Genomic DNA, 115,343 nt, shown 5'->3' on the forward strand with positions numbered 1-115,343 from the left:
GACCTCGCGGTGATGCACCTGGGCCGCATCCCCGGCTTCGCGCCCGGCCGGCTGCTCGACCCCTGGGACGTGCGGCTGCTCGCCGAGTACGGCGTGCACGAGGCCGACTTCGACCCGGTGCTGTGGAAGCGCGCCGTCGTCGACGGCAAGCTCTACGGCCTTCCCCTCGACATCCACGCCCAGCTCTGCTTCTACCGCAGGGACGTGTGCGAGCAGGCGGGACTGCTCGGAGACGACGGCGAACTGGCGCAGGTCACCTCGCCCGAGGAGTGGTTCAAGGCGCTCAAGGCCGCCAAGAAGGCGGTCAAGGGCAATGTCCACACCATCGGCATCAAGGCCGACGAACCCAACTTCTCCTGGTGGTTCTTCCTCTCCTTCTACACCCAGCTCGGCGGCACCTGCCTCAGCGCCGACGGCCGGGACGTCACCCTCGACACCGACAAGGCCACGCAGGTCCTGGAGTTCCTGCGCCGGCACCTGACCGACGGCTACTCCACCGCGATCGGCATCGCCGACGGCGAGTCATTCGTCAACGGATCGGCCTTCACCTGGGAGGGCAACTGGTCGGTGCCCGTGTTCAGCGGCGCGAAGCTGAAGTACGGCGCGACCCCGCTGCCGCCCGTCTTCGGCAAGCCCGCCACCCACACCGAGTCCCACTGCTTCGTCCTGCCGCACCAGTCGCGGCGCGGCGGCGCCACCGACGAGGGCGCGCACCGACTGGCGGCGTACGTCGTCAAGAACGCCACGGCCTGGGCGCGCGGCGGCCACATCCCCGCCTATCTGCCGACGCTCGACGACAAGAAGTACCTGTCGCTCCGACCGCAGTCGGAGTACGTCTCGGCGATGGACCACATGGCGGTCGAACCACCCGCCTGGTTCGCGGGATCCACCGGGCTCCTGGCCCAGCGCATCGGCCCCGTCATCGCCTCCTCCAACGTCGGCTCCGCCAGGCCGGACGCCACGGCCCGCCGCATGCGGGACGTACTCGAAAAGCTGGTCGCCATGAAGAACCCGATGGAAGGCAGCTCCGCCACCGAGGGAGGGTCCGCCGCGTGAGCGTTCTGGACACCGCGGTCGCACCGGCCGCCGTACGCCCGTCCCCGGCGACGGACGTCGAATCGCCCCGGACGCGACTGACCCGCCGCCTCCAGCACGGCGGCTGGTTCGTCGCCCCCTTCCTCGTCCTGTTCGCGCTGTTCGTGCTGCTGCCGATCGGCCGCGGCCTGTGGCTGAGCTTCACCGACGCCAACATCTCCGGCACCGGCGAACGCTTCGTGGGCCTCGACAACTACCGCGAGGCCTTCGGCAACCCGCTCATGTGGGACGCCCTCGGGCACAGCGCGTACTTCACGCTGCTCGTGGTGCCCTGCATCGTCGTCCTCGCGTTCCTCCTCGCGATGCTCGCCCACCACATCGAACGCGCCAAATGGCTGTGGCGGCTCTGCTTCTTCGCGCCCTTCCTGCTGCCGTCGACCGTCGCGGGAAACCTGTGGCAGTGGCTCTTCAACCCGGCCACCGGAATGATCAACCACGTCTTCGGCCTCGACACGCCCTGGCTGACCCAGAAGTCCACCGCCCTGCTCGCCGTCGTGATCACCACCCTGTGGTGGACGGTCGGCTTCAGCTTCCTGCTCTTCCTCGCGGCACTGCAGAACATCCCGGACCATCTCTACGAGGCCGCCGCGCTCGACGGCGCGAACGCCTGGCACCGGCTCGTGCACATCACCCTGCCGATGCTGCGCAACATCACCGGCCTCGTCGTCACCCTGCAGATCCTCGCCTCGCTCCAGGTCTTCGACCAGGCCGTGGTGATGCAGGACTTCGGGCCGGGACCGGAGGAGAGCACCCGGACCTTCGTCCAGTACACCCTCGAAGAGGGCTTCACCGCCTACCGCGTGGGTTACGCCTCCGCCATCTCCATCATCTTCTTCGTGCTCATCGCGGCCGTCGCCCTCGGCCGGATGTGGCTCCTGCGCAAGCGTGAGGAGGGCGTGCGATGAGCACGACCGTCGTCGTACGGAAGAACAGCGGCAAGAAGAAGTGGACCCCGGGCCAGATTGTGCTCACCGCGCTCGGCACCGTCGTCTCCGCCGTGTGGATGACACCGCTCCTGTGGGCCCTTCTCACCTCCCTGAAGTCGGAGACCGAGGCCGTCGAGGTGCCCACCCACTGGGTGCCGCAGGAGTGGACGGGCCAGGCGTGGAAGGCGCTCTTCGAGACCGGCAACATCACCAACTGGTTCGTGAACTCAGCCGTCGTCTCGGTGTGCGTCACCTTCGTCGTGGTCCTCGTCAGCGCCCTCGCCGGCTACGGCTTCGCACGCACCGAGTTCCGCGGCAAGAACGCGCTGCTCGGCCTGGTGATGGCGGGCCTGATGGTGTCGCCCGCGGTGCTCGGCGTGCCGCTGTTCACGACCGTCCAGTCCATGGGGATGGTCGACACCTACTGGGGCATGATCCTGCCGCAGTGCGCGCCCGCCGCCATGGTCTACATCCTCTACAAGTTCTTCCAGTCGATCCCGCACGAGCTGGAGGAGGCCGCGTACATCGACGGCGCCGGACGCTGGCGGGTCTTCTTCACCATCGTCCTGCCGCTCTCCAGGCCCTCGCTCTCGGCCGTCGGGATCTTCACCTTCATCGCGTCCTGGAACAACTTCCTGTGGCCCTACATGGTGACCAACAACCCCGACCTGATGACCATGCCGAACGGCATCGCGACCGTCATGAACTCCTACGGCATCCAGTGGGCCCAGCTCATGGCGGGCGGCCTCATGGCGGGCCTGCCCCTGGTCATCGTCTTCGTCTTCTTCCAGCGCCAGATCATCAGCGGCGTCGCCCACACGGGACTCGCCGGCCAGTAGGCCCGCCTGCCCCAACGCTCCGTCGAAAGGTTCTACATGGCCCCCCGCACCGCCCGCTTCACGCTCGATCCCGCCTTCGCCGTCGGCGACGTCGACCCCCGCCTCTTCGGCTCCTTCGTCGAGCATCTCGGCCGGTGCGTCTACACCGGCATCTACGAACCGGGCCACCCCTCGGCCGACGAGACGGGGCTGCGCACCGATGTGCTCGGACTCATACGGGAGCTCGGTGTGACGGCCGTGCGCTATCCCGGCGGGAACTTCGTCTCCGGCTACAAGTGGGAGGACTCCGTCGGCCCCGCCGACGAACGGCCGCGCCGCCTCGACGCGGCCTGGCACTCCACGGAGACCAACCGGTTCGGACTCTCCGAGTACATCGCCTTCCTGCGCAAGATCGGCCCGCAGGCCGAACCCATGATGGCGGTGAACCTCGGCACGCGCGGCGTCGAAGAGGCCCTTGCGCTCCAGGAGTACGCCAACCACCCCTCCGGCACCGCGTGGTCCGACCTGCGTGCCGCGCACGGCGACAAGAACCCCTTCGGCATCCGCCTGTGGTGCCTGGGCAACGAGATGGACGGGCCGTGGCAGACCGGCCACAAGACCGCCGAGGAGTACGGACGCCTGGCGGCCGAGACCGCTCGCGCGATGCGCCAGATCGACCCGGACGTCGAACTGGTGGCCTGCGGCAGCTCGGGCCAGTCCATGGAGACCTTCGCCGCGTGGGAGGCCACGGTCCTGGCCGAGACCTATGACCTGGTCGACCACATCTCCCTGCACGCGTACTACGAGGAGACCGACGGCGACCGGGACTCGTTCCTCGCCTCCGCCGTCGACATGGAGTCCTTCATCGAGAACGTCGTCGCCACCTGCGACCACGTGGGCGCCCGCCTGAAGTCCGCGAAGAAGATCAACCTCTCGTTCGACGAGTGGAACGTCTGGTACCAGTCCCGGCCGCACCCCGAGGTCGAGGAGAGCCTGCGCGACTGGCCCGAGGCGCCGCGTCTCCTGGAGGACAACTACACCGTCACCGACGCGGTCGTCGTCGGCTCGCTCCTCATCGCCCTTCTGCGGCACGCCGACCGGGTGGCCGTCGCCTGCCTGGCCCAGCTGGTCAACGTCATCGCGCCGATCCTGACCGAGCCGGGCGGCCCGGCCTGGCGGCAGACCTCCTTCTTCCCCTTCGCGCAGGCCTCGCGGTACGGACGCGGCCGGGTCCTGGACGTACGCGTGGACTCACCCGCGCACGAGACGCGGAAGTTCGGCGAGGTGCCCCTGCTGCACGCCACAGCCGTCCGCGCCGACGACGGCACCGTCACCGTGTTCGCGGTCAACCGCAGCCAGAGCGAGTCGTTGCCGCTGGAAGTCGCCCTCCACGGGCTTGAGTCGGCGGACGTCATCGAGCACAGCGCGCTCGCGGACGCGGACCCCGACGCGCGCAACACCCTCGCGGAGCCGGAGCGCGTGACCCCGCACGGCGTCAGCGGGACAGCGCTCCAGGACGGCACGCTGAGCGCCGTACTGGAGCCGCTGTCATGGAACGTGATCCGCCTGGGCTGAGCCACTCACGCCCGGATCAGTAGGCGACGGGCCACCCCGAGCTCCAGTTCAGGAGGTTGACGCCGAGCTTCGGGGTGCCGTTGTCCTGCCCGTCGTAGTAGTGGTAGACGAGCAGGTCGCCGTCGGAGTCCTTCATGATCGACTGGCCGCCGGGGCCGATGTAGCGGCCGTGGCTCTCCTGGACCGGGGTCCCGCCGTTGTTCATCATGCCGACGCCGTTCTTGTCGACGTACGGTCCGGTGACGCGGGAGGAGCGGCCCACCTTGATCTTGTAGGTGGAGCTGGTGCCCGCGCAGCACGTGTCGTACGAGGCGAAGAGGTAGTAGTAACCGCCCCGCTTGACGATGGAGGGCGCCTCGACGGCCTTGGTGCCGGTGGGGCGCGAGGCGAGGGAACGCCGGCTCGTGTCGCCCGCGTACTGCTTGCCCGTCGCGGGGTCGACGCGGATCATCTTGATCCCGGTCCACCAGGAACCGAAGGACAGCCACCACTTGCCGTCGTCGTCGACGAAGAGGTTCGGGTCGATGGCGTTGTAGTCGCTGGACGTGGTCGAGGTGTACACGGCGCCGTAGTCGGTCCAGGAGCCGGGCTCGCCGGTCGTGGAGCCCGCGAGACCGATGGCCGACTTGTTCGAGCCGAACGACGAGACGGAGTAGTACATCAGGTACTTGCCGCCGTGGTACGAGATGTCGGGCGCCCAGACGTCCCCGGTCGAGTTGTAGTTGCTCCACCAGCCCGGCCGGGCGGGGAAGGCGGAGCCGCTGCGGCCGAAGGCGATCCGGTCGGTGGAGGTGCGCAGTTGCAGGCCGTCGCCGGTCGAGTAGAGCAGGTACTTGCCCGACGCGGTGCGGGCCAGGGTCGGGTCGTGCACGACGATGTCGCCGGTGACCCGGCCGGGGTCGGGGTAGGCGACGGCGCTGCTCGGAACGAGGGCGAGCAGGGCGGCGGCGGGCAGCGCGACGAGGGCTCTGCGCCGGAAGGAGGCGGGGACAAGACTCACTTGCTTCTCCTGGAGTGGGGGGGGAGGCCAGGGCCCCGACGGGGCGCGGGACCGTGACATGGGCGGCGGCGCCGCGTGGGCGCGACCAGCCATGACGGGCCCGCGGACGGAGCCCCGGGCCTCCCGTGGTGCGCTTACAGCGCGGGATGCGCGTTCTTCAGGAGTTCCTGGAACTGGGCCGAGAACCACTTCCCTGAGATCGGGGCGTCGGGGAGAGCACCGGACGGGTTGAAGCCGTTGCGGGGATTGCCCTCGTACGTCGGATCGCACATGCGGTCGAAGCCCTTGCCCTCGTCGTTCGGGAACGTCTTGCTCGCCCCGTCGGACTCGCCCGGCGGCTTGATCCACACATAGGCGTCGATGCCGGCCTCCGGGGACGCCGTCGGCCGCTCGCCGAGGCCCGCCCCCGCCTGGTTGCACCAGTTGCCCATGTGCAGGCGCCGGTCGTAACGGCCGCCCTCCACATAGGTGTTCACGTCCGTCGTCGGGCCGGGGCCCGCGGGCCGCTCGGAACCGCCCCAGCCGTTGCGCGAGGTGTCGATCAGCATGCCGATGCCGGACCTGAAGCCGGTGGAGACGAGCTGGTCGCGGAAGGACTGGGCGAAGGAGAGCTCGTCCACGGAGCGGTTCCAGTCGACCCACCTGGACTCGCGCACGGACCGGCCGCCAACGGTGTCGTTGATCGTGAAGTTGTTCTCCTTCAGGGCGCTGTAGTTGGCCGTGTTGGTGACGAAGCCGTGCACGTTGTCGACGCTGCCGCCCTCCGTGGTCGCCGCCTCGTACATGACCTGCGCGGACGCGGCGAAGTTGTCCTCCCAGCCGATCCAGCCGTGGTGGCCCGCGTCCACGTAGTTGTAGACGTTCGGGACGGCGCCGAGCTCGCGCAGCGCGTAACCGACACCCTTGACGTAGTTGCCGTTGGCCTTCATGACGTCGCACTCGGGCGTCGCGGTGGGCCGGCTGCCGGTGTTGGTGACCAGGTTGGGCAGCGAGTCGATCTCGACGGTCGTGACGACGCGCAGGTTCGCGTACTTGGGGTCGGCGAGGATCGCGGCGATGGGATCGATGTATTCGGTCTGGTACCTGCCGATCGCCGTGGGGCCGAGCTCGCCGTTGGAGGCGAGCGCGGCGCAGTCCCGGCCCGGCAGGTTGTAGATGACCAACTGGATGACGCCCGCCCCCTGTTCGACCGCCTCGTCGAGGTGGTCGCGCAGGCCCATCGAGTCGCCGGCGCCCTCGATCGCGGCGATCCGGTCGAGCCAGACGCCGGTGGGCTGGTCAGCGACGGCGCTGCCGCCCGGCTCGGCGGCGGCCTTCGCCGACCACTCCGGGTTCACGTACGGCTTGGCGCCCGCGTACGGGTTGTCGACGCGCGCCGCCGCTGCCCGGGACTGCGTGGTGCCGCCGGCTCCGTCGCTCACGGCGAGCGCGGTGCCGCCCGTGGTGGCGAGGACGGTGGCGAGTGCGGCCAGGAAGAGGGCGCGGGATCTGCGGTGCCTGGTGTGTGTGCGGCTCATGGTGGGGGTTCCCTTCGGGTGCGGGGTGTGGGGGTTCGCGGCGGGGCGGGGGTTCGCGGTGTGGGGCGGCGCCCGTTCGGGGGCGCGGGGAACCGCGCGATCCACCCCCGCTCGCCCGCGGGTCGTCACCGCGACGGCGGCGCAGGACGCGGCGACGTGAGTCCGGCGGCGATGAGGGCGGCGCCCGCGAGCACGGCGGAGGTGCGGAGCAGGTGCGGGGGACGGGGCATGAGCGACTCCACGGATCGAACCGGAATCGCTCCCACTGGTTCCGTGGAAGCTAGCAGGAAGTCGCCGCCGCGAACAGAAAGGTTGGCGTGTTTTTCAGATTCCCCGGATCTCTCCTGTCGAATTCATTCGACAACTCCCTTTCGTGTGCGAGCTCTTGACATCGCGGCGATTCGGCTGAACTTTGGGAGCGCTCCCACTGGTGCTCCCACTGGTGCTCCCGCTCCCCGGGCGGAGCACGCCCCCCATCGAGCCGTCAGGAGACATCCCGGCATGTCCGCATTCCCCCGATCCCCCCGCTCCGGCCCCTCCAGACCGGAAATCAGCCGCCGCAACCTCCTTGCCCTGGGGGCCGGAGCCGCGCTGGCCCCCGTCATCGTGGCGCTCGACCCCGCAGGTCACAGCGCCTACGCCGCCCCCGCGGCGACCGAGTACGAACAGCGTTTCCTCGACCTCTATGCGAAGATCACCGATTCCGCGAACGGCTATTTCTCGCCGGACGGAATTCCCTACCACTCGGTCGAGACCCTCATTGTCGAAGCCCCCGACCACGGGCACGAGACGACATCCGAGGCATACAGCTATCTGCTCTGGCTGCAAGCCATGTACGGCAAGGTCAGCGGCGATTGGACGCGTTTCAACGCGGCCTGGGAAACCATGGAGAAATTCATGATCCCGTCCCATGCCGACCAGCCGACGAACAGTTTCTACAATGCGGCGAAACCAGCCACCTACGCCCCCGAACACGACCAGCCGTCCCAGTACCCCGCCCGCCTCGACCCCGCGGTGCGGACCGGCGCCGACCCGATCGCCGCCGAGCTGAAGAGCGCGTACGGCACCGACGACATCTACGGCATGCACTGGCTCCAGGACGTCGACAACACCTACGGCTACGGCGGCGACACCGCGGGCCCCGTCTACATCAACACCTTCCAGCGGGGTTCGCAGGAGTCGGTCTGGGAGACCGTCCCGCACCCCACCCGCGACGAGTTCGAGCACGGCGGCGCGAACGGCTACCTCGACCTGTTCACCGGCGACGCCTCCTACGCCAAGCAGTGGAAGTACACCAACGCCCCGGACGCCGACGCCCGCGCCGTACAGGCCGCCTACTGGGCCCACGTATGGGCATCGGCCCAGGGCAAGCAGGCCGACGTGGCGGCGACGGTCGCCAAGGCGGCCAAGATGGGCGACTATCTGCGCTACGCCCTGTTCGACAAGTACTTCAAGACCATCGGCGACTGCACCGACCCCGCAGGCTGCACGCCGGGCAGCGGCAAGAACAGCTCGCACTACCTGCTGTCCTGGTACTACGCCTGGGGCGGCGCCACCGACACATCCGCGGGCTGGGCCTGGCGCATCGGATCGAGCCACAACCACGGCGGCTACCAGAACCCCCTGGCCGCCTACGCCCTCAGCGCCTACGCCCCGCTCGCCCCCAAGTCGGCCACCGGCAAGGCCGACTGGACCAAGAGCCTCACCCGGCAGATCGAGTTCTACCGCTGGCTGCAGTCCGCCGAGGGCGCCATCGCGGGCGGCGCCACCAACAGCTGGCAGGGCCGCTACGCGAAGCCCCCGGCCGGCACCCCCACCTTCTACGGCATGGCCTACGACGAGAAACCCGTCTACCACGACCCGCCGTCCAACCAGTGGTTCGGCTTCCAGGCCTGGTCGATGGAGCGCGTCGCCGAGTACCTCCACGAGACCGACGACCCCGCCGCGAAGACCGTCATGGACAAGTGGGTGGAGTGGGCGCTCTCCGAGACGAAGATCGCCGCCGACGGCACCTACAGCTTCCCCTCGACGCTGAAGTGGTCCGGTCAGCCCGACACCTGGAACCCGTCAAGTCCCGGCGCCAACACGGGACTTCACGTCTCCGTCGTCGACCGCACCAATGACGTGGGCGTGGCCGGCGCCTACGCCAAGACCCTCACGTACTACGCCGCCGCCACCGGCCACACCGAGGCCGCCACCACGGCCAAGGCACTCCTCGACGGCATGTGGCAGCACCACCGGGACCCCCTGGGCATCGCCGTGCCCGAGACCCGCGCCGACTACAACCGGTTCGACGGCGCGGTGTACGTACCGGACGGCTGGAGCGGCACCATGCCGAACGGCGACACCGTCGACTCCGGATCCGACTTCACCTCCATCCGCTCCTTCTACCGCGACGACCCCGACTGGCCCAAGGTCGAGGCCTATCTCGCCGGGGGAGCGGCGCCGCAGTTCACCTATCACCGATTCTGGGCGCAGGTCGACATCGCGCTCGCCATGGGGGCGTACGCGGAGCTCCTCGAACCGGGGCCGGGGTCGCGGTGACCGCCCGGACGACGCGCGCCGGGAAACTGCTCGGTGCCCTGTGCCTGATACCGGGGCTGCTCCTGGCCGCCGCCCCCTCCTCCGGCGCCGACGACGTCAAGAAGGCGACCCGGGCCGCGTACACCTGGAAGAACGTCCGCGTGGACGGCGGCGGTTTCGTCCCCGGCATCGTCTTCAACCGCACCGAGAAGAACCTCGCCTACGCCCGCACCGACATCGGCGGCGCCTACCGCTGGCAGGAGAAGTCCCGGTCCTGGACCCCGCTGCTCGACTCGGTGGGCTGGAACGACTGGGGCCACACCGGAGTCGTCAGCATCGCCTCCGACAGCGTCCAGCCGAACAAGGTCTACGCCGCCGTCGGCACGTACACCAATGACTGGGACCCCGGAAAGGGTGCCGTCATGCGGTCGGCCGACCGGGGCAGGACCTGGAAGAAGGCCGACCTGCCCTTCAAGCTCGGCGGCAACATGCCGGGCCGGGGCATGGGCGAACGCCTCGCCGTAGACCCGCACGACAACCGCGTGCTGTACCTGGGGGCGCCGAGCGGCCACGGCCTGTGGCGCTCCACCGACTCCGGGGCCACCTGGTCGGAGGTGACCGCGTTCCCCAACCCCGGCAACTACCGGCAGGACCCCTCCGACCCGACCGGGTACGCCTCCGACAACCAGGGCATCGCCTGGGTCACCTTCGACGAGTCCACGGGCGCCTCCGGCTCGCGCACCAAGACCGTCTATGTGGGCGTCGCCGACAAGGAGAACGCCGTCTACCGCTCGACGGACGCGGGCGCCACCTGGTCACGCCTCGCCGGCCAGCCCACCGGACACCTCGCCCACAAGGGTGTGCTGGACGCGGAGAACGGCTACCTCTACCTCGCCTACAGCGACAAGGGCGGCCCCTACGACGGCGGCAAGGGCCAGGTGTGGCGGTACGCGACCCGCACCGGGGAGTGGAAGAACATCAGCCCCGCCACCGACGCGGACACCTACTACGGCTTCAGCGGGCTGAGCGTCGACCGGCAGCGTCCGGGCACCGTCATGGTCACCGGTTACAGCTCCTGGTTCCCGGACACCCAGATCTTCCGCTCCACCGACAGCGGCGGAAGCTGGACCGGCGCCTGGAGCTACGCCGCCTATCCCGAGCGCGCCAACCGCTACACCATGGACGTCTCGTCCGTGCCGTGGCTGTCGTGGGGCGCGAGCCCGGCGCCGCCCGAACAGGCCCCGAAACTGGGCTGGATGACCGAGGCCCTGGAGATCGACCCGTTCGACTCCGACCGGATGATGTATGGCACCGGAGCCACCGTCTACGGCACCGAGAACCTGCGTCAGTGGGACAGCGGCGGCAAGTTCACCGTCACCCCGATGGTCAAGGGCCTGGAGGAGACCGCCGTCAACGACATCGACGCGCCCGCCTCCGGGGCGCCGCTGCTCAGCGCGCTCGGCGACATCGGCGGCTTCCGGCACACGGACATCACCAAGGTGCCGCCCCTGATGTACACCGAGCCCAACTTCACCAGCACGACCAGCCTCGACCACGCCGAGAGCGACCCGGACACGGTGGTGCGCGTCGGCCAGCTCGACAGCGGGCCGCGCATCGCCTTTTCCGGTGACAACGGCGCCACTTGGTCGGCGGGCAAGGAACCGCCGGGCGTGTCAGGCGGCGGCACGGTGGCCACGTCCGCCGACGGCAGCCGCTTCGTGTGGAGCCCGGACGGCACGGGCGTGCACACCAGCGGCGACCGGGGCGCGACATGGATGGCGTCCACCGGCATCCCGCAGGGCGCGGTCGTCGAGTCCGACCGGGCCGACGCGAAGACGTTCTACGGCTTCAAGTCCGGGACGTTCTACGTCAGCAGGGACGGCGGGGCGACCTTCACCGCGAAGGCGTCCACCGGACTGCCCGCCGAAGGCCCGGTGCGCTTCAAGGCCCTGCCGGGGAAGGCGGGCGACATCTGGCTCGCGGGCGGCAAGACCGGCGGCACGTACGGACTGTGGCACTCGACGGACTCCGGCGCGAGCTTCACCCGCGTCCAGGGCGTCGAGGAGGCCGACACCATCGGCTTCGGCAAGGCCGCGCCGGGCTCCGGCCACCAGACGCTCTACACCAGCGCGAAGATCGGCGCGGTGCGCGGCATCTTCCGCTCCACCGACGCCGGCGAGAGCTGGGTGCGGATCAACGACGACACACACCAGTGGGGCTGGACCGGCGCGGCCATCACCGGTGATCCGCGGGTCTACGGACGGGTGTACGTCGCCACGAACGGCCGTGGCATCGTGTACGGGGACACGGCCGCCCGGCGGAGGTGACCGCCTCCCCAACTGCACCGGCACAGCAGGGCAGTCGAAGCGCTTCGACGCACCTATGGACAGTACATGGGTGTCCCTCTAGGGTCGAGATGGCCTAAAGTCGAAGCGCTTCGCCACCGCCTGAACCCCCAGGAGAGCCGCATGGTCACCCTTGCCGAGGTAGCCCACCACGCCGGAGTCTCGGCCAGCACGGTGAGCTATGTACTCAGCGGCAAGCGGTCCATCTCCGCCTCCACCAAGGACCGTGTCGAACGCTCCATCCAGGAGCTCGGCTACCACCCGAACGCCGGCGCCCGCGCCCTGGCCAGCAGCCGCTCCAACATCATCGCCCTGATGGTGCCGCTGCGCACCGACATGTACGTGCCGGTGATGATGGAGATAGCCATCGCCGTCGCCACCACCGCACGCACCCATGGGTACGACGTGCTGCTCCTGACCGGCGAGGAGGGCCCCGAGGCGGTCCGCCGCATCGAGGGCAGTTCGCTCGCCGACGCGATGATCCTCATGGACGTGGAGCTGCACGACGAGCGGCTTCCGCTGATCCGCGAGACCGGCAGGCCCGCCGTCCTCATCGGCCTCCCCGCCGACCCCACCGGCCTGACCTGCGTCGACCTCGACTTCGTGGCGACCGGCGCGCAGTGCGTGGAACATCTCTCCGGGCTCGGCCACCGCGAGATCGCCGTGATCGGCGAGGCCCCCGCCGTGTACGAGCGGCACACCGGGTTCGCCGAGCGCACCCTGGACGGGCTGCGCGGCCGGGCCGCCGAGCTCGGCGTGCGGGTGCTGCACCGGCCCTGCGAGGGGACGTACGACGCACTGGCCGCGACCCTGGCCCGCGTCTTCGACGAACGGCCCGGCACCACGGGCTTCGTCGTGCAGAACGAGTCCGCCGTGGAACCCCTCCTGAGCCTCCTGCGCCGGCAGGGCCGCGCCATTCCGGAAGACGTCTCCGTCATCGCCGTCTGCCCCGACCAGGTCGCCACCCAGGCCTCGGTGCGGCTCACCTCCGTCGCCATCCCCGCACAGGAGATGGGACGGCAGGCGGTGGAGCGCGTCGTCGCGAAGCTGCGCGACGAGGCCGTCGACGAAGTCACCCTGCTGACACCGGAGTTGACCGTACGGTCGAGCTCGGGTCCGGGGCCCGCGAAGGGCTGACGCGTACGCGGTGCGGCTCAGGGGGTGGTCACCGTGCAGGCACGGCCCGCGTCATCCACCGGTCGTCGGTGACCTGTTGCGGGTGCAGTGGATCGTTTCTGTTGGCCGATGAGGCACTCGCCAGGGTGAACATCCCGGTGTGGCGGTGGATTTGCCCGGCCATCGCCCCTAAAGCTGTGGTCGGCAACAGTCAGCGATCGGATGGGGATGCCTGTGAAACAACAGATCGGCATCGTATGCGCGGCCCTTGTACTGATGGCCTCGACGATCGGCATGGCCCCACCCCGCATCCAGGACCCCGACGGCTGCGGGAGAACCGACCGCGGATGGCTGTGCATGACCAGCCCGGCAGGCGGTCACAAGCCTGGCGTATACAAGGCGGGCTACGACCGCTACCGGGGCGGGGAGATCACCGTCAAGCTCGGCTACCAGATCCGTATGAAGCGCACCGGGATCATCGCGGAGTCGAAGTGGCTGGGCACCAAGAAGACCCGCAACGGCTACGCGGCCTTTACAAAGCGGCTCCCCATGAGCGACGACGCGTGTATCCGAGCCAAGATGAAGCACGGCAGCAAGTACTACATCTCCAAGTACCTCGACTGCTGATCCGAACGGTTCAGGGGAGCTCAGCGTGTGGCGCATCGTCTTCTACGTGAACGCGTGGACGGTGTCCCTGTTCCTCACGGTGGTCGCAGCGGCTGCTGTCGGGCTGGGGGTGTGGCGCCGCCCGTCGCCGCGCCGCCAACGCCGGGCGGCTCGGGCGCTGTGGTGGGCGTGCCTGGTGGCGGCGCTGGCGGCCACCGTCATCCCGGACCGGCCGATCGGCTCCGGAGTCCCCTACGTGGCGATGATCCCAGGTGAGGGACTGTGGGGGAGCGCCGCCGACTACATGTACGCCAGCGAAAGGCACATGATCCTCGTGCTGCAGATCGCCAACGCAGCCATGTTCGTGCCCCTCGGCCTGTTCGCCTATGCGGCGGCCCGACGTCCTTCGTCACCAATGATCGTGCTGGGCTGCTTCGCCTTGAGCGTGACCATCGAGGTGGTGCAGCTGGTGATGAACGCCGGCCGGGTCGTCGATATCGACGACGTCATCTTCAACACCGCCGGCGGACTGGTCGGCTGCCTGCTCGCGAAGGCGGCGTGGACGGTGACAGGGCGCGGGGCCGAGACCGATGTGAGGCGGCACGCGGGGCGGGCGCATCCTCTCCGTGCCTGGCTGCTCGACCAGTTCAGAGGCTGACGGGCCGGGTCCTTGAGGTGGCGTGCCCGGCTCGGCGACAGAGAGGGTGAACTCCGCTTCTTCCAGCTCGCGCAGCAGCTGCCGCTTGACGGCCAGATCACGCGAAGTCTGCGTCGGATCATGCTTCAGGATGTGGTCGACGATTGGGCCCTCGGGCCAGCGCACCGATCGACCGTCCGCCGCCCCGCCCACTAAAGGCACCACCCTGCAGCCGTCGATGTCGACGATGCCGCCCGTGTCATCTGTCGATCACGGGCCCCGCGGAGCCTCCCTGTCGCGACGATCATGCCGGTGTCAGGGTCGGTGCGCGCGACAAGACGACCAGCCACAGGATCAGCCTGCTTCCGCTCCTGGAGTTACGCGTCTGCCACGGCCATGACGGCTTTCACCAGGGTCTCGGAGGGGTAGCCCACGATCGTGTTCACGGCTTCTGCGTAACGGGCGTAGAGCTCGGCTGCCTTATCACTCACAACAGCCACCGTTGGCCGACCTACCGGCTCGGGTTTTGCGACTGTGCGCGACGTCGGGCCGCCGCTATTCTGCGGCAGCGGCGAACGTCCTTCGCACAGCTCAGGGGGCGGTCACCGCAGGGCGTGGTGCCTTCGCCATTCCGGAGCCGATGAAGAAGCTCGGGTGCGGGGGCTGGTTGTAGGCCGTGTTCTGCCAGGCCAGCGCCGTGCGGTACTGGATGTCGTGGAGCAGCGTGGTGATCTTCGTCTTCGTCTCGTGCGGGGTGGAGTAGATCCGCAGCGCCTTGTTGTCCGCCGTGCGCCACACCACCTCCTCGCGCCAGTCGCCGATGATGTCTCCGGAGAGCGCGGGCGTCGCCTTCGTGCCGTTGTTGGACGCGACGGACGCCCCGGTCAGGAGCCGGGTCTCGCCGCCCGTGCCGTACTTGTCGATCCGGGTGCCGTCGAGGAGCTCGCGGGTGGTGTCGCCGTCCCACCAGTTCACGAAGTTGACGCTGGACGGCTCGCGGCCGAGGGACGCCCCGGACGGCGAGCGCAGGGTGTTGTCGGCCGCGGACCACGACTCGGCGCCCGCCGAACCGGCGTAGACGTCGGCGGACACGCCCCGGCCGTTGTCGGAGCCGGACGCCGTGGTCCACAGGCGCTGGCCCGTGCGGGCGTCGGCCATCCAGGAGCCGGGCTTGGAGCTGTCCTCGGACACCTTGAAGTACTCAAGACCCGTGCGCGAGGGATCGAGGTCGCCGACGTGCCCGGCGTCGCCGTGCCCGAGCTTGGTCGTCCACAGGCCGCTGCCGTTGTCGTCGACGGTCATCGCGCCGTAGACGATCTCGTCCTTGCCGTCGCTGTCGACGTCCGCGACCGACAGGCTGTGGTTGCCCTGTCCGTCGTACCCCTTGCCGGTGTTCGTCGAGGAGTTGGTGTCGAAGGTCCAGCGCCGGGTGAAGGCGCCGCCCCGCCAGTCCCAGGCGGCGATGACGGACCGCGTGTAGTAGCCGCGCGCCATGATCAGTGAGGGCCTGCTGCCGTCGAGGTAGGCGGTCCCGGCGAGGAAGCGGTCCACGCGGTTGCCGTAACTGTCGCCCCAGCCCGCCACGTTGCCCCGCGCGGGAACGTAGTCGACCGTGTCGAGCGCGGCGCCCGAGCGGCCGTCGAACATGGTCAGGTACTCGGGTCCGGCAAGGACGTAGCCGCCGGAGTTGCGGTGGTCGGCCGAGGAGCTGCCGATCACCTTGCCCGCGCCGTCCTTCGTGCCGTCCGCCGTCTTCGTGGCGACCTCGGCCCTGCCGTCGCCGTCGTAGTCGTACACCTGGAACTGCGTGTAGTGCGCTCCCGAGCGGATGTTGCGGCCCAGGTCGATCCGCCACAGGCGGGTGCCGTCCAGCTTGACGCCGTCGATGATCGTGTTGCCGGTGTAGCCGGACTGCGAGTTGTCCTTGGCGTTGGTGGGCTGCCACTTCAGCACGAAGTCCAGGGCGCCGTCCCCGTCGAGGTCGCCCACGGACGCGTCGTTCGCCTCGTACGTGTACGCCACGCCGTCCGGGGTGGTGCCCCCGGCGGGCGGCGTGATCGGCACGTCCTTGTACCCGGCGCGGAACTGCACCGCGTGCACGGAGTCGCCCTGCTCGGCACCGTCGACCACCGCACGCACGGTGTAGTCGGCGCTGTTCGGGGCGCCCGCGTGGAAGTAGTTCGTCGAGCCGGTGACCGGGGACGCGTTGACCTTCGTACCGCCCCGGTAGACGTTGAAGGCCACGTCGTCGTCATCGGTGCCGAGCCAGCGCCAGCTGACCAGGTTCCCGGCGTCGGTGTGCACGCTGACCACGCCCCGGTCAAGCGACTCGGCCTGGCGGGTCGTGGCCGCGGACGAGGTCGACGACAGGGCGATCAGCCCACCGGCGGCGAGCGCGCCCGCGACGACGGCGGTGACCAGAACCCGGCCGCGGGCCCGCCGCCCTCGGCGGCCTCTGCGGCGGCGAACTTCGGTGTACGGATGCTCGGCCATGGAGTGCTCCTGCGGGGGAGAGAGACGGGGCGAGGGACAGTGCCTCGACCCAGTCGCCGCGGGACGCGCGAAAGGTTGCCGCTCGGAGGAACCTTCGCGGCGGCGGCGCGCGCGGCGGGTGGAGGCGAACCGTTCCGGATGGCCCCAAAGCGCCCATGCCGCGGCCTGGCTCAGATCTGACTGGAGTTCCGGACGTTGTTCGATCTCTCGCACGGACGTTGCTATGCTCGCGCACCGCACTTCGGCGGCACGGGGGCCACCAGCGCGCGTGCACAGCCGCGCAAGCACAGAAAGAGGTGACCCGTGGGGACAGCCGTCGACGACGCGGCCGCCGCGGAGTTCCATGACTTCTTCGAGCGTCACTACGCCGAACTGGCCCGCCTCGCCCACATGCTGACCGGCGAGAAGGACGCCGCGGACGACCTCGCCGCGGACGCCCTGGTCGCGCTCTGGCACCGCTGGGACCGGGTGCGCGCCGCCGACCACCCGGCCGCCTACGCCCGTGGAGTCGTCGCCAACATGGCCCGCAGCCGTATCCGCAGCGCGGTGCGCGAGAGGCGCCGCGTCGCGCTGTTCTGGGGCCAGCGGGCGGAGGGCGTCGACGATCCCGACGTACCCGCGGTCGTCGACGTCCAGGAGGCGTTGCGTACGCTGCCGTTCCGTAAGCGGGCCTGTGTCGTGCTGCGGCACGCCTTCGACCTGTCGGAGAAGGACACCGCTCTCACCCTCGGCATATCGGTCGGTACGGTGAAGAGCCAGACGTCCAAGGGAATGGCGGAGCTGCAACGGCTCCTGGGTGATCTCGCGTCGCAACTCGTGGGAGGGAGGCAGTGATGGACGACGTACGCAAGCACTTGCGCGATGCCGCGGCGGAGCACCGCCCCGACCGGGAGCGGATGCTCGCCCGGATCGAGCGGGGCATGGAGCGCGACACGGTCGGCCACGGCGCCCCGTCCCGCGGCAGGCTGCCACGGCCCGCCCCCTGGCTGCGCATCGCCGGCGCGACGGCCGCCGTCGCCGGGGTATTCGCCCTCGGCGGTTACGCCGTCGCCTCCGTCGTGCGCGGCGACGAGCCGCCGCCCCGCACCGTCGGCACACCCGCCGCCCCCGAATCCCCGACCGGGCCGAGCCCCTCCGCGTCGACGCCCGGCGACGAGAACGCCAAGCCGAGGCCACCGGCCGAACCCACCCACTCGCCCGGCAAGGGGACGAACAGCGCACCGGGGAAGGACAAGGACCGCGACGCCGACCGGCCGCCGAAGAAGTCCGCGCCCCCGCCCGACTCGCGGCGCGTGGCCCCGGACGCAAAGGACGTCGAGGACGGTTACCTCTGGAGCGACGGCTCCATCGACCCGCAGAGCAACGACTTCTGGGCGCAGAGCACCCTCACCTTCAAGACCGAAAAGCCCCTCGCCGCGCTCACCGTCGAACTGCGCGTCGCGCAGACCGGGGGCGTCGCGGACGCGGGCAACTGGCGCTCCCTGCCCGCCGACGACTTCACCGTGTCCGTACGCGAACAGGGCGATGAGCTTGTCTACCGCTGGACGCTGAAGGCGGGCCGGACCGTCCCGGCGGGGGAGCACGTCTTCGCCGGCCAGTACAACCACGCCGAGGGCGGCAGAGACGCGGGCGAGGACACCTACGCGGCGGAGGCGGTCGCGGGCGGCCGGAAGGCCGCCGTACGCGGCGACTTCGCCCGTACCTCGTAGACCGCCGGAAAATTCTTCCGCGCAGCGGCAACCTTCCGCATCCGGGCGGAGACCAGCAGACGCAAGGTCATCCCCCCAGCGAAAGAACGGTCCCCATGACCACGCAAAGAGCCGAACTGCGCAAGAGCCGCAAGCGCCGCCTCACCCGCCGCCGCGCCGCGGGCGCGGCGGGCGGCGCGCTCCTGCTGACCGGCGCCACCCTGGGCGCCAACATGCTGCTGTCCCCCGCCGGAGCGGCGACGACCGCCGCGGCTGCCTGGCCCACACCCACCGGCAACAAGGCCGTCGGCAAGACCATCGAGGTGTCCGGCACCTACGACGGCGCACTCCAGCGCTTCTACGGCAGCGGAGACCTCGGCGGCGACGGCCAGGAAGAGGGCCAGGACCCGATCTTCAAGCTGAAGGACGGCGCGGTCCTGAAGAACGTCGTGCTCGGCTCCCCGGCCGCGGACGGCGTGCACTGCTCGGGCAGCTGCACCATCCAGAACGTGTGGTGGGAGGACGTCGGCGAGGACGCGGCCAGCTTCAAGGGCACCTCGTCCGGCTCGGTCTACACGGTCACCGGCGGCGGCGCGAGGAAGGCCGACGACAAGGTCTTCCAGTTCAACGGCGCGGGCAAGCTGAACATCTCCGGGTTCCAGGTCTCCGACTTCGGCAAGCTGGTCCGCTCCTGCGGCAACTGCTCCAAGCAGTACAAGCGCACGATCGTCATCAACGACGTGGACGTGACGGCGCCCGGCAAGTCCCTCGCCGGCATCAACACCAACTACGGCGACACGGCGACCCTCAGCAAGATCCGCATCCACGGCGACAGCAGCAAGAAGATCAAGCCCTGTATCCGCTACACGGGCAACTCCTCGGGTGACGAGCCCAAGGAGACGGGCAGCGGCCCCGACGGCACGTACTGCAAGTACAGCGCGTCGGACATCAGCTACCAGTAGGCGACGGCTCCGCGGGCCACCGGTGACCGGTCGGTCACCGGTGGCCCTCCGCCGTCGGCCCGGGAATAACGGATCGCTTGCGCCGGCGGTCGGTGATTGAGTCTCTACGCCATCAAGTAGAGCTCAAGGGGGACGGGTTGCTTCGCCTTCATCTGACGGCCGCCACGCTGCTCAGGGTGTCCGCCGAGGGCGTCGCGACCGCGTTGGTGCTCACCGTCCAGTCACGTACGGGAGACGCGGCGAGCGCCGGTTTCGTCCAGACCGCGATGACGCTTCCCTATGTGCTGAGCGGGCCGGTCATCGGCCATGCCCTCGACCGCGCGGACCGGCCGCGACGCCTCGTCACCGCGCTTGCCTGCGGCTATGCCCTCGCCACCGCCCTGCTCATGCTGTCGGCGGGCCGCTCGCCGCTGGTGCTCGTGCTGCTTGTGGCCGCCGTGGTGGGCTGCGTCGAGCCGGTCGTGACGGCGCTGACCGGTCTGCTGCCGCGCCTCGTCCCCGCGCGGCGGCTCTCGCGTGCGTACGGCCTGGAGGCGTCGAGTTACAACGTCGCGGCCATCGCCGGGCCCGGCCTTGCGGCACTGGTCGCCGCGTTCGCGGGTGCGGGGCACTCCGGGATCGTGATCGTGGCCGCCGCCGTGCTCGGCACGCTCGCCCTGCCCCTGCTGAGCCTGCCGCCGCCGGAAGTCAAGCCGGAGCGGTCGGGGCTCGCGCAGGTCATGGGCGGCGGGTTCTCGGTCCTCGGGGCCAACCGGGTGCTGCGGGCCCTGACCGTGTCGACGATGCTCGCCTGGTTCGGGTACGGCGGGTTCGCGGTGGCGGCGGTACTGCTCGGCCAGGACATCGGCGCGGGCCCCGCGGCGGGCGGGCAGCTCCTGGCCTGTTTCGCCGTCGGATCGCTCGTGGGCGCGCTGGCCTCCTCGCGCCGGCTGACGCCCGGCCGGGCCGAAAACGCAGTACTGGTAGGCCTGTTGGGATTCGGCACGTCACTCGCCGCGCTCGCGGTGGTGCCGTCGCTGCCCTGGGCATGGGCGGTCTGTGTGGCGGCGGGCCTGGCCGAGGGGCCGTTGTTCACCGCGACGCTGATGCTCCGTCAGCGCGAGTCGCCACCGGACCGGCTCGGCCAGGTCAACACCACCGGCGGCAGCCTGAAGATCGGCGCGTCGGCGGGCGGCGCGGCGCTGACCGGGGTGTTGGCGGGCAGGCTCGGAGCGGACGGGATGATGCTGGGCATCGCCGCGTGCCAGGTGGCGGGCGCGGCGCTGTGGATCGTGCTGCGGCGGCTTCCCGCCTCCGCCGCGGTGACCTCGCGCGGCGCGTCCTGAACCGGGGCGCGGCCCGTGCGGCCCCGGTTCAGGGTGCGGCGGCGCGTCTCAGCGGTCCTTTCGCCCGGGCGTCCAGTCGCCGAGATAGGCGGCGCGGGTCGCGGACGCGGCCTGCTTGCGGGTGAGCTGCGGACGGTTGTCCGGGACGGTGACCGTCGCTCCCGGGCCCGAGTTGCGGTACTCCGCGAATCGCTGGGCCTGCCAGGGATGGGCGTCGCGCATGTTCGCGTACGGGGTCACCGCGTCGATGCCGGGACCCAGATGGGTGTCGCGTACCGTCAGCATGGGGCGGGCCGTGATGTCCGAGCTGGGGACCCAGGGGCGGGCCAGTTTGTAGTACGCGTCCGGCGCCCCGCTCGTCACCCGGCTGCGGCTGACCAGGTAGCCGCGCGGGTTGGCGACGGCCGTGGACGGCGCGAAGACGAAGCCGTACGGCGCCGCCGCGAGGTCGCTCCGGGTGAGCGTGTGGAAGCGGCAGTGCTCGAAGACCGCGGTGGCACGCCCGAAGACGAAGTCGACGTCACCCTCCACGTAGCAGTCGCGGAAGTACTGGCGGGCGAAGGCGCCCAGGTCCGCGGTGTCGGCGTAGAGCGTGTCCTGGTGGCCCAGGAACCGGCAGCCGAAGAACGCCGAGCGGTCGCCCGTCACCTTGATGGCGACGGCCTGGGTGCCGGTGTAGTCCGGGTGGTCCGCCCGCAGCCAGTCGTTGGCGAACGTGACGGCGCGGGCGGTGAAACCGGCGGCGCGCACGGTCGTGGTGGCCGAACCGCTCGTGCCGTACGTGCCGGAGCCGTCGGGCTTCGGGGTGCCCGCCGCGTTGTCGTACACGATGACCGTGTCGCGCGGGTCGCCGCTCGCGCCGACGAGGGTGAGCCCGGTGCTCGCCCCGGGCACCGAAACCGTCTCGCGGTAGGTGCCCGGCGCCAGGACCAGGGTGAAGCCGGGGCCGGACGCCGCGTCCACGGCGGCCTGGACGGTGGTGTGGTCGCCGCCGCCCGCCGGATCGACGTACAGCGTCCGGCGGCCCGGCCGCGGCCCGGCGGCGCGGGCGGGTGCGGCCGCGCCGAAGGCCAGGGCGGCTGCGGCGCCGGCGCCCGTGGTGAGCACCGTGCGCCGGCCGAGGGGTGTGCGGGAGTAGTGCGAGGGCATGGCTGATCCTTCGCTGTGCGGCTCAGTCAGGAGGTCTTGCGGGGGAGGGCCTTGCGAGAGGCCCGGGGAAGGAAGGGAGGGAGGGGATCAGCGGCGCTTGCCCGCGCCCGCCTCGCGCGCCAGCAGCTTCGGCAGCTTGCGCGGGTCGTCCACCCGCGTCCGCAGGCTCGGCGTCCATCCGGCGTCCGACCGCAGGGTCTCCTCGGGGAACTCCGCGTTGTGGACGGCGATGAGGTCGACGCGCTTGCCGTTGACGTAGTTGGCGTCGGCGGTGACCGGCGCGTCCTTCCACTTCTTGAGGATCTTCGCGGCGCTGACCCCGGCCGGGAGCGTGAACGCGTTCTTCTGCGCGACGAGCCGCGACTCCGCGCCGATGCCGAAGGAGTACTGGTAGCCGTTCGCCGGCACCACATAGTGGTTGTTGTACGTGTCGACCTGCCCGAAGCGGACGCGCGGAGCCCGCTCGACGATGTCCCGGAAGACGTTGTGGTGCAAAGTGACGCGCAGCTTGCCGCGGTCCGTGCCGCCCGCGCTGTCGCTGTTGCCGATCATCAGGGTCTTGTCGTGGTCGGCGAAGACGTTCCAGGAGGCGGTGACCAGGTCCGCGCCGCGCACGATGTCCAGCTCGCCGTCGTGCTGCTGGTAGATCTCGCCGTAGTAGGACGGCAGTGAACTGTCGGGGTGCTCGCCGTCGGTGAACGTGTTGTGGTCGACCCACACATGTGTCGAGCCGTGTACGACCATGCTGTCGTACTCCGAGTTCCAGGCGCCCTTGTCCCCGTCCGTGGGATCCCACTGCGGGAAGCAGTCGAGCGGGCTCTCCAGCGTGAGATCGCGGACGACGACGTTGTCCACGCCCTGGATCTGCAGGCTGCCGCCGATGATCCCGGCGTTCCCGCCGACCCCCACGATGGTCGTGTCCGCGGGCACGTACGCCTTGATCGCCGCGGCCTGCCGGGTCGCCGAAGCCGCCCGCAGATCCTCCTGCGCCCCGCTGACCGGCGTGTCGTATCCCCACACCGCGGGGTCGTAGTCGGCGAGATAGCGCTCGAAGTCGTAGCCGTCGGCCTCGAACGCGGCGCAGCCCGCGGCCGTCGCGTTCAGCGTGCCCCTGACCTTGATGATCCGGGGAGCGCCCGGGTCGTCCGCGAGCGCGGCCCGCAGTTCCTCCCAGGTGGTGACCGTGTAGGTGTGCGCGGCATCGGCGCCGGCGCCGCCGGTGGTGCCGCCCTCGGCGGACGCCCAGCCGTCGCCGCGCGGCAGCACGTCACGTGCGCCCGCGGCCGCGGCGGGTGCCGCGCCGGAGACGGCCACGACCAGGGCGGTGCACCCCGCGAGCAGGGCGAGAGAGCTGCGTCCGGTGGATCTGCGTACAGGCATGTTCGTCCTCACGGTCCTTTTGGCCAGGTGATCCAGGAGTCGGGTATCGCGTCGTCGAGCCGTCGTACGTCCCGCGGCGCGAGCACCCCGCGGTACAGCAGCCCGTCCGCCACCAGACGTGCCACGGCGATCGCGCCCGGCGGGTTGAAGTGCGTGTTGTCCTGCTCGGTGGCGGTCCAGTTGAAGTACGCCTTGGACTTCTCGGCGCCGAGCCTCTGCCACAGGGCGAGCGACAGGGCCTGGACGTCGAGCAGCGGCACGTCCTCGGCATCGGCGAGCGCCCGCATCGCCGCCGGGTAGTCGCCGTGGGTGGGCAGCGCCGTGCCGTCCGCGTCGAACTTCCTGCGCTCGACGGCCGTGGCGAACACCGGCCGCGCGCCACGGGACCGCGCCTCCTCCACGTACCGCGTCAAGTACTCCTGATACGTGGACCAGGGCTCGGTGTAGCGCGCCGGATCGGCGCTCTTCTCGTCGTTGTGCGCGAACTGGACCAGGAGAAGGTCGCCGGGCCTGATCGATTCCAGGATCACGGCGAGCCGGCCCTCGTCCACGAAGCTCTTCGAACTGCGCCCGTTCATCGCGTGGTTGGCGACCGTCAGGCGACGGCCGTCGAGGAAGAAGGGCAGGGCCATGCCCCAGCCGGTCTCGGGCGCCGCGTCGGCGTACTTCTGCGCGGCGGTGGAGTCCCCGGCGATGAAAAGGGTGCTCGCGCGCCGCTCGCCTCGCGCATGACCCGCGGCGGCCGGGGCCGCGGCCACCGCGAGCGGAACGCCCGCGAGGGCCGCGACCGCACGGCGCCGGTTGACGCCGTGCGCGGGGCGCGATGTCACTTGTTCTGTTCTTTCCACTCGGCCTGAGCCTTGTTGAGCTGCTCGGCGAGCGTGTCGAGGAACTCCTTCGCGGACATCTTGCCGAGCAGGACCTTCTGGTAGTTCGGCTCGTTGTCGGCCTTGCTGATGGTGTTCCAGTCGGGCAGGTAGTACGGGAGCTGCACGACCTTGAGGGAGCCGTCGTTGAGCGCGGCGGCGGCCAGCTTCGTGGGCTCGGCCTTGTTCACCCAGGGGTCCTTGGAGGCCGCGATGTTGGCGGGGATGGCACCCGCCGACTCGTTCCACTTGCTGTTGGACTCGTGCGAGGCCGCGAACTCGATGAACTTCCAGGCGGCTGCCTTCTTCTTGCTCGACTTGAACAGGCCGAGCCCGTCGACCGGGTTGGAGACCTGGACGCGAACGCCCTCGTCGGTCGTCGGGTTGGGCAGGCCGCGGAACTTGCCCTCACCGAGCGCCTTCACGTGGTCCGTGTAGGAGCCGAGGTTGTGGCTGAGCATGCCGATCTGGCCCGTGTCCCACTGGGCGTTCATCTTCTTGAAGTCGTTGTTGACGTCGGCCGCGGGCGTGTTGTTCTTGTACAGCGCGACGTACTTCTCCAGCGCCGCCACGTTCTTCGGGTCGTTGACGGTGGTCTTGTCGCCGTCCCAGAACGATCCGATGCCGGACTGGCCGTAGGCCGCGTCGAGCGCCTGGGCGATGGAGCCCTCGCCGCCGCGGATGGTGTACCCGAACCGGTTGTCGCCCTTGTCGGTGAGCTTCTTGGCCGCCTCGTAGAACTTGCTCCAGTTGGTGGGGGCGTCCAGGCCGGCGGCCTTGAAGAGGTCGGTGCGGTAGTAGAGGACGCCGTTGCTCGCCGATGTCGGCACCGTGAAGAGCCGGTTGCCGCCGCCCGCCGCCCGGACGCTGTCGATCATGCCCGGGTTGAGCTTGCCCTCCAGGGAGCTACCGCTCAGACGGTCGTCCAGCGGTTCGAGGGCGTCCTGGGCGGAGATCCCGGCGAGCATCGCGGCGCCGACGCCGCCGACGTCGGGCAGGCCGCCGCCCTGGATGGCCGTGTCGTACTTGGACTGGACGCTCTCGGCGGGGATCGGCACGTACTTGACGTGGATGTCCGGGTTCTTCGCCTCGAAGTCCTTGATGATCTCCTTCCAGACGTCGGTGCGGACACCGCCGTTGTTGTCCCAGAAGGTGATCTCGCCCTTGCCCGAGCCCTCCTTGCCCGCGTCCCCGCCGGCCCCGCTGCCGTCGTCGCCACAGGCGGTGGCGGTCAGCGCGAACGCGGCGGTGAAGGCGACGGCGGCCACCGCGCGACGGCCTCTGCTGCTGTTCCCGCTTCTGTTTCCACGGATGGTGATGTTCATGGTCGGCTCTCTTCTTCGGATGTGAGGGTGTGCGTGGGTACGTGTACGAGTGGTGCGAGGTGCTGGAGGTGCTGTGGGGTCAGGGGGCGATCGCCTTCTGCGGCCCGGCGGACTTCTTCACCAGGCGGGGGACGGCGGCGGCCGGGTCGAGGTCGTAGGCGTAGAAGTCGCGCGGATCGAAGGCGGCGCCCCACGCGTCGTGACGTCCCGTCGTGTTCTTCACGATCGAGCCGCGCTGCACCAACTCCGCCGTCGCGTCGGCCTGGTAGGGGTGCTGGACGTCCCGGTAGAAGCTGTTCTCGATGACCATCTTCGTCTTGCCGCGCGCCCAGTTGCCGTAGGTCCACACCGGGTCGCCGTCGGTGACCTGCGCCGACACATAGTTGTTGTAGAGGTGCGCGTAGGCGCAGTTGTCGGCGGAGGGGTTGCGCTGCTTGGTGCCGCTGAACCAGTTGTGGTCGATGGTCACCTGCGTCTTGACCTGGTCGGTCCAGCCGATGCCGAAGGCCTTGTTGTGGTTCTCGAAGCGGTTGTACGAGACCGTGACGTACTCGCTGTCCTTGCGCAGGTCGATCAATCCGTCGCCCATGCGCGTGAACCGGTTGTGGTCGATCCAGACGTGGTCGACGGAGTCCAGCTGGATCGCGTCGAAGTCCTGTGTCTTGCCGTCCCAGTCGCCTTCCACGTACGAGTCGCGGATCGTCAGGTTGCGGATGATGACGTTGCTCGTGCCGGGCTTCAGGTGCAGTTCGCCGTGGACGATCTCACCGGTCGTGCCGACGCCGACGATCGTCTTGTCCGAGGCCACCACGATCTCCGAGCCGAACGGCTCGACGGCCACCGTGCCCTGCACGCGGATGACGTAGGGCTCGTCGGCGCCCGCGTACCGGGCGAGCGAGGCCCGGTCGGTGACGGTGACGGTCTTGCCGCCCGCGCCCCCGGTGGTCCCGCCGGCCAGCGAGGCGAAGCCGTGCGCGGCGTCGGACACGTGTCCGTGGGCCGGGGCCGCGGCGGCGCGCGCCGGGTCGTGCACGGTCGTCAGACCGAGGACGACGGCGAGCGCGGCCGTCGCCGCGAGGGCACGGGCCCTCAGGCGGCGTCCGGTGCTGTGCAGGTGCTGCTCCATTGCGGCTCCCAACAGGCGTACGGGCGGGGTCAGTCGGCGGTCGTGATGCGAAAGTGCGTGAACAGGGCCGTGCCGGCTCCGTCGCGGCCCGCGGGGGCCGTGGCGAACAGGCCGAGCAGGGCGCCCACCCATCGCCACGGCGTCGCGGCGAAGACCTGGCCCGAGGGGCGGAAGCCGTCGCCGGTGTCGGCCGAGAAGCGGCAGCGCGCGCCGTCCGTGATGTCGATCCGCAGCCGCGCGGTGCCGTCGGGGGCGGCACGCGGATGCTCCGCGTCGCGCTCCCGCTCGGCGACGGATTCGGCGAACCGGTGGACGAGGCGGACCGCACCGTCGCCGTCGCGTTCCAGGCCGATCCAGCCGAAGGCGTCACCGAGGACGGCGAGCCCGGCCCTGGCCTGCGGCGACGTCGCGTCGAGCCGCAGGCCGACCTCGACGGTGCACGGCGTCAGCGGCAGGCGCTGGGTCAGGACGTGCGGCAGGCGGCGCAGGTCGTGGGCGTCGGCGGAGCGCACGCAGGCGAGGCGCAGACCGTCCGCGCCGTGCGAGGTCGCCCAGCCGTCACGGGGGTTGGCGGACCACTGCCACTGGCGGCCGTGGCGCCCGCCGGGGAAGTCGTCGTCGGTGGCGGGCGCGGACGCGGGCTGCGGGGGCAGGTCCGGCTTCTTGTGTACGGCGACGGGGGCGCCGTCGTCCCCGATCACCGGCCAGCCGTCCGTGCCCCAGCGCAGCGGCTGGAGGTGGACGACCCGTCCGTAGGCCCCGCGCTGCTGGAAGTGCAGGAACCAGTCGTCGCCGGCCGGGGTGCGCACCCAGCCGCCCTGGTGGGGGCCGTTGACGTCGGTGTCGCCCTGCTCCAGGACGATCCGCTGCTCGTAGGGGCCGTGGAAGGAGCGTGCACGGAAGGCGCCCTGCCAGCCGGTCTCCACGCCGCCGGCGGGGGCGAGGATCCAGAACCATCCGTCGTGCAGATACAGCTTGGGTCCTTCGAGCGTGAACCAGCCGGGGATCAGGTCGGCGTCGATCAACACCCGCCCCTCGTCGAGGAGTTCGCGTCCGTCGGGGCTCATGCGGTGACCGGTGAGCCGGTTCTTGACGCCGGAGCGCGACTTGGCCCAGGCGTGCACGAGATAGGCCTCGCCGCGCTCCTCGTCCCACAGCGGGCAGGCGTCGATGAGTCCCTTGCCCTCCTTGACGAGGTGCGGGGCGCTCCACGGGCCGCGGATATCGGGGGAGTTGACCTGGAAGACGCCGTGGTCGGGGTCGCCCCAGAAGATCCAGAACCGGCCGTCGTGGTGCCGGATCGAGGGTGCCCACACTCCGCAGTCGTGCCGCGGCGCGGCGAACGACTCCGCGGGTTCCAGCCGGTCCAGGGCGTGCCCGATCAGGGTCCAGTTCACCAGGTCGCGGGAGTGCAGGAGCGGCAGTCCCGGCGCGCGCCCGAAGCTGGACGCGGTGAGGTAGAAGTCGTCGCCGACCCGCACGACGTCGGGGTCGGACCAGTCGGCGGCGAGGACGGGGTTGCGGTAGGTCCCGTCGCCGAGGTCGCCCGGCCCGCCGGGAACGCTTGTCGCGGACGCGCTCACGCGGCCACCGCCTTGCGGACGAGCCCCGCGCACTCGGCACGGCCCGGGCTGCCGTCGCAGACGACGGTGACGACACGGCGTACGACGGTCTCGCCGGGGCCGATCGGCAGGCGCCGCGTGTGCGCGAGCGAGGAACCGACGCCCGGGTACTCCGTGGTGCGCACGAACCACGGGTCGCGCCGTGTCTCCGGTGTCGCCCCGGCGAAGACGAGGGTCCAGCCCTGGCCCGCGAGGGCCAGCCAGTCGGCGGCGGAGCCGTGGACGGCGGCCTCGCCGTCGGCGTGCGCGGTGAACACGCCGGGCGCCCGCGTCTCCTTGGGGGCCCGCCAGAAGAAGCCTCCGTAGGCGGCGCCGGGGCGGCCGTTGGTGGCGGGGCTGCCGATCGAGATCTCGGCGTCGGCGGGATTGGTGAGGGAGAAGGTGAAGTCAAGGGCCCACGCGGACGGGGTGAGGGGAGTGACGGCCACCGTGCGCCGCTCGCGGAGCAGCTCGCGCTCCCCGTCGAGCCAGCCGACCTCCTCGACGAAGCCGTCGGGGTCGCACAGCTTGAACTCCAGATGGCGCTGTTCGCCGTGGTTGTCGAGCTCGGTGGGCCCCTGGCCGCGTACGTAGGTGCGTCCGCCCCAGAAGTTGCGGCCCGCCGCGTCGGGCACGGCCACGCCCACGCCGAGGTGGTGCGGGTGGTCGGCGGGGGCGGACTCGGTGACGGGGAGGCCGCCGAAGGTGCGGACGGGGTGGAGGTAGGGGCGGGGCGCGAGCCGCGGCGCGGCCGAGGGGTGGATGACGTACCGGCCGACGGGGCGGCCCGAGCAGCGCAGCATGAGCGCGGTGTCGGTCACGGTTCTGTTCATGGCGTTCTCACCTCGGTGGGGTCTCGGCGGTGCGGGAGCGGGAGGCGGAGGGGTCGGCGGCGGTGAGCCGGGCGCCGGGGGAGCCGGCCGCGGGGCCGGGCGGCGTGCCGGGCAGCGCCCAGAACGCGCCGAGCTCCGCGTAGCCGCACAGCGTGTCGGCGCTCGCCGCGACGAGTCCGTCGATGCCGTGCACGACCCGTCGCCGTACGCCTTCGTGTCCGCCGGGCACCGCCCGCCAGGCCTCGACCGGCAGCGGGCGTGGATCGGGCGCCAGGCGTACCGCCTCGACGACCTTCATGAAGGCGCCCGTCGACACGGGCGGGACCAGCAGCTCGGCCCGGCCCGCCAGATGGTCGACGAGGTTCTCCAGGAGGTCCGTGCGCCCGTGCAGGACCTCCTCGGGCCCGTGCCCCGCGCGCTGCACGAGCACCCGGTCCTGCTTGTACCAGAACGTGATGCGGCCCCGGCTGCCATGGGCGATGACGTACGGCTCGTCGGGACGCTCCGCGCACAGGGTCGCGGCGACCCCGACGCGGCCGCCGCGCGCGGTGGAGATCCCCACGAACGAGGTGTCGTCGGACTCGATGGCGTTGGCGCGGAACAGCTCCGTGTCCACCCGTGTGACGTCCTCGGCCCGCATGGACCCGTCGATCGCCAGGGCGGTGGCGACGGCGTGGGCGAGGGGGTTGGTCAGGACACCGTCCACGACGTCCGCGCCGTTCATCCGGCGCCGCCCCGCCCAGGGCGCGCGCCGGTAGTACGCCTCGTCGCGCGCCCAGGCACCCGCCGCCCCGATGCCCGTCGGCTCACCGATCGCCCCTTCGGCGATCAGGGCGCGGACGGCGGGCACGGCGTGCGAGCCGAGGGACTGGAACCCGACCTGGCAGGCCACGCCGGCGGCGTCCACCGCGTCGGTGATCCGCTCGAAGTCGGCGTACGAGGGGGCGGGCGGCTTCTCCAGGAGCAGGTGCACGCCCCGCGCGGCGGCGGCGACCGCCAGGTCCGCGTGGGTCGGGATCGGCGTGCAGATGACGGCGGCGGCGGCCCCGGTGGCGTCGAGCAGACCGGCGAAGTCCGCGGACTGCGCGGGCTCACCGAGACCTTCGAGCTCGGCGCCGGTCAGCGGATCGAGCTCGCAGATCCCCACGAGCCGTACGCGGCCCGCCTGTTGGAGGCGCCGGATGTTCTCCAGGTGCCATCTGCCGTGCCCGCGCGCACCGGCGAGGACGAGCGGCAGCGGGGCGTCCGGGGCCGCGGGCACCCGGCCGGCGCTCATCGGACCCTCCCGGCGCCCGCGCCGCGCTCGACGTCGTGGTCGGCCCGCTCGGCGCTGTCGACGCGGCCGTGCGACGCGGGCACCCAGCCGACGTCGGCGCTCAGGTCGCGCTCGCTGCCGGAGTTGTACGCGTTGTTGATCGCGAGCAGGTCGACGGGATAGCCGTTGAACAGCGAGCCCTTCGCGTGCAGCGCGCTGCCGTTCCAGCTCTTGACCAGGTCGGCGGCCTCGATGTGGCCGGGTGTGGTGAAGGCGTTGTTCTCGGCGTAGACGGCGGACTCGGTGGAGACGCCGATCGAGTAGCGGTAGTCGTGGACGTCGTCGGGCACGACGTAACGGTTGTTGTAGAGGTGGACCTGTCCGAAGCGGACGCGCGGCGCGCGCTGCACGACCGAGTCGAACTCGTTGTGGTGCAGGGTGACGCGGAGCTTGCCGCGGTCGCCGGTGGCCGTGTCGCCGTTGCCGATGAGCATCGCCTTGTCGTGGTCGGCGAAGCGGCTCCAGGAGACGGTGATCAGGTCGGAGGCGTTGGTGATGTCGAGCAGCCCGTCGTGGCGCAGGTAGTTGCGCCCGAAGCGGGTGGGCTCGTCGGCGTCGGGCCGGCCCTTGTCGGAGGCCGTGACGTGGTCGATCCACACATGGGTGGCGCCGCGCAGCCAGATGTTGTCGTACGCCGTCTTCCAGTCCCCGAGGCCGCCGGTGTTGGGCTGCCAGAGGGGGAAGCAGTCGTGGGCGTCGCGCAGTTCGAGGTTGCGGATGATGACGTTGTCCGCGTCGTGCACCTGAAGGCTGCCGCCCTTGAGCACGGCGCTGCTGCCGAGTCCGACGATCGTGGTGTTCGGACCCACGTTCAGTTCGACGCGCTCGGCCTGGCGGGCCGCCGATGCCTTGCGGGCCTCCTCCTGCGGGCCGGAGGGTTTGGCGCTGCCCCAGGTGCGCGGGTCGTAGGCGGCGAGATAGCGGTCGGTGCGGTAGCCGTCGGTGGCGTAGTCGGCGCAGTCCAGGGAGCGGCCGCGGTCGTCGGTGTTGGCGTCGATGGTCCCGGCGATCTTGATGATCTTCGGGGTCGCGCTGCCGCCGTCCAGGGCGCGGACGAGCCCGGCCCGGTCGGTCACGGTGAAGACGTGCGCGTCGTCGGCCGCGGCGCCCCCGGTGGTGCCGCCGTTTGTCGCCGCCCAGCCGTCGTCCGCCGCCAGGGTGTCGCGGCTGATGTCGCGGGCCGGCCCGGTGCCGGCCTGCGCGGAGGGGACGGCGAGGGCGGCGAGCAGGGTCAGGGCGGCCGTCACTTGGCAGGCCCGGCGGCTCATCCCTTCACCGCCCCGGCGCTGAACCCGGTGACCAGCCACTTCTGGATGAAGGCGAAGACGATCACGACGGGCAGTGCGGCGATGACGCCGCCCGCCGCGAGCGCCCCGAGGTCGACGCTGTCGGCGCCCATCAGGGTGGCGAGGCCGACCGGGATCGTCTGCTTGTCCTGGTTGGAGAGGAACATCAGGGCGAACAGGAAGTGGTTCCAGCTGTGCACGAAGGCGAACGAGCCGACCGCGATCAGACCGGGCCGCAGCAGCGGCAGGACGACGGCGCAGAAGGCCCGGAAGCGTCCGCAGCCGTCCACCCAGGCGGCCTCCTCCAGGGAGTACGGCACGTTCTTGATGAACCCGCTGATCAGGATCATGGACAGCGGCAGCTGGAAGACGGCCTCGGCGATGATGACGCTGCCGAGGGAGTTGATCATCTGCAGGTTGGCGAAGATCTGGAAGAGCGGCACCAGCATCAGCGCGCCGGGGATGAACTGCGAGCAGAGCAGCGCCAGCATGAACCCGCGCTTGATCTTGAAGTCGAAGCGGGCGAGGGCATAGCCGCCGGCGAGGGCGACGAGCGTCGTCATCAGCATCGACAGGACGCCGACGATGACGCTGTTCTGGAAGAAGAGCGCGAAGCTGCGCTCGGTCCACACCTTGTCGAAGTGCTCGAACGTGATCGGCCAGGGGAGCAGCGAGGTCGAGCCCGCCGGGCGGATCGCGAAGAGCAGCATCCAGTAGAAGGGGATGAGGGTGAAGAGGAGGTAGAGGCCGAGCGGGACATAGATCTGCCAGCGGGGCGCTTCGTCCCAGGGGCGCCGCTTGGGCGCGCGCGGGCCGCCGGTGAGAGTGCTCGCGGGCGCGGTGGGGCCCGCCGTGTCGGCTTCCCTGTTCAGGTGCTGTGTGGTGCTCACTTGTCCTGCCCTCCGAACTTGCTCAGCCGCAGATAGACCATCGAGCAGAAGAGGAGGATCACGAACGCGATCGACGTCAGCGCGGAGGCGTAGCCGAAGTCGTGCGAGTCGACGGCGATGGACGCGATGCGCAGCGGCAGGGTGGTCGTCTCACCGGCGGGTCCGCCGCCGGTGAGGGTGTAGAGAAGGTCGACGTTGTTGAACTCCCAGACCGCGCGGAGCAGCGTGGAGAGGATGATCGCGTCCTTCAGGTGCGGCAGCGTGATGTGGAAGAACTGCCGGAAGCGGCTCGCGCCGTCGACCTCCGCGGCCTCGTACAGGTCCTTCGACACGGACTGCAGGTCGGCGAGGATGAGGATCGCGAAGAAGGGGACACCGCGCCAGAGTTCGGCGACGACGACGGCCGGGAAGACGGTGCTGGTGTCCGAGAGCCAGGACGTTCCGTACGAGCCGATCCCCATGTCCGCGAGGTAACGGGTGATGCCCGTCTGCGAGTTGAAGATCAGCAGCCAGATCGTCGAGGTGAGCACGCCGGAGACGGCCCACGGCGAGAAGACCAGGGCGCGCGCCATCGCGCGGCCGATGAAGGTCTGGTTGACGATCAGCGCGAGCCCGAGGCCGAGGAGCAGTTGCAGGACGACCTCGACGGCCACCCACTGGAGGCTGAAGCCGAGCGTCTGCCAGAACTGCGGGTCCTCGGTGAAGGCGGTGACGAAGTTCTCGAAGCCCGCCCAGCCGTTCCGCCAGGGCTTGGTGGGGTTGTAGTGGCGCAGGCTGTAGTAGAAGACGCTGATGACGGGGTAGGCGATGAAGCCCACCATCAGGAGTCCGGCCGGCGCGATCAGCAGATACGGGAGGCGGCGCGGGCTCGCTCCCGTTCGGCGCCGGGGCGCACCCGGCGTGCGGCGCCGGGGCGGTGGCTGCGGTGGCGATTTCGCCACAGCTGAGGCCATGTCTGCTTCTCCGTTCATATGGGCGGCACACGGTCGGCGAGATGAAGCGCTTCGCAGACGTTGTTCGAAATCTCGTACAAAGGGTGCTCGTACAGAAAACTCGTGCAGAGGGGCAGCGGCGCGTGCGCGGTTCAGCCGGCGTACGGGTCGGGGACCTCGCCCTCGCGGGCCAGGAACGCGAAGTCGCAGCCGGTGTCGGCCTGCGTGATCTGCTCGCTGTAGAGCGCGCCGTAGCCGCGTCCGTAGCGCGCGGGCGGCGGCGTCCACGCCTCACGGCGCCGCTCCAACTCCTCGTCGGACACGTCAAGATGGAGCGAACGCGCCTCGACGTCCAGGGTGATCAGGTCGCCCGTACGGACCAGGGCGAGCGGCCCGCCCACGTACGACTCGGGTGCGACGTGCAGCACACATGTGCCGTACGAGGTGCCGCTCATCCGCGCGTCGGAGATGCGCACCATGTCGCGTACCCCCTGCTTGAGCAGGTGGTCGGGGATCGGGAGCATGCCGTACTCGGGCATGCCGGGCCCTCCCTGAGGACCCGAGTTGCGCAGCACGAGGACGTGGTCGGCGGTGATGCCGAGCGCCGGGTCGTTGATGGTGCTCTGCATGTGCCGGTAGTCGTCGAAGACGACCGCAGGGCCGGTGTGCCGCAGCAGGTGCGGCTCGGCGGCGATGTGCTTGATGACGGCGCCGTCCGGACAGAGGTTGCCGCGCAGGACCGCCACGCCGCCCTCCTCGGCCAGCGGCTTCTCGCGGGGGCGGATCACCTCGGGGTTGTGCACGACGGCGTTCGCGAGCTGCTCGCGCAGCGTGTCGTGCGCGACGGTGGGCCGGTCCAGGTGGAGCACGTCGGTCAACTGGGCCAGGAACGCGGGGAGTCCGCCCGCGAAGTGGAAGTCCTCCATGAGGTACTGCCCGCCCGGCCGCAGATTGGCGAGGACCGGCACGGTCCGCGCGATGCGGTCGAAGTCGTCGAGCGTGAGCCGGACGCCGCTGCGGCCCGCCATCGCGATCAGATGGATCACCGCGTTGGTGGAGCCGCCGAGCGCGAGGACGGTGGCGACCGCGTCCTCGTACGCCTCCGCGGTGAGCAGCTTCGACAGCTTCAGGTCCTGGTGGACCAGCTCGACGATCCGCAGCCCGGACGCGGCCGCCATCCGGTCGTGCCCGGAGTCCACCGCGGGGATCGCGGAGGCGCCGGGCATCGTCACGCCGAGCGCCTCGGCCGCCGCGGTCAGCGTCGATGCCGTACCCATGGTCATGCAGTGGCCGGGGGAGCGGGCAAGACCGTTCTCCAGCTCGGCCATCTCGCAGTCGCCGATGAGACCGGCGCGCTTGTCGTCCCAGTACTTCCACATGTCGGTGCCCGAGCCGAGCACCTCGTTGCGCCAGTGCCCCGGCAGCATGGGCCCGGCCGGCACGAACACGGTCGGCAGGTCGGCGCTCGCCGCGCCCATCAGCAGGGCGGGCGTCGTCTTGTCGCAGCCGCCGAGCAGCACGGCGCCGTCCACCGGATAGGACCTGAGCAGCTCCTCGGTCTCCATGGACAGGAGATTGCGGTAGAGCATCGGGGTCGGCTTCTGGAAGGTCTCCGAGAGCGTGGAGACGGGGAATTCGAGGGGGAAGCCGCCCGCCTGCCACACCCCGCGCTTGACCGCCTGCGCGCGGTCGCGCAGATGGACGTGGCACGGGTTGATGTCCGACCAGGTGTTGAGGATCGCGATGACGGGCTTGCCCAGATGCTCCTCGGGCAGATAGCCGAGCTGCCGGGTGCGGGCCCGGTGGCTGAAGGACCGCAGGCCGTCGGTGCCGTACCACTGGTGGCTGCGCAGTTCTTCGGGCGGCCTCATATCGCCCACGCCTTCACCAGGGCCGCTATCTCGTCGCGCCGCTCGACGGGCAGGACCCGGCTCGGCGGGCGCACCTCGCGGCGGCACAGGCCGAGCGCCGCGAGGGCCTCCTTGACGACGGTGACGTTGTCCGCGGAGTTGTCGGCGGCGCGCAGCTCCTCGAAACGGCGGATGCGCTCCCAGACCTCCATGGCCGCGGGATAGTCGCCGGCCCGCAGGGCTTCGAGCATGTTCAGGGAGACCTCGGGTGCGACGTTGACCAGGCCCGACGTGAAGCCGGTCGCGCCCACGGCCCAGTAGACGGGGGCGTACAGCTCGGCGAGCCCGGCCACCCACACGAAGCGCTCCAGCCCCGCGGCCCTGGCGAACGCGGCGAAGGCGGCGGCGTCCGGCGCCGCGTACTTCGCGCCGATCACGTTGGGGCACAGTTCGCCGAGATCGGCCAGGCACCGGCCGTCGAGACGGGCATTGCGGATGTAGGGGACGACGCCGAGCTCCGGCACGGCGGCGGCCACGGCACGGTGATAGTCGATCCAGCCGTCCTGCGACACATACGGATGCACCGGCTGATGCACCATCACCATGTGCGCCCCGCGGTCCCTGGCGTGCCGCGCGGCGGCGATCGCGGTCGGCAGGTCATGGCCGACGCCGACCAGCACGGTGGCGCCGCTCAGGGCCGCCTCCTCCATGGTCAACTCGGTGACCAGGCGCCGCTCGTCGGGGTCGAGGGCGTAGAACTCGCCGGTGTTGCCGTTCGGCGTGAGGGTGCGCACCCCGCCGTCGGTGAGCCGGCGCACCAGCGCGCGGTAGGTGTCCCGGTCCACGGAGCCGTCGTCGGCGAACGGTGTCACCGGGATCGCGACGACGTCGGCGAGCGCCGAACGCAGGGAGTCGAAGCGGGAGGTGTCGAAAGGCGCGGTCATGAAAGATCCCCCTCCGGGAACGCCCGCTGCACGAACGAGGCGATGTGGTCGTGGAGTCCGCGTGCCGCGGCGTCGGCTTCACCGGCCAGTGCGAGCCGCAGGATCTCCCGGTGCTCGGCCGCCTCCCGTTCCCAGGAGGGCAGGGTGGCCCAGGCGACGGCGGAGACCAGGGCCGCCTGGTCGCGTACGTCGTCGAGCATCCGGGACAGCAGCGGGTTGCCGCACGGGACATAGAGCGCGCGGTGGAACTCCCGGTTGGCCAGGGAGCGTTCGGCCGCGTCCGAGGCGGTGTCCGCCCGGGCCAGGGCCTCGCGCGCCTCCTCCAGGAGCGCGCCGCTGCGCACGGTGCGCCGCAGTGCCTCCGGTTCGAGGAGCAGGCGGACGTCGTAGACCTCCTGTGCCATGGCCGCGTCCACCGTGCGCACGGTGGCGCCCTTGTACTGGCTCATGACGACGAGCCCGGTCCCGGCGAGTGTCTTCAGCGCCTCCCGTACGGGCGTCTTGGAGACGGCGAACTGGGCGGCCAGTTCGGTCTCCACGAGTGGCTGGCCGGGGGCCAGTTGCCCGGTGAGGATGCGGTGCTTGACCGCCTCGAGCACGTACTGCGTACGCGAGGGGATGGGGTGGGGCGCAAAGTTCATCGATGCTCTCAGTCGTCGTGCAGCCGTCGTGTAGCCGTCGTGCAGTCATCATGCGTGCGATCGCCGTACGACCGGGGCCGTGCGGACATCGCGTATCGCGTCTCATATATGACGTACGAAGTACGACGCGATGAAGTTAGGTCGCCGACCGCCCCGCGTCAACGTTTCGCGCAGGAAAACTCGTTCGAGATTTCGGAGGCGGAGCGATCGGGCCTGAAGCGCTTCGACCGTTCCTGTCCGAACCGTTGACGTACTCACCCCGGCTCCCTACCTTGTCCCGGCAAGCGCTTTCCTAAAACGATTCAATCGCGTAGCGGAGGACGAACTGTGCCGATGAATGGGGAAGTTGACAGGCGCGGCCTGTTGAAACTGGCCGGCGGCTCGTTGGCGGCCCTCGGACTGACCGCGGCCGGCTGCGGCGGCGGAAGCGGATCGGGGGACGGCACCGTCACCATCCGGTACGCGTGGTGGGGCTCGGACGACCGCGCCAAGCGGATCAACCGCACCATCGAGCTCTTCGAGAAGAAGTACCCGAAGATCAAGGTGCAGACGGACTTCCAGCCCTACCTGGACTTCTGGAAGAAGTTCAACACCCAGGCCTCCGGGGGCAACCCGCCGGACGTCTTCCAGAACGCGATCGGCTTCCTGCGCAAGTACGACCAGCGGAGCGTGCTGCTCGACCTGAACGCACAGGCCGAAGCGGGGAACCTGCGCCTGGACGGCTTCCGCGCCGGCCTGGAGAAGTTCGGCGAGGTCGACGGCAAGCTGCTCGGCGTCCCGGTCGGCAGCAACTCCATGGCCCTGGTGATCGACAAGCCGGTGTACGAGAAGGCCGGTGTCACCCCGGAAATGGGCTGGACCTGGGACGACTTCCACGAGGCGATGAAGAAGATCCGGGGGCAGGGCAGGGTGGGCGACAGCGGCCTCTACGGCGTCATGTACCTCTACGACCCCTACCTGCGCCAGCAGGGCAAGGCCTTCTTCACCAAGGACGGCCTGGGCTTCGACGAGGCCGACCTCAAGGAGTGGTGGACCAAGGGGTATGCCGGGGTGAAGTCGGGGATCTACGCCGACCCGAAGAAGGTCGCCCAGATCAAGCCCAAGTCGGCCGTGGCCGCCGAGATCGCCGCCTCCGAGTTCACCTGGGACAACTTCACCGTCCGCTACACCGCCGAGGGCAAGAGCGAGTACGGCCTCGCGCCCCTCCCGACCACCGACGGCAAGAAGACGGGCCAGTACCTCGGCTCGCTGATGCTCAGCGGCTCCAAGCGCACCCAGCACCCCAAGGAGGTCGCGCAGTTCATCGACTTCATGGTGCACGACCCCGAGGTCGCCAAGATCATGGGATACGACCGCGGGGTGCCCACCACGACCGCGCAGTACGAGGCGTACAAGCCCGCCGAGGAGAAGGACAAGGTGATCGCCTCGGTCAACAAGGAGATCGCCGCGTACGAGGAGAAGCTGGTCGAGGCCGGTGTCCTGGAGACCATCACGCCGCACCCGGCGGGCGCCGACGTCTGCGAGGCGGCCTTCCTGCGCATCGCCGAGGAACTGGCGCTGGGCGAGCGGTCGGTGGACGAAGCGGTGAAGCAGTTCTTCACCGAGTGCAAGACCGCGCTCGGTTCCTGATGGGCGGCACGATGGCGTCCCTGCGCACCCCCGCGGCCCCGGCCGCTCCCGAGAAGCCGGCGCCGCCGCGCGGAACCCGCCTCCCCGCGGCCGCGCGGCGGCGACGGCGGGGCGAGAACGTCGCCGGGTTCCTCTTCATGTCGCCCTGGCTCGCGGGCTTCCTGCTGCTCACCGCGGGCCCCATGATCGCCTCGCTCTACTTCGCGTTCACCGACTACAACCTCTTCGACGCCCCCCGGTGGATCGGCCTGGACAACTTCACCGAGATGTTCGGCGACCCGCGCTGGCGCAAGTCGGTGGAGGTCACCCTCTGGTACGTCGTCGTCGGCACCCCGCTCAAGCTGGCCGCGGCGCTCGGCGTGGCGCTCCTTCTCAACCAGAAGCGGCGCGGCCAGGCCTTCTACCGGGCCGCGTTCTACGCCCCGTCCCTGATCGGCGCCAGCGTCTCGATCGCCGTCGTCTGGAAGGCGATCTTCTCGGACGACGCCATCGTGGACCGTACGCAGCGGGCGGTCTTCGGCATGGACGTGGGCGGCTGGACCGGCGACCCGCAGTGGATCATCTACAGCCTGATCGCGCTCACCGTCTGGCAGTTCGGCGCCCCCATGGTCATCTTCCTGGCCGGCCTGAAGCAGGTGCCGCGCGAGCTGTACGAGGCGGCGGAGGTGGACGGCGCGGGCACCTGGCGGCGGTTCTGGAACATCACGCTGCCGATGATCTCCCCGGTGCTCTTCTTCAACGTCCTCCTGGAGACCATCCACTCCTTCCAGATCTTCGCTTCCGCGTACATCGTCGGCGGCGGCGCGGGCGGCAACGCCTGCGGCCCGGCGGACGGTTCGCTCGTCTACACCTGTTATCTCTACGTCCAGGGCTTCGAGAACAGCCGGATGGGCCTCGCGTCGGCCATGGCCTGGATGCTGCTGCTCGCGGTGGCTCTGGTGACGGCGGTCCTGTTCTGGTCCCAGAAGCGCTGGGTGCACTACGAGGAGGCATCCCGTTGAGCAGCGCAGCACGCGGTCCCTACGCGCGAGCGGCCGCCCGCCGTCGTCGCGGGGCCGGTTCACTGGCCTGGCACTTCGGGTCCCTGGCGGTTCTCGCCGTGGTCCTCTATCCGGTGATCTGGGCGATCGGCGGCTCGTTCAAGCCGAACGAGGAGATCGTCGGCAGCCTCGACCTCTTCCCGACCGAGCCCATCGTCGCGAACTACGCCGGTCTCGCCGACGGCATCGCGGACATCTCCATCACCACGTTCTTCTCCAACTCGCTCTTCCTGGCGGTCGGTTCGGTGGTGGGAGTGCTCATCTCCTGCTCCCTTGCGGCCTACGCCTTCGCACGGATCAGATTCGCGGGACGCAATCTTCTCTTCGCGCTGATGATCGGCACCCTGCTCCTTCCGTACCACGTGCTCCTGATCCCGCAGTATGTGCTGTTCCAGAAGATGGGCCTGATCAACACCTATACGCCGCTGCTGCTCGGCAAGTACCTCGCGGTGGACGCCTTCTTCGTCTTCCTGATGGTGCAGTTCATGCGCAACCTGCCCAAGGAACTGGACGAGGCGGCGCGGCTCGACGGCTGCGGGCACCTGCGGATCTACTGGTCGATCGTCCTTCCGCTGTGCCGGCCCGCGCTGATCACCAGCGCGATCTTCACCTTCATCAACTCCTGGAACGACTTCATGGGCCCGCTGATCTATCTCAACGACCCCTCGAAGTACACCGTCTCGCTCGGCCTGAAGATGTTCGTCGACCAGGAGGGCGTCGCCAACTACGGCGGAATGATCGCCATGTCCCTCATCGCGCTGCTGCCCGTCCTGGCGTTCTTCCTGGCCTTCCAGCGCTACTTGATCGACGGCATGGCCACATCGGGTCTGAAGGGCTGAGGCCGCGTGAGCAGGAAGCCCGGCAAGAGGTCCCTCTTCACGGACCGCTTCGGCGCCTTCGCCGAGTGTCTGCTGACCGGGGTGTGGATCGCGCTCGCGGCCCTGCCCCTGGTCACGCTGCCCGCCGCGTTCGCGGCGGGGTCCCGCCACCTGAACCGGCATCTGGCCCACGAGACCTCGGGCCGCCGGGAGTTCACCGCCGACCTCCGGGCGGCGGCGCGGCGCGGCTGGCTGGTGGGCCTTGCCGGATGGGCGGCGCTCGCCCTGCTCCTGGCCGACATCGCGTTCGTGCGGGCGGGGCTTCCCGGTGGCACGTTCGTCGGCGTGGTGGGGGTCGTCGCCTTCCTCGCCCTCGTGGTCGCGGGGCTGCGGGCGGCCGCGAACTGGAGCCCCGGCGCGTCGTGGCGCGCGCTCCTGACCGCGGCGGTGCGCCGCACGCTGCGCGATCCCGCGGGCTCGCTGGTGATCGTCTGCGGGTTCGCCGTGGTCGCGGCGTCCGCCTGGTTCGCCCTGCCGCTCGCGGCGCCCGCGCTGGGGATGGTCGCGGCGTCCGCGCTCGCGGTCGAACGGCGCGGCGCGGCCGTCTGAGGCCCGTACTCCGGAGCCCGCCCGCACACATATATCTCTGCCTGTCATGCCCACGCAAAGAGAAAGGATCGCCATGTCCCCGATCCCCCGCAGGTCCCTGCTCAAGGCCGCCGCGGTAGCCGGTGCCGCCGCGCAGTTCAGCTGGGCGCTCGGCCGCGGCGACGCCGAAGCGGCTCCCCGTGCGGCGGCGGACGACGGGCCCGTCACCGTCGGCTGGCTGGAGAAGGGCGGGCTCGGCGCCGCGCCCGGCTCCACCTTCGGCGTCCCGTGGGCCAAGGGCGCCCACCCCGCGGGCCAGAAGTTCGCCCTCGCCACCGCGGACGGCAAGGACGTCCCCGTACAGACCTGGACCACCGCCCACTGGCCCGACGGCTCGGTGAAGTGGACGGCGCACGCGGTGGGGCCGGACGCCGCCGGCACCGAGAAGTTCCGGCTCAGTGCCGCGGACCCCGCAGATCCCGGCAGGGGCAAGAAGGTCACCGTCACCGAGACCCGCGCAGCCGTCACCGTCGACACCGGGGTCATCAAGGCCGTCATCGCCAAGGACGGCGAGAAGCTCGTCCGATCCGTCACCCGCGACGGCGTGAAGATCGCCGCCGACGGGCGCCTGGTGCTCCTGCGCCAGAGTGACCTCGACGACGGCGACCACGGCAACGCCAAGTGGGACCGGTTCGACGGCGAGATCAGCGGCGCGAAGGTCGAGCAGGACGGACCGGTACGCGCCGTGGTCCGCATCGACGGCAAGCACCGCAAGGGCAGCCGCAGCTGGCTGCCCTTCAGCGTGCGCCTGTACTTCTACGCGGGCGCGGACTCCTTCCGCATGGTGCACACCATCACCTACGACGGCGACGCGCAGAAGGACTTCATCCGCGGCCTGGGAGTCCGCTTCAGCGTCCCGATGCGCGACGCGGCGTACGACCGGCACATCCGCATCGCGGGCGAGGGCAAGGGATTCCTGACCGAGGCGGTCAAGGGCATCACCGGACTCCGCCGCGACCCGGGCGCCGCCATTCGCACCGCGCAGGTCAAGGGAGAGAAGCTGCCGGACCCGGCGACCTGGGACCAGCGGGTCACCACCCGCCTCCAGTACATCCCCACCTGGGGCGACTACACCCTCTCCCAGCTCTCCGCCGACGGCTTCACCCTGCGCAAGCGCACCAAGCCGGGGCACACCTGGATCACGGCGGGAGGCGGCGGGCGTGCGACCGGATTCGGGTACGTCGGCGGGGTCGGCGGCGGGTTCTCCTTCGGCCTGCGCGACTTCTGGGAGAAGCACCCCGCCCAGCTCGACATCCGGGGCGCCGCCGGTGACTCGGCCGAGGTCACGCTCTGGCTCTGGTCGCCCGAGGCCCAGCCGATGGATCTGCGCACGTACCACGACGGCATGGGGCAGGACACCTACCCCGAGCAGCTCGAAGGCCTCAACATCACCTACGAGGACTACGAACCGGGCTTCGGCACGCCGTACGGCATCGCCCGTACCAGCGAGCTGATGTTCTGGGCCAACGCGGCCACACCGACCGCGGCCGTCCTCGTCGACCAGGCCGCAGCCGTGCGTACCCCGCCCCAGCTCGCCGCCGCTGCGGAGCATGTGGCGAAGGCAGGCGTCTTCGGCGGTCTCTTCTCGCCCGTCGACCGCTCCACGCCCGCGAAGGCGACGATCGAGGACCACCTCGACTTCCTCTTCACGTACTACAAGGACCAGGCAGAGCAACGCCGCTGGTACGGCTTCTGGGACTACGGCGACATCATGCACACCTACGACGAGGACCGTCACCAGTGGCGGTACGACGTCGGCGGCTACGCCTGGGACAACTCCGAGCTCTCGCCCGACCTCTGGCTCTGGTACGCCTACCTGCGCTCGGGCCGCGCCGACATCTTCCGCTTCGCCGAGGCCATGACCCGCCACACCGGCGAGGTCGACTCCTACCACCTCGGCAAGTGGGCGGGCCTGGGCACCCGGCACGGCGTACAGCACTTCGCGGACAGCGCCAAGCAGCAGCGGATCTCGACGGCCGTCTACCGCCGCCCCTACTACTTCCTCACCGCCGACGAACGCGTCGGCGACCTGATGCACGCCCTGGTCGACTCCGACGAGACGTTCCTGGTGCTCGATCCGCAGCGCAAGGTCCGCACCGAGCCCTACGAACCCGACCGCAACGCCCTGTCCATCGGCTTCGGCACCGATTGGAGCGGCCTCGCGGCGGCCTGGCTCACCGAATGGGAGCGCGGCGGCCCCAAGGCGGCCAAGGCCGAGGCCCGCCTCCGCTCCACCATGCGGACCATCGGCGCCCAGCCCAACGGCTTCGTCCAGGGCAGCGGACTCTACGACCTGGACACCGGGAAGTTCGCGGTGGCCGCCGAGCCCGTCGTGAGCGTCTCCCACCTCTCCGCGATGTTCGGCCTGGTCGAGATGTGCGCCGAGCTCATCGACCTCGTGGACGAGCCGGAGTTCGAGGAGGCGTGGCTGGACTACTGCCGTTACTTCAACGCCACCAAGGCCGAGCAGAAGGAGCGCTACGGCAAGGACTTCGGCAGCCTGCTGCTCTTCCAGGGACACTCCCGCCAGGACGCGTACGCCGCCGCCCGGTCGAAGGACGAGAAGCTCGCGGCGCGCGCCTGGCGGAAGTTCTACGACAGTGACGGCTATACCAAGTCCATGAGCTGGGCGAAGACCGACCTTCAGGGCCCCGCCGTCCTGGAGCCCGGATACGAGAATCTGCGGATCAACACCAACGAGACCGCGCTCTTCGGTCTCGCCGCCATCCAGAATCTCGCCCTGGTCGGCGACCAGCTCCCCGGTTAACCGCCCGAGACGGTAAGGGAGTTGGTGGTGAAGTCCAGGCCGCCGGCCGAGCCGCTGATCTCGTAACCGAACTGCACGTCGCCGATGGTCTCGTTGCCCATCCAGCCCTTGGTGTTCTTGATCCACTTCAGGATCGGCAGGATGTCGACGGTCCCGGCCGAGGAGTCGGAGGTGCGCAGGAACGAGAAGACCTCGTTGGCGCCGTTGGAGCCCTTGTAGACCGCCCAGGTGTGGCCGCCCAGGCTGACGGAGCCCTGGGCGGTGCCGAGGGGGCCGACGTTCCCGTGGTAGTTGACCCAGAGCATGATCTCGTAGTCGTAGTCCGTGTCCCAGATGTCGTACGAGGAGTTGTAGTCGCCCGCGGACGGGACCCTGACGTCGTACGAGCTCTTCAGCGAGGACAGCGAGTCGACCGGCTTGCCGATGACCTTCTTGGAGTTGGGGTAGGACTTGATGCCGCCGGTGTTCGGGTGGTCGGCGCGCACGCTCCACTTCGTGCCGGAGTCCGCCGATATGCACTGGCTGCCCGCGCCCGAGCCCCAGATGTTGTTGTAGAGGGTGTAGCCGTTCAGACTGGTGTTGCCCCATTGATCGCAGGAGCTCCAGACGGCGGCCTGCGCGGGCGCCGACGCGAGGCCGAGTACCGCGCCCGCCGCCAGGGCGGGGGCGAGCAGCAGGCGGGTCAGGGTGCGGCGGGGGTGTCGTGTCATGTGTCGTCTCCAGGGTGGGGGGAGAGGTGCCGCGGGTCCGGGGCGGGCCCGCGGTCGTCGTCGGCGGGGCGCAGGACGGCCACGCCGTGGCGGCCGAGGGAGATCGCGTCCTCGGCCTTCCTGCCGGTCAGCAGATCGAGGTGCCGGCCCGGCACGGGCACGGTCACCTGCTCGCGGCCGTGGTGCAGGAGGAACAGGAGATCGCCGCGGCGTACGGCCTCGACTCCGCGGGGGAGGCCTGCGAGCAGAGGCCGTACGCCTGCTTCGGCGGCCACCCGCGCGAGCAGCTCGCGCAGGGCCCCGGGCTCGGGCAGCGTGGACAGATACCAGGCGCGGTCGCGGCGCAGGACCGCCGGGAGGCCGTCGAGTTCGCCGCCCCGGTAGGCGGCGACCGTCTCGGCTTCGTCGTCCGCGAGCAGTTCCTCGGACCAGAGGGTGCCGGTGAACTCCCCGCAGTCCACGCGCTCCCCGGCATCGAGGGGCCACCACTCGTGCACGGTGCGGATGCCGAACAGGGCGCGGAGCCGGGCGTCCATGCCGCCGGGCCGCACCCGGTCGTCCGCGTCGGCGACGCCGGTGAAAAAGCCGCAAACGAGGGTGCCGCCGTCGCGTACGTACGTCAGGAGGTTGTCGATCGCGGTGTCGGTGAGGAGGTAGAGGTGCGGGACGACGACCAGGCGGTACGCGGCCAGGTCGTGCTCGGGGTGGGCGAAGTCGACGGGGGTGTTCGCCTCCCACAGCGCGCGGTGCCAGGCGCCCAGGATCTCCGCGTGGTCGACCAGCGACGAGGGACGGCCGTCCTGCCCGCTCGCCCACCAGGAGTTCCAGTCGTGCAGGACGGCCACCTGCGCCGTGACCCGGCTGCCCGCCATCTCGGGGCCGACCGCCGCGAGCTCGGCGCCGAGCTCCTTGATCTCCTGGAAGGTGCGGCCGTGCTCGCCCGCGTGGCTCACCATCCCGGAGTGGAACTTCTCCGCGCCCTGCCGGGACTGGCGCCACTGGAAGTAGCAGACGGCGTCGGCGCCGCGGGCCACCGCCTGCCAGGTCCACAGGCGGTTCAGACCGCGCGGCTTGGGGTGGTTCACCCCGCGCCAGTTGACGGGCCCGGCCGCCTGCTCCATCAGCATCCAGGGGCCGCCGCCCGCCTGGGAGCGCGTCATGTCCTGCACCAGCGCGCCCTGCTGCGCGCCGAGCGGGTCGCGCGGGTCGGGATAGATGTCGACGGAGACGACGTCCTCCTGCGCGGCCCACAGCCACGCGTCCTGTCCGGACCACAGCGGCATGAAGTTGGTGGTGACCGGCAGGTGCGGGGTGTGCGCGGTGACGATGTCGCGCTCGGCGCGGAAGCATTCGAGCAGGGCGTCGGACGTGAAGCGCTTGAAGTCCAGGACCTGGGCGGGATTCTTCAGATAGTGGGCGCGCCGCGGCGGCAGGATCTCCGCCCAGCTGTCGTAGCTCTGGCCCCAGAAGGCCGTTCCCCAGGCGGAGTTGAGCGCGTCGAGCGAGGGATACTTGGCCAGCAGCCAGCGGCGGAACGCGACCGCCGCCTCCTCGCCCCAGTCGTAGGTGCAGTATTCGTTGTTGATGTGCCACATCGTGAGCGCGGGGTGGTGCGCGTACCGGGCCGCCAGGTCCTCGGTGATGGCGGCGGCGAAACCGCGGTAGGCGGCGCTGGAGTGCGCGAAGTGCTGGCGCGAGCCCCACCACTCGACCTGGCCGTTCTCGTCGCGGGGCAGCGTCTCGGGGTGCAGGCGGCCCAGCCACGGCGGGGGAGCGGAGGTCGGTGTCGCCAGGACGACGCCGATGCCGTTCTCGTGCAGCAGGTCCATCAGCCGGTCGAGCCAGCCGAAGTTCCGCTCGCCCGGACTCGGTTCGAGCTTCGCCCAGGAGAAGACGCCCACGGTGACGGAGTTGACCGACGCCTCGCGCATCAGGCGTACGTCGTCGTGCCAGACCTCCTCGGGCCACTGCTCGGGGTTGTAGTCGCCGCCGAACAGGATCCGGCCGCGGGTGGTGTCGTCGAGGGAAGGCATGTGGTGGGTCAGCCCTTCACCGCGCCGGTGAGCATGCCCTGCTTGAAATGCCGCTGCACGAACGGCGAGAGGACGGCTACCGGCAGGAGCGCCAGGACCATCACGGCCATCTGGATGGCGAGCGGCGACAGATGCCCGGTGTTGATCGCCTGGGAGAGCCCCGTCGGTTTCTGCTGCTTGATCACCAGCTGCTGCATGACGTTCTGCAGCGGCATCATGTCGGGGTCGCTGAGGTAGATCGACGCGTTGAACCAGGCGCTCCAGTAGCCCACCGCGTAGAAGAGGGTGATGACGGCGATCACCGCGCGGGAGAGCGGCATGACGATCTTCCACAGGATGCGCAGGTCACCGGCGCCGTCGATGCGGGCGCTCTCGACCAGCTCCTGTGCCGTGCCCATGAAGAACGCCCGCAGGACGAGGATGTTGAAGACGTTCAAGGCGCTCGGCAGGATCAGTGACAGGTAGGTGTCGGTGAGGCCGAGGCCCTGCACCACCAGATAGGTGGGAATGAGTCCGGCGCCGAAGAACATGGTGGCGACGATGACGAGCAGGATCGGGCGGTGCAGGACCGACCCCGGGCGTGAGAGACCGTACGCGCACAGGACGGACACCACCATGCTGAACAGCGTGCCGATGACCGTGACACCCACACTGACCAGCGCCGCACGCGACACCTGGCCGCCGCCGAGCAGCTCCTGGTAGTGGACGAACGTGACCCCGCGCGGGATCACCACCAGGCCACCGGTCTGCGTGATCGTCCTGACGGACGAGAGGCTGGTGACGACCACCACCCACACCGGGAAGAGAACCGCCAGGCAGACCAGCGTCAGTGTCACGCCCTTGGTGGCGAGGCCGGCCCGGGTCGGCGGCTCCTCCCACACCGGGCGCAGCCCTGACCTGCTGCCGGGCTTGATGCCGAAGTTCAGCACGCTCACCGCTTGTACACCCCCTGCTCGCCCATGAGGTGGGCTGCCTTGTTGGCCCCGAGCACCATCAGGAGGCCGAAGACGCCCTTGACGATGCCGATGGCGGCGCCGTAGCCGAAGTTGCCGTTGTCCAGGCCGGTGTTCCACACATAGGTGTCGAGGACCTCGGAGGCCGTGGCACCCACGGCGGCGCGCTGCAACAGGATCTGTTCGAAGCCGACCGTGAGCGCGTTGCCGACCTGGAGCACGAGCAGCAGGGCCACCACCGGGCGCAGCGCGGGCAGCTGGATGTGCCACATGCGCCGCCAGCGGTTGGCGCCGTCCATCGCCGAGGCCTCGTACAGGTCGGGGCTGACGGCGGCGAGCGCGGCGAGGAAGACGATGACGCCCCAGCCCGCGTCCTTCCAGACCATCTCGAAGGTGACCAGGAACTTGAACAGGCCCGGGTCGGTCATGAGGTCGAAGCCCTCGTGCCCGTGGTCGCGCAGGACCTGCGCGACCAGGCCCGCCCCGCCGAACATCTGCTGGAAGACCGTGATGACCAGGACCCAGGAGAAGAAGTGCGGGAGGTACAAGATCGCCTGGGCGACCGCCCGCACCCTCGGCCGCACGAAGCTGTTGATGAACAGCGCGAGCGCGATCGGCAGCGGGAAGAACAGCGTCAGCTGGATCGCGAAGATCGCGAAGGTGTTCCTGACCGCCTGCCAGAACAGCCGGTCCTCGACCATGTGCCGGAAGTGCTCGACGCCGACCCAAGGGCTCTGCGTCATCGCCTGGAACGCGTTGTCGGCGATATAGGGGTCGTAGTCCTGGAAGGCGACGACGTTGCCGATCAGCGGCACGTAGTTGAAGACGAGCAGGAGCAGCAGCGCCGGCAGCACCATCAGGAGCAGCACGCGGTCGCGGCGCAGCCGGTGCCGCAGCGGGACGCGGGCGGGTGCCTTCTTCTTCGTTCGGGGCGGGGGTCCGGCGGGTGCGGCGGCTTCGGAGGGTGCCCGCCCGGTGGTGGCCTCGCGCGCGTGAGTCGTGCTCTGGGCCATGTCAGGAGGCCGCGTCGCCGGACGCCCCGGCCTCATCGAGGAGCTTCTTGTACCAGTCGCGCAGCTTGTCGCCGCCGCCCGACTTCCAGTCCGACGCCGCCTGCTGCATGTCGGAGACCTTCTTGCGGCCCCGCACGATGTCCTTCTCCAGGTCCTCGAACTCGGCGTTCAGCTCGGTGTACCGGGTCGGCTCGATGATCATCATGCCGTGGAAGAGCGGCTTCTTCGTGTGCGCGCCCTGCCGCTGCTGCCACTCGACCATGCCCTCGGTGACGTCCGGCAGATCGGGATAGGCGACGAAGGGCGCGGGCGAGGCCAGGTACTCGTACGTCGAGAAGACCTCGTTGTTGCCCTTGCCGTTCTTGGTGAGGACGCCGTCCTCGAACGTGTGGTGGACGCCCTCGACACCGTACATGCGCAGGCGCTGCTCCTTGGAGCCGTAGGGAGCGGCCGTGAAGTTGGCGAGGGCGAGGATGTCGCGGACGGTCTTCTCGTCGGCCTTCTCGCTGATGAACGTCCAGATGTCGGCCGGCGGACGCGCGTACAGGGTGGGCGCGCCGCCGTCGGCGGCGAAGTAGTCGAACGCCTCCATGCGGAACTTCTTGTTGTCCACGCGCTGCACGGCCGCCTTGCCGTACCAGTCGGAGAGGTCCTGGCAGTACATCCAGACCTTGCCCGCCGCGCACAGGTCGCCGATGCTGCCGGCCTCGGCCTTCGCGTCGGGGTGGACGAAGCCCGCCGAGTAGAGCGTGCGCGACCACTCCAGGGCTTCGAGGTATTCGTCGGTCTCGTAGCGGTTGACGAGTTTGCCGTCGACGAGCTTCCAGTAGTACGGCTTCTCCGGGAGCACGCCGAAGATGTTCCACGCCGCCCAGCTCATGTCGCCGCACGCCCACACCTTGCTCTTGGGGGCGTTGAGCTGCTTGCACAGGTCGTAGAACTCCTGCGCGCTGGTGGGTGCTTCGAGCCCCTCCTTCTCGAAGAGGTCCGTGCGGTAGAACGGCGCGATGTTCGGCGTGGTCGCGGCGGGCATCGGCAGGCCGCGCAGCTTTCCGCCGAAGATGGAGCGCTGCCAGGCACCGGTGGGGATCGCGGCGAGGTTCGGGTACTCCTTGACCTTGTCGCCGCTCAGATACGGGCCGAGGTCGGCGAACTTGTTGGCGACGGCGCTCGGTATCTTGCCGGTCAGCTCCCAGCCGGGCACCACCACGGCGTCCGGCACACCGCTGGAGGCGAGGACGGCGCCCAGCTTCTGGCCGTACGTGTCGCCCTGCTGGTTCTGCCACTTGACGCGGACACCGGCGGCCTCGTCCATCGCCGTCCAGTAGGGATTGCCCTGCTTGGGCACGTTCCCCCAGATCGGTGCCATGACGGTGAACTCACCGCCCTTGCCGAGCTTCTCCGGCACCGACTGCTTGAGCTCGGAGGCGGGCAGCGCCTTGGTGAAGCCCGCCGCCGAGCCGTTCTTGGCGGGGATGTCCGGGCCCGTCAGCTCCGAGGCGACGTACGCGGGGAGCAGGTCCTTGAGCTTCTTCCCCGTCGTGGTGCCCTCGTTCTTCGACCCGCTGCCGCCGCAGGCCGTGAGCAGCGGGGCCCCGCCGGCCACGACAAGCGCGGCGAGACCGGATGAGGCGAGGAAAGATCTCCGGCTCGAACGAGAGCTGTCGGAGGAGGAGTTCGGCGTCATTGCGTCAACCCTTCGTGGCGCGTGCCCGGACACACGGCGGTCACCGCCGGTCGGCATTCGAAGCGCTTCGATGTTGCTGCGAGGTTAAGTGAAGGCTTGAGCCGTAACAAGACTCGTTCCGCAATTCCTTCGAGAGGCGCGGGAGTGCGTCCTGAGCGCCCAACTCGGTTGGTGTGCGGGGAGCTTGATGTCGGCCACCTTGACATGAGCTTCGGTGGCACCCAGCATCGAAGCGCTTCGAAGCATGTGCTGTCTTTCCGTGCCCGCCGCTCGCCGCCCGCCAGGGGGATCCGTACGTGACCGCAAGCCCGCCGCCGCTCCGTGCCCCGCAGCCGCTGCCCTTCCGCGACCCCGAACTGCCCCTGGACCAGCGCGTGGACGACCTGCTGTCCCGGCTGACCACCGGCGAACGCATCGCGCTCCTGCACCAGTTCGCGCCCGCCGTCGAGCGGCTCGGCATCGCCCCCTTCCGCACCGGACAGGAAGCCCTGCACGGCGTCGCCTGGATGGGCCCCGCCACCGTCTTCCCGCAGGCCGTCGGCCTCGGCGCCACCTGGAACGACGATCTCGTGCGCCGGATCGGCGAGGCCGTCTCCACCGAGGCGCGCACCATGCGCGCCGGGGACGACCGCGTCGGCCTCAACCTCTGGGCGCCGACGGTGAACCTGCTCCGCCATCCGCTGTGGGGCAGGAACGAGGAGGGCTACTCCGAGGACCCCCGGCTCACCTCCGCGATCGCCGTCGCCTACACCCGCGGCCTGCGGGGCGACCACCCGCACCACTGGCGCACCGCCCCCGTGCTCAAGCACTGGCTGGCGCACAACAACGAAACACACCGCGACACGTCCTCCTCCTCCGTGCGCCCCCGCGTCCTGCACGAGTACGACCTGCGCGCCTTCCGCGCCGCCGTCGAGGCGGGCGCCGTGGCCGGCGTGATGCCCGCGTACAACCTGGTCAACGGCCGCCCCAACCACGTCTCGCCGTACCTGCGCGAGCAGCTGCGGACCTGGACCGACCACGATCTGCTCGTCTGCTCCGACGCGGGCGCGCCCAGCAACCTCGTCGACTCCGAGAAGTACTTCGACACCCACGAGGAGGCCACCGCGGCGGCGCTCGCCGCGGGCGTGGACAGCTTCACCGACCACGGAACCGACGCGAGCGTCATCACCGGGCGCGTCCAACGCGCCCTGGAAAGAGGCCTGTTGAGCGAGGCCGACATCGACACCGCGGTACGGCGCCACCTGTCCGTGCGCTTCGGGCTCGGCGAGTTCGACCCCGGCCAAGGCCCGTACGCGGACCCGGCCACTTACGCCTTCGACACCCCCGCACACCGCGAGCTCGCGCGGGAGGCCGCCGAGCAGGCCGTCGTCCTGCTGAAGAACGACGGACTGCTCCCGCTGCCCGAGGACACCTCGATCGCGGTCGTCGGACTCCTCGCCGACGAGTGCAAGACCGACTGGTACAGCGGAACCCTGATCCGCCGCAGCACCCCCCTCGACGGACTGCGCGAACGGTTCGGCGCCGACCGCGTCACCTTCGCCGAAGGCGTCGACCGCGTGCGCCTGAGGTGCGCGGCGGGATGGCTGCGGGTGCCGGACCCCGCACCCGGCTCCGGCACGGACAGCCGCGCACAGGACGCCGGGGCCGCCCTGGACCCGGCCCTGCTCACGGGCCGCACCGATCTGGCGCCGCTGACCTGCGGCCCCGAGCCGAGCGAGTTCGCCCTCGTCGACTGGGGAGCGGGCACATGGACGCTGCGCGCCCCCGACGGCCGCTATCTCTCGGTCGCCGACGACGGCTACGTGCGCGCGTCGGCGGACCAGCCCGGCGGCTGGGTCGTACAGGAGACGTTCGCACTGGTCGACCACGGGGACGGGTACCTCATCGAGCACACGGGGACGGGTGGGTACGTCTCTGTCGCCGCCGACGGCGTGCAGGTTGCCGACGAGCCCGAGCTCTTCACCGTCGAGTTCCTGGAGCGCGGCGAGGACGCCGTGGCCCGCGCCGCCGCGCAGGCGGACGTCGTGATCGTCGTCGCGGGGAACGATCCCCACATCAACGGCCGCGAGACCGAGGACCGCACGACGCTCGACCTGCCGCCCCACCAGGAGCGGCTGTGGCGCGCGGCACGGGCCGCCAACCCCCGCACCGCGCTCGCCCTGGTCTCCGCCTATCCCTACGCGGTCGCCGACGCCCACGACCAGCTGCCCGCGCTGCTGTGGACCGCGCACGGCGGACAGGCCGCGGGCACCGCGCTCGCCCGGATCATCGCCGGCGACGTCTCCCCGGCCGGACGCCTGCCGCAGACCTGGTACGCCACCGACGCCGACCTGCCCGACCTGCTCGACTACGACGTCATCGGCTCCCGGCAGACCTACCTCTACTTCGACGGCACCCCGCTCTACCCGTTCGGGCACGGCCTCGGCTACTCCTCCTTCGCGTACGGCGATCTGGCGGCCGACCGCGAGGGGGAGGTGCTCCGGGTCGCGTTCACCGTCACCAACACCGGCCTTGTCGCCGCGGACGAGGTGGCCCAGCTCTACACCCGGGCCCCCCGCGATGCCGCCGGGGCCCCCGCGCTGCCGCACCGGCAGCTCGCCGCGCACCGCCGTGTCCACCTCGCGGCCGGGGCGGAGCGTCGCATCGAGTTCCGGCTTCCGCTGTCCGAGCTGGGGTTCTGGGACGTGCGGCACGACCGCTGGGCCGTGGCGCCCGGCGCGTACGAGGTGCTCGCGGGCGCGTCGAGCGACGACATCAGGCTCACGGCGACCGTCGACATCGGAGGCGACCCGATCACCGCGAGGCCGGTGCGCGAGAGCGGCCTGACGGCGACGGCGTACGACGAACAGAAGGGCACCGAGATCGTCGACCGGTCCAGGACGAGCGGCGACGCCGTGCACGCGATCGACGGCGGCACGGGTGAACTGCTCTTCCACGCCTGCGACTTCGGAGACGGGGTCGGCACCGTCTCCGTCGAGGTGGCGGGAGCGGGCGCCGTCGACCTCATATCGGGCAGCACCGCCACCACCGTCACCGTCCCGGCCACCGGCGGCGTCTACGACTACGCCCGGCACACCTCCGGCTTCACCGCCGCCGGTGTACGAGACCTGCGCGTGCGGCTGCGCGGGCACCTGCGGCTCGCGGAGCTCACCTTCACCGCGACCGCCGACGCAACCGGGGCCGCCGACGCCACCGCCACCGCCCGGCGAAGGGAGACCGCATGAAGTTCACCGACGGCTTCTGGCTGATGCGTGACGGGGTGCGCGCCTCGTACGCGACCGACGTGCGCGACATACGCGAGGGCGACGGACGGTTCACGGCGTACGCCGCCGTCCACCACGTGCGCGAGCGCGGCGACACCCTCAACACGCCGCTCATCACCGTCGAATGCTTCTCACCCGCCGAGGGCGTGATCGGCGTCCGCGCGACACACCACGCCGGGAAGGCCGCGCCCGGGCCCGACTTCGCCCTGAACGCCACCGAGGGCGCGGGCATCGTCAAGCGCGAAGGCACCGTCACCGAACTCGTCAGCGGACCGCTCACCGTGCGCCTCGACTCCGCGGGCCCCCGGGGTCTCGAATTCCTCGACGCCGACGGGCAGCGCCTGACCGCCGTCGAGCGCAGGGGCACCGGCTTCGCCCTCGCGCCCGACGGCAGTCACCACATGATCGGCCAGCTCGCCCTGGGCGTCGGCGAGCACATCTACGGCCTCGGCGAACGCTTCACCCCGTACGTCAAGAACGGCCAGAGCGTCGACATCTGGCAGGCCGACGGCGGCACCAGCAGCGAGCAGGCCTACAAGAACATCCCCTTCCACCTCTCCTCGCGCGGCTACGGCGTCTTCGTCAACCACCCCGGCAAGGTCTCCTACGAGATCGGCTCCGAGTCCGTCGGCCAGGTCCAGTTCAGCGTCGAGGATCAGTCGATCGAGTACTACGTCATCGCGGGGCCGGGGCCCAAGGACGTCCTGCGCCGCTACACCGGCCTGACCGGCCGCCCCGCGCTGCCGCCCGCCTGGTCGTTCGGCCTGTGGCTGACGACGTCCTTCTGCACGCCCTACGACGAGGACACCGTCACGGCCTTCGTCGACGGCATGGCCGAGCGCGACATCCCGCTGAGCGTCTTCCACTTCGACTGCTTCTGGATGCGCGAGTACCAGTGGTCCGACTTCCGCTGGGACCCGGACGTCTTCCCCGACCCCGAGGGCATGCTGCGCAGGCTCCGCGAGCGTGGCCTGAAGGTCAGCGTGTGGATCAATCCGTACATCGCGCAGAAGTCCGGGCTGTTCGCCGAGGCCGCGGCCAGCGGCTACCTCGTCCGGCGGCCGAACGGCGACGTCTGGCAGTGGGACCTGTGGCAGCCGGGCATGGCGCTCGTGGACTTCACGAACCCGGCCGCGCGCGACTGGTACGCGGGCCTGCTGCGCGGCCTGCTCGACCAGGGCGTCGACTGCTTCAAGACGGACTTCGGCGAACGCGTCCCCACCGATGTCGTCTGGCACGACGGCTCGGACCCCGAGCGCATGCACAACTACTACGCGCAGCTCTACAACAGCACGGTCTTCGAACTCCTGGAGAAGGAACGCGGCCCGGGAGAGGCGGTCCTCTTCGCCCGCTCCGCGACGGCGGGCGGCCAGCAGTTCCCGGTGCACTGGGGCGGCGACTGCTTCGCCTCGCTCGGCGCGATGGCCGAGTCGCTGCGCGGCGGCCTCTCCCTCTCGCTCTCCGGCTTCGGCTTCTGGAGCCACGACATCGGCGGCTTCGAGGGCACACCCGACCCGGCGGTCTTCAAGCGCTGGCTCGCCTTCGGCCTGCTCTCCTCGCACAGCCGCCTGCACGGCAACGTCTCCTACCGGGTGCCGTGGGCGTTCGGTGACGAAGCGGTCGAGGTGGCCCGCGAGTTCACGCTCCTCAAGCACCGCCTCATGCCGTACCTGTACGGGGCCGCCGCGGAGGCCCACCGCACGGGCGTCCCCGTCATGCGCCCGATGCTCCTGGAGTTCCCGGACGACCCCGCCTGCCGCACCCTCGACCGGCAGTACATGCTCGGCCCCGACCTCCTGGTCGCCCCCGTCTTCACCGTCGAAGGAGACGTCGAGTTCTACGTCCCCGAAGGCATCTGGACCCACCTGCTGACCGGCCAGAGCGTTCGGGGCCCGGGCTGGCGCCGCGAGACCCACGGCTTCGACAGCCTGCCCCTGTACGTACGCCCCGGCGCCCTGCTCCCGCTCGGCTCCGACGACCGGCGCCCGGACGGGGACTGGCTGCGAGACCTCACCCTCCTGGTCGCGCCGGGCACGGCGGACGGCACGGAGGTCACCGTGCCCGACCTGGCGGGCCGGCCCGCGGCCGTCCTCCGCGCGGCACGGGACGGCGACGGGGTCCGGGTCACCTCGCACGGAGCCGACTGCACCTTCCGGGTGCGGAGGCTGTAGGACCGTCGCGGGACAGAACGGAGCCGCGGCACGACCGGGTGAGGCCGTGCCGCGGCTCTGTGCCACGTACTCGTGTGCGCGGCTGCTCAGGTGCCGAGCAGCCGGTCGTACTCCGCCTGTGTCACCGGCAGCACCGTGCCGTGCCGGGCGCCCGCGGGCAGGGCCGCGTTCTTGGTCTCGGTCCACTGACCCGACGCCAGGTCCGTCGTCTCGAAGAGCACATAACCGCGCCCGCCGAACTCGTCGATGAGCATGTACCACTTGTCCCCGGTGTTGGCCTTGAACACCGCGGGGCCCTCACCCCGGTCGATCACGCCCTTCCCGATGCAGTCGGCCACGAAGTCGTACGACGTGTCCGTCAGGGTCCGCGACTTCTCCGCGGTGATGAACTTCGAGCAGGGCGTGCCGGAAGCGGGGTCCCGTTCGTCCTTGGTGAAGCGGTAGTAGTCGCGGCCGTCCTTGACCACGGTGGAGTCGATCACCGAGTACCCCGGGTCGTTCCACACCTTGGGCTTGCCGAAGCCGCGGAAGTCCTTCGTCGTCGCGTACAGCATCTTGTTGTACGTCGATCCGGTGTGGTCCGGGTCGTCGGTGCCGTAGATCTTGGACGCCCAGAAGACGACGTACGACTTCAGCTTCTGGTCGTAGTACGCCTCGGGGGCCCAGGTGTTGCCCGCCGTGTCAGGGGCGACCTTCACCAGACGCTGGTCGGTCCAGTGCACCAGGTCGGTGGACTCCCACACCATGACCGACTTGCTGCCGGTGCGCTGCACCTGGTCCCAACTGCCGCCGTTCCCGCCGTACATCCGCAGGTCGGTGGCGATCTGGTAGAACTTGTCGCCCTTCGGCGAACGGATGATGAACGGGTCACGCAACCCCTTGGTGCCGAGCTGCGAGGTGAGCACGGGCTTGCCGCCGTTCAGCTCCCGGTACCGCGTGGGGTCGTTGCCGCGGCTGAGGGCCATGCGGATCTGCTCGCCGTCCGCGGTGCCCTCACCGGTGAAGTAGCTGAAGAGGTAACCCGCGTACTTCTGCTCGGCATGGGCCGGCTCCGCGTGCGCGGGAGTTGCGAGCAGACCGGCCATCAGGGCAAGGAGCGGGATCAGCATTCTTGTACGCACGTCTCAGCGCGCCGAGAAGCTGTGCACCGTGCTCGACCGGTAGGTCTGACCGGGGCGCAGCACCGTCGAGGGGAACTTGGGCTGGTTGGGGGAGTCCGGGAAGTGCTGCGTCTCCAGGCAGAGTCCGTCGCCCTGCCGGTAGGTGCGCCCCGAAGGCCCCGTGAGGGTGCCGTCGAGGAAGTTCCCCGAGTAGAACTGCACGCCCGGCTCGGTCGTGGCGATCTTCATGCCGCGCCCCGACTCCGGGTCCCGCAGCGTCGCGAAGTGCTCGGGACCCTTGGTGATGCCCTTGTCGAGGACCCAGTTGTGGTCGAAGCCCTTGGCGGTCACCAGCTGCGGGTGCGAGACGCGGATGTCCTCGCCGACGGTCTTGGCCCGCCGGAAGTCGAAGGGCGTGCCCGCCACCTTCGCCAGCTCGCCGGTCGGGATGAGACCGGCGTCGGTGGGCGTGTACCGGCCGGCGGCCAGGGTCAGTTCGTGCCCCAGGATGTCGCCGCTGCCCTCGCCCGCGAGGTTGTAGTAGGTGTGGTTCGTCAGGTTCACCACGGTGGCCTTGTCCGTGGTGGCCGCGTAGTCGATGCGCCAGTCGCCGCGCGAGTCGAGCGTGTACGTCACGGTCACCCGCAGCGTCCCGGGATAGCCCATCTCGCCGTCGACGCTCGTGTAGCGCATGCGCAGGCCGACGCCGGAGGCGTCCTTGAACGGCTCCACGTCCCACACCCGCGTGTCGAAGCCCTTGGCCCCGCCGTGCAGGCTGTTGTCTCCGTCGTTCACGGAAAGCTGGTGCGTCTTGCCGTCCAGGGTGAAGCGGCCCTTGGCGATGCGGTTGCCGTAGCGGCCGATCAGCGCGCCGAAGAAGGTGGTGCCGGCGACGTACGCCTCGATGTTGTCGTAGCCGAGGGAGACGTTCGTGTACCGGCCGTGCCGGTCGGGGAGTTCGAGTGACTGCACGATGCCGCCGTACGACAGCACCTTCATGCGCGTGCCGCCGTTGGCGAGGGACCAGCGGTAGACCTTGGTCCCGTCGGCCAGCTTCCCGAAGAGCTCCTTGGTGGGCGTGCGGCCCGCCGAGGCGTACGACGTGCCCGCGACGGCGGCGGTGAGTCCGACGGCGGCGGCCGAGGCCAGAACGGTGCGTCTGCTCGTTTCCATGTACGGCTCCAAAAGGGCAGTTGTGGTCAGGGATGGCCGGGCCCCGTCAGGGGCGCGGGGAACTGCGCGATCAGCCCCCACTGGCCCGCGGGTTCATGGCCGTGTTTCCTGCGGTCGCCTAACGACCGACCTTGCGCTTGTTCCAGACGTCGAAGCCGACCGCCGCGAGCAGCACCAGACCCTTGATGACCTGCTGGTAGTCGGTCCCGATGTTGACCAGGGACATGCCGTTGTTCAGGACGCCGAGCACCAGACCGCCGATCACGGCGCCCATCACCGTGCCGACGCCGCCGCTCATCGACGCGCCGCCGATGAACGAGGCCGCGATCGCCTCGAGTTCGAAGTTGAGGCCCGCCTGCGGAGTGCCCGCGTTGAGCCGGGCGGCGTACACACAGCCCGCGAGCGCCGCGAGGACACCCATGTTGACGAAGATCAGGAAGGTGACGCGCTTGTCCTTGACGCCGGAGAGCTTCGCCGCCGCCTTGTTGCCGCCGAGCGCGTAGACGTGACGTCCGACGACCGCGTTGCGCATCACGTAGCCGAGGGAGATCAGCAGGCCGCACATGATGAGCAGCACGATGGGCACGCCGTGGAAGCTGGCGAGGGTCAGCGTGAAGGCGATGACGGCGGCGGAGATCGCCACCAGCTTGGCCGCCCACAGGCCCGTCGGCATCACGTCGAGGTCGTAGGCCAGCTGCTGCTTGCGGCTGCGCCACTCGCGGAAGACCAGGAACACGACCGTCACCAGGCCGAGCACAAGAGTCGGGTTGTGGTACTGCGTGTACGGGCCCATCTCGGGGATGAACCCCTTGGCGATGTTCTGGAAGCCCTCGGGGAACGGCGAGAGGGACTGGCCCTCCAGGACGATCTGCGTGAGACCGCGGAAGAGCAGCATGCCGGCCAGGGTCACGATGAACGACGGGATGCCGACATAGGCGATGAAGAAGCCCTGCCACGCCCCGGCGACCGCCCCGATGAGGAGCGAGAGGACGAGCGCGAGCACCCAGGGCATGTCGTGTTTGACCATCATCACCGCCGACATGGCGCCCACGAAGGCGACCAGCGAGCCGACGGACAGATCGATGTGACCGGCGATGATCACGATCATCATGCCGATGGCCAGGATGAGGATGTAGCCGTTCTGCTGGATCAGGTTGGACACGTTGTTCGGCAGGAGCAGCGTGCCGTCGGTCCAGATCTGGAACAGGATGACGATGAAGGCCAGGGCGACGAGCATGCCGTACTGGCGCATGTTGGAGCGCACGCTCTGCAGCAGCAGGGCACGCGTGGACTCCTTGGCGGACGGCGTGGACGACGCGTCACGTGGTGGCGTGGTCGTGGTGGTCATGGCGGATGCCTCAGCTTCTGTTCTTGGTCATGTGGCGCATCAGGAGTTCCTGGGTGGCGTCCGCGCGGTCGACCTCACCGGTCAGCCTGCCCTCGGCCATCGTGTAGATCCGGTCGCACATCCCGAGCAGCTCGGGCAGTTCGGAGGAGATGAAGAGCACTGCCTTGCCCGAGGCCGCCAGCTTGTCGATGACGGTGTAGATCTCGTACTTGGCGCCGATGTCGATGCCGCGCGTCGGCTCGTCGAGGATCAGGACCTCGGGGTCGGCGTGGATCCACTTGCTCAGGACGACCTTCTGCTGATTGCCGCCGGAGAGCCGCCCCACCTGCTCGAAGACGGTGGGCGCCTTGATGTTCATCGACTTGCGGTAGCGCTCGGAGACGGAGCGTTCCTTGTGCTCGTCGACGAAGCCGTCCTTGCGCCGCATGCCCGAGAGCGAGGCCAGGGAGATGTTGCGGTTGATGTTGTCGATGAGGTTGAGGCCGTACTGCTTGCGGTCCTCGGTGACGTACGCGATGCCCGCGTCGACGGCGGCGGGCACGTTCTTCGTCAGGACCTCGCGCCCGCCGACGGCCACCGTGCCGGTGACGTACTGGCCGTAACTGCGCCCGAACACGGACATCGCGAGTTCCGTCCGGCCCGCGCCCATCAGGCCCGCGATGCCGACGATCTCGCCGCGCCGCACGGTCAGCGACACGTCGTCGACGACCTTGCGGTGGTGGTCGACCGGATGCCGCACCGTCCAGCCCGCGACCGACAGCGCGAGCGATCCCGCGTCCTCGCCCTCGTAGGGCGTGCGGTCGGGGAAGCGGTGGTCGAGGTCGCGGCCGACCATGCCGCGGATGATGCGGTCCTCCGACAACCGCGGTTCCGAGGTGGGCGTCTCACGGACCGTCAGGGTCTCGATGGTCTGCCCGTCGCGCAGGATCGTCACCGAGTCGGCGATGGCCCTGATCTCGTTGAGCTTGTGCGAGATGATGATGCAGGCGATGCCCTGGTCGCGCAGCTCCAGGATGAGGTCGAGGAGCCCCGCGCTGTCCTCGTCGTTCAGGGCGGCCGTCGGCTCGTCCAGGATGAGCAGCTTCACCTCCTTCGACAGGGCCTTGGCGATCTCCACCAGCTGCTGCTTGCCCACGCCGATGTCGGCCACCGGAGTCTGCGGCTTCTCGTTCAGACCGACCCGCTTGAGGAGCGCGCTCGCCCTGCGCAGCGTGTCGTTCCAGTCGATGAAGCCCCGGCTGCTCTGTTCGTTGCCGAGGAAGATGTTCTCGGCAATGGACAGATACGGGACGAGCGCCAGCTCCTGGTGGATGATGACGATGCCGTGCTTCTCGCTGGCGCGGATGTCCTTGAAGGCCATCTGCTCGCCCTCGAAGTGGATCTCGCCGTCGTAGCTGCCGTGCTCGTGGACGCCGCTGAGGACCTTCATCAGCGTCGACTTGCCCGCGCCGTTCTCGCCGCAGATCGCGTGGATCTCCCCGGGGCCCACGGTCAGATTCACGTCGGAGAGCGCCTTGACGCCGGGGAACGTCTTGGTGATGCCGCGCATCTCCAGTACGGGCGCGCTCACTTGAGCTGCCCGGCCTTGAAGTAGCCCTCGTCCACCAGGAGTTGGGTGTTGGACTTGTCCACGCTGACCGGGTCGAGGAGGAAGGACGGCACGGTCTTCTTGCCGTTGTTGTAGTCCTTGGTGTTGTTGACCTTCGGCTTCTTGTCGTTCAGGACCGCGTCGCCCATGGACACCGTCCGCGCGGCCAGCTTGCGGGTGTCCTTGAACACCGTCTGCGTCTGCTCGCCGCGGATGATGGACTTCACCGACGCGAGCTCCGCGTCCTGTCCCGTGATCACCGGCAGAGGCTCGCTCTTGGAGCCGTACCCCGCGCTCTTGAGCGCGGAGATGATGCCCATCGAGATCCCGTCGTACGGCGAGAGGACCGCGTCGACCTTCGCGGAGCCGTAGTTCTTGCTGATCAGGTCGTCCATGCGCTTCTGCGCGGTGCCGCCGTCCCAGTCCAGAGTGGTGGCCTGGTTCATCTTCGTCTGCTTGCTGCGGACCGTCAGCTGGCCGCTCTTGAAGTACGGCTCGAGCACCTTCATGGCGCCGTTCCAGAAGTACTTCGTGTTGTTGTCGTTCGGCGAACCCGCGAACAGCTCTATGTTGTGCGCGTCGCCGCCCTTCTCCGGCTTGCCCAGCTTCAGCTTGTCGACGATGTACTGGGCTTGCAGGCGGCCGACGCGCTCGTTGTCGAACGACGCGTAGTAGTCGACGTTCTCCGTGCCGAGGATGAGGCGGTCGTACGAGATCACGGGGATACCCGCGTCGTGCGCGCGCTGGAGGACCTCGCTGAGCGCGGAGCCGTCGATGGCGGCCACCACGAGGAGGCTGCGCCCCTTGGTGATCATGTTCTCCAGCTGGGCGATCTGGTTCTCGACCTTGTTGTCGCCGTACTGCAGATCGGTCTTGTATCCGGCCTTCTTGAACTGCTTGGCCATGTTGTTGCCGTCGGCTATCCACCGCTCGGAGGCTTTGGTGGGCATCGCGAGACCGATGGTGCTGCCCTTGCCCTCGTCCGGCTTGTAGCGGCTGCCGCCCTTGGCCTCCTGGCCGCAGGCGGTCAGTGAGCCGAGCAGGACGACGGTGGCCACGGCTGCGGTGAGGCGGACGCGGGATATGCGGGTTCTCATGGGTCAGTCCCCTTCCGGGACGGGGAAGCGCTGGAGCTCGCCGGGCAGGCGTGCGCCGAGCGGCGACATCCCGCCGTCAGCGCCGTGCCGGGCGAGCAGATCGAGGGCGAGGCGTCCGCGACGGACCCGCTCGCGGGCGGTGGTCAGGGTGTGGTCGCGCAGGTGGGCACCGTAGGGGTAGATGCCGGGAGACCTGCTCAGGCCGAACTTGAGGTAGAGCGGGGCGCCGCGCCGGATCAGCTCGGCCGCCTCGTACGTCCGGATGTAGCCGCCGAGGTCGTCGGGCGCCTCGACGTACAGGTCCATCGGGGCGCGGCTGGCCCGGCGGATCTCCGTGAGGTGGGCCGTCGTGAGGTCGGAGGGGATGTTGAGGGAGTCGGCGCCGAGCCGCTCGTAGACCGCGTACGAGGCCGGGTTGACCGGGCCGATCAGAGCCGAGACCTTGAACGTGGTGTCGGCGGGGAGCACCCCGGCCACCCGCATCCGGTGCAGGGTCCACAGCACGCCCTCGTCGGCGACGAGCAGGCACTTCACGCCGAGCTCCGTGGCGCGCACGGCGTCCTCGACGCAGCCGGCGAGCGCGTCGTGGCCGCGCGAGCGAAGCCCCGCGCCGCCGGAGTCGGTGCGGGTGGCGGCCCCGATGTCCCAGGTGCCGCGCGGTCCCGTGAACAGGCAGAGCTCGATGTCCCGTTCGGCGCAGGCCTCCACCATCTCGGTGATCTCGACGTCGGTGAGCATCCAGATGCCGCTGCCCTGGCTGATCCGGTGGATCGGCACATCGCGGCGCGAGCTCTCCTTGAGGACGACGGCGAGCGCCTCGGGCCCCTCCACGGAGGGGATCTCGGTGCGCCAGGTGCCGCCGTCGGGGAACGCGTGCGGGGACGCGTCGGCCGGATCGACGGCGGGTACGGGGTGCCCGATGCGGGCGAGGGCGTCGACGCCGGGGCGGCGGGGTGCTGACGGGCTGGTCACGGGACTCCCATAGGCAGTGAATGCTGCTGTGTTCGATATTTCGTACGTTGGTCGGTTCGGTCGGCATACGTGGCGAGGTACCTCGCGGCACCTCAGGGGCGCAGGAGCACCTTCCCGGTCTTCGGGTCGCCGCCGCCGACCAGCGCGACGGCCTCGCCGAACTGCTCCAGCGGGAACTCGTGCGTGATGAGCGGGGCCGGGTCGAGCAGTCCGAGCCCGAACGCGCGGACCGCGTCCGACCAGGCGGAGGACGGCGCGCCGAAGACGCTGCGCACCTCCAGCTGGCTCAGCGAGAGATGCACCGGATCGATGCCGACGGCGCCGGGCGTGAACATGCCGGTGAGCACCACCCGGCCGCCCCTGCGCGCGAGCAGGCACGAGGAGGCGGCCGTGCTCGGCGCCCCCGCGGTCTCCACGACCAGGTCGAAGCGGCCGTGGTACGCCTCCGCTTCGCCGGGCGTCAGGCTCTCGCTCGCGCCGAAGTCGAGCGCCTGCCTGCCGCGCTCGGCCCGCGGGTCGATCACGACGAGTTCGCCGGGTGACGACGCGGCGAGGAGCTGCACCGCGAGCATCCCCAGGGTGCCCGCGCCGACCACCGCGATCCGCTCGCCGGGGCTCGGCCGCCCCGTCCGCACCGCGCCGGCGATCACCGCGGCGGGTTCGAGGAGAGCGGCCGCGGCGAGGTCCGCGTCCGGGTGCAGCGGATGCAGGAGCCGGGCGGGGACGACCACGTGGTCGGCGAAGGCGCCGGGCTCGGTGAACCCGGTCTCCGCGTATCCGCCGCCGCACAGGCTCGTCTCGCCGCACCGGCAGCGCTCGCAGGTGCCGCAGGCGCGGAATCCCTCGGCTACGGTCTTCCTCCCGGTGAGCGCCGGGTCGACGCCCTCGCCGGTGGCCTCGACGGTGCCGGACCACTCGTGCCCGGGGATCACGGGATAGCGCACGTAGGCGGCGTCCCGGTGACCGTCGTACACCTCGCGGTCGCTCATGCAGATCCCGGCCGCGGCCACCTTGACCAGGACCTCACCGGGTCCCGGCTCAGGCCGCGCGCCGACCGTGAGCCGGTGCGAGCCCGGCCGGTCGACGACGATCGCGCGGGATTCGGTGCTCACTTCGCGGCTGCCTTGGGGGCGCGCTTCTCCCAGCCCTCGGCCCACAGGTCGAACCGGGCCTGCTGCTGCGGGAACTCGGCCGCCGCGTCCGTGTCGAGCTCGACGCCGAGACCCGGCTCGTGCGACACCTCGAAGTAGCCGTCGACCACCTTGGGCGCGCCCTTGACCACCTTCTTGATCTCCGCGTCCGCGAAGTCGTTGAAGTGTTCCAGGATCTTGAAGTTGGGCGTGCAGGCGGCCAGTTGCAGCGAGGCCGCGGTGAGCACCGAGCCGCCGACGTTGTGCGGCGCGATCAGCGTGTAGTGCGTCTCGGCGGTCGCGGCCAGCTTGCGGGTCTCCAGGATGCCGCCGATGTGGCCGAGGTCCGGCTGGATGATGTCGGCGGCCTGGGACTCGAAGAGCTCGCGGAACTCGATCCGGTCGTGGATGCGCTCACCGGTGGCGATCGGCATGTCCACCTTGGCGGCGACCTTCTCCAGGGCCTTGAGGTTCTCCGGCGGCACCGGCTCCTCCAGCCAGGCGGGCCTGAACGGCGCCATCTCCCGGGCCAGACGCACCGCGGTGGAGGGGCTGAAGCGGCCGTGCATCTCCAGCATCAGCTCGGCGTCCGGACCGATCGCGTCCCGCACCGCCTCGATCAGCGAGACCGCGTAGTTCGTGCCCGCCTGGTCGAGCTCGAAGTGCCCGGTCCCGAACGGGTCGATCTTCAGGGCGCGGTAGCCCCGCTCGACGACGGCCAGGGCGGCCTTGTGGTACGCCTCGGGAGTGCGCTCGGTGGTGTACCAGCCGTTCGCGTACGCCTTGACCTTGTCGGTCACCTTCCCGCCGAGCAGCTGCCAGACCGGCACGCCGAGGGCCTTGCCCTTGATGTCCCAGCAGGCCATCTCCACGCAGGCGATGCCCGACATGACGATCTCGCCGGCGCGGCCGTAGTCGCCGTACTTCATCCTGCGCACGAGGTCCTCGACCGCGAACGGATCGGACCCCACGATGTGGTTGGCCGCCGCCTCGCCGAGGTAGCCGAGCAGAGCATCGGTGTGGCCGAGCATGCGGGTCTCGCCGACGCCGGTGAGGCCTTCGTCGGTGTGGACCTGGACGTAGGTGAGATTGCGCCACGGCGTTCCCACCACGTGCGTGCTGATTCCCGTAATACGCAAGGCAGTTGCCCCTTGATTGTTCGGTATTTCGTCACACGTTCGAAATGTTGGCGTGACCGTATTCATGCAGGCGGCAGGGTGTCAATGGGTTGCGCAAAACGGTCTTGGGCCCGTGGCCGACCCCTGGGCCGTTGCGCGTCGAACGTGGCTGTGGCTAGCCTGTGTTCGTCATATCGATCGTTGACCGAAGTTTCGGACGCTCTGCGGGTCTTGCGTAGAGGCGGTTTCGGACGCACGGGGTGGGAGGCCGACCATGGGACGACTGGTTCCTGCGGTGACCAGGGCGCTGGACATACTGGAGCTTTTCCTGGAGGGCGACGGAACGCTGTCCGCCCCCGAGGTGACCCGACGGCTCCAGCTGCCGCGCACCACCGTGCACGAACTGCTCACCACACTCGCCGCCCGGTCGTACCTTGTCCAGATCCCGGACCAGACGGGCCGCTACCGCCTCGGTGTACGCGCCTACCAGCTCGGCAGCCGGTACGCCGAGCAGCTCGATCTGGCCGCCGAGGGACAGCAGGTGGCCCGCGAGGTCGCCGAGACCTGCGACGAGACGGTCCACGTGGCGGTCCTCGAAGGCACGGACGTCATCTACATCGCCAAGGTGGACTCCACGCACGCGGTGCGCATGGTCTCCGCCGCGGGCCGCAAACTGCCCGCCCACTGCACGTCGGTCGGCAAGATGCTGCTCGCCTCACTGCCCCCGGCCGAGCTCGAGAGCCGCCTGGCGGGACACGAGCTCGTGGCGATGACCCAGAACAGCATCACGGAGCCGGACGCGCTGCTCGCGGCGCTCGCCGGCATCCGGGAGCGCGGTGTCGCGGCCGAACACCGCGAGTCGAACCCCGACGTGAGCTGCGTGGCCGCCCCGGTCCGCGACAGCGCGGGCCAGGTCGTCGCGGCGCTCTCGATCTCCGTGCCGATGATCCGCTGGAGCGAGCAGCGCGAGGACGAACTGGCCGAGCTGGCCGCCAAGGGCGCGGGTGACCTCTCCGAGCGCCTGGGCCACCGCGGCGGGCGCTAGTTCCCCGACCGGCTCCCGGACTCCAGGTCCAGGAGCCGCCGCTTGGCCTCCAGGCCGCCCGCGTACCCCGCGAGCGAGCCGTCGGCGGCGATGACCCGGTGGCAGGGGCGCACGACGAGCAGCGGGTTGCGCCCGATCGCCGTGCCCAGGGCGCGGACCGCGGCGCGCGGGATGCCGAGCCGCTCGGCGAGCTTCCCGTACGAGGTGGTCGTGCCGTACGGGAGGGAGTCGAGGGCCTGCCAGACCCGCCGCTGGAAGTCGGTGCCGACACCGCTCGCGTACTCGACGTCGAAGCTTGTGAGCGTCCCCGCGAAGTAGGCGCGCAGCTGCCCGGCGATCACGGCGAAGGCCTCGTCGTCGCGCACCCACCCATCCTGGACGACGACGCCGCCCTTCTGTCCGGGCAGGGACAGCGAGGCAAGCGCGGTACCGCCGTTCGCGGTGGGCGACTCCTCGCCCACCAGCAACAGCTCGCCCAGCGGGCCGTCGACGGTCGTGTAGACGGCCTTCGTCATGACCTTGCTCATCAGATGCTCCTCACGTCCCGGTGACACCCATGAGTCTGCGGGCTGCGGACGCGCGCAGCTGGCGGGATTCGGACATGGCGCTCATGAGGGCGTCAGGGTCAGGAGGGTGCCGCTCGTGCGGTCGGACGAGGGCCCGGTCTCCAGGAGGACCTCGCCGGGCTCCACGACGTACTCCAGGGCGCGGTCCAGCGAGGCCAGGGTATCCGCCTCGACGACGAAGGCGACCTCGGCCTCCTCGCCGGGGGCCAGGTCGACCCTGGCGAAGCCGCGCAGCTCACGGACGCGCGGCCAGGAACTGGAGCCCGAGACCCGGCGCACGTAGAGCTGCACGGTCTCCCGCACGGGACGCGCCCCCGTATTCGTGACGGCGACCGTGCAGGTGAGCCCCGGATCGCTGACCGGGACCCGGGTGCGCGAGAGCCGCGGCTCCCCGTACGCGACGGTCGTGTACGACAGGCCGTGCCCGAAGGCGTACAGCGCGGTGGCCGGCTGGTCCACGTAGCCCCGGTAGCCGTGATCCTTGGCGTTGTAGAACACCGGCAGCTGGGCGGCCGAGCGCGGCACGGAGACGGGCAGGCGCCCCACGGGTTCCGCGCGCCCGAAGAGCACGTCGGCGACGGCCCGCCCGCCCCACGGCCCCGGATACCACGCCGAGAGCACGGCACCGGCTCGCCCGGACAGCTCCGGCACGGCATGCGGCCGCCCCTGCACCAGGACCACGACGACGGGCGTGCCGGTGGCGGCCACGGCATCCAGGAGCGCCGACTGCCCTTCCGGCAGGCTCAGTTCGGCGAGGTCGACGCCCTCGCCGCACGTCATGTCCACCGGAGCGCCGGACGCCACGACGGCGGCCCCGTTGCTGTCGAAGCGCGTGCCGGACTCCCGCGCGCTGGACCCGCCGAGGACGAGGACGGCGGTGTCGGCGGCGGCGGCCAGCGCCACCGCCTCCGGGATGCCGCCGCGATCGCCGCCGACCAGCTCGCAGCCCCGCGCGTACGTGACCTCGCTGCCCGGCGGCGCCACGGCCCTGATGCCGTCGAGGACGGTCAGACCGGTGCCGGGGCGCTGCGGCGCGGTGTAGTCGCCGAGCTGCCGGGGGAGCGAGTCGGCGCCCGGGCCGATGACGGCGACGCGGGACGCGGCGGCCATGGGGAGCGCGGTCCCGTCATGGCTCAGGAGCACGACGGACTCGCGGGCCAGACGCTCGCTCAACTCCCCGAGGGCGGGCGCGCGTTCGGGCTCCTCGTCCACGTACGGCCGCTCGAAGAGGCCCAGGCGGAACTTCAGCGTGAGGACGCGGGCGACCGCCGCGTCCAGGGTCTGCTCGGAGACCAGACCCTGCTCGACCGCCTCGGCGATCCGCGGGAAACAGGCGTCCCACAGACTCAGGTCCGTGCCCGCGTCCAGGGCGAGGGCGCCCGCCGCCACCGGGTCACCGGTGAGGCGCACGAGACGGTCCAGGGCGCACCCGTCGGCCATGACCAGGCCCTCGAACCCCCAGCGCCCGCGCAGCAGGCCGGTGAGGAGCTCACGGCCGGCCGCGCACGGCAGGCCGTCGTACTCGTTGTACGCGGCCATGACGCCCGCCGCCCCGGCCCGGACACCCGCCCACGCCGCCACCAGATGAACCTCGTGGAGCTCGCGCGGGCCGAGCTCCGTCGCCGCGCTGTTGCGGCCGCCGACCGTCGCGCCCTGCCCGGCGAAGTGCTTGAGCACGACCGCAGCCCGGTCCGGGGCGAAGCCGGCGCCGTCGCCCTGCATGCCCCGCACCAGCGCCCGCGTGAAGCGCGCCGCGAGATACGGGTCCTCGCCGAAGCACTCCTCCGCGCGCCCCCAGCGCGGATCCCGCACCAGGTCGAGGGCGGAGACGAGGGCGACATGGCCGCCGCGGGCCCGCAGCTCGGCGGCGGCGCCCGCGGCGGCGGCCTCGTACAGCTCCGGGTCCCACGTCGCGCCGACCGCGAGATTCACCGGCAGGACCGTGCCGTCCAGAGCCTGATGGCCGTGCGGCACCTCCTCGACGAGCAGGACCGGAATGCCGAGCCGGGTGCTCGACATGACGTAGCGCTGCACCGCGTTGGAGACGCGCGCCGCGTCCGCGGCGGTGATGCCGTCCGCGAACGTCACGCCCGACCACGGATCGGCGCGCTGGAGGCCGTACAGCGCGCCCATCCCGTCGAACGCGGCGACCTCGGCGCGAAAGGCGTCCGTCAGGCGGTGGCCGCCGTGTGGATCGGGCGTCCGCTCGTAGGCGTCCCAGCCGTACATGCGCTGGTTGACCTGGCCCGCCTTCTCGGTGAGCGTCATCCGCGAGAGCAGGTCGCGCACCCGGTCGGCGACCGGAGCGCCCGCCTCGCGGTACAGCGGCGCGCTCATCGCACTTCGAGGACGCACACGCCGAACGGGACGAGCCGTACCTCCGCCACCGCCTCACGCGTGTCGAGGTCGTGCAGCGAACCGTCCACCGCCGGGCGCACCGCGAGCTCCTGGTCCGACTGGCTGACCAGCCACACGAACCGCCGCCCGTCCTCGTGCACGAGGACGTCCGCCGAGACGTAGGGGCTGTCGACCGTCACCGGCCGCCGCACGCCCGCGAGCCGCGCGAGCGCCGCGTACAGACGGTGGGTCTGCTCCGGGTTGACGCGGGTCGTGCGCGCGGCCATGTGCTCCAGGGGGTAAGTGGCAAGGACCGTACGGCCGCGCCCCGTCTCGTGGACCAGGAGCGCCGGGCGGCCGTGCGCGTCCTCGGCCACGACGCGCGCCCCTGCCGGGACGACCGGCAGATAGGCGCGGCTGTCCTCGTTGCCCGCGACGGGGAAGCGCAGGGTCTCGCCCGCGGGGATGGAGCCGAACTCCTCGGTGAAGGTCATCTCCAGGACGTCGTCCTCGATGGGCTCGGCCACACCGTAGGAGAGCTGGAGCTCGACGCCGAAGAGCCCGTCGAGGCCGTCGAACCACGGGCCGCGCGTGCCGGGGTGCTCGCCGGAGCAGAACGACAGGTACACGGTGGCGCCTTCGCGGGCCCGCCGCTCCAGATCCCGCCGCGTCCGGGTCGTGAACTGCCGGGTGGACGGCAGGAGATACAGCGCCGCGTCCCCCGGAAGCCCGTCCGCCTCCCGCGTGAGCGCCACCGGGAGATCGGCCCCGCGTGCGGCGACGTACCCCTGGTGCAGGGAGGTGAAGATCAGCGGGCGGTCGGCGGGGCGGCTGTAGGGGTAGCCGCGCTCCAGGAACGCGGGCACGACGAGCGCCGCGTCCGCGTCCGTGCGGCGGCAGCGCGCGAAGTCCACCTGCTCCAGGATCCCGGCGAACGCGGCTATCTCGACGAGCGGCGTCTTCGGGGCGCCGGTGCTGTCCGTGATGCCGAAGTGCATCTCGAAGGGGTGGTGGTCGTAGGGCGACTGGTCCCACAGGTCGTCGTAGTCGGTGTTGTTCCACGCCATCCAGCCGGTCGCGCCGCCCAGCAGGGAGTTGTGCAGCGTCTGGCGGTAGTAGATGCCCGCGTTCTCGGCCGACACGGTGTCCGTCGAGAGCCCGAACTCCTCCAGGATCACCGGCTGTCCGGTGACTCCGGCAAGCTCGCACTCGAACGCCGCCCGGTAGTGCTGACGTACGCGATCCGTGTCGGAGCGGTACACGTGCGGGCCCACGAAGTCGACGTACTCGGCCGTGTCCCGCAGCGAGAAGCCGTTGTCGCGGCCGGTCACCTCGATGCCCCACGCGCCGTCGCCCAGGGACACCGGCTGGGTGCCGCCCGCCGCGCGCACCGCGTCGCACATGAACTGCGCCCAGGCGGTGACCACGTCGCTGGAGGGCGGGTCCACCTGGTAGACGCGCCCGTAACCCGGCATCTCGTTGGTGATGAGCCACCCCGTCACCGCCGCGTGGTCCTTGAAGCGGCGCGTCATCTGCGACACGAACCACGACTGGCGGCCGACAAGCCACACGTCCTCGTACAGGTCGCGGCCCCCGCGCCACGCCGGGTCCCAGTTCTCGCCGGACATGTGCCCGACGATGAAGGTGGGCACCGTGCCCATCCCGAACTCGGTGTGCGCGTCGAGGAAGTCGCGGAAACGCGCGCACAACTCCTCGTCGACGCGGTGCGGCTCGGGGTGGAAGTCCGGCCAGTAGAAGAACGAGCGGGTCATCGTCATGCCGTGCTCGCGCAGCACGGACAGTTCCTCGCGGACCGTCTTCGGGTCGTAGTTCCGCCACATCAGCGGACCGCCGGTACGTGACCAGAAGTTGGCGCCGATCCAGGGCAGGACGGCGGAATCATGGGTGAGCTGGGCGCTGTGGCGTCGCATGGTGGTACTCAGGTCTTTCCGTACGGGGGTGCGGGGGTTCATCAGAAGCGGAGGTCAGCGGGCGGGCCCCGTCGACTCGCGGACCACGAGCCGTGGCCGTTCGTCGAGCGCGACGGGCGGCACCTTCTCGCCGCACTGCGCGAGGAGCGCACGCGCGGCGGCCGCACCGACCCGCTGCACCTGCTGGTCGACGGTGGTCAGACGCGGGTGCAGCCAGTGGCCGATCGGGAGGTTGTCGTAGCCCACGACGGACAGATCGCCGGGGACACGCAGTCCGGCGCGCTGGGCGGCGCCGATGCCGCACACCGCCATGGAGTCATTGGCGTACATGACGGCGGTGGGGCGCTGCGCCATGCCGAGCAGCTCCTCGGTCGCGGCGACCGCCGCGGCCTCGGAGAAGTCGGTGCTCAGGACGGCGGCCGGGGCGAGCCCCTTGAGCAGCAGGGTTTCCTCGAAGACCGCGCGGCGCAGCCCCGTGTGCAGCAGTTCGCCGGGCCCCGACACATAGGCGATGCGCCGGTGGCCGAGCTCCACGAGGTGGTCGACGGCTTCGTGTATGCCGGCGCCCTGGTTGCCCAGGCCCACGGTCGGCACGGGCGCGTCGGGATGCGGTGCGCCGAGCAGTACGGCGGGCAGGCCGAGGCCGCGCAGCAGCGGCGGGCGCGGGTCGTCGGCGCGGGCGTCGGTCAGGACGGCGCCGTCGACGCGGCCCTCGGCGGCGAGACGTTCGTACAGCGCGCTCTCCTCGGCCACGTCCGCGACCAGATGGAGCAGCAAGCCGTAACCGCGCGGGGCGAGTTCGCCCTCCAGGCCGGTGATCAGCTCGGTGAAGTGCGGGTCCGCGCCGAGCACGTCCGTGGGGCGGCGCACCACGAGGGCCAGCGTGCGGGTACGGGCGCTGCGCAGCGCCGTCGCCGTGGCACTCGGCGACCAGCCGAGCTCGGCGGCGGCGTCCAGGATGCGGCGCCGGGTGGCCTCGGAGATGCGGCCCTTGGCGTTGAACGCCTGCGAGACGGCGGCCGTGGAGACCCCGGCCGCCGCGGCGACCGCCTTGATCGTCGGACGTGCGCCGCTGTCCCTGCGGGATGCTTCCGGAGTGTTCACATCTTCACCGCCCCACTGACGAGGGCCTGCTGCATCCGCTTCTGCAGCACCGTGTAGACGGCCCATACCGGTACGAGAGTCAGTACCGTACCGGCGGTCAGGACCCCGTAATCCGTCCCCGTCAGGGACTTGAGGGTGGGCAGGGCTACCTGCACGGTGCGCTGCGAGGGGTCGGGGCCGATGATGACGAGCGAGTACAGGTACTCGTTCCAGAACGTCAGGAAGTTCAGGAGCAGCACCGTCGCGATGCCGGGCATGCACATCGGCGTATAGACGTGCCGCAGGACCCCGAACGTGGAGGCGCCGTCGATGCGCGCCGCCTCCTCCATCTCCTTGGGGATGGTCCGCATGAACTGCACCAGGATGACCACGGACAGCGGCATCGCGGTGGCGGGCAGGAAGAGCACCATGAACATGCGCGTGTGGAACAGGCCGGTCGCCGCCGCGAGCAGGAACGTGGGGAAGAGCGCGGCGAACGTCGGGATGAGGAAGCCGAGCGAGAAGACCTTCTCCACGAAGGCGCCGAGCCGGCCCGTCGAGCGGGCGACGGCGAACGCCGCCGGAATCGCGAGCGCCAGGGTCAGCGCGAGCGAGAAGGCCGTCACGAGCGCCGAGTTGACGACCGCGAGCCCCAGATCGGCGCTCTCGAAGGCCGTGCCGAAGTTGCCGAACGACAGGGAGGTGGGCAGGGAGAAGGGGCTGGCGAAGATCTCCTCGTTCGTCTTGAAGGCGGAGGCCAGCAGATAGTAGAGGGGCACGAGGAGCAGCGCCGCGTACGCCCACGCCAGGATGTGCGCGGGCAGCCAGGACTTTCCGTGTTTCATGGTGACCGGCTCCGATCGGGTCTCTGGCGGCGTCAGTAGTTCTGGCGGAACGTGCGGCGGATGGTGAGCAGACCGACGAGGCCGACCAGGAAGAGAATCACGCCGACGGTCTGGCTGTAGCCGAGGTCGGCCGCGATGAACGCCTTCTGGTAGACGAGGAACGACAGCGTCGTCGACGAACTGCCCGGACCGCCCTGCGTGAGGAGCAGGACGTGCTGGGCCGATCCGAAGAACGTCCAGAGGAACTGGAGCATCGTCACCACGCCCACGTAGTCGCGGATGACCGGGAAGTGCACGCGCCACATCGTCCGCCAGTGCCCGGCGCCGTCCAGCTGCGCCGCCTCGCCGATCTCCTCGGGCACACTGCCGAGCCGGGCCGCGAACAGGACGGCGGTGAAGCCGATGCCGCCCCAGACGTCGAGCACGATCAGACAGGCGAGTGCCGTCGAGGGAGAGGCCAGCCAGGCGTCGGTCACCGAGCCCAGTCCCACCGACTTCAGCGCGCCGTTGACCAGGCCGTCGGGGGAGAGCGCCGCGTAGAACACCATCGCCTTGGCCGGGGTGGAGATCAGGCCGGGGATGAAGAGGAGGTAGCGCAGGACACGGTGGCCCGGCGGCTTCTGCGCGACGTAGTAGCCCAGCATGTACGCGCACACGATCATGATCGGCAGGGCGACGGCGAGCTGGACCGCCGTATTGCGCACGGCGTCCCAGAACACCGGGTCGTCGAAGACCGTACGGACGTTGTCCCACCCGGCGAAGGTGACGGGCTGCAGCATGCCCGGCCAGTGCAGGGCCGCGATCACGAAGATCGCGATCATCGGGCCGACCATGAAGACCAGATACCAGACCAGGGCGGGGACGGCGAGGATCGTGCCGCCTTCCTGGCGGCGCCCCCGGACCGGGGACTTGGCGGGTGCGGGGCGGACCTCGGTCCCGCCCGGCGTCGACATCGTTGTCGTCATCTCGGGTGACTCCCGGAAAGGTGCTCGGGCGCGGCTCATGCGGTGCGGTACGCGGCTTCGAGCACGGAGCGCACCCTGGCGGGGCTCGTGCCCCGGGTGAACGCCGTACTGGTCGCGGTGATCAGCGGCTGCGTCGCGGCCGGCGGGACGTAGACATCGGGAAGGAGGGCTTCGCTGACGTCGTCGCCGAGCTTCTGCGCCTCGGCGACCAGCGGGAAGTCCGTGCTGAGGGTGTCCGAACGCAGGGCCATGTCCCGGCCGCTCTCCTTGACGAAGCGCGTAACGGTGTCCGGGCGGTACATGAAGCGCAGGAACTTCTCGACGGAGTCCAGCTTCTTCGTGCCGTTCGGGCTGATCCAGAAGCCGATGAGGGTGTAGGTGCGCAGGATCGTCGGCTTGGCGTGCGCGGCGCCCGGAGCGAGCGGCCAGCCGCCGACATCCGTGTGCCGGGCGATCTTGTCCGGGACCTTGGCGAGCGCCGACGACATGGCGGACTGGATGGCGGCGGCACCCGTGTTGAACTGCGTCGTCATCGTGTCGGACGTCAGGCCCTGCGCCTTGTCGGCGAAGACTCCGGCGTCGCGCAGGGCGGTGAAGTACTCGATGCCCTCGCGGGCGCCCCGGCTGCCGCTGAAGTCGCCGCTCGTGAAGACCTTCCGCGCCTCGTCGGGCGTGAGGAAGGTCTGGATGATCTGGGCGAGGAGCTTCTGGCCCGTCCAGTCGTTGCCGCCCACGGTCACCGGTGCGATGCCCTTGGCGCGGAGCTTGCGGGCGGCGGAGATCAGCTGGTCGCCGGTGGTGGGGATCGCGTCGACACCGGCGCTTTCGAGCAGCGCGGTGTTGTAGGCGACCGGCCAGTTGGTGGCGAAGTAGGGGAAGGCGCGCAGCCGCCCCTTGCCGTCGGTCCAGGCGTCCAGGGCGACGGGCAGGACCCGCTTTCGCAGTCCCCAGTCGTCCATGTAGCCCTTGACGTCTACGGTCGCCCCGACATCGGTCCAGGCCAGCGTCTTGTCGTAGAGGTTCACCATGACGACGTCCGGCTCCTTGCGGGCGAGCCGGGATGTCTCGTAGACCTGCGCGAGGTCGTCGCCGTTGACGAGGTTCTTCACCTTCAGGCCCGGGTTCTCGTCCCGGAAGGTGTTCAGGGCGGACAGATACGTGGGCGAGCCCGGTGCGGTGGTGCCCAGCTGGCTGTGCACCACGAGCGTGTCGGGATCGGAATCCGCCGAAGCCAGCGTGGAACAGCCGGCGAGGGCGGGCAGGGCGGGCAGGGCGGTGGCGGCGGCCAGGCCTGAACCTGCGGCGAGGAAGCCGCGCCGACTCATCGTTGAGCGCACAGCGGGATGTCTCCAACCAGGGCGATGACAACCAGGGGTTAATCGATATACCTGCGGGGGTGCGAGGAGACTAGAAGCGCTTCGTTGAATGGTCAATCCCCTGTTGCGCACGGTGAATCTTCCGGCGAATACGACAAAACGGTCACGCGGTGTCGGTCGTGCCGCAGTGGCGCCCGCCACGTCTTTATGCAACTAGTTGCACAAGGGGTCGGCGTCCTCTAGAACTGTTCCGACGACACACCGCGCATGGAGGGCCCGCATGAGCCGCTACCCGAACCTGCTGAGCCCGCTCGACCTGGGCTTCACCACCCTGCCCAACCGGGTCCTGATGGGGTCCATGCACGTGGGCCTGGAAGAGGCGCCGAACGGTTTCGAGCGGATGGCGGAGTTCTACGCGACCCGTGCGCGCGGCGGCGTCGGCCTCATCGTCACCGGCGGCATCGCCCCCAACGAGCTCGGCCGCCCCTGGGACGGCGGCGCCAAGCTGACCACCGAGGCGGAGGCGGAGGAGCACGCGGGCATCACGGCCGCCGTGCACGCGGCGGGCGGCAAGATCGCCATGCAGATCCTGCACTTCGGGCGGTACGCCTACCACGAGGGCCTCGTCGCGCCGAGCGCGATCAAGGCGCCGATCAGCCCCTTCGTGCCGCGGGCCCTGGAGGACGACGAGGTCGAGCAGACCGTCGAGGACTTCGTGCGCGCCGCCGAGCTGGCCAAGCTCGCGGGCTACGACGGCGTCGAAGTCATGGGCTCCGAGGGCTACTTGATCAACGAGTTCATCGCGGCCCCCACCAACCGGCGCGAGGACCGCTGGGGCGGCTCCTACGAGAACCGCATCCGCTTCCCCGTCGAGATCGTCCGGCGCATACGCGAGCGCGTCGGCGCCGACTTCATCATCATCTACCGCCTCTCCATGCTCGACCTCGTCCCCGGCGGCTCCACCCTCGAAGAGGTCGTCCACCTCGCCAAGGAGATCGAGGCCGCGGGCGCCACGATCATCAACACCGGCATCGGCTGGCACGAGGCACGCATCCCCACCATCGCGACCTCGGTGCCGCGCGGCGCGTACACCTTCGTCACGAAGAAGGTCATGGGTCAGGTCTCCGTGCCGCTCGTGACCACCAACCGCATCAACACCCCCGAGATCGCCGAGCAGTTGCTCGCCGACGGCGCCGCCGACATGGTCTCCCTGGCCCGCCCGCTCCTCGCCGACCCGGACTTCGTCGCCAAGGCGCGGGCCGAGCAGTCCGACGCCATCAACACCTGCATCGGCTGCAACCAGGCCTGCCTGGACCACACCTTCAACCTGCAGATCACCTCCTGCCTGGTGAACCCGCGCGCCTGCCACGAGACCGAGCTCGTCCTCGCCCCGACCCGCACCAAGAAGCGCGTCGCGGTCGTCGGCGCGGGCCCGGCCGGACTCGCCTTCGCGGTGTCGGCGGCCGAGCGCGGCCACGACGTCACGCTCATCGACGCGGCGTCCGAGATCGGCGGCCAGCTCAACGTCGCCCGCAAGGTCCCCGGCAAGGAAGAGTTCGACGAGACCCTGCGCTACTACCGCACCCAGCTCGAACTGCGCGGCGTGCGGGTCCAGTTGAACACCCGCGCCACGGCGGAGAGCCTCGCGGAGGCGGCGTACGACGAGGTGGTCGTCGCCACCGGAGTCACGCCCCGCACCCCCGAGATCCCCGGCATCGACCACCCCAGCGTGGTCGGCTACCTCGACGTGCTGCGCGACAGCGCGCCCGTGGGGGAGCGCGTCGCGATCATCGGCGCGGGCGGCATCGGTTTCGACGTCGCCGAGTACCTCACCGACAGCGGCGACAAGGCCAGCCTGGACCCGGCGACGTACTTCCGTCAGTGGGGCGTCGACATGGACTACAAGGACCGCGGCGGCCTGACCGCGCCCGACCGCCCGGCCCCGCCGCGCTCCGTGCACCTCATCCAGCGCAAGACGTCCAAGGTCGGCCAGGGCCTCGGTAAGACCACGGGCTGGATCCACCGCACCGAACTGCGCCACCGCGGCGTCACCATGGTCGCGGGGGCGAGCTACGACCTCATCGACGACGCGGGCCTGCACATCACCGTCGGCGGCGAGTCCACGGTCATCCCCGTCGACACGATCGTCCTATGCTCCGGCCAGGACCCGCGCCGCGACCTGTACGAGGAGCTGCTCGCCACCGGTCTGAAGGCGCACCTCATCGGAGGCGCGGACGTGGCCGCCGAGCTGGACGCCAAGCGCGCCATCAAGCAGGGCACGGAGCTGGCTGCGGCGCTGTGACCCCGGCGTCCGCACCGGACGCCGTACTTAGGATGGCCGCCATGTCACTCCCGCACGCGATCCTCACCGCACTGCTCGAAAAGCCTTCCTCTGGCCTCGAGCTGACCCGCAGGTTCGACAAGTCGATCGGCTACTTCTGGTCGGCCACGCACCAGCAGATCTACCGCGAGCTGGGGAAACTGGAGCGGGACGGGTCCATCCGCGCGCTGGAGCAGCAGCAGGCCACCCGCGGGCAGAAGAAGGAGTACGAGGTCCTGCCCGCGGGCCGCGCCGAACTGGCCCGCTGGACGGCCGCGAGCCAGGACCCCAAGCCGCTGCGGGACACCCTGCTGCTGCGCCTGCGGGCGGCGGCGGTCGTCGGCACGGACGGCATCGAGGCGGACCTGCGCCGCCATCTCACCCTGCACCGGCGGCAGTTGGCCGAGTACGAGGAGATCGAGAAGCGGGACTTCCCGCCGGGCAGGGACACGGTGGAGGACCGGCTGCGGCATGTGGTGCTGCGGGCCGGGATCGACCTGGAGACGTTCTGGACCCAGTGGCTGGAGCGGACGCTGGAGGAACTCGGGAGGCCGGACGCCTGACCCCGGACGCTTCAGACGCTTCATGCCTGATGCCGGACGTCTGACGCTCCGGCGTACGTACGACGGCTGCCGCCGGCCGACGCGAGTCGGGGCCGGCGGCAGCCGCTTCTCCGAGGCCCCGGTCAGGGCCGCTTCAGGGCCGGCGGCTCCCGCTCAGAGCCGGTGCTGCGCGCCGCGGCGACGCAGGTACCAGGCTCCACCGCCGCCGACGGCCAGGACCAGCAGGGCGCCGCCCCCGACGAGGGTGATCGTGCCCCGGTCCTCGCTGCCGCCGCCGAGACCGCCCCGGACGCCGCGCGCGGGCGCGGTCGTGGACGAGGTGGTCGGCGTGGCCCCGACGGTGACCGTCTGCGAACCCGCCGCCGTGCCGTCCTCGCAGACCACGGCCACCGTGTGCTTGCCGGAACTGACGTTCTGCCAGGAGGCGCTGCCACCCGAGAGCGGCACCTGCCTGCCTTGGGCGAAGCTGGCCTGGCCGTTGCTCATCAGCGCGGCGTTGCCTCCGTCCGGGCAGGCCTGCGTGGTGACCGTGACCGTCGATCCCCTGGCGGACACCGAGATTCCCTCGGCGGCGACCGCCGAGGGGGCGGCCAGTGCCAGCGGAAGCGCGGCCGCGGCGGCGACGGTCAGGCCGGAGCGGACGAATATCTGGGTAGTGCGCATGAGTCTGCCCTCCGGAGGCACGGGAGGCGGTACATCCCATGCGCCGCCGGGGGTCGGGGAGCGCCCGTGCTACCTGACGACGAGCCAACGTGCCATCCGCCCGAGCCGCATGCGGACAGCGACCGGGCAGGTGACGGAATCCTTCGTACGGCCGACAGGCGCGGCAGCCGGCCTGGCCCGGTGCCGCGCCTTCATGGGCGTCAGCCGGTGGTGACCGTCCGTTCGGCTGACCAGCCGCCCCACGTCCCGTCGGGAAGCTTGGCCCGGAGCTTCACGCGGTGCGTGTCGCCCGGTTTCTTGCCCACGTAGAAGTCGTGCTCGGCCTTGTCCCGGGGAGCCGTGCCGCCGAACACCAGCGAGGTGGCGGTCTTGCCGTCGAGGTGGATCTGGTACTCCGCCACCGCGCCGCCCGTACGCGGCGGAGTCCACGCCAAGACGATGTAGTAGGCCCCGTCGTCTTCGCGGGTCTTCGCGCGGAAGTCCGCAGGTGCCGTGGCGCGGCCGTCGCCCCGGCCGGCCTCGGTGGTGAGGCGGACGGTGCGGCTCGGGGGAGACGCGTTGTCGGCCGCGTCGAGCGCCTTGACGGTGAAGCGGTAGGCCGTGCCCGGCCGCAGGCCCGTGACGAGGGTCTCGCGCTCGCTGCCGTCCACGCTGTGGATCTTCGACGTGCCCTGGTAGATCTCGTACGAGGCGACGCCCTCGTCGTCCTTCGAGGCGCCCCAGGACAGCGTCACCGCCCGGCTGCCCTCGACCGCGCCCCGCGGGGAGCCGGGCCGGGAGGGCGGCTCGCGATCGGCGGCGGCCGCGGCGGGCGTGTTGACCGTCTGCTTCTTGCTCGCGGGCCCCACGTTGCCCTCGGCGTCGCGGGCCCGGACGGTGAAGGTGTGGGCCGTGGACGGCTTCAGACCGACGACGTCCACCATGTGCTTGCTGCCCGGCACCCGCTTGACCCTGGTGGCGCCCCGGTACACGTCGTAGCCGGTGACCCCGGTGTCGTCCGTGGCCTTGTTCCACATGACGTGGGCGGTGGTGGCGCTGCCCGCCTGCACGGTGAGGCCCCGCGGGGCGGTCGGCGGCTGTACGTCCTTCGCGTCCGCCTCACCGCCCCAGGTGCAGGCGGCGAGGGCGGCGGTGAGGGCCAGGAGGGCGGACAGGTGGGGGGTCCGTCGCACGGGCGTGCCTTCCATTCGGGCGGCATTGGTCCGGACCTATTTGACACAGGTGTCGGGTGCACATCAAGGGGTGTGCGGCTGCGTCTCAAGGGATGCGCACCTCACCGGGCGCGTTCGCGCCGCCCGGGCCCCCGTGCCGACGGAGGTGTACGACCCGGAACAGGCTGGGATGTCTGGTCACGTACATCCGGCCGCCGGTCTCCGCTCGTCCCACCGGCCGCGGTCAGCCCCGCCCCGAGGAAAGGCCCCTTCTCGTGCGTACCAGGAACACGGCCCTCGCCCTTGCCGCCGGAGCCGCCCTGCTCGTCCCCGCCCCCATGTCAGCGGCCGCGTTTCCGGAGCGGAGCGAAGCGAGCCACAATTCGGCGCAGGTCCCGATGAGCGCACCGCCCCCGCCCCGGGTGTCCCGTGCGTCCCGCGCTCCCGGGGAAGGAACCGTGCCCGCCGCCGCGCTCCTCGCCAAGGCCGCCGCGTCCTGTGAACAGGTGTCGCGCGGCAAGTACCGTACGGACGACGGAGCCGCCGAGACCATCCCCGTCTGCGGCAAGCGGGGCGCGGTGCACTGGACCGCCGACATGGACATCGACTGCGACGGGCGGCCGAGCCCGGCCTGCAACAAGCGCACGGACCCCCTCTTCCAGAACACCACGGCGTTCCAGGAATCGACCGGCCGCCAGCTGAGCGCGGAGTGGCTGCCGTACATCGTCGTGCCGGGCGCGAGCAGTCGCTGGAACCACACCGAGCACGGCATCACGGGCGGCTCGGTGGCCGCCGTGATCCACGGGGACAAGGTCCTGTACGCCGTCGTCGGCGACACCGGCCCCACCGAGCTCATCGGCGAGGCGTCGTACGCCGCGGCGAAGGCGCTCGGCATCCGACCCGATCCGGGGACCGGCGGCACCGATTCGGGCGTCACCTACATCGTCTTCGACGGGCCCAAGGCGTCGCCCATCGAGGACCACCGGGCCGCGGTCGCCCGGGGCGATGAGCTGGCCCGGCAGTTCCTGACCCAGAACTGACCCTCCGGCCGCAGGCTGTCCCGCTCACAACGCCCGCTCACAGCGGCCCGCTCACGCCTTCCGGTAGGAGTACGCCTCTGCCGCCGCGGCCTGAACCGCGTCGACGTCGGCGCCCGCCGACGCGGCCACCACCGCCGCGACCGCGCCCTCCACGAACGGGGCGTCCACCAGGCGGGAGCCGTCCGGGAGCTCGTCGCCCTCGGCGATCAGCGCCTTCACGGTGAGGACCGCGCTGCCCAGGTCGGTGAGGATGGCGATGCCCGCGCCGCGGTCCACCTTCGCCGCGGCCCGGGCGATCAGCTCCGAGCTCGTGCCGAAGCCGCCGTCCTCGGTGCCGCCCGCCGGGGCCACGGGCGCGGTCGCCCCACCGCCGGCGAGCGCCGTGGCCAGCGCGGCGACGGATTCGGCGACGGCCCCGCTGTGCGAGACGAGGACGATGCCGACCAGCTTGTCGTCACTCACGGCCGGCCTCCGCGGTCTGGACGAGCGCGTCGAAGAGCAGCGCGGAGGAGGTCGCCCCCGGGTCCTGGTGCCCGATGCTCCGCTCGCCCAGATAACTGGCCCGCCCCTTGCGTGCCTGCAGGGGCGTCGTGGCGAGCGCGCCTTCGTTGGCGGCGTCACGCGCCGCGCCGAACGACTCCCCGAGCGCGTCGACCGCGGGCACGAGAGCGTCCAGCATCGTCTTGTCGCCGGGAGCCGCGCCCCCGAGCGCGCTGACCGCGTCGACGCCGGTGCGCAGCGCGTCGGCGAACTGCTGCTCACTGACCTCGGCGGCGTCGCCGAGAGCCTTGCCGGTGCGCCGCAGCAACGTGCCGTAGAGCGGCCCCGACGCACCCCCCACGGTCGAGATCAGCTGCCGGCCCGCCAGGGTGAGCACGGCTCCGGGCGTGGCGGGCGCGTCCTTCTCCAGGGTGGTCGCCACGGCGGCGAACCCGCGCTGCAGATTGCTGCCGTGGTCGGCGTCGCCGATCGGCGAGTCGAGCTGGGTGAGCCGCTCCGCCTCCCGGTCGACGAGTGCGGCGGCCGAGGTCAGCCAGTGACGGAAGAATGCGGCATCGAGCACGGAAACTCCTTGCGCGGTAGAACAGTTGGGTACGGAAGCCTCAGCGGTGCGCGGAGGCGGCGGGCGGATCAGACGCCCCAGCGGAGCCCGGCGGTACGCACCGGAGCGTTCCAGAGCCGCAGCAGCTCCTCGTCGACCTGGCACAGGGTGACGGACGCCCCCGCCATGTCCAGCGACGTCACGTAGTTGCCGACCAGTGTGTGCGCCACGACGACGCCGCGCTCGGCGAGGACCCGCTGGACCTCGGCGTTGAAGCCGTACAGCTCGAGGAGGGGAGTGGCGCCCATGCCGTTCACGAGCACGAGCACCGGATTACGCGGATCGAGATCCTCCAGTACGGCGTTCACGGCGAAGTCCGCGATCTCGCTCGACGTCATCATCGGGCGCCGCTCACGGCCGGGCTCGCCATGGATGCCGACGCCCAACTCCAGCTCCCCGGTGGGCAGATCGAAGGTCGGGCCGCCCTTGGCGGGAGTGGAACAGGGGCTCAGGGCGACCCCGAAGCTCCGCGCGTTCTCGTTCACCTGCCGTGCGATCGCCTCGACCCGCTCCAGGGGCATGCCCTCGTCGGCCGCCGCCCCCGCGATCTTCTCCACGTAGAGGGTCGCGCCGGTGCCGCGCCGCCCGGCGGTGTACAGACTGTCGGTGACCGCCACATCGTCGTTGACGAGGACCTTGGCGACCTGGATGCCCTCGTCCTCGGCGAGCTCCGCGGCCATGTCGAAGTTGAGGACGTCCCCCGTGTAGTTCTTCACGATGAAAAGCACCCCGGCCCCGCTGTCCACGGCGGCGGCCGCCCGCACCATCTGATCCGGCACGGGCGAGGTGAACACCTCACCGGGACAGGCGGCCGACAGCATCCCCGGCCCGACGAATCCGCCGTGCAGCGGCTCGTGCCCGGATCCCCCGCCGGAGACGAGGGCCACCTTCCCCGCGACGGGGGCGTCCCTGCGTACGATCACGCGGTTCTCGACGTCGATCGTCAGCTCGGGATGCGCGGCCGCCATGCCCCGTAGCGCGTCCGCCACGACCGTCTCCGCGACGTTGATCAGCATCTTCATGGGTACCTCCTGGTGGGGTGGGCAGTTAAGTCTCTGGTCCGGGTATTACCGGGTCAAGCAGCGCGTTTGCTGTTCCGGCGCGCGGTCTGGCGGGGACGGTGCGGCGAGAGGCACGGGAGAAACAGCGGGTTTACGGTGAAACGACGGGGAACCCGACCCGCTCCGCATGACGTCGAGACGCGCGAGGAGAGCCGCACATGGCGATCGCGACCTACAGCCTGGTTGCGCTGGACTGCCCCGAGCCCGAGGCGCTGGCCCGTTTCTACCAAGCTGTGCTCGGCGGCGAGGTCCGGAAGTACAACGAGATCTGGTACGACCTGCACGCCCCCGGCGGGCACCGGATCTCCTTCCAGCACGCCCCGGACCACCGGCCGCCCAAGTGGCCGCAGGGCGCGTCGGACTCGCAGCAGCTGCACCTGGACTTCACCGTCGCCGACATGGACCGGGCGCAGGACGAGGTGCTCGCGCTCGGCGCGACCCCCCTCGATCTCGACGACCGGGGCGGAGAGCGCGGCTGGCGTGTCTTCGCCGACCCGGCGGGTCACCCCTTCTGTCTCTGCGTTCAGGAGTGAGCGGCGCACGACCGGCATCAGCCCGGATGGCCGGGGTCGAGGTCGGTGACGTCGCTCAGGCGGAGCAACTTCTGGTGCGGTGAGGCGTCCCCGCCCGTCTCCACGGGCGTGAGATGAAAGCCCGCGTGGTCTCCCCACTCGGCGTGCCGCTCCACCCTGCCGACCCACCAGGAGCAGGCGTCCGTGAGCACGGGCGCCCCTCCCGCGCCGGGCTCCCAGCGCAGGCGGGCGAACTTGTCCACCCGCGCGCCGCACTCGCCGCCGAACAGCTGCGCCAGATGGTGCTCGTCCCGCCTGAGCAGATGCACCCCGAGGAACCCGGCCCGCCGTGCCACCTCGTACGTGTGGTTGGCCCGGGAGAGCCACACCGCGAAGCGCACGGGGCTCAGTGCGCACTGCGAGGCGAAGCCGACCAGACAGCCCTTCGGCGTGCCGTCGTCGGTGGCCGCCGTGACCACCAGCATCGGGTAGTCGAGCCGGCCGGTGAACCCGTCCACTGTCACCAAGGCGACCACCTCTCCTGTGTCCATGACTTGTCCGCGTCTCCACCGTCACATACCGCGAGGGGCGTACCCAAACACTCGGGTACGCCCCTCGGGCCATCTCATAGCGGCATGCGCGGCCGGTCAGCGCAGGTCAGCGCGTGTTGATGTCGGACAGCTTCCAGCGCTGGTTGGCGCCGGAGTTCGGCGTCCACGTCGTGACGGCGGCCCCGTCGTGCGTGGCCTGGCCGCCGACTTCGAGGAGCCGTCCGGTGGCCGCGTTGACGAGCGTCCAGGTGCCGTCCCCGGTCGTGGACATGATCCACTGGGCGGCCCTGTCGCGGGGGCCGGTGTCGGGCTCGACCACCGGGGCGCCGTCGCGGACGGCCAGGCGCCTGTCTCCCGCCGCGTCGGTGAACACATGCCGACGCTGGTTGCCGGTGTCGCCGCTGATCTGCCGCAGCCGCCACCGCTGGCCCGCCGTCTGCGACGCGCTCTTGATGACGAGGCCGGTGCCGTCGTCGGCGACGGTGAGGTTCTTGCCGCTCTGGGCGCCGGTCAGCTCGTACGTGTGGTCCTCGCGCAGCTCGGCGGCGTCCTTCGCGACGCCGGAGACCCCCTTGACGAGGAACGAGGTCACCGACTGGGCGGGCACCTCGAAGGTGGCCTTCCTGCCGCTGACCTTGATGGCGTCACGCCGCTCCAGCTTGCCCCCGGCGCTGGTCACGACGGGTGTGACGGTGGCTCCGCCGCTGACCCGGCCGAACTTGGACAGGTCGACCGTGACCGTGCGCGCCGCGGTCGTGCCGTTGACGTGGACGACCGTGGCGCCGTCGCCCTTGCCGGTCACGGCGGCGGCGCTGGAGGTGTCGTCGACCTTGACGAGCCGGTCGCCGGGCTTGATGAAGTGGGTGAAGTTGCGGGCCGTGTCGAACTTGGTGTTCGTGCGGACGGGGCAGGTTTCCAAAGTGTCCCCGGCGGTGCAGCTGAACGGCAGCTGGATGCTGCCCCAGTTGCCGCCCTTCGCGGACTCGCCGCCGGGCTTCATGTTGTCGTAGTCCTCCACCGGCTGCCAGAACACCCAGGCCTCCGGCTCCAGTTCGCGCAGGTCGTCGACCATCCGCTGGGCCAGGCCGAGGCCCGGCCGCATGTCGTCGAAGTCCTGCCCGTCGCCCCAGTCGCCCTCGACCTCGCTCATCCACAGCGGCTTGTCCGCGGCCTTGGCCAGGTCGCGCACGCTGGTGCGGCCGTCCGTTCCGTAGGTGTGGACGTTCATCTGACCGACGGCGTCCCTGACCTCCTGCGGGTAGGTGTTCCAGTTCCGCGTGAAGGTGGTGGGGTTGGTCTCGTCCATCGCGGAGATCTCCGCGCCGGTCCCGGACTTCTTCAGCGCCGGGTCGAGAGCCTTGATCACTTTCTGCTGGAGACCGGGACCGATGTGGGCCCCTTCCTGCCGGCCGCCGACGGGCTCGCCGTCCGCGCCCAGGCGGGTGCCCCAGTAGTCGGTGTTGGGCTCGTTGAACGGGTCGAGGGTGTCGACCTTGATGCCGTGGGCCTTTTCGAGCCGCTCGGTAGCGCCCACCAGGTAAGAGGCGAAGTCGTCGACGGACTCGGTCTTGAGCTGGTCGGCGCCCGCGTCGAAGTTGCCCGAGACGTAACCGCTCTCGGTCATGAACCAGGGCGGCGAGTTGCTGAACGTCTCCCAGTGGTCGACGTCCTTCTTGATCCGGTCGACCCACCAGCGCTGGGTGGCGTCGGCCTTCGGGTTCCAGTCGCCCTTGTCCGCGGCGTTCCACCAGTCGGTGTCCTCGCGGGTGGTGCCCGCGGGAGCCTTCCACCAGCCCTCGACCGCGCCGCCGGGACGCAGATAGTCCTTGACGTCGGGGGCGTTGCCGCCGCCGATGTTGTAGCGGGCGATGTTCAGGGCCAGGCCGTCGTCGCCGAAGAGGAGCCGGGCGAGCTTCTCCCGTATCTCCTTGGGGTAGTCGCCGGTGGCGTTGGCGAACCAGACCAGGCTCGTGCCCCAGCCCTCGAACTTCTCGTGCCGGTAGGAGGGGTCGGGCCGGACGGTGACTTCGGCGGAGGCCGCGGCGGCCGGTTGCGGCGGGACGGTCAGCAGGGCCGCCCCGGTGGCCAGGGCCGTGCCGCCGACGATGCCGACGAGTCGTCTCGTGCGGGTACGAGGTGCCAACGTGTGCTCCCAACGTAGGTGACGGGGTGGCGCTGTACAGAGGAAGTGGGGGAGGGGTCAGGGGCCGGGCTGCCGCAGGACGGTGACGCCCCGGGGCGGCAGGGCGAGACCGCCCCCGGCTGCGTCACCGGTTGCACCGGTGAGGACTTCGCCGGTCAGTCCCGGCAGCGGCACGGTGTCGTCCGTACGGTTGACCAGGAACAGATAGCGGCTCTCGGCATCGCGGCGTACGGCCAGCTCGACGCGTCCCCGCGCCGGGGCGGGCAGTTCGCTGCCGACACCGGCCGGTGCGAGCAGCCGGGGCAGCAGGGCGGTGAGGCCGTCCGCGCCGAGCCGCGTGGAGACGTACGCCGCCGAGCCCTGCCCCGAGCTGCGGCGGGTGACGGCGGGACGCTCGGCGTACGCACCGGTGCTGTAGCGGGCGAGCACCTCCACCTCAGGGCCCGTGACGGTGATCCGGTCGCTCCACAGCGTGCCCGTGGTGGCGTCGTCCAGGGCGACCGTGTCACCGTCGAGCAGCGGCCCGAACTCCTCGACACGGATGCCGAGCAGGTCACGCAGGGCTCCCGGATAGCCGCCGAGCCAGACGTGGTCGTTCTCGTCGACGACGCCGGAGAAGTAGGTCGTGACCAGATGGCCGCCGCCCTCGACGTATCGCGTGAGGTCCTTGGCGAGGGCCTCGGGCACCACGTGGAGCACGGGCGCGATCAGCACGTCGTACGGGTTGAGATCGTTCCGCTTGGTCACGACGTCGGCGCGGATGCCGAGAGCCAGGAGCGCGGAGTACCAGTCCAGGGCCTCCTGGTGGTAGTCGAGCCGGGAGGTGGGGTGGGAGTCCTGCTCGCTGGCCCACCACGAGTCCCAGTCGAAGAAGACGGCCACCCGCGCCGGTTCGCGCCCGGTCCCGGCGACGGGGGCGAGCGCCTTCAGGGTCTGCCCCAGGGCGGTCACCGCACGGAACAGGTCGCTGTCGGCCCCGGCGTGGGGCACCATCGCCGAGTGGTACTTCTCGGCGCCGGCCGCCGATTGGCGCCACTGGAAGAAGCACACGGCGTCCGCGCCGTGCGCGACGTGCAAAAGCGAGTCGCGGGCGAGGTCGCCCTCGCGCTTGGCCAGGTTGACGGGCTGCCAGTTGACGGCGCTGGTGGAGTGCTCCATGAGGAACCACGGGGCGTGGCCCGCGAGGGAGCTGGTGAGGTTGGCGGAGAAGGACAGCTCGTCACGGGCCTGCGGCCCCGGCACGACATAGTGGTCGTTCGAGACGAAGTCGACCTCGCCCGCCCAGTCGGCGTAGTCCATGCCCTTGGTGCCGCCCATCACCATGAAGTTCGTGGTGACGGGCGTCCGCGGGGAGAGCTTGCGCAGGACGTCCCGCTCCGCCCGCAGATAGTCCTTCAGGGCGTCCGAAGAGAACCGCTTGAAGTCCAGCTGCTGGGTGGGGTTGGGGTGCGAGGCCGCGAGCCGGGGCGGCAGGATCTGCTCCCAGTGGCTGTAGCGCTGGGACCAGAAGGCCGTGCCCCAGGCGTGGTTGAGACCGTCCAGGGTGGTGTAGCGGGCGCGCAGCCAGCCGCGGAAGGCGCGGGCCGCGTCGTCGGAGTAGTCGTAGACGTTGTGGCAGCCCAGCTCGTTCGAGACGTGCCAGGCCACCAGCGCCGGGTGATCGGCGTAGCGCCCGGCCAGCTCGCGCACCAGGCGCAGCGCGTACTCCCGGAAGACGGGCGAGGTCGGCCGCCAGTGCTGCCGCGCCCCCGGCCACACCGTCTCGCCGGACGCGGTCACCGGAAGGATCTCCGGGTGCGCGGCGGTGAGCCAGGGCGGCGGGGAAGCGGTGGCGGTGGCCAGGTCGACGCCGATGCCGGCCGCGTGCAGGAGGTCCATGACCTCGTCGAGCCACGCGAAGTCCCGGGTGTCCGCGTCGGGTTGGACGCGCGCCCAGGAGAAGATCCCCACGGAGACGATGTTGACGCCGGCCTCGCGCATCAGCCGGACGTCCTCCTCCCAGACGGCGCGCGGCCACTGCTCGGGGTTGTAGTCGGCGCCGTACGCGAGCCGGGGGGCGGCGTCACCGTCCGGTCCGCGCAGCAGCCGGGACGGGAGGGTGCGGGGCATGGTGGTCCTTCCGGAGCGGTGCTCGGGGTGCGGGGGCGTGGGGTGCGGGGGCGCGGGGCGGTGTCACTTCTGGACGCTGAAGCCCTGCTCGGAGCCGTACTTGAGGGAGGCGTCCTGCCAGGACTTCAGGCCCTCGGCCAGGGGAGTGCCGGAGACGTAGGCCTTGCCCGCGGTGTCGTTGAAGATCGAGTTGGCGTACACCTGGTAGGGCAGGTACTGCCAGTCGTCGGCGACGTTCGCCGCGGACTCGGCGAAGACCTTGTTGGCCTTCTGGCCGCCGAAGTAGGCGAACTCGGTCTCCTGGAACGCCTTGGACTTCAGGTCCTTGGTGGTCGCCGGGAAGGCGCCCTCCGAGATGCGGGTCTGCACGCCCTTGCCGGAGTTGGCGTACTCGACGAAGGCGTAGGCCAGTTCCTTGTTCTCGCCGAGCTCGGGCAGGGCCAGCGAGCTGCCGCCGTTCTCGGCGCTGGCCTTGTCGCCCGCGGTCCACTGCGGCAGCGGCGCCGCGCGCCAGTCACCGGCGGCCTCCTTGACGCCGGAGGCGAAGTTGGCGGGCATCCAGGCGCCGGAGGGCAGGGTCGCGATGGTGCCGTCGCCGAAGGCCTTGTACCACTCATCGGTCCAGGGGTTGATCGGCGCGACCAGCTTCTCGTCGAGCAGCTTCTGCCAGGTGTCGGTGTAGGCGCGGGCGCCCTTGTCGGTGAAGTCGATGCCCACCTTGGTGCCGTCGACCTTGTAGGGGCGCGAACCGGCCTGCCACAACAGGCTGGTGGTGAGGCCCGCCTCGCCGGTGTCGCTGGTGATGTACGCCTTCGGGTCTGCCTTGTGCAGCTTGCGGGCTGCCTGGAGGTACTCGTCCCAGGTCGTCGGCACCTTGATCTTGTGCTTGTCGAAGACCTTCTTGTTGTAGAAGAGGGCCATGGGGCCGGAGTCCATCGGCAGGCCGTACACGCCGTCACCGGACTTCACCGCGTTCCACGGCCCCGGCGAGTAGGACGAGGCGAGCTTGTCGGCGCCGAAGGGCGTCAGGTCGGTGACGGACTTCGTCAGGGCGTACTGGCTCAGCGCGTAGTACTCGACCTGCGCGACGTCGGGGACGCCCTTCTTCGCCGAGATGGCGTTCTGCAGGGCCGTGTACTGGTCCTTGTTGGTACCGGCGTTCACCAGCTCGACGTCGACGGCGGGGTGTTCCTTCTCGAAGTCGGCGACGACCTTCTTCAGGGTGGGCTCCCACGCCCAGACCTTCACCTTGCCGCCCTTCTTCAGGGCCGCCTCGATGTCCGCCGACGAGACCTGCTTCTGGTCGGATCCTTCGTCGTCGGAGCCGCCGCAGGCGGTCGCCCCCAGGGCGAGGGCGCAGAGGAGTCCTATGCCGCGCAGCAGGCGGCGGGGGTTCTGGGGCATGGCGATGCTTCCACTTCTTTGTGGTCGAGTTCGAGATCGAGTTCGTGGGCGAGCAGAAATCTGCGGGTGGCTCAACTGGCCTGCGGGGGTTACTCCTTGACGCTTCCGGCGGCGAGTCCGGACTGCCAGTACTTCTGGAGCAGCAGGAACGCGGCGATCAGCGGCAGGACGGTGATCAGTGAACCGGTGATCACCAGGTGGAAGACGGGATCGCCGCCCGCCGTCGCGGCCTGGGCGTTCCAGCTGTTCAGGCCCAGGGTCAGCGGATACCAGTCCGGGTCCTTGAGCATGATCAGCGGCAGGAAGTAGTTGTTCCAGGTCGCGACCATCGTGAAGAGCAGGACGGTCACGGTGCCGGGCGCGAGCAGCGGAAGAGCGACCTGGAAGAAGGTGCGCAGCTCGCTCGCCCCGTCGATGCGGGCGGCCTCCATCAGCTCGGCGGGGATGGCCTCGGTGGCGAAGACCCACATCAGATAGAGGCCGAAGGGCGAGATGAGCGAGGGGATGATGACGGCCCAGGGGGTGTCCGTCAGGCCCATCTTGCTGAACATCAGGAAGGTGGGCACCGCCAGGGCCGTACCGGGCACGGCGACGGCACCGATGACGACGGCGAAGACGGCGCGCTTGCCGGGGAAGTCGAACTTCGCGAGGGCGTATCCGCCGAGGACCGCGAGGAACGTGGCGCCCCCGGCGCCGGCCACCACGTAGAGAACGGTGTTGAGGAGCCAGCGCGTGAAGGCCCCGTCGTTGTACGTGAACGTCTCGGCGATGTTGTCCCAGAGCGCGAAGTCCCCGCTGAACCACAGGCCGAACGAACCGGCGAGTCCTTCCTGCGTCTTGGTGGCGCTGATGACCAGCCAAAGCAGCGGTACCAGGCTGTAGAGCAGGACGAGGCCGGTGAGCACGGTGAGCAGGACGCTGCGCCGGGGGCGCCCCGCGGTGTGCCGCCGTGCGGTGCGGACACGCGGTGTGCGCAGGCGGGGCGCGGCGCCCGGCGCGCGGGCGGGCGCGGGAACGGCGGGGGGAGGGGTCGTCGGGGTGGTGGCGGGGCTGCTCGGTCCGGTCATCGGGTCACGCTCCCTTGCGCATGCCGCGCAGCTGGACGGCATAGGCGATGACCATGGTGATCAGGCCCATGACGATGGCGACCGTCGCGGAGTAGTTCTGCTGCCGGCCCGCGAAGGACAGCGAGTACGTGTAGAGGTTCGGCGTGAAGTCGGTGGTGATGGAGTTGCGCGCCAGGTTCTGCAGGATGCTCGGCTCGTTGAAGAGCTGGAAGCTGCCGATGATCGAGAAGATCGTCGCGATGACCAGGGCGCCGCGGATCGCGGGGAGTTTGATGGCCGTGATGACACGGAGCTGACCGGCGCCGTCGATCTCCGCGGCCTCGTACAGGGAGTGCGGGATGACGCGCAGCGCCGAGTAGAAGATCAGCATGTTGTAGCCCGTGAACTCCCAGGTGACGATGTTGCCGATGGAGGCGAGGACCAGGTCCGGCGAGAGCGGGTCGGGCAGCGAGACGCCGAGGGCGTCGTTGATGTCGCCGACGAGACCGAAGCGGGTGCCGTACATGAAGCCCCACATCAGCGAGGCCACCACGGCGGGCACGGCATAGGGCAGGAAGACCGAGATCCGGAAGAAGTCCTTGCCGTACAGCCGGCCGCTGTCCAGGGCGAGGGCCACCAGGAGGGCGATGCCCAGCATGATCGGGACCTGGACCGCGAGGAACAGCGAGACCCGCCCGAGGGATGCCCAGAACTGGCTGTCCTGCAGGGCCTGTTGGTAGTTGTCCAGGCCCACGAACGTGGTGCCGCCGATGAGCTGGTCGCGGAAGAGGCTGAGGTAGACCGAGTAGGCGAGGGGAGCCAGGAAGACCAGCGCGAAGACCGCCACGAAGGGGCCGATGAATCCCCAGCCCGTCCAGGAACGGCGCCTGCGTGGTGACGGGGGCCGGGAGGTGCGCCGCTCGGCGGCGGCTCCCCGCAGGTGAAGCGTCGTCATGTCGTTCCTCGCTCGTCCATCTCGGAGCCGGCGTCGCGTGAGCGCCGATGTTTGCGTAAACATCGCACTGCGACAAGGGCCCTGGCCGGGCTTCGCGGGGTGTTATGTTTGCGTAAACATTCAGTGGCGGAATGTCTACACTGCCTCGATGGCGACGGTCAAGGGTCGCCCGCAAGACGCTTGAAGCCGTTCGGGATTGCGGACAAAAGGGCCTCCGGGACGGGGCCTCCGGGACGGGGCCTCCGGGACGGTTGAGACGCACGCGACGAGCCAGACAGCGGAAGCACGGGGGACAGTGGAAGCGCGGGAGACGCGGGAGACACGGGAGACAGTGGAAGCAACAGACAGCAGCCCGGCGAACGGCGCCCGGGTTCACGGCACCGGGGCGAACGGCACCGGGGCGAACGGCACCCCTGCGGAACGGACCGCGCGCCGCGGGCAGAGCGCGTCCATGGCCGACGTGGCGCGCGTCGCCGGCGTCTCCTCGCAGACCGTCTCCCGCGTCTCCAACGGCTACCCCGGGGTCACCGAGGAGACCCGGCGGCAGGTGCTCGCCGCGATGAAGGAACTCGGCTACCGGCCCAACAGCGCGGCCCGCGCCCTCAAACGCGGCGAGTTCCGCACGATCGGCCTGATCACCTTCACGCTCTCCACCACGGGCAACGTCCGCACCATCGACGCGATCGCCACCTCCGCGGCACAGGAGGGGTACGCCGTCACGCTGCTCCCCGTCGCCGTGCCCACCCAGGACGAGGTGCGGGGGGCCTTCTCCCGGCTCGGGGAGCTCGCCGTCGACGCCGTCATCGTCATCATGGAGAAGCACCTCCTCGACGCGGCGGCCCTTTCCCTGCCGCCCCATGTCCAGGTCGTCGTGGCCGACTCGGACGCGGGGGACCGCTACACCGTGGTCGACACCGACCAGGCCGGCGGCACCCGCGACGCCGTCCGGCACCTGCTCGGCCTCGGCCACCGCACCGTGTGGCACCTCGCCGGACCCGAGGACTCCTACGCCGCGCAGCGCCGGGCCGACGCCTGGCGGGCGACGCTCGAAGAGGCCGGGTGCGCCGCGCCGGAGCTCGTACGCGGCGACTGGTCGGCGGAGTCGGGATACCGGGCCGGGCTCGGCATCGCCGAACAGGAGGACTGCACGGCGGTGTTCGCCGCCAACGACCAGATGGCCCTCGGCCTGCTGCGCGCCTTGCACGAGCGCGGCCGGAAGGTGCCGGACGACGTCAGCGTCATCGGGTTCGACGACATCCCCGAGTCCGGCTCCTTCCAGCCGCCCCTGACGACCGTCCACCAGGACTTCGCCGAAGTGGGGCGGCGCTGCGTCGAGGGGGTGCTGCGCCAGATGCGGCAGAGCACGCCGGAACGCGGCACCACGCTGGTGCCCACACGGCTCGTCCTGCGCCGGAGCACCGCTCGGCCGCCTGCCCGCTGACGCCGTCGCTGACGTCGCCGCTGTCCCCGACGCTGCCTCCGGCCCCGACTCACCCCGCTGATCGCGCGCTGCACCGCACAACCGGGGGAAGGTGGGGAGGCGAGAGGACATCGTTCGAGGCCGGAGGTGCCGATGGACAGCGGCGAAGGTGCGCAGGGGCTGCGCTGCCTGGTGACCGGGGCGACCGGATACATCGGAGGGCGGCTCGTGCCCGAGCTGCTCGAAGCGGGGCAACGGGTGCGGTGCCTCGCCCGTACGCCCGGCAAACTGCGCGACTACCCCTGGGCGGCAGAGGCCGACGTGGTGAAGGGCGACGCCTCCGACGCAGAGTCGGTCGGCGCGGCCATGCGGGACATCGACGTCGCGTACTACCTCATCCACGCGCTCGGCACCGGATCCGGCTTCGAGGAGACGGACCGGAAGGCGGCGCGGATCTTCGCCGAACAGGCCCGTGCGGCGGGCGTGCGGCGCATCGTCTACCTGGGCGGACTCACTCCCGAGGGCGTCCCGGAGCAGGAGCTTTCGCCGCATCTGCGCTCCCGGGCCGAAGTGGGCCGGATCTTCCTGGAGTCCGGCGTACCGACGACCGTGCTCCGCGCCGCCGTCATCATCGGCTCCGGTTCCGCGTCCTTCGAGATGCTGCGCTACCTCACCGAACGGCTGCCCGTCATGGTCACGCCGAGCTGGGTGAGCACCCGCATCCAGCCGGTCGCCGTGCGCGACGTGCTGCGCTACCTCGTGGGCAGCGCCACCATGCCCGACGACGTCAACCGCGGCTTCGACATCGGCGGCCCCGACGTGGTCACCTACCGGGAGATGATGCGCAGGTACGCGGTCGTGGCGAAGCTGCCCCACCGCCTGATCCTGCCGGTGCCCATGCTGAGCCCCGGCCTCTCCAGCCACTGGGTGGGCCTGATCACCCCCGTACCCGCGTCGATCGCCCGGCCGCTCGCGGAATCGCTGCGCTACGAGGTCGTCTGCCACGAGCACGACATCGCGCGGTACGTTCCCGAAGCGCCCGGCGGCCCGATCCCCTTCGACAAGGCGCTCGCCCTTGCCCTGCAACGCGTGAAGGAGGCCAAGGTAAGCACCCGGTGGTCGTCCGCCTCACTGCCCGGCGCCCCCAGCGACCCGCTGCCCACCGACCCCGACTGGGCCGGCGGCAGCCTCTACACCGACCGCCGTCAGCAGACCGTGGACGCGTCGCCGCGAGCCCTGTGGGACGTCGTGGAAGGCGTGGGCGGGGACAACGGCTGGTACTCCTTCCCGCTCGCCTGGGCCGTGCGCGGCTGGCTCGACCGCCTGGTCGGCGGGGTGGGGCTCAGAAGGGGCCGCCGGGACGCCCAGCACCTGCGGGTGGGGGACTCGCTGGACTTCTGGCGGGTCGAGGAGATCGAGCGGGGACGGCTCCTGCGGCTGCGGGCCGAGATGAGACTGCCGGGCCTCGCCTGGCTCGAGATGTACGCGGAACAGGACGAGAAGGGCCGCACCCGCTACCGGCAGCGGGCCCTCTTCCACCCGCACGGCCTGCTCGGCCATGCTTACTGGTGGAGCATCTCGCCGTTCCACGCGCTCATCTTCGGCGGCATGGCGCGCAACATCACACGGACGGCCGAACAGCGCACCGCCAAAACCGCGCAGAAAACGTGACCCACCGGCAATCCCGCGACGCACCGGCTCCGAATCACCTCTGAAGGCCATCAGCGTCCAGGAGGATCACCGGGTGAACGAAGTGGTACGCATCAGCGGAGCCCCCTCCGCGGGCCCCGATCTGGCCGAGCTGCTCGGCCGGGTGGCCCGCGGCGACCAAGAGGCCTTCGCTTCGCTGTACGAGGGGGTGTGCTCTCCGGTCCTCGGCGTCGTGCGCACGGTGCTGCGCGATCCGGCCCAGTCCGAGGAGGTCGCTCAGGAGGTCCTCGTGGAGGTGTGGCGCTGTGCCGCGCGCTACCGGCCGGAGCGGGGGAGCGTCATGAACTGGGTCCTCACGATGGCGCACCGCAGGGCGGTGGACCGCGTGCGGTCCGTACAGGCGTCGGCCGAGCGCGACCACAAGGCGGCACTGCTCGAACGCACCCCGGCCTTCGACGAGGTGAGCGAGCAGGTGGAGAACCGCCTGGAGCGCGAGCAGGTACGGCGCTGTCTGCGCAATCTGACCGAACTGCAGCGCCAGTCGGTCACCCTGGCCTATTACCGCGGGCTGACCTACCGGGAGGTCGGGGAGCTGCTCTCCGTGCCCCTGGGGACGGTCAAGACCCGGCTGCGCGACGGCCTGATCCGGCTGCGCGACTGCCTGGGGGTGAGCGCGTGAGCGCCGCCGACCTGCACACGCTGACGGGCGCGTACGTCCTGCACGCGCTCTCGGACGAGGAACGCACGGAGTTCGAGCTGCATCTGGAGGAGTGCGAGGCCTGCGCCCAGGAGGTGCGCGAACTGGCCGCGACAGCCGGGCGCCTGGCCCGCGCGGTGTCGGTCGCCCCTCCGGCGGACATGAAGTCCGACGTGCTGCGGCGTATCGCCACGGTCCGCCAGCAGCCACCGCACGCGCCCGCACCGGGCAGGTCCGCCGGTGGCGCGGGCCGCGGCAGGCAGCTGTCCCGCTTCGCCCTCGCCGCGTGCCTCGCGGCCGCCGCGGCGTTCGGCGGAATCGCCGTGTGGCAGTACCAGCGGGCCGACGAGGCCGGCGAGCGGGCACAGCAGGCACAGACGCGGTCCGAGGAACTGGCCCGGGTGCTCGCCGCGCCGGACGCCAAGGCCGCCACCGGGCGGCTGACCGACGGCGCGACCGGCACGGTCGTGGTGGCCAAGAGCCTCGACCAAGCCGCCTTCGTGGCGGCCGGGATGCCGGGGCCGCCGGCCGGCAAGGTCTACCAACTGTGGTTCAACGACGGTGGAACGATGCGCTCGGCCGGCCTGATGGACCCGGACCGCGGCACCGAGGCCGTGCTCCTGGACGGCCCGGTGGACGGGGCATCCGGCATCGGTATCACCGTGGAGCCCGCGAGCGGCTCGGACGAGCCGACGTCCGACCCGGTGGCCCTGATGAACTTCCCCCCTGCATGAGGAGCCGCAGAAAGTGACCGTATGCATGAGGAGCCGCAGAAAGTGACCGTATCGATCGTCCTTTTCACGTCCGACCTGCGTCTGCACGACAACCCGGCGCTGCGTGCCGCGCTGCGCGACGCGGACCGGATCGTCCCGCTGTTCGTGTACGACGACGGATTGCGGGCCACGGGCTTCGCCGTCCCCAACCGGCGTGCCTTCCTCGCCGACTGCCTGGAGGACCTGGACTCCCAGCTGCGCAAGCGCGGCGGGCGCCTCGTGGTTCGCGGCGGTGACGTCGTCGAGCAGGTACGCAAGCTGGTCAAGGAGACCGAGGCCGTCGCGCTGCACGTCGCGGGCGGGGTCAGCCGGTATGCGACGCGGCGCGAGGAACGGCTGCGGGACGCGCTCGAAGACACCGGCTGCCGTCTCGTCGTGCACGACGCGGTCATCACGGCCGTCGCGCCGGGGGAGCTGCTCCCTGCGGGCAAGGACCACTACGCCGTGTTCACCCCGTACTTCCGGCGCTGGAGCGCGGCGGGCGTACGGGATGTCGTGGCCGCACCGCGAAAGGTGCGGGTCGCCGACGTGTCGTCGGACCCGGTGCTGCCGCGCGCGGAGATCACCGGCGTCTCGCCGGGACTCGGCACGGGCGGCGAGAGCACCGGGCGACGGCTGCTGAAGGCCTGGCTGTCCGGCGGTATCGGGGGGTACGAGGACGGCCAGGACGATGTCGCGGGCGATGCCACCTCGCGCCTCTCGCCCCATCTGCACTTCGGCACCCTGTCGGCGGCCGAGGTCGTCCACCGGGCCTCCCGCGAGGGCTCGTCGGGGGCGCAGGCGTTCGTACGGCAGCTCGCTTGGCGGGACTTCCACCACCAGGTGCTCGCGGCCCGCCCTCAGTCGGCGGCCCGCGACTACCGCTCGCACGGCGACCGGTGGCGCGCGAACAAGAAGGAGACCGCGGCCTGGCTCAACGGATGCACCGGCTACCCCTTCGTGGACGCCGCGATGCGACAGCTGCGCCACCAGGGCTGGATGCACAACCGGGGACGGCTCGTGGTGGCGAGCTTCCTGACCAAGACCCTCTACGTGGACTGGCGGGTGGGCGCCCGGCACTTCCTGAGTCTCCTGGTGGACGGCGACGTCGCCAACAACCAGATGAACTGGCAGTGGGCGGCGGGCACCGGGACCGACACCCGGCCCAACCGGGTGCTCAACCCCGTGATCCAGGGCAAGCGCTTCGACCCGGACGGCAGCTACGTACGGCGCTGGGTGCCCGAACTCGCCGATGTCCCCGAGCGGTACATCCACGAGCCGTGGAAGCTGCCGGACAAGGAGCGGGCCGAGCTCGACTATCCCGACCCGATCGTCGAACTGACCGAGGACCGGGCCCGCTTCGAGCAGGCCCGCGGCGTCTGAGCGGTGCGGTGGGGCGACCGGCCGCCGGTGGGACAGGTGTGCCGGAGCTTGCCTGATCGGGTGAATGCGGATCTTCGACCAATCCCCGGCGCGCTCCGCGACGAATTCCCCATGTGAGCGAAGAACGGCATGTGAGCGAAGAACGGCGGTGGCCCGCGTCCCCCTCACGCCACCGGCTCGCACCTCACCCCACGCACATGCAACGACGCAAGGAGAAGACCATGTCCGCCATGTCTACGTACCCCAGCCGCCTCCGCCGTACCGCGGTCGCCGTTGCCGCCGCGGCGATGCTGCCGATCGCCCTGACGGCGTGCTCGGACAGCGGCGACAAGGACACCAAGGCCGCCGACTCCGCGGCCGGCGCGAAGGAGAGCGAGTCGAGCGCGTCGGATGACGCCATGACCATGGACGAGCCGTTCGGACCGGCCTGTTCGTCGGTGCCGAAGAGCGGCGCGGGCTCCTTCGACGGGATGGCGAAGGACCCGGTCGCCACCGCCGCGTCGAACAACCCCGAGCTGTCCACCCTGGTCACCGCGGTCAAGAAGGCCGGTCTCGTCGACACCCTGAACAACGCGAAGAACATCACGGTGTTCGCGCCGACCAACGACGCGTTCGCCAAGATCCCCAAGGCCGATCTGGACAAGGTCCTGAACGACAAGGCCATGCTCACCAAGGTCCTCACCTACCACGTGGTGGGCCAGAAACTGGCGCCGCAGGACCTGGAGAACGGCTCCTACGAAACGCTGGAGAAGAGCAAGCTCACCACCGCGGGCTCCGGCGAGGAGTACAAGGTCAACGACACGTCGAAGGTCGTCTGCGGCAACGTCCCGACGGCCAACGCCACGGTCCACGTCGTCGACACCGTCCTGATGCCCAAGAGCTGACGGAGACCGCCGCGAGCCTCCGCCGCCCCGACCGGGCACGGCGGGGGTTCTCGGCGTTCATGCGATGGTGGAGTCCTGTCGTGGTGATCGCGGACCCTGCCCCATCCAGTGGTCGATCGTCCCGACGATCCCGGCGATCATGATCTGCGCCGGGGTGAGAGCCTTGGCGCAACGGAAAGGACAGTTCCACATGACTCCCCCCACCGATCTGGCGCCCGCCCAGGCGGCCGCCCGCCTGGACCGCTACACCGTCATCGACGTCCGCAGCCCCGGCGAGTACGCCTCCGGCCATCTCCCCGGAGCGCACAACATCCCCCTCGGTGACCTGCACCACGCGCTGCCCGAGCTCAAGGCCGCCGCCGCCCGCGGTGAGCTCCTGATGGTCTGCGCCTCCGGGAACCGCTCCGCCACCGCGGGCACGGAGCTGGCCGCCGCCGACATCCCGGCCGCCACCCTCGCCGGCGGCACCACCGCCTGGGCCGCGGAGGGGCACCCCCTGCAGCCCTCCGAGGGCGCGCCCACGGCCTGGGCGATGGACCGCCAGGTGCGTCTCGCCGCCGGGTCCCTCGTCGTCCTCGGCCTGGCCGCCGGACCCCGCTTCAGGGCCGCCCGCTGGCTGGCCGCCGGCGTCGGCGCGGGCCTCGTCTACTCCGCCCTCACCAACACCTGCGGCATGGCGGCCGTACTCGCCCGGCTTCCGCACAACCGCCCCCGCGCCGCCGACCTGAGCACCACGCTGGAAGCCCTCCAGCAGCAGTAGCTGCCGACGGGCGCCGGGCGCGCTCAGTGGATGCGGGACGCCCGGTGCCGGCGGGTCGTGAGGCGCACGTCGACCCGGAGGTCGCGGGGCGCCGCCGCCGTCCGTGCCTCGGCGACCGGGCCGCGGGCGAACTCACGCAGGACCGCCTCCGGGGACGCGTCGGGGTCAAGGACCAGTGTGATGCGGGCCCGCGGCCGCCGCGGGCGTCCGAGCAGGCGTACGTCGGCGCGGGCCACGCCCTCGACGGCCCGGGCCCGGTCGGCAAGCACGGAGGACAGAGCCGAGGCGGAGAGAGTGACACCGGGCTGCCCCAGCGGGAGTTCGCGCAGCCGACCCGTGCGGATCTGGGCGACGGCCCAGCACAGGAACAGGACGACACCGAGGGCCGCGGCGGCGAGGGCGACCGGCGTCCACCAGCCGTGCTCACGCCAGCGGTCGAGCATGTCCTGGTCCAGCCACACCCGGTCGGCACCGACCCGCGGCCAGTCCGCCGGCAGCCGATCGCGCACCGGAGCGGCCATGGACGCGAGCACGGCACCCGCGCCCAGTAGAACTGCCGCCGCACAGAACAGGGTCGACCGGTTGGCGCCGCTACGGAGTCGGCTCATCGGGGGGTGCTCCTCTCCACGTGGGTTCGGTTCTCAGCCGTACGCGCATCCGCAGCGGCGCGGCGAGGCCGAGGCCCGCCGTCGCCGCCCCGGCGGCCTCACGCACCGCCCGCCGCGCGCGGCCGGGCTCGCCGAACGCAAGCCTCGCGCGCACCCGCGCCCTACGGCGGCCGACCCGGACCGTGACGCGGCCGACGCCGGGTACGTCGGTCACGGCATCCCGCAGGAGGACCGCGACCGCCCGCCGCTCCAGGACCGCGCGCATGCCCGGCAGCGGTGGCTCCATCGCAAGACGGCCGCGACGGCCCGGCGTGACGGCGAGGACCAGCAGCCACACGCCGAGCGCGAACACGGCGAGCGCGGCGAGAAGGCCGGGGACCGTGCCGCCGTCCGGGCCGTGCGTGGCGAGCCACTCCATCGTCCGGACGCGCCATCGGGCGGGGGCGTGGCCGGCCGCGTGCACGGACACCATGTCGTACAGCAGAAGCCCGCAGGCAGCGGCGGCGGCCAGGGCCAACGCCGCGACCGGCAGCCGGCGTTGGGACCACGGACGGCGGGCACGGCCACCGCCCCCGTCCGCCGCCGCCGTGCCCGTCGCCCCGGTCTCCCTCGCCCCGGTGTCCGTCGAAGGCGTGGCGCGCAGCCCGGCCGACCGTTCCCGGGGGGACAGACCCCGGACCCGGATGCGCGCCGACGACACGGTGAGACCAGTGAGCCGGGCGGTGCGCTCGGCGACGTGGGCCCGTACGCGCTCGCCCGCCTCGTCGAGCACCGCGGGGTAGGGCAGCGTCACGGTGACGGCGACCTCGGCGCGGCGCCCGCGTACGGTCGCGGACCCCCGCCCGGCCTCGACCCTGCCGGGGACCGGCGCCTCGGTCGCCGCGCGTTGCGCGATACGGCGCACCGCGCGGTCCGCGACGGTCGTCGTGCCGCGCTGCGCCGGGGGCGTGGTCATCGCCGCTCCCGGTCACGCCCGTCGAGGAAGGCGCGGATGCCCGTGCCGTCGTCCACGAGGCGACCCAGGACGAAGCCGACCGCGCCGAGCGCGGCGACCAGCAGGAAGGCGCCGAAACCGCCGAACCACCCGGCGAACCCAAGAGCCATGCCCGCCATCAGACCGACCAGAGCTGTGCTCACCACTCACCTCACACCGCAGACAGAAAAAGGGGGAATGTGCTGCGCCGGTCGCGCTACTCGACGCGCGTCTCCCCACCGGATTCCGCCGTGTCGTCGTCGGGCAGGTGGACGTCGTTGACGGCGACGTTCACCTCGACCACCTCCAGGCCGGTGATCCGCTCCACCGCCGAGATGACGTTCTCGCGTACGTCGTGCGCGACGTCCGTGATGGGCACCCCGTACTCGACGACGATGTCCAGGTCGATCGCCGTCTGCCGCTCGCCGACCTCGACCTTCACGCCCCGGCCGATGTTGGGGCGCCCGCCGGGCACGCGGTCGCGCACGGCGCCGATGGTGCGGGACAGGCCGCCGCCCATGTCGAAGACGCCGGGGATCTCGCGGGCCGCCATGCCGGCGATCTTCACGACCACGACATCGGCGATGGACGTCTTGCCCCGGGTCGCGGCCGGTTCGCCCGCGCCCCTGCCTCCCGTGACGGTGGTGGCTCCGTGGGCGCTCCGCTGCACCCCGCCCGCGAGGTCCTTCTCGGTGCTGACGGACATGGCCGTACTCGAAGTGTTCGACGTGTTCGAACTGAGGTCCTGCGTCGCCATGGTGGCATCTCCTAGTCGTCGTCAGGGATTTCCCGGTGACCGCGCCGTAGGTGCCGGCCCCGGTGAGGGGCCCGTAACCCGGCTCTTCTCCTGCTCTGACCCGGCTGCAGTAAGCCTGTTACGCGCCTCGCGGGCTTTTCTCCGCCGGGCATGTAGCGTGCCGGGGCCGCGTAACGCGGTGGGCCCTTGGTGTGTCGTAGGAGCACGACCGAAGTGAGAGGAGCCGCGTGTGCCGGGCGACCGGGGCGAAACTCCCGAGGAAGCGGACGCGTCCGCGAGACGTGAGGACGGGCTGCTCGCGGTGCGGGCGGCCGAGGGCGACGAGGAGGCCTTCGAAGCGCTCGTGCACCGCCACGCGCCCATAGCCCTGCGGCTGGCCACGCGCCTGCTCGGCAGCCGCCCGGAGGCGGAGGACGCCGTGCAGGAGTCCTTCGTCAGCGCCTGGCGCAAGCTGCCGGAGTTCCGCGGCGACGCGCAGTTCGGTACGTGGATCTACCGCATCGTCACCAACCGCTGCCTCAACGTGCTGCGTTCGCGGCGCCCGGTGGTGACCCTGGACGCGCTGCCCGAGCCGCAGGCGCCCGACCACGAGGTCTCGCCCGCGCGGGCGGCCGAGGCGCACGCCGCCGTGCGGGATCTGGCGCGGGCGATGGAGGGACTGTCGCCGGAACAGCGGGTGTGCTGGGTGCTGCGCGAGCTGGACGGGGCGTCGTACGAATCCATCGCCGAGTCGGTCGGCATCAGCCCGGAGGCGGTCCGCGGCCGGGTCTTCAGAGCGCGGCGCTATCTGACGGAGGCGATGGCGGCATGGCGGTGAACGGGGAATCCGTGCCGGAGAACGAGGCACCGGACGACGAGCGGGAGGCGGGCTTCGGCGTGCTGTCGGATGACGAACTGCTGCCCTGCGGCCGCAAGTTGTCGTATGTGTGGGAACAGGTGGAGGCGGGCGTGCCCGACCCCCACATCGAGAGCTGCCCGCACTGCACGCAGGCCGTGGACGCCTTGCGGCATCTCGAAGGGATCGTCACGCGAACACGCGAGGCGACACCGCGGGAGGATCCGGACACCTCCGCGCTCGCCGGCCGTGTCATGGACGTGGTGCGCCTGGAACTGCGGCCGGGCCGGACGCTGCCGCTCGGCGACGAGGACGAGGACACGTGGATCGTGGAGGCCGCCGCCGCGCGAACCATCCGGGCGGCGGCCGAGTCGCTGCCGGGCGTGCGGGCGGGCAGCTGCCGTCTCGATCCGCCGGCCACCGAGACCGCCGAGGCCGGCGAGACCACCGAGGCCGCCGAAGCCGTCGCGGCGCCCGCGGGACGCCTCGCGCGAGGGCCGGTCAGGGTCCGCATCGGGGTGCAGGTCCCTCTCACGTGGAACCTGCCGGAAACCGCTGACCTGGTGCGAAGCCGGGTGCTCGAAGCGGTGGACGGCGAGCTGGGCATGCGGATCGCGGGCGTCGACGTGACGATCACCGATGTCATCGACGACGAAAGCGATGCCACCGACGCCACCGATGCCATCGACGACACGGGCGACAGCAGGGAAGGGCGGCAGCAGTGAGTGAGCGAGACGTGTCCCGCGTGCTGGCGGACGCCGTCACGGAGGCGGTCCTCGCCACCCCGGGAGTGGCCTTCCTGCGCCCCGGCCTGGTGGACCTGCTGCGGTCCTCGGCGCTGCTGAGGCGCGGCCTGCCCGGCGCCCCGGCGGGCTCCGCCGGTGTCCAGGTGCAACGGCGGAAGGGGGCCGCGGTCTTGAGCGTGCGGGTGTACGTGGTCCTGCGCCGGGAGCGGCGGGCCCTGGACGTGACGCGCGAGGTGCGCTCCGCCGCGGCGCAGGCCGTCGAGCGGGCGGCGGGGGAGCCCGCAGAGGTGACGGTCACCGTGACCGGTCTTGTCTGAGGCACCTTTGCCTGAGGCACCCCGCGCGTGCACGGGCGGCTCCCTCGGCGGGGCGCGATGGGGCAGGGGGCTGACATTCAAGCTACTGATGAGTAAGGTCGCGGGACGAGGATCGGAGTTGTCATGCCCCGCACGTTCACAGTGTCCCGCAGCATCCTGGTCGAGGCGTCGCCGCAGTCGGTGTACGAGCAGGTCAGCCAGCCCGCCCTGATGGGGCGGTGGAGTCCGGAGAACCTCGGGGCGACCGTCCCCGGAGGCGAGGAGCCCGCCGCTGTCGGCCTGGTCTTCGAGGGGCACAACAAGCGCGGCGCGTTCCGCTGGACCACGCGCTGCACGGTGACCGAGGCCGACCCCGGCAAGCGCTTCGCCTTCCGCGTGCACGCGATCGGCCTGAAGCGCCCCCGCCTGCGGGCCCCGATCGCCACCTGGGAGTACCGCTTCGAGGACAAGGGCGGCGCCACGAAGGTGACCGAGACCTGGACGGACGACCGGCGCTCCTGGCCCGCCTTCGTGGCCAACGCCTTCGATCGCGTGGCCACGGGCGGAAAGACCTTCGCGGCCTTCCAGGTCGGCAACATCGACCGGACGCTGAAGAACCTCAAGCGGGAGTTCGAGACGGCTCGCTGACCCGGTCGCCGCCGGGCGGCCCGGTGATCGGCGCGATCGGGGTGTCGGCCGCCCGCACCCAGCGCGGCCCCTCGGGCCCGTACACCGCGCGCGGCTCCGGGAAGGCCGCGAGCAGGGCGAGATAGACGATGGCCGCGACGGCGGCGCCCAGCGGCAGGCTGATGTCGGCGCCGTTCGCGAGGTCGCCGAGCGGCCCGACGAACTGGCCGGGAATGTTGGTGAACAGGACGCCGGTCACCGCTCCTGTCCACCACGCCGACAGGCCGCGCCAGTTCCAGCCGCGCGCGAACCAGTAGCGGCCGCCGTGCTGCCGGCGGGTGAAGACCTGCAGTGCCTCGGGGTCGTACCAGCCGCGCCGGGTGACGTAGCCGAGCATCATGACGATCATCCACGGCACCGTGCAGGTGATGATCATCGTGGCGAAGGTGGAGATCGCCTGGACGAGGTTGAAGCCGAAGCGGCCCACGAAGATGAACGTGATGGACAGGGCGCCGATCAGGACGGTGGCCTGGACGCGGCCGAGTCGCGGGAAGACCGAGGAGAAGTCCAGGCCGGTGCCGTACAGCGCGGTCGTCCCGGTCGACATGCCGCCGATCAGCGCGATCAGACAGACCGGCAGGAAGTACCAGGCGGGCGCGATCGCGAGCAGGCCGCCGACGAAGTTGGGCGCGGCCGGGTCCATGTACGCGGGAGCCTGCTCGGCGATGATCGCCGCCGTCGCCAGGCCGAAGCCGAACGGAAGGACCGTGGCGGCCTGCGAGAGGAAGGCCGCTCCCATCACCTTGCGCCGCGGGGTCTCGGCCGGGATGTAGCGCGCCCAGTCACCCAGGAAGGCGCCGAAGGAGACCGGGTTGGAGAGCACGATCAGCGCGGCGCCGATGAAGGACGGCCAGAACAGGTCCCGCGTGGCCCGGTCGGCATCCGGGGTGAAGATCCCGGCGTACGAGGGATCGAAGTCCCCCGCGAAGGCGACGACGCCGAGGGCGAAGAGCAGTGTCGCCGCCACCACCGCGATCTTGTTGACGAGCAGCATGAAGCGGAAACCGTAGACGCACACGGCAAGGACGAGGGCGGCGAAGACGGCGTACGCGCAGGCGTAGGCCGCGTCGCTCTCCGGCACGCCGAGCAGCCGGTGCGCCCCGCCGATGAGCGCGTCGCCCGAGCTCCACACCGACAGCGAGAAGAACGCGACGGCGGTGAGCAGCGAGAGGAAGGAGCCGACGATCCTGCCGTGCACGCCCAGATGAGCCGATGACGAGACGGCGTTGTTGGTGCCGTTGCGGGGCCCGAACACCGCCATCGGGGCCAGCAGCAGGGAGCCGATGAGCAGTCCGACGAGCATCGCCGCGAGCCCCTGCCAAAAGGACAGGCCGAAGAGGATCGGGAACGCGCCGAGCACGCAGGTGGCGAACGTGTTGGCGCCGCCGAACGCGAGCCGGAACAGGTCGAGCGGACCGGCCGTGCGATCCGCGTCCGGGATGCGTTCGACTCCGTGCGTCTCGATCTCGGTGACGGACGGCGATGACCCCATGGGCACAGGCAGCTCCCCTGGTTGCGGCACCACGGCGTGCGAGGTGCTGTGACGGCGGCGGAAATGCAGGGACCGTAGTTGTCGTGCGCCCCGTCGCGCCAGTGCCCGATTCGCACCGCGCGCGGCCCGGCGATGGACGAATCGCACATTCGCCTGCGTGAACGTCCCTACAGGGCGTCGAGTTCGCGGACGACCGCCATGTCGTCGAAGGGGACGAGGTGTTCGCCGATGATCTGGTGCGGCTCGCTGCCCTTGCCCGCGACCAGCACGATGTCGCCCGGCCGCGCCGCGGACAGCGCGCGCGAGATGGCGGCCCGGCGGTCGGTCACCCGGTGGAAGGGGGTCCCGGTGGACATGAGACCGGGCACGATCTGGTCCAGGATGTCCTCGGGTGCTTCGTTGCGGGGATTGTCCGAGGTGATGACGCACAGATCGGAGTGCCGGCCCGCGATCTCGCCCATCAGGGCGCGCTTGGTGGTGTCACGGTCGCCGCCGCAGCCGAACACGGTGATCACCGACCCGGTCGCGAAGCCGCGGATCGTGGCGAGGACCTTCTCCAGCGAGTCCGGCGAGTGCGCGTAGTCCACGATCACCTGCACACCCTTCTCGGTGGTGAAGCGTTCGAGCCGGCCGGGTGTGGGTGGCATCCGGTCCAATGCCTCGACGAGGGCGGGCAGTTCGTGCCCGAGCAGATGGCACGCGGCCAGGGTTGCGAGCGCGTTGGACACCGAGAAGCGGCCCGGTATCGGGATCGCGGCAGGGTACTTGCGGCCGTCGTGATGGAGCGTGAAGCGGGTGCCCATCGCGTCCACGACCAGGTCGCTGGCCCGGTAATCGGCCGCCGCCTCCAGGCCGTACGTGGTGACCGCGCCCGGCATCAGGGCCATGATCTCGGCACTGACGGGATCGTCGGCGTTGACCACCGCGCGCTCGCACAGCCCGGCGAAGAGCCGCAGCTTGGCTTGCTTGTAGTGCTCCATGGTCCCGTGGTCGTCCAGGTGGTCCTGCGTGAGATTGGTGAAGACACCGATGCCGACGGGCACATGGTCCAGGCGCCGCTCAAGCAGCCCCATGGACGTGGCCTCGAGCACCACGCTGCTCGTGCCCCGGTCGCGCATGTGGCCGAGAAGGTAGTGCAGATCCGGTGACTCGGGAGTGCTCAGCACCGACCGGGGCATAGGTATCCGCTCCGTGCCGATCCTGCTGCCCGAGGTGCCGATCACCCCCACCTGCACGCCCTCGGCCAGCCTGAGAACCGATTCGACCATGTACGAGACGGATGTCTTGCCGTTCGTCCCCGTGATCGCCATGACGTCCATCGCGCGGCCCGGATCGCCGTAGTACCGGGAGGCGGCGAGCGAGGCCGCCACCCGCGCGTCGGTCACCCGCACCACGCAGACCCGCCCGGCCGTGCCCGCGTCCAGCGGTGGCACGGCGCCCTCGGCGAGGACCGCCACCGCCCCCCGTTCCAGTGCCCGGGCGATGCCCCCGGGCCCGCCCTCCTGATGGCCGGGTACGGCGACATACAGCGATCCCGGCGTCACCTGCCCCGCGTCGAAGGTCATTCCCGCGGTGACCGGGACGTCCGGGTCGCCGCGCAGAACGTGGTGGTCGTGTCCGTTGAGCAGTGCGCTGAGCTTCACTTCAATCCCCTCGAAGGCGGGTCCGCGCACACCGCGCACGCCCGGCCCGGGGGCAGGGGTGACGGCGAGCCGGAGTCCGCGGTGAAACGCGTAAGGCGAGCGGGGGCCCCACAGGGGGGATATCTGCGTACGGGCCGAAGGGCCGGGACGGCCGAGGAACGCTACCTGTGCTCCGCGCGACCGATCGCCGAGAACCGGACCGGGTCGTAGAGGGCCGAGCACAGATGGCCGGGCGGAGCAGGGACCTGCCCGACACCGCTTCAGTGTACGTCCGCACCGGCTCCCGGCAGACGCGTCGGAAAACCGCTGGTCCCGCGACCGCCCCCGGCCCCGCGATCATTGTCCGGTTCGTCCGCCGCTGCCTCTGGGCGGGGCGAGTTCAGCCTGAGGGGCCCGGAAGGGGATCTCAACTGGCTTTATCCATGTACCTCTTGACGTGAATACGTCACTCGGTATGGTCTAGTCCAACGGCGGGAGACGTTCCGGAAAGCCGCAGCCCCGGTACGCCGGTGCGCCTCCTGACCGCGCATCCCCCTGTGCCGGTGCCCCTCCTGACCGCACATCCCCCCACCGCACGGCGGTCGGTCGCGCACGCGCCGGCCGTCCAAGGAGTGATCCCCCCATGCGTCCTCGTGTACTTGCGGCACTGACCGCCACCGCGTCCGTCGCCGCGCTCACCCTGCTGACCCTCGCGCCCAACGCCTCCGCGGAGAAGGCGGACAAGACGGTCGCGGACAAGAGCGCCGCCGCGGCCGAGTTCCCCGTCAGCGAGTCCCAGTTCAACCAGATGTTCCCGAACCGGAACTCCTTCTACACCTACAGCGGCCTGAAGGCGGCGCTCAGTGCCTATCCCGACTTCACCGGCACGGGCAGCGACACCGTACGCAAGCAGGAGGCCGCGGCCTTCCTGGCGAACGTCAGCCACGAGACGGGCGGCCTGGTCCACGTCGTCGAGCAGAACACCGCCAACTACCCGCACTATTGCGACAGTTCCCAGCCGTACGGCTGCCCGGCGGGCAACGACAAGTACTACGGACGCGGCCCCATCCAGCTCAGCTGGAACTTCAACTACAAGGCCGCGGGCGACGCCTTGGACATCGACCTCCTGAACAACCCCGACCTCGTGCAGAACGACGCGGCCGTGGCGTGGAAGACCGGCCTCTGGTACTGGAACACCCAGAACGGTCCGGGGACGATGACGCCGCACAACGCCATGGTCAACGGCGCGGGATTCGGCGAGACGATCCGCAGCATCAACGGCAGCCTGGAGTGCGACGGGAAGAACCCCGAGCAGGTGCGGAGCCGGATCGACAACTACACCCGGTTCACCGGGGTGCTCGGCGTCCCCACGGGCGACAGGCTCAGCTGCTGAGAAAGCCCCGGCGACGGGGCGCCGTCGTTCTCCCCCTCGCCCCGCCGGCTTCGATCCGGCGGGGCGAGGGGTGATTTTCGGCCAACATTAATGTAGCGCTCAACGATCCGCCGAGGGGGTCTGGTTGGGTCAGGAAGTGATCAATAGCCTGTGGAGCATTGCTGTTCTCTGACCTAGGAGCTCCATGTCCACCGCGCAGCAGGTCCCCGACATCCTCTCGCCCGAGTTCGCCAAGGACCCGTATCCGGCCTACCAGGTGATGCGCGAGACCGCGCCGCTCTTCTGGCACGAGGCGACACAGAGCTGGATCGTCTCGCGGTACGAGGACGTCGAGCGCGTCTTCAAGGACAAGAGCTCCCAGTTCACCACCGACAACTACGACTGGCAGATCGAGCCCGTACACGGCAAGACGATCCTCCAGCTCAGCGGCCGGGAGCACTCGGTGCGCCGCGCGCTCGTCGCACCGGCGTTCCGCGGCAGCGACCTCCAGCACAAATTCCTGCCCGTCATCGAGCGCAACTCCCGCGAACTCATCGACACCTTCCGGCACACCGGCAGCGTGGACCTGGTCGCGGACTACGCCACCCGCTTCCCCGTCAACGTGATCGCCGACATGCTCGGCCTGGACAAGGCCGACCACGCCCGCTTCCACGGCTGGTACACCACCGTCATAGCCTTCCTCGGCAACCTGGCCGGCGACCCCGAGGTCGCCGCGGCGGGCGAGCGCACCCGGGTCGAGTTCGCCGAGTACATGATCCCGATCATCCGGCAGCGCCGGGACAACCTCGGCGACGACCTGCTCTCCACGCTGTGCGCCGCCGAGGTGGACGGCGTACGGATGAGCGACGAGGACATCAAGGCCTTCTGCAGCCTGCTGCTCGCGGCGGGCGGCGAGACCACCGACAAGGCGATCGCCAGCATCTTCGCCAACCTCCTGCTGCACCCCGAGCAGCTCGAAGCCGTCCGGCAGGACCGCAGCCTGATCGCCCGCGCCTTCGCCGAGACCCTGCGCCACACTCCGCCCGTCCACATGATCATGCGGCAGTCGGCGACCGACGTGGAGGTCACCGGCGGCACCATCCCCGCGGGTGCCACCGTCACCTGCCTGATCGGCTCGGCCAACCGCGACGAGCGGCGCTACGGCGACCCGGACCGCTTCGACATCTTCCGGGACGATCTGACCACGACGACCGCGTTCTCCGCCGCCGCCGACCACCTCGCCTTCGCCCTGGGCCGGCACTTCTGTGTGGGCGCCCTGCTCGCCAAGGCAGAGGTGGAGATCGGCGTCGACCAGCTTCTCGACGCGATGCCGGACGTACGGCTCGCGAAGGGCTTCGACCCCGTCGAGCAGGGCGTGTTCACCCGCGGACCGCAGTCGCTGCCGGTGGAGTTCACCCCCGTCACCGCCTGACCACCACCTGGCCCGCCGGGGCGCCACCCGAAAGCGGCGCCCTGGCGGCAGCTCAGTGCGCCACGGGCGTGAACTGCACCGGCAGCGACGCGAGGCCCCGCATCCAGATGGACGGGCGCCAGGTCAACTCGTGCGGCTCCACCGCGAGAACGAGGTCGGGCAGCCGCTCCAGAAGCGTCTCGACCGCGGTCCTCGCGATGACGTCGGCGAGCAGCGGAGCCGGGTAGGGGCAGCGGTGCTCGCCGTGGCTGAAGGAGAGATGCGCGGAGTTCTCCGGGCCGACGTGAGACTCCGGCCAGATCTGCGGATCAGTGTTGGCCGCCGCGAGGCCGAGCACCAGACAGTCGCCCGCCCGGATCTGCCGCCCGCCGAGCTGCGTGTCGCGCACCGCCCAGCGGCCGATGAAGTTCTGGGTCGGCGTGTCGAGCCACAGCACCTCATTGAGCGCCTCGCCCACGCTCAGCCGCCCGCCGGACACGTTCAGGGCGAACCGCTCGTCGGTCAGCATCAACCGCAGCGTGTTGCAGATCCAGTTGGCCGTCGGCTGCTGCGCCGCCGCGATGACCGAGATCAGGTCCTGGACGATCTCCTCGTCGGTCAGGCCCGCCGGGTGCCGGAGCATCCGCGAGGTGATGTCCGCCCCCGGCTTCTCCCGCTTCTCCTTGACCAGCCGCTGGATGCGCTCCCCGACGCGCGTGTACGCGGCCACGGGGTCGTCGCCCTCGTGCGCGTCGAGCGAGATCCGCAGGTCGTCCACGAGTTGCTGCGTGTCCGTGCTCGCGTCGGGCATGCCGCACATCTGCACCGCGGCGATCATGGGCAGCGCGTGGGCGTACGCGTCCATCAGCTCCGCCTGGCCGCTGCCGGCGAACGAGGCGATGAGACGGTCGGCGATGCGGGCGCTGTCCCGCGCGAGTTCGAACTGGTCGACCCCCTCCAGGGCCTCGGTGATCACCCCGGCCCGCCGCTGGTGCTCGGCGCCCTCGGTGAACAGGACCGAGGGCTGATAGCCGACGAACGGCATCAGCGGCCAGTCGGCGGGAATGTTCTCCCACTGGTTCCAGCGGCGCGAGTCACGGGCGAACAGCTCGTCGTGTCCCGTCACATAGCTGACCTCGGAGTACCCGAGCACCAGCCACGCGGGGACGTCACCGTCGAGAAGGACCGGCGCCACCGCGCCGTGCTCCCTGCGCAGGCTGCGGTAGAGCTGCGAGGGCGTCTGCTGGTACTCCAGACCGCCCAGGCGCACCGCGCCGGAAGGCGCGCCGCCGCCCGCGTGGGCCGGGCAGCCCGGCGGAGCGCTCTGCTCGGAAGAGAGTCCGGTGGGCTCGGTCACGGTGTCATCTCCTGGGCCATGGCCAGTGCGTACAGGTGGTCCACGAGGGTGATCAGGACGTCCTTGCCCGACGACCTCACCCGTGCGTCGCAGTCGATCAGCGGCACATGGTCGGGCAGCGCGAGGGCCTGACGGATCTCGTCCAGGGAATGGGGAGAGGCGTCGTCGAACCGGTTGACGGCCACCACGAACGGCGTCTTGTGGTGCTCCAGGCGGTCGATGGCGTACCAGGAGTCGTCCATCCGCCGTGTGTCGACCAGGACGACCGCGCCGAGGGTGCCGGAGAAGAGCCGGTCCCACAGGAACCAGAAGCGCTCCTGGCCGGGCGCGCCGAACAGATAGAGCACCACACGCTCGTTGAGACTGATCCGGCCGAAGTCGAACGCCACCGTCGTGGTGGTCTTGGCGGCCACGTCCGACGTCTCGTCGACGCCGATGCCGGCCTGCGTCATCACCTCTTCGGTGTTCAGCGGCCGGATCTCGCTGACCGACCGGACCAGGGTGGTCTTGCCGACCCCGAAGCCGCCGACGACGACGATCTTCAGGCCGGTCTCGGCCGTGTCGGACAGGGGCATACGGGAGGGCAGCTCAGATGTTGCGGAGCCCATGGAGCACCTCCTTGAGAAGGGCGGAATCGGGGATCGCGGCGGCCGAGCCGGCCGCGCGGGGATGGCGGGCGGTGATCCGGCCCATCGCGAGCAGGTCACCGAGGAGGATCCGCACCACCGTGATCGGCAGCTTCATCTCCGCGGCGACCTCCACCACGGCCGTCGGATGCTTGCACGTCTCGAGGATCCGTACGTGCTCCGACTGCATGCCCGCCGTCGGCTCGCACTCGCTCACCACCAGCGTGACCAGGTCGAACGAATCGTCGTCGGCCCGGCTGCGGCCACCGGTGACGGTGTAGAGCCGGTCCGGATCACCGACGTCCACCGGCCTGCGCGGCGTCACGAGGAGCCGCTTCCCTCGACGTGCGCGCGCGGCTCGGCGCGCAGATGCTCACCGATCTGCTCGACCAGCTCCGTCATCTGGTGGCCCACCACGCCGGGATCGGAGTTCTCCTCCGCCACCACCGCCAGGTGCGCTCCCTGCCCGGCCTCGACGATGAAGAGCAACCCGCCGTGGAACTCGGTCATCGAGTGCCGGACGCCGCCGGTCCCGTCGCCGAACTCCACCGACGCCCCCTGGGCCAGCGCCTGGATGCCGGAGCAGATCGCGGCCAGCTGGTCAGCCTGGTCGAGCGTCAGGTGCTCGCTCCAGCACAGTTTCAAGCCGTCCCGCGAGAGCACCAGGGCGTGCCGCGTACCGGGGGTGCGCTTGAGGAGGCTCTGCAGGAGCCAGGTCAGGCTGTTGTCAGTGGTCTGCATGGTAGGCGGGGCGAGATGCGCCGGATTGCCGGTCACCTGCCCGTCCCTCCAATCTCACGATCTCGAGCGGGGAAGGGGGCGCCAGAGCCCGGGCGCCGTGCGGGAGGCTTCGGTCTACTCGGCGGGCGGCGGCCCGGAATCGGCGGGGAAGTCGGGCGCCGCGGGGGAGCCGGGCACCTCGCCCGCGGCCTGCCGGCCGCGGTGGAAGGCGCCGAAACGGGAACCGGCGTCGCGCGGCGGCAGCCCCGCGTCACCGGAGAGCGTGCCGGCCCCCGCGGCGGCGTCGGACGCCGCCCTGCGCTGCTGCCGCTCACGCTCGGCCTCGGCCATGGTGCGGCCGGGGGCGCGCACGGGCAGGCCGTTGGCCGTGGCGGCGGCGGGGCGGGGCTGAGCGGGCGGGGGAGTGGGCTCGGCCGCGGGAGCGGGCGCGGGCAGCACGGGGGCCGCGGGTGCCTGTGCGGCGACGGTGTCCGGGGCGGCCGCGGTCTCCGGCGCCTGCGGTGCGGGCGCTTGCTGTGCCGGCGCTTGCGGTGCGGGCGCCTGCGGGACCGGTACGGGCGCCGGCTCGGCGCTCCGGGGAGCGAGGTGCTGCGGGGCGGGGTCGCGCTGCTGGGCCAGGAGCTGCGGCGGCAGGAGCACCACGACGCCGGTGCCCCCGCGCGAGGAGGGGCGGAAGTTGACGCTCATGCCGTACTTGGCGGCGAGCCGCCCGACCACGGCGAGGCCGAGGCGGGTGCCCTGCAGCGAGGCCAGGTCCGTCACGTGCCCGGAGACCGACTCCTCCGCACGGCGCATCGCCGCGTCGGCCATCTTCAGGCCGCTGTCCTCGATCGTGACGACGATCCCGGCGCTGCGCTCCTCCACGTAGACGTGCACCTCGTCGATGGGCGGGGAGAAGTTCGCCGCGTTGTCCATGAGCTCGGCGAGTACGTGCATGACGCCCTCGGCGGCGAACCCGGCGATGGCCACGGTGGTCGAGCAGTGCAGCCGCACGCGCTGGTACGCGGAGATCCGGCCCACCGCGCCCCGCAGGATGCTCTCCATGACGATCGGCTTGTTCCAGGCGCGGCTGGAGCGGCCGCCCATCAGCAGGGCGAGACGGTCGGTCATCAGGCCCAGCTGGGAGGTGCTGTGGTCGAGGCGCAGCAGGTCACCGAAGACCTCGACGCCGTGCCGCTCCTGCATGTCCCGCAGGTCGGCGAGCATGCCCACGGACTTGGCCTGCACCCGGCTCAGCGCCTTGGCGGAGGCCGCCTGGGCGGCCGCGGCGCGCCGCTCGCTGTAGGCCAGCTCCCGTACGAACGATTCTGCGGGCACCCGCAGCAGGGGATTGTGCGGCCAGTCGAGTCCGGCGAGGACCGTGTCCGCGCTGGCACCTTCGCGCAGCCGCTCGATGGCGGTGGGCAGGGTGACCGCGGTCAGCTGGTCCAACTCCTCGGCAGCTTGGGCGAGTTGCCCCTGTGCCTGGTCACGCCGGGATTCTATGGAGGCGGCGTGCCGCAGGGTCTCCTCCACCACGGAGGCGAATTCCTGCACGACCCGACGCAATTGCGGATCCGACGGCGGCGCGGTCTGTGCGAGGGTCTCGTGCGCGCTCGCCCCGTCCCGCAGCCGCTTCACGACGGTCGGCAGCGTGACGTTCACCAGATGCGCGGACTCGGCGCCGTGGCGGGCCAGTTGCGCCTTGAGGGCAGCGGCCTCGGCATGGTCCGCGGCGGCGGCCGCGCGGACCCGCTTGACGAGCAGTGAACCGGTCACGAGGGAGACCGCCAGACAGAGCCAGCCTGCCGCGACGGAACCCGTCACCCAGGCGCGGGCGTTGTCGGGGGCCGCGACGCACGCGGCGGCGCCGGCCGCGGCGGTCACGACCAGGACGATCAGGGGTACCGCCGACGCGCGCTGCCGCGGCTTCGCTATTCGGTGCGGGCTGGGGGGAGCAGGCACGGGCATTCAGCGGTCCCTCGGTCCTTGGGTGCAGGTGAGCAACGAGCCGACCGACTACGCGTCGGCCGCGGGCCCGGCGAGAACACCAAAGAGGACGGCGATCTTCCGGACCACACACCGCGCCATGCTAGTCACCCCGCGGGGTGACGCGGACGGTGAGGCGGAACAGTCCCCCGTGGAGAGGACTTCGTCGTGATCCCGTCCCCTCGAACATGGCTGCGTGGTAGTGGAGTTCGACTCTGTGCCGGTGATCATACGGCCGATCGGCCCCAAGCGGAGACCTTCGTTCAGGGTCGGTCTCGTACGGGCCGACGAGGTGCATGGCCGCGGCCGGGCAGGGCACCCGGACAGTCACGAGGCGGCCGGTCGGGACGGCCGCCGCCCCCTGTCACCGACTTCACGAACCCCGCCCACTTCGACTTCAGAGGATCCCCATGGCCGTACGGAAGACACCCGTTCTCGTCCTGGACTGTGCCCAGCCCGAAGACCTCGCGGAGTTCTACGCGGGGCTGCTCGGCGGCACGGCGAGACTGAGCAAGGACCCCGACTACGTCGAGGTCTTCGACGAGGACGGCATCCGCCTGGCGATCCACCGGGACT

Annotated in this window: 95 protein-coding genes and 3 pseudogenes (2 of these 98 cut by a window edge); 39 read left to right on the forward strand and 59 right to left on the reverse strand. The window is 70.7% G+C overall.

The features are described 5' to 3' along the window. The 4 genes in view from IE226_RS14240 to arfA are tightly spaced (at most 36 nt apart) and all read left to right on the forward strand, a layout consistent with a single transcriptional unit that may run on beyond the window. A protein-coding gene (locus IE226_RS14240) for an extracellular solute-binding protein (protein ID WP_190081559.1) crosses the window boundary here: on the forward strand, positions 1-1,056 show its 3' portion. 297 nt of this gene lie to the left of the window's left edge; 1,056 of the gene's 1,353 nt are visible here — the last part of the coding sequence; its start codon lies beyond the left edge, outside the window; the stop codon is at positions 1,054-1,056. Continuing rightward, positions 1,053-2,000 carry a carbohydrate ABC transporter permease gene (locus IE226_RS14245; RefSeq protein ID WP_373306953.1) on the forward strand — a complete coding sequence of 316 codons (948 nt, stop codon included), beginning with the start codon at positions 1,053-1,055 and terminating at the stop codon, positions 1,998-2,000. Before IE226_RS14240 ends, IE226_RS14245 begins: the two co-directional genes overlap by 4 nt. Further along, complete coding sequence (locus IE226_RS14250) at positions 1,997-2,860, forward strand: carbohydrate ABC transporter permease (protein WP_190081560.1); 864 nt, start codon at positions 1,997-1,999, stop codon at positions 2,858-2,860. Before IE226_RS14245 ends, IE226_RS14250 begins: the two co-directional genes overlap by 4 nt. Positions 2,861-2,896: 36 nt before the next feature. Next, positions 2,897-4,414 carry an arabinosylfuranosidase ArfA gene (arfA, locus tag IE226_RS14255; RefSeq protein ID WP_190081561.1) on the forward strand — a complete coding sequence of 506 codons (1,518 nt, stop codon included), beginning with the start codon at positions 2,897-2,899 and terminating at the stop codon, positions 4,412-4,414. Positions 4,415-4,430: 16 nt separating this feature from the next. On the opposite strand, the gene IE226_RS14260 is transcribed toward arfA, so the two are convergent. Further along, positions 4,431-5,414: an arabinan endo-1,5-alpha-L-arabinosidase gene (locus IE226_RS14260; protein WP_229870913.1), complete on the reverse strand. Its 984-nt coding sequence runs from the start codon at positions 5,412-5,414 to the stop codon at positions 4,431-4,433. A 134-nt stretch (positions 5,415-5,548) separates the two neighbouring features. Further along, a complete protein-coding gene (locus IE226_RS14265) occupies positions 5,549-6,931 on the reverse strand; it encodes a glycoside hydrolase family 6 protein (protein WP_190081563.1) in 1,383 nt (460 codons plus the stop codon). Positions 6,932-7,588: 657 nt separating this feature from the next. On the opposite strand from IE226_RS14265, the pseudogene IE226_RS14270 reads away from it, so the two are divergent. The 5 genes and pseudogenes from IE226_RS14270 to IE226_RS14290 form a co-directional block, all read left to right on the forward strand. Beyond that, positions 7,589-9,475, forward strand: a pseudogene (locus tag IE226_RS14270) (glycoside hydrolase family 48 protein); the annotation flags it as partial. Next, on the forward strand, positions 9,472-11,781 hold the full coding sequence (locus IE226_RS14275; RefSeq protein ID WP_190081565.1) for a beta propeller repeat protein: 2,310 nt from the start codon (positions 9,472-9,474) through the stop codon (positions 11,779-11,781). The pseudogene IE226_RS14270 and the gene IE226_RS14275, both read left to right, overlap by 4 nt. Positions 11,782-11,922: 141 nt before the next feature. Further along, positions 11,923-12,936 carry a LacI family DNA-binding transcriptional regulator gene (locus tag IE226_RS14280; RefSeq protein WP_190081566.1) on the forward strand — a complete coding sequence of 338 codons (1,014 nt, stop codon included), beginning with the start codon at positions 11,923-11,925 and terminating at the stop codon, positions 12,934-12,936. A 255-nt stretch (positions 12,937-13,191) separates the two neighbouring features. Beyond that, on the forward strand, positions 13,192-13,542 hold the full coding sequence (locus tag IE226_RS14285) for a hypothetical protein (RefSeq protein ID WP_190081567.1): 351 nt from the start codon (positions 13,192-13,194) through the stop codon (positions 13,540-13,542). 25 nt (positions 13,543-13,567) lie between these two features. Next, entirely contained in the window at positions 13,568-14,179 is a 612-nt protein-coding gene (locus IE226_RS14290) for a VanZ family protein (protein ID WP_190081568.1), read from the forward strand. A 570-nt stretch (positions 14,180-14,749) separates the two neighbouring features. Here the strand turns inward: IE226_RS14290 and IE226_RS14295 are convergent. Then, complete coding sequence (locus IE226_RS14295; RefSeq protein WP_190081569.1) at positions 14,750-16,651, reverse strand: rhamnogalacturonan lyase; 1,902 nt, start codon at positions 16,649-16,651, stop codon at positions 14,750-14,752. Between the two features lie 303 nt (positions 16,652-16,954). Here IE226_RS14295 and IE226_RS14300 point away from each other — a divergent pair, with 303 nt between their 5' ends. From IE226_RS14300 to IE226_RS14315, 4 genes are all read left to right on the forward strand, one after another. Further along, on the forward strand, positions 16,955-17,485 hold the full coding sequence (locus IE226_RS14300; RefSeq protein WP_190081570.1) for a SigE family RNA polymerase sigma factor: 531 nt from the start codon (positions 16,955-16,957) through the stop codon (positions 17,483-17,485). Then, on the forward strand, positions 17,485-18,360 hold the full coding sequence (locus tag IE226_RS14305) for a hypothetical protein (protein WP_190081571.1): 876 nt from the start codon (positions 17,485-17,487) through the stop codon (positions 18,358-18,360). The genes IE226_RS14300 and IE226_RS14305 overlap by 1 nt, the downstream gene beginning before the upstream one ends. Before the next feature lie 95 nt (positions 18,361-18,455). After that, the gene (locus tag IE226_RS14310) at positions 18,456-19,301 is read left to right on the forward strand and encodes a pectate lyase (RefSeq protein WP_190081572.1); all 846 of its coding nucleotides are present in this window, start codon (positions 18,456-18,458) and stop codon (positions 19,299-19,301) included. Positions 19,302-19,438: 137 nt separating this feature from the next. Beyond that, positions 19,439-20,626 (forward strand): MFS transporter, encoded by a 1,188-nt coding sequence (locus IE226_RS14315; protein ID WP_190081573.1) that lies wholly within the window; start codon positions 19,439-19,441, stop codon positions 20,624-20,626. Between the two features lie 48 nt (positions 20,627-20,674). Here the strand turns inward: IE226_RS14315 and IE226_RS14320 are convergent, their stop codons facing one another. From IE226_RS14320 to IE226_RS14385, 14 genes and pseudogenes are all read right to left on the reverse strand, one after another. Beyond that, complete coding sequence (locus tag IE226_RS14320; protein ID WP_190081574.1) at positions 20,675-21,775, reverse strand: pectinesterase family protein; 1,101 nt, start codon at positions 21,773-21,775, stop codon at positions 20,675-20,677. Between the two features lie 87 nt (positions 21,776-21,862). Further along, complete coding sequence (locus tag IE226_RS14325) at positions 21,863-23,155, reverse strand: pectate lyase family protein (protein ID WP_190081575.1); 1,293 nt, start codon at positions 23,153-23,155, stop codon at positions 21,863-21,865. A gap of 8 nt (positions 23,156-23,163) precedes the next feature. Then, positions 23,164-23,985 (reverse strand): rhamnogalacturonan acetylesterase, encoded by an 822-nt coding sequence (locus IE226_RS14330; RefSeq protein WP_190081576.1) that lies wholly within the window; start codon positions 23,983-23,985, stop codon positions 23,164-23,166. Beyond that, positions 23,982-25,346: an ABC transporter substrate-binding protein gene (locus IE226_RS14335; RefSeq protein ID WP_190081577.1), complete on the reverse strand. Its 1,365-nt coding sequence runs from the start codon at positions 25,344-25,346 to the stop codon at positions 23,982-23,984. Before IE226_RS14335 ends, IE226_RS14330 begins: the two co-directional genes overlap by 4 nt. Positions 25,347-25,434: 88 nt before the next feature. Beyond that, positions 25,435-26,472 (reverse strand): annotated as a pseudogene (locus IE226_RS14340) (pectate lyase family protein); the annotation flags it as partial. A gap of 29 nt (positions 26,473-26,501) precedes the next feature. Beyond that, entirely contained in the window at positions 26,502-28,055 is a 1,554-nt protein-coding gene (locus IE226_RS14345; protein WP_190081579.1) for a glycoside hydrolase family 43 protein, read from the reverse strand. Then, positions 28,052-28,906 (reverse strand): DUF6807 domain-containing protein, encoded by an 855-nt coding sequence (locus tag IE226_RS14350; RefSeq protein ID WP_190081580.1) that lies wholly within the window; start codon positions 28,904-28,906, stop codon positions 28,052-28,054. Before IE226_RS14350 ends, IE226_RS14345 begins: the two co-directional genes overlap by 4 nt. A 7-nt stretch (positions 28,907-28,913) precedes the next feature. After that, positions 28,914-30,182 (reverse strand): Gfo/Idh/MocA family protein, encoded by a 1,269-nt coding sequence (locus IE226_RS14355; protein WP_190081581.1) that lies wholly within the window; start codon positions 30,180-30,182, stop codon positions 28,914-28,916. Then, positions 30,179-31,489: a pectate lyase family protein gene (locus IE226_RS14360; protein ID WP_190081582.1), complete on the reverse strand. Its 1,311-nt coding sequence runs from the start codon at positions 31,487-31,489 to the stop codon at positions 30,179-30,181. Before IE226_RS14360 ends, IE226_RS14355 begins: the two co-directional genes overlap by 4 nt. Then, positions 31,486-32,379 carry a carbohydrate ABC transporter permease gene (locus tag IE226_RS14365; RefSeq protein ID WP_190081825.1) on the reverse strand — a complete coding sequence of 298 codons (894 nt, stop codon included), beginning with the start codon at positions 32,377-32,379 and terminating at the stop codon, positions 31,486-31,488. Before IE226_RS14365 ends, IE226_RS14360 begins: the two co-directional genes overlap by 4 nt. Before the next feature lie 14 nt (positions 32,380-32,393). Continuing rightward, positions 32,394-33,350, reverse strand: a complete 957-nt coding sequence (locus tag IE226_RS14370; protein WP_190081583.1) for a carbohydrate ABC transporter permease — start codon at positions 33,348-33,350, stop codon at positions 32,394-32,396. 131 nt (positions 33,351-33,481) lie between these two features. Then, entirely contained in the window at positions 33,482-35,200 is a 1,719-nt protein-coding gene (araD, locus tag IE226_RS14375) for an L-arabinonate dehydratase (RefSeq protein WP_190081584.1), read from the reverse strand. Then, positions 35,197-36,123, reverse strand: coding sequence for a dihydrodipicolinate synthase family protein (locus IE226_RS14380; protein WP_190081585.1), 927 nt, complete (start codon positions 36,121-36,123; stop codon positions 35,197-35,199). The genes araD and IE226_RS14380 overlap by 4 nt, the downstream gene beginning before the upstream one ends. Continuing rightward, positions 36,120-36,764 carry a GntR family transcriptional regulator gene (locus tag IE226_RS14385; protein ID WP_190081586.1) on the reverse strand — a complete coding sequence of 215 codons (645 nt, stop codon included), beginning with the start codon at positions 36,762-36,764 and terminating at the stop codon, positions 36,120-36,122. Before IE226_RS14385 ends, IE226_RS14380 begins: the two co-directional genes overlap by 4 nt. A gap of 333 nt (positions 36,765-37,097) precedes the next feature. Between IE226_RS14385 and IE226_RS14390 the strand changes: the two genes are divergently transcribed. From IE226_RS14390 to IE226_RS14410, 5 genes are all read left to right on the forward strand, one after another. Next, positions 37,098-38,393: an ABC transporter substrate-binding protein gene (locus tag IE226_RS14390; protein ID WP_190081587.1), complete on the forward strand. Its 1,296-nt coding sequence runs from the start codon at positions 37,098-37,100 to the stop codon at positions 38,391-38,393. An 11-nt stretch (positions 38,394-38,404) separates the two neighbouring features. Continuing rightward, the gene (locus IE226_RS14395; RefSeq protein WP_373306960.1) at positions 38,405-39,394 is read left to right on the forward strand and encodes a carbohydrate ABC transporter permease; all 990 of its coding nucleotides are present in this window, start codon (positions 38,405-38,407) and stop codon (positions 39,392-39,394) included. Next, complete coding sequence (locus IE226_RS14400) at positions 39,391-40,272, forward strand: carbohydrate ABC transporter permease (RefSeq protein ID WP_229870916.1); 882 nt, start codon at positions 39,391-39,393, stop codon at positions 40,270-40,272. Before IE226_RS14395 ends, IE226_RS14400 begins: the two co-directional genes overlap by 4 nt. 6 nt (positions 40,273-40,278) lie before the next feature. Next, on the forward strand, positions 40,279-40,860 hold the full coding sequence (locus tag IE226_RS14405) for a hypothetical protein (protein WP_190081588.1): 582 nt from the start codon (positions 40,279-40,281) through the stop codon (positions 40,858-40,860). A 73-nt stretch (positions 40,861-40,933) separates the two neighbouring features. Further along, positions 40,934-43,666: an exo-rhamnogalacturonan lyase family protein gene (locus IE226_RS14410; RefSeq protein WP_190081589.1), complete on the forward strand. Its 2,733-nt coding sequence runs from the start codon at positions 40,934-40,936 to the stop codon at positions 43,664-43,666. On the opposite strand, the gene IE226_RS14415 is transcribed toward IE226_RS14410, so the two are convergent. From IE226_RS14415 to IE226_RS14435, 5 genes are read right to left on the reverse strand one after another with little or no spacing between them, the layout of a single operon-like run. Next, entirely contained in the window at positions 43,663-44,376 is a 714-nt protein-coding gene (locus tag IE226_RS14415) for a glycoside hydrolase family 12 protein (RefSeq protein WP_190081590.1), read from the reverse strand. The two genes, IE226_RS14410 and IE226_RS14415, sit on opposite strands and share 4 nt — an antisense overlap. Then, positions 44,373-46,409, reverse strand: coding sequence for a beta-galactosidase (locus IE226_RS14420; RefSeq protein WP_190081591.1), 2,037 nt, complete (start codon positions 46,407-46,409; stop codon positions 44,373-44,375). The genes IE226_RS14415 and IE226_RS14420 overlap by 4 nt, the downstream gene beginning before the upstream one ends. An 8-nt stretch (positions 46,410-46,417) precedes the next feature. After that, on the reverse strand, positions 46,418-47,344 hold the full coding sequence (locus IE226_RS14425; protein WP_190081592.1) for a carbohydrate ABC transporter permease: 927 nt from the start codon (positions 47,342-47,344) through the stop codon (positions 46,418-46,420). Further along, positions 47,341-48,375 carry an ABC transporter permease gene (locus IE226_RS14430; protein WP_190081593.1) on the reverse strand — a complete coding sequence of 345 codons (1,035 nt, stop codon included), beginning with the start codon at positions 48,373-48,375 and terminating at the stop codon, positions 47,341-47,343. The genes IE226_RS14425 and IE226_RS14430 overlap by 4 nt, the downstream gene beginning before the upstream one ends. A gap of 1 nt (position 48,376) precedes the next feature. Beyond that, positions 48,377-50,062, reverse strand: coding sequence for an extracellular solute-binding protein (locus tag IE226_RS14435; RefSeq protein ID WP_190081594.1), 1,686 nt, complete (start codon positions 50,060-50,062; stop codon positions 48,377-48,379). Positions 50,063-50,358: 296 nt separating this feature from the next. On the opposite strand from IE226_RS14435, the gene IE226_RS14440 reads away from it, so the two are divergent. Both IE226_RS14440 and yicI read left to right on the forward strand, forming a co-directional pair. Further along, the gene (locus tag IE226_RS14440; protein WP_190081595.1) at positions 50,359-53,286 is read left to right on the forward strand and encodes a glycoside hydrolase family 3 C-terminal domain-containing protein; all 2,928 of its coding nucleotides are present in this window, start codon (positions 50,359-50,361) and stop codon (positions 53,284-53,286) included. Then, positions 53,283-55,496, forward strand: coding sequence for an alpha-xylosidase (gene yicI / locus IE226_RS14445; protein ID WP_190081596.1), 2,214 nt, complete (start codon positions 53,283-53,285; stop codon positions 55,494-55,496). The genes IE226_RS14440 and yicI overlap by 4 nt, the downstream gene beginning before the upstream one ends. A 95-nt stretch (positions 55,497-55,591) precedes the next feature. Here the strand turns inward: yicI and IE226_RS14450 are convergent. The 8 genes and pseudogenes from IE226_RS14450 to IE226_RS14485 form a co-directional block, all read right to left on the reverse strand. After that, positions 55,592-56,605, reverse strand: a pseudogene (locus IE226_RS14450) (glycoside hydrolase family 43 protein); the annotation flags it as partial. 15 nt (positions 56,606-56,620) lie between these two features. Continuing rightward, positions 56,621-57,769 (reverse strand): aldose epimerase family protein, encoded by a 1,149-nt coding sequence (locus IE226_RS14455; RefSeq protein WP_190081597.1) that lies wholly within the window; start codon positions 57,767-57,769, stop codon positions 56,621-56,623. Positions 57,770-57,887: 118 nt separating this feature from the next. After that, positions 57,888-59,117 carry a multiple monosaccharide ABC transporter permease gene (mmsB, locus tag IE226_RS14460; RefSeq protein WP_229870918.1) on the reverse strand — a complete coding sequence of 410 codons (1,230 nt, stop codon included), beginning with the start codon at positions 59,115-59,117 and terminating at the stop codon, positions 57,888-57,890. A gap of 10 nt (positions 59,118-59,127) precedes the next feature. After that, positions 59,128-60,666 (reverse strand): multiple monosaccharide ABC transporter ATP-binding protein, encoded by a 1,539-nt coding sequence (mmsA, locus tag IE226_RS14465; protein ID WP_308429468.1) that lies wholly within the window; start codon positions 60,664-60,666, stop codon positions 59,128-59,130. Between the two features lie 17 nt (positions 60,667-60,683). Beyond that, entirely contained in the window at positions 60,684-61,802 is a 1,119-nt protein-coding gene (gene chvE, locus IE226_RS14470) for a multiple monosaccharide ABC transporter substrate-binding protein (RefSeq protein WP_190081599.1), read from the reverse strand. Positions 61,803-61,805: 3 nt separating this feature from the next. Next, positions 61,806-62,774: a hypothetical protein gene (locus IE226_RS14475; RefSeq protein ID WP_190081600.1), complete on the reverse strand. Its 969-nt coding sequence runs from the start codon at positions 62,772-62,774 to the stop codon at positions 61,806-61,808. 92 nt (positions 62,775-62,866) lie between these two features. Next, positions 62,867-63,886: a zinc-dependent alcohol dehydrogenase gene (locus IE226_RS14480; RefSeq protein ID WP_190081601.1), complete on the reverse strand. Its 1,020-nt coding sequence runs from the start codon at positions 63,884-63,886 to the stop codon at positions 62,867-62,869. Beyond that, positions 63,883-65,043: a mandelate racemase/muconate lactonizing enzyme family protein gene (locus tag IE226_RS14485; protein ID WP_190081602.1), complete on the reverse strand. Its 1,161-nt coding sequence runs from the start codon at positions 65,041-65,043 to the stop codon at positions 63,883-63,885. The genes IE226_RS14480 and IE226_RS14485 overlap by 4 nt, the downstream gene beginning before the upstream one ends. Positions 65,044-65,296: 253 nt before the next feature. Between IE226_RS14485 and IE226_RS14490 the strand changes: the two genes are divergently transcribed. After that, the gene (locus IE226_RS14490; RefSeq protein WP_190081603.1) at positions 65,297-66,067 is read left to right on the forward strand and encodes an IclR family transcriptional regulator; all 771 of its coding nucleotides are present in this window, start codon (positions 65,297-65,299) and stop codon (positions 66,065-66,067) included. Here the strand turns inward: IE226_RS14490 and IE226_RS14495 are convergent. The 7 genes from IE226_RS14495 to IE226_RS14525 form a co-directional block, all read right to left on the reverse strand. After that, positions 66,064-66,594 (reverse strand): methylated-DNA--[protein]-cysteine S-methyltransferase, encoded by a 531-nt coding sequence (locus IE226_RS14495; protein ID WP_229870919.1) that lies wholly within the window; start codon positions 66,592-66,594, stop codon positions 66,064-66,066. The two genes, IE226_RS14490 and IE226_RS14495, sit on opposite strands and share 4 nt — an antisense overlap. A gap of 81 nt (positions 66,595-66,675) precedes the next feature. Further along, positions 66,676-68,970, reverse strand: coding sequence for a glycoside hydrolase family 3 N-terminal domain-containing protein (locus tag IE226_RS14500; protein ID WP_190081604.1), 2,295 nt, complete (start codon positions 68,968-68,970; stop codon positions 66,676-66,678). Further along, positions 68,967-70,901: a cellulase family glycosylhydrolase gene (locus IE226_RS14505; protein WP_190081605.1), complete on the reverse strand. Its 1,935-nt coding sequence runs from the start codon at positions 70,899-70,901 to the stop codon at positions 68,967-68,969. The genes IE226_RS14500 and IE226_RS14505 overlap by 4 nt, the downstream gene beginning before the upstream one ends. 54 nt (positions 70,902-70,955) lie before the next feature. Next, positions 70,956-72,005: a LacI family DNA-binding transcriptional regulator gene (locus tag IE226_RS14510; protein ID WP_229870922.1), complete on the reverse strand. Its 1,050-nt coding sequence runs from the start codon at positions 72,003-72,005 to the stop codon at positions 70,956-70,958. Continuing rightward, positions 72,002-72,829 (reverse strand): carbohydrate ABC transporter permease, encoded by an 828-nt coding sequence (locus IE226_RS14515; RefSeq protein WP_190081607.1) that lies wholly within the window; start codon positions 72,827-72,829, stop codon positions 72,002-72,004. The genes IE226_RS14510 and IE226_RS14515 overlap by 4 nt, the downstream gene beginning before the upstream one ends. A 32-nt stretch (positions 72,830-72,861) precedes the next feature. Beyond that, positions 72,862-73,794, reverse strand: coding sequence for a carbohydrate ABC transporter permease (locus tag IE226_RS14520; RefSeq protein ID WP_190081608.1), 933 nt, complete (start codon positions 73,792-73,794; stop codon positions 72,862-72,864). Between the two features lie 35 nt (positions 73,795-73,829). Continuing rightward, on the reverse strand, positions 73,830-75,131 hold the full coding sequence (locus IE226_RS14525) for an ABC transporter substrate-binding protein (protein WP_190081609.1): 1,302 nt from the start codon (positions 75,129-75,131) through the stop codon (positions 73,830-73,832). Between the two features lie 259 nt (positions 75,132-75,390). Here IE226_RS14525 and IE226_RS14530 point away from each other — a divergent pair, with 259 nt between their 5' ends. Together IE226_RS14530 and IE226_RS14535 are read left to right on the forward strand one after the other, a co-directional pair. Then, a complete protein-coding gene (locus IE226_RS14530; protein ID WP_190081610.1) occupies positions 75,391-77,412 on the forward strand; it encodes an NADPH-dependent 2,4-dienoyl-CoA reductase in 2,022 nt (673 codons plus the stop codon). Positions 77,413-77,453: 41 nt separating this feature from the next. Then, positions 77,454-77,993: a PadR family transcriptional regulator gene (locus tag IE226_RS14535; protein WP_190081611.1), complete on the forward strand. Its 540-nt coding sequence runs from the start codon at positions 77,454-77,456 to the stop codon at positions 77,991-77,993. A gap of 153 nt (positions 77,994-78,146) precedes the next feature. Here IE226_RS14535 and IE226_RS14540 read toward each other — a convergent pair whose 3' ends face one another. Together IE226_RS14540 and IE226_RS14545 are read right to left on the reverse strand one after the other, a co-directional pair. Then, positions 78,147-78,656, reverse strand: a complete 510-nt coding sequence (locus IE226_RS14540; RefSeq protein WP_190081612.1) for a hypothetical protein — start codon at positions 78,654-78,656, stop codon at positions 78,147-78,149. A gap of 200 nt (positions 78,657-78,856) precedes the next feature. Continuing rightward, the gene (locus IE226_RS14545) at positions 78,857-79,843 is read right to left on the reverse strand and encodes a fibronectin type III domain-containing protein (protein WP_190081613.1); all 987 of its coding nucleotides are present in this window, start codon (positions 79,841-79,843) and stop codon (positions 78,857-78,859) included. A 239-nt stretch (positions 79,844-80,082) separates the two neighbouring features. On the opposite strand from IE226_RS14545, the gene IE226_RS14550 reads away from it, so the two are divergent. Further along, positions 80,083-80,847, forward strand: coding sequence for a glycoside hydrolase family 75 protein (locus IE226_RS14550; RefSeq protein ID WP_229870927.1), 765 nt, complete (start codon positions 80,083-80,085; stop codon positions 80,845-80,847). A 51-nt stretch (positions 80,848-80,898) separates the two neighbouring features. On the opposite strand, the gene IE226_RS14555 is transcribed toward IE226_RS14550, so the two are convergent. The 3 genes from IE226_RS14555 to dhaK form a co-directional block, all read right to left on the reverse strand. After that, a complete protein-coding gene (locus tag IE226_RS14555; protein WP_190081614.1) occupies positions 80,899-81,309 on the reverse strand; it encodes a PTS-dependent dihydroxyacetone kinase phosphotransferase subunit DhaM in 411 nt (136 codons plus the stop codon). Then, on the reverse strand, positions 81,302-81,910 hold the full coding sequence (gene dhaL / locus IE226_RS14560; protein WP_190081615.1) for a dihydroxyacetone kinase subunit DhaL: 609 nt from the start codon (positions 81,908-81,910) through the stop codon (positions 81,302-81,304). The genes IE226_RS14555 and dhaL overlap by 8 nt, the downstream gene beginning before the upstream one ends. A gap of 68 nt (positions 81,911-81,978) precedes the next feature. Continuing rightward, positions 81,979-82,971: a dihydroxyacetone kinase subunit DhaK gene (gene dhaK / locus IE226_RS14565; RefSeq protein ID WP_190081616.1), complete on the reverse strand. Its 993-nt coding sequence runs from the start codon at positions 82,969-82,971 to the stop codon at positions 81,979-81,981. A gap of 197 nt (positions 82,972-83,168) precedes the next feature. On the opposite strand from dhaK, the gene IE226_RS14570 reads away from it, so the two are divergent. Continuing rightward, the gene (locus tag IE226_RS14570; RefSeq protein ID WP_190081617.1) at positions 83,169-83,543 is read left to right on the forward strand and encodes a VOC family protein; all 375 of its coding nucleotides are present in this window, start codon (positions 83,169-83,171) and stop codon (positions 83,541-83,543) included. A 17-nt stretch (positions 83,544-83,560) separates the two neighbouring features. On the opposite strand, the gene IE226_RS14575 is transcribed toward IE226_RS14570, so the two are convergent. The 6 genes from IE226_RS14575 to IE226_RS14600 all read right to left on the reverse strand — a co-directional run bounded on the left by IE226_RS14575 (position 83,561) and on the right by IE226_RS14600 (position 91,730). Then, a complete protein-coding gene (locus tag IE226_RS14575) occupies positions 83,561-84,073 on the reverse strand; it encodes a flavin reductase family protein (RefSeq protein ID WP_190081618.1) in 513 nt (170 codons plus the stop codon). A gap of 106 nt (positions 84,074-84,179) precedes the next feature. Continuing rightward, a complete protein-coding gene (locus IE226_RS14580; protein WP_190081619.1) occupies positions 84,180-86,216 on the reverse strand; it encodes a glycoside hydrolase in 2,037 nt (678 codons plus the stop codon). Positions 86,217-86,273: 57 nt separating this feature from the next. Further along, positions 86,274-88,325 carry a beta-galactosidase gene (locus IE226_RS14585; protein ID WP_190081620.1) on the reverse strand — a complete coding sequence of 684 codons (2,052 nt, stop codon included), beginning with the start codon at positions 88,323-88,325 and terminating at the stop codon, positions 86,274-86,276. Positions 88,326-88,388: 63 nt separating this feature from the next. Further along, positions 88,389-89,729 carry an ABC transporter substrate-binding protein gene (locus IE226_RS14590; protein WP_190081621.1) on the reverse strand — a complete coding sequence of 447 codons (1,341 nt, stop codon included), beginning with the start codon at positions 89,727-89,729 and terminating at the stop codon, positions 88,389-88,391. Between the two features lie 89 nt (positions 89,730-89,818). Then, positions 89,819-90,796 carry a carbohydrate ABC transporter permease gene (locus IE226_RS14595; protein WP_190081622.1) on the reverse strand — a complete coding sequence of 326 codons (978 nt, stop codon included), beginning with the start codon at positions 90,794-90,796 and terminating at the stop codon, positions 89,819-89,821. 4 nt (positions 90,797-90,800) lie between these two features. Next, on the reverse strand, positions 90,801-91,730 hold the full coding sequence (locus IE226_RS14600) for a carbohydrate ABC transporter permease (protein WP_190081623.1): 930 nt from the start codon (positions 91,728-91,730) through the stop codon (positions 90,801-90,803). 451 nt (positions 91,731-92,181) lie between these two features. On the opposite strand from IE226_RS14600, the gene IE226_RS14605 reads away from it, so the two are divergent. The 7 genes from IE226_RS14605 (at position 92,182) to IE226_RS14635 (ending at position 99,276) form a co-directional block, all read left to right on the forward strand. After that, the gene (locus tag IE226_RS14605; protein WP_190081830.1) at positions 92,182-93,171 is read left to right on the forward strand and encodes a LacI family DNA-binding transcriptional regulator; all 990 of its coding nucleotides are present in this window, start codon (positions 92,182-92,184) and stop codon (positions 93,169-93,171) included. A gap of 132 nt (positions 93,172-93,303) precedes the next feature. Continuing rightward, positions 93,304-94,821 carry an SDR family oxidoreductase gene (locus IE226_RS14610; RefSeq protein ID WP_190081624.1) on the forward strand — a complete coding sequence of 506 codons (1,518 nt, stop codon included), beginning with the start codon at positions 93,304-93,306 and terminating at the stop codon, positions 94,819-94,821. Positions 94,822-94,894: 73 nt separating this feature from the next. Continuing rightward, positions 94,895-95,479, forward strand: a complete 585-nt coding sequence (locus tag IE226_RS14615) for a sigma-70 family RNA polymerase sigma factor (protein ID WP_190081625.1) — start codon at positions 94,895-94,897, stop codon at positions 95,477-95,479. Then, positions 95,476-96,231, forward strand: coding sequence for an anti-sigma factor (locus tag IE226_RS14620; protein WP_190081626.1), 756 nt, complete (start codon positions 95,476-95,478; stop codon positions 96,229-96,231). Before IE226_RS14615 ends, IE226_RS14620 begins: the two co-directional genes overlap by 4 nt. A gap of 42 nt (positions 96,232-96,273) precedes the next feature. Then, positions 96,274-97,632, forward strand: a complete 1,359-nt coding sequence (locus IE226_RS14625; RefSeq protein ID WP_190081627.1) for a cryptochrome/photolyase family protein — start codon at positions 96,274-96,276, stop codon at positions 97,630-97,632. 221 nt (positions 97,633-97,853) lie between these two features. Next, positions 97,854-98,516 carry a fasciclin domain-containing protein gene (locus tag IE226_RS14630; RefSeq protein WP_373306954.1) on the forward strand — a complete coding sequence of 221 codons (663 nt, stop codon included), beginning with the start codon at positions 97,854-97,856 and terminating at the stop codon, positions 98,514-98,516. A 190-nt stretch (positions 98,517-98,706) separates the two neighbouring features. After that, complete coding sequence (locus IE226_RS14635; protein WP_190081628.1) at positions 98,707-99,276, forward strand: rhodanese-like domain-containing protein; 570 nt, start codon at positions 98,707-98,709, stop codon at positions 99,274-99,276. A gap of 23 nt (positions 99,277-99,299) precedes the next feature. Here the strand turns inward: IE226_RS14635 and IE226_RS14640 are convergent, their stop codons facing one another. Genes IE226_RS14640 through IE226_RS14655 form a run of 4 tightly spaced genes read right to left on the reverse strand, consistent with a single transcriptional unit; the run spans position 99,300 to position 101,614 of the window. Further along, entirely contained in the window at positions 99,300-99,884 is a 585-nt protein-coding gene (locus tag IE226_RS14640) for an alkaline shock response membrane anchor protein AmaP (protein ID WP_190081629.1), read from the reverse strand. Then, positions 99,868-100,839: a DUF6286 domain-containing Asp23/Gls24 family envelope stress response protein gene (locus IE226_RS14645; RefSeq protein ID WP_190081630.1), complete on the reverse strand. Its 972-nt coding sequence runs from the start codon at positions 100,837-100,839 to the stop codon at positions 99,868-99,870. Before IE226_RS14645 ends, IE226_RS14640 begins: the two co-directional genes overlap by 17 nt. Continuing rightward, positions 100,836-101,021 (reverse strand): hypothetical protein, encoded by a 186-nt coding sequence (locus tag IE226_RS14650; protein WP_190081631.1) that lies wholly within the window; start codon positions 101,019-101,021, stop codon positions 100,836-100,838. Before IE226_RS14650 ends, IE226_RS14645 begins: the two co-directional genes overlap by 4 nt. Positions 101,022-101,074: 53 nt before the next feature. Further along, positions 101,075-101,614: an Asp23/Gls24 family envelope stress response protein gene (locus IE226_RS14655; protein WP_190081632.1), complete on the reverse strand. Its 540-nt coding sequence runs from the start codon at positions 101,612-101,614 to the stop codon at positions 101,075-101,077. 229 nt (positions 101,615-101,843) lie between these two features. Here IE226_RS14655 and IE226_RS14660 point away from each other — a divergent pair, with 229 nt between their 5' ends. From IE226_RS14660 to IE226_RS14675, 4 genes are all read left to right on the forward strand, one after another. After that, positions 101,844-102,431: an RNA polymerase sigma factor gene (locus IE226_RS14660; protein WP_190081633.1), complete on the forward strand. Its 588-nt coding sequence runs from the start codon at positions 101,844-101,846 to the stop codon at positions 102,429-102,431. After that, positions 102,422-103,174: an Asp23/Gls24 family envelope stress response protein gene (locus IE226_RS14665; RefSeq protein ID WP_190081634.1), complete on the forward strand. Its 753-nt coding sequence runs from the start codon at positions 102,422-102,424 to the stop codon at positions 103,172-103,174. Before IE226_RS14660 ends, IE226_RS14665 begins: the two co-directional genes overlap by 10 nt. Beyond that, positions 103,171-103,512 carry an Asp23/Gls24 family envelope stress response protein gene (locus IE226_RS14670; RefSeq protein ID WP_190081635.1) on the forward strand — a complete coding sequence of 114 codons (342 nt, stop codon included), beginning with the start codon at positions 103,171-103,173 and terminating at the stop codon, positions 103,510-103,512. The genes IE226_RS14665 and IE226_RS14670 overlap by 4 nt, the downstream gene beginning before the upstream one ends. 123 nt (positions 103,513-103,635) lie before the next feature. Then, positions 103,636-104,139, forward strand: coding sequence for an SRPBCC family protein (locus IE226_RS14675; protein ID WP_190081636.1), 504 nt, complete (start codon positions 103,636-103,638; stop codon positions 104,137-104,139). Here the strand turns inward: IE226_RS14675 and IE226_RS14680 are convergent. Together IE226_RS14680 and IE226_RS14685 are read right to left on the reverse strand one after the other, a co-directional pair. Beyond that, complete coding sequence (locus tag IE226_RS14680) at positions 104,111-105,670, reverse strand: purine-cytosine permease family protein (RefSeq protein WP_190081637.1); 1,560 nt, start codon at positions 105,668-105,670, stop codon at positions 104,111-104,113. The two genes, IE226_RS14675 and IE226_RS14680, sit on opposite strands and share 29 nt — an antisense overlap. Before the next feature lie 167 nt (positions 105,671-105,837). Continuing rightward, positions 105,838-107,313 carry a UDP-N-acetylmuramoyl-L-alanyl-D-glutamate--2,6-diaminopimelate ligase gene (locus IE226_RS14685; protein WP_190081638.1) on the reverse strand — a complete coding sequence of 492 codons (1,476 nt, stop codon included), beginning with the start codon at positions 107,311-107,313 and terminating at the stop codon, positions 105,838-105,840. 622 nt (positions 107,314-107,935) lie between these two features. On the opposite strand from IE226_RS14685, the gene IE226_RS14690 reads away from it, so the two are divergent. After that, on the forward strand, positions 107,936-108,685 hold the full coding sequence (locus IE226_RS14690; RefSeq protein ID WP_190081639.1) for a chitinase: 750 nt from the start codon (positions 107,936-107,938) through the stop codon (positions 108,683-108,685). Between the two features lie 184 nt (positions 108,686-108,869). Then, positions 108,870-110,096: a cytochrome P450 gene (locus IE226_RS14695; RefSeq protein ID WP_190081640.1), complete on the forward strand. Its 1,227-nt coding sequence runs from the start codon at positions 108,870-108,872 to the stop codon at positions 110,094-110,096. Positions 110,097-110,148: 52 nt separating this feature from the next. On the opposite strand, the gene IE226_RS14700 is transcribed toward IE226_RS14695, so the two are convergent. The 5 genes from IE226_RS14700 to IE226_RS14720 all read right to left on the reverse strand — a co-directional run bounded on the left by IE226_RS14700 (position 110,149) and on the right by IE226_RS14720 (position 114,749). Then, on the reverse strand, positions 110,149-111,432 hold the full coding sequence (locus tag IE226_RS14700; RefSeq protein WP_190081641.1) for a cytochrome P450: 1,284 nt from the start codon (positions 111,430-111,432) through the stop codon (positions 110,149-110,151). After that, positions 111,429-112,040, reverse strand: a complete 612-nt coding sequence (locus IE226_RS14705; RefSeq protein WP_190081642.1) for a GTP-binding protein — start codon at positions 112,038-112,040, stop codon at positions 111,429-111,431. Before IE226_RS14705 ends, IE226_RS14700 begins: the two co-directional genes overlap by 4 nt. After that, positions 112,021-112,383, reverse strand: coding sequence for a DUF742 domain-containing protein (locus tag IE226_RS14710; protein WP_190081643.1), 363 nt, complete (start codon positions 112,381-112,383; stop codon positions 112,021-112,023). Before IE226_RS14710 ends, IE226_RS14705 begins: the two co-directional genes overlap by 20 nt. Next, entirely contained in the window at positions 112,380-112,799 is a 420-nt protein-coding gene (locus IE226_RS14715; protein ID WP_190081644.1) for a roadblock/LC7 domain-containing protein, read from the reverse strand. Before IE226_RS14715 ends, IE226_RS14710 begins: the two co-directional genes overlap by 4 nt. Before the next feature lie 114 nt (positions 112,800-112,913). Next, positions 112,914-114,749, reverse strand: a complete 1,836-nt coding sequence (locus tag IE226_RS14720) for a sensor histidine kinase (protein ID WP_190081645.1) — start codon at positions 114,747-114,749, stop codon at positions 112,914-112,916. A 428-nt stretch (positions 114,750-115,177) separates the two neighbouring features. Here IE226_RS14720 and IE226_RS14725 point away from each other — a divergent pair, with 428 nt between their 5' ends. Further along, on the forward strand, positions 115,178-115,343 hold the beginning of the coding sequence (locus IE226_RS14725; RefSeq protein WP_190081646.1) for a VOC family protein. The gene runs 218 nt beyond the window's last position; 166 of the gene's 384 nt are visible here — the first part of the coding sequence; its start codon is at positions 115,178-115,180; its stop codon lies off the right edge, out of view.

The sequence above is a fragment of the Streptomyces longisporoflavus genome (assembly GCF_014649775.1).
GTDB lineage: Bacteria > Actinomycetota > Actinomycetes > Streptomycetales > Streptomycetaceae > Streptomyces > Streptomyces longisporoflavus.

Excerpts from the sequence above, each read along its gene's own strand:
- IE226_RS14250 (WP_190081560.1), top strand. The coding sequence starts at position 1,997 with ATGAGCACGACCGTCGTCGTACGGAAGAACAGCGGCAAGAAGAAGTGG.
- arfA (WP_190081561.1), top strand. The coding sequence starts at position 2,897 with ATGGCCCCCCGCACCGCCCGCTTCACGCTCGATCCCGCCTTCGCCGTC.
- IE226_RS14265 (WP_190081563.1), bottom strand. The coding sequence starts at position 6,931 with ATGAGCCGCACACACACCAGGCACCGCAGATCCCGCGCCCTCTTCCTG.
- IE226_RS14280 (WP_190081566.1), top strand. The coding sequence starts at position 11,923 with ATGGTCACCCTTGCCGAGGTAGCCCACCACGCCGGAGTCTCGGCCAGC.
- IE226_RS14285 (WP_190081567.1), top strand. The coding sequence starts at position 13,192 with ATGGCCTCGACGATCGGCATGGCCCCACCCCGCATCCAGGACCCCGAC.
- IE226_RS14295 (WP_190081569.1), bottom strand. The coding sequence starts at position 16,651 with ATGGCCGAGCATCCGTACACCGAAGTTCGCCGCCGCAGAGGCCGCCGA.
- IE226_RS14305 (WP_190081571.1), top strand. The coding sequence starts at position 17,485 with ATGGACGACGTACGCAAGCACTTGCGCGATGCCGCGGCGGAGCACCGC.
- IE226_RS14310 (WP_190081572.1), top strand. The coding sequence starts at position 18,456 with ATGACCACGCAAAGAGCCGAACTGCGCAAGAGCCGCAAGCGCCGCCTC.
- IE226_RS14320 (WP_190081574.1), bottom strand. The coding sequence starts at position 21,775 with ATGCCCTCGCACTACTCCCGCACACCCCTCGGCCGGCGCACGGTGCTC.
- IE226_RS14325 (WP_190081575.1), bottom strand. The coding sequence starts at position 23,155 with ATGCCTGTACGCAGATCCACCGGACGCAGCTCTCTCGCCCTGCTCGCG.
- IE226_RS14335 (WP_190081577.1), bottom strand. The coding sequence starts at position 25,346 with ATGAACATCACCATCCGTGGAAACAGAAGCGGGAACAGCAGCAGAGGC.
- IE226_RS14350 (WP_190081580.1), bottom strand. The coding sequence starts at position 28,906 with ATGAACAGAACCGTGACCGACACCGCGCTCATGCTGCGCTGCTCGGGC.
- IE226_RS14355 (WP_190081581.1), bottom strand. The coding sequence starts at position 30,182 with ATGAGCGCCGGCCGGGTGCCCGCGGCCCCGGACGCCCCGCTGCCGCTC.
- IE226_RS14360 (WP_190081582.1), bottom strand. The coding sequence starts at position 31,489 with ATGAGCCGCCGGGCCTGCCAAGTGACGGCCGCCCTGACCCTGCTCGCC.
- IE226_RS14370 (WP_190081583.1), bottom strand. The coding sequence starts at position 33,350 with ATGGCCTCAGCTGTGGCGAAATCGCCACCGCAGCCACCGCCCCGGCGC.
- araD (WP_190081584.1), bottom strand. The coding sequence starts at position 35,200 with ATGAGGCCGCCCGAAGAACTGCGCAGCCACCAGTGGTACGGCACCGAC.
- IE226_RS14380 (WP_190081585.1), bottom strand. The coding sequence starts at position 36,123 with ATGACCGCGCCTTTCGACACCTCCCGCTTCGACTCCCTGCGTTCGGCG.
- IE226_RS14385 (WP_190081586.1), bottom strand. The coding sequence starts at position 36,764 with ATGAACTTTGCGCCCCACCCCATCCCCTCGCGTACGCAGTACGTGCTC.
- IE226_RS14390 (WP_190081587.1), top strand. The coding sequence starts at position 37,098 with ATGAATGGGGAAGTTGACAGGCGCGGCCTGTTGAAACTGGCCGGCGGC.
- IE226_RS14395 (WP_373306960.1), top strand. The coding sequence starts at position 38,405 with ATGGCGTCCCTGCGCACCCCCGCGGCCCCGGCCGCTCCCGAGAAGCCG.
- IE226_RS14410 (WP_190081589.1), top strand. The coding sequence starts at position 40,934 with ATGTCCCCGATCCCCCGCAGGTCCCTGCTCAAGGCCGCCGCGGTAGCC.
- IE226_RS14415 (WP_190081590.1), bottom strand. The coding sequence starts at position 44,376 with ATGACACGACACCCCCGCCGCACCCTGACCCGCCTGCTGCTCGCCCCC.
- IE226_RS14420 (WP_190081591.1), bottom strand. The coding sequence starts at position 46,409 with ATGCCTTCCCTCGACGACACCACCCGCGGCCGGATCCTGTTCGGCGGC.
- IE226_RS14430 (WP_190081593.1), bottom strand. The coding sequence starts at position 48,375 with ATGGCCCAGAGCACGACTCACGCGCGCGAGGCCACCACCGGGCGGGCA.
- IE226_RS14435 (WP_190081594.1), bottom strand. The coding sequence starts at position 50,062 with ATGACGCCGAACTCCTCCTCCGACAGCTCTCGTTCGAGCCGGAGATCT.
- yicI (WP_190081596.1), top strand. The coding sequence starts at position 53,283 with ATGAAGTTCACCGACGGCTTCTGGCTGATGCGTGACGGGGTGCGCGCC.
- IE226_RS14455 (WP_190081597.1), bottom strand. The coding sequence starts at position 57,769 with ATGGAAACGAGCAGACGCACCGTTCTGGCCTCGGCCGCCGCCGTCGGA.
- mmsB (WP_229870918.1), bottom strand. The coding sequence starts at position 59,117 with ATGACCACCACGACCACGCCACCACGTGACGCGTCGTCCACGCCGTCC.
- mmsA (WP_308429468.1), bottom strand. The coding sequence starts at position 60,666 with ATGCGCGGCATCACCAAGACGTTCCCCGGCGTCAAGGCGCTCTCCGAC.
- chvE (WP_190081599.1), bottom strand. The coding sequence starts at position 61,802 with ATGAGAACCCGCATATCCCGCGTCCGCCTCACCGCAGCCGTGGCCACC.
- IE226_RS14490 (WP_190081603.1), top strand. The coding sequence starts at position 65,297 with ATGGGACGACTGGTTCCTGCGGTGACCAGGGCGCTGGACATACTGGAG.
- IE226_RS14495 (WP_229870919.1), bottom strand. The coding sequence starts at position 66,594 with ATGAGCAAGGTCATGACGAAGGCCGTCTACACGACCGTCGACGGCCCG.
- IE226_RS14500 (WP_190081604.1), bottom strand. The coding sequence starts at position 68,970 with ATGAGCGCGCCGCTGTACCGCGAGGCGGGCGCTCCGGTCGCCGACCGG.
- IE226_RS14505 (WP_190081605.1), bottom strand. The coding sequence starts at position 70,901 with ATGCGACGCCACAGCGCCCAGCTCACCCATGATTCCGCCGTCCTGCCC.
- IE226_RS14515 (WP_190081607.1), bottom strand. The coding sequence starts at position 72,829 with ATGAAACACGGAAAGTCCTGGCTGCCCGCGCACATCCTGGCGTGGGCG.
- IE226_RS14520 (WP_190081608.1), bottom strand. The coding sequence starts at position 73,794 with ATGACGACAACGATGTCGACGCCGGGCGGGACCGAGGTCCGCCCCGCA.
- IE226_RS14530 (WP_190081610.1), top strand. The coding sequence starts at position 75,391 with ATGAGCCGCTACCCGAACCTGCTGAGCCCGCTCGACCTGGGCTTCACC.
- IE226_RS14535 (WP_190081611.1), top strand. The coding sequence starts at position 77,454 with ATGTCACTCCCGCACGCGATCCTCACCGCACTGCTCGAAAAGCCTTCC.
- IE226_RS14540 (WP_190081612.1), bottom strand. The coding sequence starts at position 78,656 with ATGCGCACTACCCAGATATTCGTCCGCTCCGGCCTGACCGTCGCCGCC.
- IE226_RS14545 (WP_190081613.1), bottom strand. The coding sequence starts at position 79,843 with ATGGAAGGCACGCCCGTGCGACGGACCCCCCACCTGTCCGCCCTCCTG.
- dhaK (WP_190081616.1), bottom strand. The coding sequence starts at position 82,971 with ATGAAGATGCTGATCAACGTCGCGGAGACGGTCGTGGCGGACGCGCTA.
- IE226_RS14570 (WP_190081617.1), top strand. The coding sequence starts at position 83,169 with ATGGCGATCGCGACCTACAGCCTGGTTGCGCTGGACTGCCCCGAGCCC.
- IE226_RS14575 (WP_190081618.1), bottom strand. The coding sequence starts at position 84,073 with ATGGACACAGGAGAGGTGGTCGCCTTGGTGACAGTGGACGGGTTCACC.
- IE226_RS14585 (WP_190081620.1), bottom strand. The coding sequence starts at position 88,325 with ATGCCCCGCACCCTCCCGTCCCGGCTGCTGCGCGGACCGGACGGTGAC.
- IE226_RS14590 (WP_190081621.1), bottom strand. The coding sequence starts at position 89,729 with ATGCCCCAGAACCCCCGCCGCCTGCTGCGCGGCATAGGACTCCTCTGC.
- IE226_RS14595 (WP_190081622.1), bottom strand. The coding sequence starts at position 90,796 with ATGACCGGACCGAGCAGCCCCGCCACCACCCCGACGACCCCTCCCCCC.
- IE226_RS14600 (WP_190081623.1), bottom strand. The coding sequence starts at position 91,730 with ATGACGACGCTTCACCTGCGGGGAGCCGCCGCCGAGCGGCGCACCTCC.
- IE226_RS14605 (WP_190081830.1), top strand. The coding sequence starts at position 92,182 with ATGGCCGACGTGGCGCGCGTCGCCGGCGTCTCCTCGCAGACCGTCTCC.
- IE226_RS14610 (WP_190081624.1), top strand. The coding sequence starts at position 93,304 with ATGGACAGCGGCGAAGGTGCGCAGGGGCTGCGCTGCCTGGTGACCGGG.
- IE226_RS14630 (WP_373306954.1), top strand. The coding sequence starts at position 97,854 with ATGTCCGCCATGTCTACGTACCCCAGCCGCCTCCGCCGTACCGCGGTC.
- IE226_RS14635 (WP_190081628.1), top strand. The coding sequence starts at position 98,707 with ATGACTCCCCCCACCGATCTGGCGCCCGCCCAGGCGGCCGCCCGCCTG.
- IE226_RS14640 (WP_190081629.1), bottom strand. The coding sequence starts at position 99,884 with ATGAGCCGACTCCGTAGCGGCGCCAACCGGTCGACCCTGTTCTGTGCG.
- IE226_RS14645 (WP_190081630.1), bottom strand. The coding sequence starts at position 100,839 with ATGACCACGCCCCCGGCGCAGCGCGGCACGACGACCGTCGCGGACCGC.
- IE226_RS14655 (WP_190081632.1), bottom strand. The coding sequence starts at position 101,614 with ATGGCGACGCAGGACCTCAGTTCGAACACGTCGAACACTTCGAGTACG.
- IE226_RS14665 (WP_190081634.1), top strand. The coding sequence starts at position 102,422 with ATGGCGGTGAACGGGGAATCCGTGCCGGAGAACGAGGCACCGGACGAC.
- IE226_RS14675 (WP_190081636.1), top strand. The coding sequence starts at position 103,636 with ATGCCCCGCACGTTCACAGTGTCCCGCAGCATCCTGGTCGAGGCGTCG.
- IE226_RS14680 (WP_190081637.1), bottom strand. The coding sequence starts at position 105,670 with ATGGGGTCATCGCCGTCCGTCACCGAGATCGAGACGCACGGAGTCGAA.
- IE226_RS14690 (WP_190081639.1), top strand. The coding sequence starts at position 107,936 with ATGCGTCCTCGTGTACTTGCGGCACTGACCGCCACCGCGTCCGTCGCC.
- IE226_RS14695 (WP_190081640.1), top strand. The coding sequence starts at position 108,870 with ATGTCCACCGCGCAGCAGGTCCCCGACATCCTCTCGCCCGAGTTCGCC.
- IE226_RS14705 (WP_190081642.1), bottom strand. The coding sequence starts at position 112,040 with ATGGGCTCCGCAACATCTGAGCTGCCCTCCCGTATGCCCCTGTCCGAC.
- IE226_RS14715 (WP_190081644.1), bottom strand. The coding sequence starts at position 112,799 with ATGCAGACCACTGACAACAGCCTGACCTGGCTCCTGCAGAGCCTCCTC.
- IE226_RS14720 (WP_190081645.1), bottom strand. The coding sequence starts at position 114,749 with ATGCCCGTGCCTGCTCCCCCCAGCCCGCACCGAATAGCGAAGCCGCGG.